This is a genomic window from Pandoraea pneumonica (assembly GCF_049918595.1).
Classification (GTDB): Bacteria; Pseudomonadota; Gammaproteobacteria; order Burkholderiales; family Burkholderiaceae; genus Pandoraea; species Pandoraea pneumonica_A.
Genome location: NZ_JBNCRZ010000007.1, coordinates 1 through 115,343 on the forward strand (window position 1 = coordinate 1; position 115,343 = coordinate 115,343).

Here is a 115,343-nt window from a genome sequence, read left to right on the forward strand (position 1 = left end):
TCGCTGTCGTTGCGAGAGACGGAATATTAGTGAAAACCCGGAACCAGCGCAAGCACTTTGTGAAAATAATTTGAAAACCCATGAAAAAGCCCCGTCGTGACGGGGCTTTTCCTTTATTCACAACCGCTCAACCGCTTACTTCTTGCCAAAGTAGCGCTGATAGATGGCGTCGTACGTACCATCGGTCTTGATCGCCTCGACACCCTTATTGATCTTGGCCAGCAGTTCCGCATCGCCCTTGCGCACGGCAATGCCGTAATACTCCTTCGGGAAGTTGCTGTCCGCGACCGTGCGCAGCTTGGCATTCGGATTGTTCGCGATGAAATTCACCACGACACCGTTATCGGCCACCACCGCGTCCACGCCACCCGCTTCCAATTCTTTCATCGCCAACGGCGTGCCTTCGAAGCGTTTGACCGACGGATTGTTCTTGCCCATGAGCTTCTGAACCACCTCATCGCCCGTCGTGGCCGTCTGCACACCAACCTTTAGCGACTTCAAATCGTCGAAGCTCTTCACACTAGAGTTCGCCGGTACCGCAATCAACTGCGACGCCTCAAAGTACGGCGTCGAGAAGTCCATTTGCTTGCGACGCTCATCGGTAATCGTGATCGCCGAGATGAGGATGTCGCGATCGCCCTGCACCAGCGAATTGAAAATACCTTCGAACGGCGTATTGATAAACCGAATCGCGATGCCAGCCTTGTCGGCCACGGCCTTCATCACATCGATATCGAAACCGGCAATCTGGCGGTTGTCCGTCTCGTATTCGAACGGCGCATAGGCCGCGTCCGAACCGACAACGTAGACAGGTTGGGAACCGTCCGGCCCGACCGAGCGGCCGGCAGCCGTTTCTTCTTTCTTCCCGCAGGCACCCAACAACAGCCCTGAAGCCACGACCAGGGCCAGCGCAAATGCACGTCGGTTCATCGACATCGTCTTGTCCTTGCTGAAAAAACCGGCAGCCTAACATACGACGGCCTCCAAAAAGGAGGCCGTCAGAGTTTCTCACGCAGTTTCAGCGATGCTTGAACACCGGCTTACGCTTTTCAACGAAAGCCGCCATGCCTTCCTTCTGATCTTCCAGCGCAAACAACGAATGGAACAGACGGCGCTCGAACTGCACGCCCTCGTCCAGCGTCGATTCGAAGGCGCGATTGACCGCCTCCTTCGCCGCCATCACCACCGGCAGCGAGTACTCGCAAATCGTGTTGGCCGCGCCCAGCGCTTCCTCGAGCAGCTTGTCGAGCGGCACCACACGCGACACCAACCCGGCACGTTCAGCTTCCGCCGCGTCCATGAAGCGCGCCGTCAGACACATATCCATGGCTTTCGCCTTCGACACGGCGCGCGTCAGACGCTGCGTACCGCCCGCGCCCGGAATCACGCCCAGCTTGATTTCCGGCTGACCGAACTTGGCGTTGTCTGCCGCAATAATGAAATCGCACATCATCGCCAATTCACACCCGCCGCCCAGCGCGAAGCCCGACACCGCCGCGATCACCGGCTTGCGAATGCGGCGTACCGTTTCCCAATTGCGCGTGATGTAGTCGCCCTTGAAGACGTCCGCGAAGGTGTACTTCGACATCATGCCGATGTCGGCGCCGGCCGCGAATGCCTTCTCGCTGCCCGTAATCACCATGCAGCCAATGGCTTCGTCGGCATCGAACGCCGTGAGCGCCGTACCCAGCTCATCCATCAGCGCGTCGTTCAGCGCATTGAGGGCCTTCGGGCGGTTCAGCGTGATCAGACCGACGCGGCCGCGCGTCTCCACCAGAATGTTCTCGTACGTCGTCATCCTCTTATTCCTCCAGTCAAAGTCTCGTCTTGTGATTCAGGGGCTGGCGGCGCGCGCGGCTGACCATGGATAGCGGCCGGCCGGGCGTCGACGGTAGTGGATAGGCATGATGCCATCGATCCCCCGCCCACGCACCTCTCGTTCCGCCATGCAAACGGCCTGCCGATCCTCGTTCCGGCGAGCTTTCGCGCCGCCAAAATATTCGGGGAAAACCCGGCATCATCACGCGCCACGCCCGAAAGATTTGATGCTATATTAACAAACCAACCGGTCGGTCAATTAATGTTGACACTGACTGAATGACAGCACGTCGTCTGCGCTGCCCGCAAGTCCTCGTCCGCGAGGGGGTGTGGGCGGACAGCTAACCCGCCAGCCGCACTCCGACACGGACAGAGCCGCCACCATGACCCATCCCCTCTTCGCCAAACACCAAGAGACGCTTGAGCGCGCCCTTCAGGCCATCGCCACGCGTGGTTATTGGAGCCCGTTTACCGAAATGCCGAGCCCGCGCGCCTATGGCGAGACGGCGGCTGCCGACGGTGAAGCCGCCTTCAAGCAGTACCTGAACGCCGCGTTCCCGCTCGAGCAAGCCGGCAGCACCGGCAGCGCCGGTCAGGAAACGTCGCCCTTCGGCTTCGCCCTGGGCACGACCTACCCCGGCTTCGAGATCGACACCCTGCTCGCCCGCGTGAGCGCTGCGCACAAGACGTACCGCGCCGCCACCCCGGACGCCTGGGTCGGCGTCTCGCTGGAAATTCTCAAGCGCCTGAACGCGCGCAGCTTCGAGATGGCCAACGCCGTGATGCACACGACCGGCCAGGCCTTCATGATGGCGTTCCAAGCGGGCGGCCCGCACGCGCAAGATCGCGGCCTCGAAGCCGTGGCCTACGCCTGGGACGAACTCCGCCGCATTCCGGCTGACGCCTACTGGGAAAAGCCGCAAGGCAAGAACCCGCCGCTCGCGATGGAAAAGCGCTACACCGTCGTGCCGCGCGGCGTCGCACTGGTGCTCGGCTGCTGCACGTTCCCGACGTGGAACGGCTACCCGGGCCTGTTCGCCAGCCTCGCGACCGGCAACGCCGTCATCGTCAAGCCGCATCCGGGCGCAATTCTCCCGCTCGCCATCACCGTCAAGATTGCCCGTGAAGTGTTGAAGGAAGCCGGTTTCGATCCGGATGTCGTCACGCTCGCTGCGACCAACCCGAACGACGGCGAGATCGTCCAGCAACTGGCCAAGCGCGGCGAAGTGCGCGTGATCGACTTCACCGGCAGCACGGCCAACGGCGACTGGCTGGAGACGAATGCGCGTCAGGCGCAGGTCTACACCGAGAAGGCCGGTGTGAACCAGATCGTGATCGACTCGACGGACGACCTGAAAGGCGTGGCGCGCAACATCGGCTTCTCGCTGGCGCTCTACTCGGGCCAGATGTGCACGGCCCCGCAGAACATCTATATCCCGCGCGACGGCATCCAGACGGCCGACGGCCACGTGTCGTTCGACGACGTGGTCGCCGCGATTGCCGGCAGCGTGCAAAAGACGTGCAGCGACCCGGCCAAGGCCGTCGAGCTGCTCGGCGCGATTCAAAACGAAGGTGTGGTCGCCCGCATCGACGAAGCCCGCAAGGTGGGCCGCGTCGTGCTCGACAGTCAGACGCTGCAACATCCGGCATTCGCCGACGCCCGTGTGCGCACGCCGCTGATCGTGGCGCTCGACGTGGCCGACGAAGCCATCTACACGCGTGAATGGTTCGGCCCGATCGCCTTTGTGATTGCCGTGGACAGCGGCAAGCAAGCCTTCGAACTGGCGGGTCGTATCGCCGCCGAACATGGCGCGCTCACGCTGTCGGCGTACACGACGTCGGCCGAAGGTGAAGCCCAAGCGCTCGACGCTGCCATCGAAGGCCGTGTGGCCCTCTCGCTGAACCTGACCGGCGGTGTGTTCGTGAACCAGTCGGCGGCTTACTCGGATTACCACGGCACGGGCGGCAACCCGGCAGCGAACGCAAGCCTGGCCGACGCGGCCTTCGTGTCGAATCGCTTCCGCGTCGTGCAGAGCCGTCACCACGTGCCGGCCAAGTCGGACACGGGCGCTGCCTGATCCTCATTCGGACGCTCATTCGAACGACACCCCCTTCTATATATAGAGAGAGCGAACGCGCACACCGGCGGCGGGAAGTCACTACCATAGTGACTCCCCGCCGCTGGGCGGCATCAGCGTCAGGCGAGGCGCAGAAGCGCCATACCCGCCCACCGCCGCACCGCGCGAACCCCGCCTTCCAAGACAGGAACGAGACATCATGACCGAAGCCTTCATCTGCGACGCGATCCGCACGCCCATCGGCCGTTACGGCGGTGCCCTGAAGGACGTTCGCGCCGACAACCTCGGCGCCATCCCCCTCAAAGCGCTCATGGCGCGCAATCCGAATGTCGACTGGACGCTGATCGACGACGTCATCTACGGCTGCGCGAACCAAGCGGGTGAAGACAACCGCAATGTGGCGCGCATGTCCGCGCTGCTCGCCGAGCTGCCCATCGACGTGCCGGGTGCCACGCTCAACCGCTTGTGCGGCTCGGGCATGGATGCCATCGGCAGCGCTTCCCGCGCGATCAAAGCAGGTGAAGCCGGTCTGATGATTGCCGGTGGCGTCGAGTCTATGACGCGCGCCCCGTTCGTGATGGGCAAGGCCGACAGCGCCTTTGCACGTCAGGCGGCGATCTTCGACACGACCATCGGTTGGCGTTTTATCAATCCGCTGATGAAGGCGCAGTACGGCGTGGACTCGATGCCGGAAACGGCAGAGAACGTCGCCGACGACTTCAAGATCAACCGCGCCGACCAGGATCTGTTCGCACTGCGCAGCCAGGAGAAAGCCGCCCGTGCGCAAGCCGATGGCACGCTGGCGCAAGAAATCACCCCCGTTTCGATTGCTCAGAAGAAGGGCGATGCGATTGTCGTCGAGCACGACGAGCATCCGCGGGCCACGAGCCTCGAAGCACTGGCCAAGCTCAAGGGCGTCGTGCGCCCGGACGGCACGGTCACGGCCGGTAACGCCTCCGGTGTGAACGACGGCGCCTGCGCCCTGCTGCTCGCGAGCGAGAGCGCCGCCAAGCTGCACGGCCTGACCCCGCGCGCTCGCGTGCTGGGCATGGCAACCGCCGGTGTCGCACCGCGCATCATGGGCATCGGCCCGGCACCGGCTACGCTCAAGCTCCTCAAGCAACTGAACATGACGCTCGATCAGTTCGACGTGATCGAACTCAACGAAGCGTTCGCCAGCCAAGGGCTCGCAGTGCTGCGCCAACTCGGCATTGCCGACGACGATGCGCGCGTGAACCCGAACGGCGGCGCGATTGCGCTGGGCCATCCGCTGGGTGCCTCGGGCGCTCGTCTGGTGACGACGGCAATGTATCAACTGCACCGCACCGGCGGCCGCTATGCCCTTTGCACGATGTGCATCGGCGTGGGTCAAGGCATCGCCATTGCTATCGAGCGCGTCTAAGCGCGCCGCTACCGCACGAGACACCCGGAGGAAGCCCCGATGACTGCCACGATTCAACTGACGCTGGAAGCCAACGTCGCCACGATCACGCTCAACCGCCCGGAGAAGCTCAATAGCTTCACCCGGCAGATGCACGCCGAACTGCGCGACGCGCTCGACACCGCACAGGCGAAGGGCGCACGCGCCATCGTGCTGACCGGTGCCGGACGCGGCTTCTGCGCCGGACAGGATCTGGCAGATCTCGACTTCACCCCGGGCGCTTCGACCGATCTGGGTGCGCTGATCGACGAGAACTTCAACCCGCTGGTGCGCAAGCTGCGCGCGATGCCGATGCCGGTGATCGCTGCGGTGAACGGCATCGCCGCCGGCGCCGGGGCCAATCTGGCACTTGCTTGCGACATCGTGCTCGCCGCCAGCTCGGTCAACTTCATTCAGGCCTTCGTGAAGATCGGCTTGCTGCCCGACACGGGCGGCACGTGGTTCTTGCCGCAACGCATCGGCATGGCGCGTGCGATGGCGCTCGCGATGCTCGGCGACAAGCTCTCGGCCGAACAGGCTGCCGAATGGGGCCTGATCTGGCGCTGCGTCGATGACGAAGCCTTGATGGAAGAAGCGCAAAAGCTCGCCGCGAATCTCGCCACGCAGCCGACCAAGGCACTCGCCACGATCAAGGAAGCCCTGTACGCGTCGGCCACCAACACGCTCGACCAGCAACTCGATCTCGAGCGCGACAGCCAACGTGCGCTGGGCGCGTCGTACGACTATGCCGAAGGCGTGAACGCGTTCCTCCAGAAACGCGCGCCGAAGTTCGAAGGCCGCTAACCGGCTGCCTCGATCAGACGACAAAAGCAGCGACGCAAACCGACCGCCAAAACCACAAGCGCCGCGCGAGAGACCAGAGCACCACGACAAGACCAACGAGACGAGAGACACCATGAGCCTGACCGCCCCCGCAGGAAAAGCCGTATCCGACATGTCGCCCGAAGAACTGGCGCGCGCCACGGGTGAGGCGATGTACAGCACCGACCGTGCGAGCCAATGGCTGGGCATGGAGTTGCAGGAAGTGCGCCCCGGCTACGCCCGCATGACGATGCGCGTACGCGACGAATTCCTCAACGGTCACGCGATCTGCCACGGCGGTTTGATGTTCACGCTGGCCGACTCGACGTTCGCCTTCGCCTGCAACAGCTACAACATCAACACGGTTGCGGCCGGTTGCAGCATCGAGTTCATCAAGCCGGTGTTCGGCGGCGACACGCTCACCGCCGAAGCGCAAGAGCAAATGCTCTCGGGCCGTCACGGCGTCTACGACATCCGCGTGACCAACGCGGCGGGTGAAGTGGTGGCGATGTTCCGCGGCAAGTCCGCACAGATCAAGGGCAACGTCATCTGACGCTGTCCGGCAACGCGCGAGTCCCGGCTCGCGAGTCACAACAAACAGTACGTGTAAGTCGTAAGCCCCAAGGAGACAGACATGACCACCGCCTTGCCGCTCGATCCGATCGAGAAAGCGAGCCTCGACGAACTGCGCACCCTTCAGCTCGAACGGCTGAAGACAACGCTGCGGCATGCCTATGAGAACTCGCCGGTGTACCGCCGCAAGTTCGACGAGGCCGGCGTCCATCCGGATGATCTGAGCACTTTGGCCGATCTGGCCAAGTTCCCGTTCACGACCAAGAAGGATCTGCGCGACAGCTATCCGTTCGGCATGTTTGCGGTGCCGATGGATCAGGTCTCGCGCATTCACGCGTCGTCGGGCACGACGGGCAAGCCGACGGTTGTGGGCTATACGGCCAACGACATCAGCAATTGGGCCGATCTGGTGGCGCGTTCCATTCGCGCTTCGGGCGCACGTCGTGGCGACAAAGTGCATATCAGCTACGGCTACGGCCTGTTCACGGGCGGCCTGGGTGCGCACTACGGCGCCGAGCGTGCTGGCCTGACGGTGATTCCGTTCGGTGGCGGCCAGACCGAAAAGCAAGTGCAACTGATTCAGGACTTCAAGCCCGACATCATCATGGTTACGCCGAGCTACATGCTCGCGATTGCCGACGAGCTTGAGCGTCAGGGCATGGCGGCGGCCGATTCGTCGCTGCGCATCGGTATCTTCGGTGCCGAGCCGTGGACCAACGACATGCGCGTGGCCATCGAAAAACGCATGGGCATCGACGCGGTCGACATTTACGGCTTGTCGGAAGTGATGGGCCCGGGTGTCGCGTGCGAATGCGCCGAGACCAAGGACGGCCCGACCATCTGGGAAGATCACTTCTTCCCGGAAATCATCGATCCGGAAACCGGCGAAGTGCTGCCCGACGGTGAGTTTGGCGAGTTGGTGTTCACCTCGCTCACCAAGGAAGCGCTGCCGATCATCCGCTACCGCACGCGCGATCTGACGCGCTTGCTGCCGGGCACGGCGCGCACGATGCGCCGCATGGAAAAGATCACCGGTCGCTCGGACGACATGATGATCATCCGCGGCGTGAACGTGTTCCCGTCGCAAATCGAAGAGTTGCTGCTGCGCCAGCCGGTGCTCTCGCCGCACTATCAGATCGTGCTGGACAAGGAAGGCCCGATGGACACGATGGAAGTGGACGTCGAAGCCGCCGTGGGTTGCAACGACGACGCTGCGTTGAAGACCGCCGGTAGCGAACTCAAGCGCGATATCAAGACGCTGATCGGCGTATCGTGCGCGGTACGCGTACGCCCGGTGGGCGGCATCGAGCGCTCGGTGGGCAAGGCGCGCCGGGTGGTGGATAAGCGTCCGCGTTAAGCCGGGCGCTCAGCACTCGCTGCGACGATAAAAAAAGCCCGCGATAGCGATATCGCGGGCTTTTTGTTTTCAGTGTGAGCCACTTGGGCGCTTAAGCAGATTAAGCGGATTGAGTATCGCGGTAAGCCCACGGCGCCACTGCACCGCCCTACCCCGAGCGCTTACTGATTCGGCAGAAACACCCACATGCGGCCACTCTGACGCATGCGCCCAGCCAGATCGCCAGCGTCGTCGCCGAGCCCCCAGAAGAAGTCCGCGCGCACGCCGCCCTTGATCGCGCTGCCCGTATCTTGCGCGAACATCAAGCGGCTGATCGGCGCATTCGCCTGCGCCCCGAACGGCGGACGCGTGGTGGAGAGAAACACCGGGCTGCCCAGCGGAATCGATGCCGGATCGACGGCGATCGAGCGTTCTGCCGTCAGCGGCACGCCGAGTGCACCGATGGGACCTTCGATGCCGCCCACCCCGTGATTCGGCATCTCGCGGAAGAATACGAAGCGCGGATTCACGTCGAGCAACGCGTCGACGCGCGACGGGTTAGCCTTCGCCCACGCACGAATGCCTTGCATCGTCGCCTGCGCCGCCGTGATCTCGCCACGGTCGATCAGCCAGCGGCCGATGGACTTATAAGGCTGATCGTTATTCCCGGCGTAACCCACGCGCATCACCGTGCCGTCGTCGAGCAGCACCTGACCGGAGCCCTGCACTTGCAGGAAAAACGCTTCGATGGGGTCGTCCACGTAGACCAGCTCGTTACCGCGCAGCATGCCGCTGCGGTTGAGTTCAGCACGTGCAGGCAGCGAGCCCACCTTGCGCCCAGCGGGCCAGCGATAGAGCGCGGTCTGATAGATGCCGCCACGCACGCGCGAGCCATGCAGCAGCGGCTCGTAGTAGCCGGTGATCAGGCCCGACTGCGTGCCGTCGGAGTTGGCCATACGAAACGGCGTAAAGTACTGCTCGAAGAACTGGCGTACCGACGCCGGGTCGAGGTCGTCGAGATGTTCGGCCGCACGGCAGGCAGGCTGCCAGTTGGATTGCCGTCCAAGCTTCACGCAGCTTTGCGCGAGCGCGAGCCGGGCACCGATGAGCGAGTCGTCCTGCCAGCCATCGACTTGCGACCACGACACGGGTTGCATGCGTCCGGCCCCAGTCGGCGGCGACGCCACATTCGAAGGCGGCGTGCCTGGACGATAGGTGTCCTTGGGCGGCACACTCGAACAACCGTAAAGCAATGCGGCAAATGCGGCGAGCGCCAGGCCCCGGCCGGCACGCCACCGCCCGAACACATTCAGGGAAAGCATCATGGGTAATTTGTTCGATGAATATCCGGCCTTGCTGATCTTGCCGGAAGTCTTGCTGGCGATCGTGATCGTCGCCGCGATTGTGGTGATGCGTCGCAAGCCGTCGCGCACCCGTCGGGTGCGCCAAATGCGAGAAAGGCCGGTGCGTCCGATGCCGAGCGACACGGTCGACGGCATCGACGATCCCGCCTCACCCCGCCCACTGGACGACCCGCTCAAACGCGAAGACTGGTCCGACGATCGCCGCTGACCCCACGGCCCCGCCGCTGAGCGCATCGCGGGTGTTCCCTCCGAACACCCCGCATCCGCCGCCCCCGCGCCCGCTTGCTCCGCCTCGCGCATGCCGCCCCTCAGTGCAGGGTGCGCGGCATAGTGAGCGCAAATTCGGCGATCGGCGCTTCGAAGCGCGTGCCGTCCTCGGCCACGCAGAAGTATTCCCCGCGCATGGTGCCCACCGGCGTGCCGACCATGGCCCAGCTCGTGTATTCGAACTGTTCGCCCGGTTGCAGGAACGGCTGATGCCCCACGACGCCAAGGCCGTTGACCTCTTGCACCTTGTTGTCGCCATCGGTAATCACCCAATGGCGCGAGATCAATTGCGCAGGCACTTCCCCGCTGTTGCGAATCGTGATCGTGTACGCGAAGGCGAATTGCCGACGGTCCGGTTCCGACTGCTCGGGCAGGTATTGCGGGCGCACCGTGACGGTAAATTCGTACTGGCTCATCGGGTGTTCCTGTTGCGCATACGTGCGGTATTTAGGTCTGTCTGGTCTCGCTGGCCGGTGCCAATGCCTTCTTCGCAGGCACCTGCCGCGCGTCCAGCGCGTGTCGTCTTGATTTGCAAGGCATTCTGCGGCAAGTCGCCGCAGGGGGCAACCGGCTTTCAGACAGGCATCTGACGAAAGCTTTAAAATAGCGCTTTTGACGCTCTAGCCCCACCACGCCATGACGCAATTCTGCATCGCCCCCAGCATCCTGTCCGCCGACTTTGCCCGGCTGGGCGAAGAAGTCCGTAACGTCGTGGCCGCCGGTGCCGACTGGATTCACTTCGACGTGATGGATAACCATTACGTTCCCAATCTGACGATCGGCCCGCTGGTCTGCGAGGCGATCCGCCCGCACGTGGACGTGCCGATCGACGTGCATCTGATGGTACGCCCGGTTGACCGCATCGTGCCGGACTTTGCCAAGGCCGGCGCCAACCTGATCACGTTCCACCCGGAAGCCTCGGAACACATCGACCGCACGCTGGGCCTGATTCGCGACAACGGCTGCAAGGCTGGCCTCGTCTTCAACCCGGGCACGCCGTTGAATTACCTCGACCACGTGATGGACCGCCTGGACATGATCCTGATCATGTCGGTCAATCCGGGCTTCGGCGGCCAGTCGTTCATTCCCGAAGCGCTCAACAAGCTGCGCGCCGTGCGCGCCCGTATCGACGCTTACACCGCCGAGACCGGCCGTCAAATCCGTCTGGAAATCGACGGCGGCGTGAAGGTCGACAACATTGCCGAGATTGCCGCCGCCGGTGCCGACACCTTCGTGGCCGGTTCCGCTATCTTCGGCAAACCCGACTACAAGGCGGTAATCGACCAAATGCGCGCGGAACTGGCCAGCGTGGCCACCGCCGCGAAGTAAGGCCGCCACCATGTCCACGCCCCTGAACACGAACGACATCTCCCGCGACCTGCATCTGGACGGTATCCGCGCGGTGCTCATCGACCTCGACGGCACGCTCGTCGACACGGCCGGCGACTTCGGCGTCGCACTCAATGCCATGCTGGCCGATCTGGGTGCCGAGCCGGTACCGACCGAACGCCTGATGACGTTCGTAGGCAAGGGCACGGCCAATCTCGTGCGCAAGACGCTCGCCGAGCGCCTCCCCGAGCCCGAGATCGACACCCACTTCGCCCGCGCCCAAGACAAGTACGAAGCCGTCTACACGTCGATCAACGGCGAGAACACGGCGCTCTACCCGGAAGTGCGCGAAGGTCTCGCGGCCTTGCGCGCCGCTGGCCTGCCGGTGGCGTGCATCACGAACAAGCAGCATCGGTTCGCGCTCGCGTTGCTCGAACACTACGGGCTGCTCGACCAATTCGACCTCGTGTACGGCGGCGATTCGTGGCCGAAGCGCAAACCCGACCCGATGCCGCTCGTCAAAGCGTGCGAAGCGTTCGGCGTCGCGCCTGCGCAGGCAGTGCTGGTCGGTGACTCGGGCAACGATGCGCAAGCGGCCCGCGCAGCGGGCTGCCGCTCGCTCACGGTGCCGTACGGCTACAACCATGGCGAATCTATACAAACGATTGACACCGATGGTATAGTCGCCTCAATTCTGGGCGCCGCCCGGGCCATCGTGCCCAAGGCAACGCCCTCACTGGCAGGCTGAAAACTTTCAGCCAATTGCCAACTTCCACACTGCATTCAAACGCATGTTCCTGAACAAGAAACGGAGTCTGAGCGTGATCGACCGGGGGGCCTGGCCCTGGCGACGCTGGTCCTGCTAAACCCTTCTCACAGGGTGGCCGGGACCGCTGGAGCTCGTCTTCAGCAACCCGTTTCTTGCATCGTTGTTGTTCCCAAGATTCATTGCACTCACGCGCCGTTTTGCTCGGCGCGCGTCTTCGTCAAGACACGATTCCGTCGTCACGCTGCCGTACGCTTTCGCGTACTGATTCGGCTAGCGCAGCGCACAGAGCCCGAGTCCCGGCGACGGCTGGCGAGCGTGCCATCGGTAGGATGGCCAGCGCAAGCAGCAAAGGTGCACCAACGACGCAGATCGACCGCAGGTCGGCCTCCCCGAAATACCTTTCAGGTTTTCTTAACGCCAACCCAAGCCCATCCACGCCGATTCTGCGGGCCCACCCGCCGGCAAACTTGCAGGCAGAGTGCACCATGACCGAACTCGAATTCAAATCGCTGGCCAACGAAGGCTATAACCGCATCCCGCTGATCGCCGAAGCCTTCGCCGATCTCGACACGCCGCTCTCGCTCTACCTCAAGCTGGCGCTGGGCGACCGGCGCGGCGCGAACACCTTCCTGCTCGAATCGGTCGTCGGCGGCGAGCGCTTCGGCCGCTACTCGTTCATCGGGCTGTCGGCGCACACGCTGCTGCGCAGCTTCGGCCCCAAGACCGAAGTGGTACGCGACGGCGTCGTCGTCGAAACGCACGAAGGCGACCCGCTCGACTTCATCACCCAGTTCCAAGCGCGCTTCAAGGTAGCCCTGCGCCCCGGCATGCCGCGCTTCGCCGGTGGCCTGGCGGGTTACTTCGGCTACGACGCCGTGCGCTACATCGAGAAGAAGCTCGCCCACACCGCGCCGCGCGACGACCTGAACCTGCCCGACATTCAGTTGCTGCTCACGGAAGAACTTGCCGTGATCGACAACCTCACCGGCAAGCTCTACCTCATCATCTACGCCGACCCGACGGCACCGGAAGCCTATTCGAAGGCGCGTCTGCGCCTGCGCGACCTGCGCGCCCGCCTGAAGGCACCGGTCGATGCACCGGTCACGTCCGGCAGCGTGCGCACCGAAACCTTCCGTGAATTCGCCAAGCCCGACTATCTGGCCGCCGTCGCCAAAGCAAAGGAAGCCATCGCCGCAGGTGAATTGATGCAGGTGCAAGTCGGTCAGCGTCTGATCAAGCCGTATCGCGACTCGCCGCTCTCGCTGTACCGCGCGCTGCGCTCGCTCAATCCGTCGCCGTACATGTACTTCTACAACTTCGGCGACTTCCAGGTAGTGGGCGCATCGCCGGAAATTCTCGTGCGCCAAGAGCGACGCCAAGCGCCCGACGGCGTGCACGAAATCGTGACCATCCGCCCCCTCGCCGGCACGCGCCCACGCGGCGCCACCCCCGAGCGCGATGCGGAACTGGCCAAAGAGCTGCTTAGCGATCCGAAAGAAATCGCCGAGCACGTCATGCTCATCGATCTGGCACGCAACGACGTGGGCCGTATCGCGCAAACCGGCACGGTCGAAGTCACCGACAAGATGGTCATCGAGAAGTACTCGCACGTGCAGCACATCGTGAGTTCGGTCGAAGGCCGCCTGCAAGACGGGTTGTCGAACATCGACGTGCTTCGTGCGACTTTCCCCGCTGGCACGCTCACGGGCGCGCCGAAGGTCCGCGCCATGGAGTTGATTGACGAGCTCGAGCCGGTCAAACGTGGCCTCTACGGCGGCGCCGTGGGCTACCTGTCGTTCGGCGGCGAAATGGACGTGGCCATCGCCATTCGCACGGGCATCGTCAAAGACGGCAATCTCTATGTGCAAGCCGCTGCCGGTATCGTTGCCGACTCGGTGCCCGAATCGGAATGGCAAGAGACGGAGAACAAGGCGCGTGCTGTGTTGCGCGCGGCCGAGCAAGTGCAGGACGGTCTCGACGCCGAGTACTGATCCCGCCAACGGTGCAACGCCACGCAGCGTTGCACCAAAGTGAAGCCGCCTGCTGTTTGAAACGCGAGTGCTTTACTTATATTGCATGTGAATAAACAGGGCTCCGAATCGATCCTCTACTCGATTCGGGGCCCTTGTTGATTTAGCACAACCGTTCGCTTTTTTTCGGCCACTTTGGTATACGCCGATTGACGTCACCACGCTATAGTTGGCATGTCCGTCGGGAGGCCGAAACTTCTATGGCGAAACCATGCAATTCACGTATGCGTTCGGGCATTGCGAATACCCTCGCGATGTCTGCAAGAGCCGCTTTGATCGTTACCGCACTCGGTACCTTGAGTGCGTGTATTTCGATGGCGCCGACTTACGAGCGCCCTGCGGCGCCGATCGCAGGCACCTGGACGCCTGACTCGGCGGCCCCTGCCACTCCCGCATCGCAACCGGCTGCCACGCTCAGTTGGGGCGAATATTTCGCCGATCCACAACTGCGCAGCCTGATCGAAACCGCGCTGGCCAACAATCGCGACTTGCGCGTGGCACTCTCTCGTGTCGAGCAGGCGCGCGCAGCGTATGGCATTCAACGCGCCGATCTATTTCCGTCACTGGGCGTGGGCGCGAGCGAAACGCGCCAGCGTCTGCCCGGCGATCTGAGTCTCACCGGCAACCCCTATATCAGCAGCCAGTATCAGGTCGGCTTGGGTCTCGCCTCGTGGGAGCTGGACTTCTGGGGTCGCATTCGCAGTTTGAAAGATGCGGCACTCGACGATTATTTGGCATCCGATGCATCTCGCCGTGCGCTCGAACTTAGCCTGATCTCGCAAGTTGCGCAGACGTGGTTGAGTCTGCGCGAGTACGACGAACGTCTCGTACTGGCGCAGCAAACCGTCGACAGCCGCGCTGAGTCGTTGCGTATCTTCACGCGTCGCGAGCAGGTCGGCTCCACCTCGAAACTCGATCTCACGGAAGTCACTACGCTTTGGCAGCAAGCCCGGGCACTTGTCACGCAGCTCGAGCAGCAGCGCGCGGTACAGGCCCATGCCTTGCAGGTACTCGTCGGCGCGCCGATCGATACGTCGCCGAACAAAGTCGACCGCACCGTCGACGACGCCGGTCTCATGCGCGATCTCGAACCGGGTTTGCCGTCATCGCTGCTCGAAGACCGCCCCGACATCATCGCTGCCGAATACCAATTGCGCGCCGCCCACGCGAATATCGGCGCGGCTCGTGCGGCCTTCTTCCCGCAGATCACCCTCACCGGCTCGGTCGGCACCGCCAGCAGCGCACTCGATGGCCTGTTCAAAGCGGGCAGCGCCGCGTGGGCGTTCACGCCGAGCATCAATCTCCCGATCTTCCAAGGCGGGCGTCTCGTGAACAATCTCGATCTCGCCGAAGCAAGACGCGTGGAGTCGGTCGCGAATTACGAGAAGACGATTCAAGGTGCTTTCCGCGATGTCGCCGACGCGCTGAGCGCGCGCCGCTGGCTTGCCGAGCAGGTCACGATTCTGCAAGCCACGCAAGACGCACAGGCCGAACGCGCACGCCTTGCCAAGTTGCGCTACGACCACGGTGCGGCGGCCTTCCTCGAAGTGCTCGACGCCCAGCGCGATCTGCTCGTCGCAGAACAACAGACGGTGCAGACACGTCGCGCGCTGCTCTCGGCGCGCGTATCGCTCTACTCGGCGCTCGGCGGCGGTAGCCGCCTGATGCCCGCGGCCGACGCCCCGGGCGGCCCCTTCGCGCGCACGTCGCGCGTGATCGTGCCGTCGACGGCGACCGTGCCCGCGCAGCCGCCCGTCCAATAAATAAGAGGTCAACGAACATGACGCTTCCGAACGCCAAGAAACTGGTTCCCGCACTGATCGTGCTCGTCGTCATCGGCCTCGGTTGGTATGGATGGAAGACCTACAGCAACACCGGCCCCGGGGCAGGCTTTGCCAGCGGCAACGGCCGCATCGAAGCGACCGAAGTCGATGTCGCCACCAAGCTCGGCGGCCGCGTGCTGGACATCTACGTCAAGGAAGGCGACTTCGTCAAAGCGGGGCAGGTGCTCGCCAAGATGCAGATCGACACGCTCAACGCCCAGCGCGACGAAGCGCGTGCGCAGTATCAGCAGGCCGTGACCAACGTCGCCGCCATCCAGGCGCAGGCGGCGGCGCGCGTGTCCGACAAGGCCACTGCCGAAGCGAATGCAGCAGCCCGCGAAGCCGAACTCGATGCCGCACAACGCCGCCTCGCCCGCTCGGAAACCCTCTCAAAAGAAGGCGCATCGTCCGTGCAGGAGTTGGACGACGACCGCGCCCGCGTGCGCAGTTCGCGCGCCGCAGTGAATGCCGCCCGCGCACAAATTGCTGCCGCGCAATCGGCCGTGGAAGCAGCCAACGCGCAGGTCACGGGGGCGAAGTCGACAGTAGAAGCTGCACAAGCGACCGTCAATCGCATCGAAGCGGATATCGCCGACAGCGACCTGAAAGCGCCGCGCGATGGCCGCGTGCAATACCGCGTGGCGCAACCCGGTGAAGTGCTGGCGGCGGGCGGCAAGGTGCTGAACCTTGTCGACCTCTCCGACGTGTACATGACGTTCTTCCTGCCCGAAGCCGTCGCAGGACGCCTCGCCATGGGCGCCGAAGCGCGCATCATTCTCGACGCCGCGCCGCAGTATGTGATTCCCGCGAACATCTCGTTCGTCTCCAGCACCGCGCAGTTCACACCGAAGACGGTGGAAACCGAGAGCGAGCGCCAGAAGCTGATGTTCCGCGTGCGCGCGCAAATTTCGCCCGAACTGTTGCAACAGCATCTGAAACTCGTGAAAACCGGGTTACCCGGTGTGGCATGGGTGAAGACCGATAGTCAGCAAGCGTGGCCGGCCCAGTTGCAGACCAAGCTGCCGCAATGAGCGCCGCGCGATGACGGCCCCCCTCCCTCCTCCAGCCAGCAGCGGTGACGGCGCAGCACCCGTCGTCCATGTGGCGGGCGTCACGCTGCGCTACGGTCGAAAGACGCTCGCGCTCGACGACGTTTCGCTCGACATCCCATCGCAGCGCATGGTCGGGCTGATTGGTCCAGACGGCGTCGGCAAGTCCACGCTACTCTCACTGATCGCCGGTGCGCGCGCCGTGCAATCGGGCACGGTGGAAGCGCTCGGCGGCGACATGGCGAGCAAAGCGCATCGCGATCTCGTGTGCCCGCGCATCGCCTACATGCCGCAGGGGCTGGGCAAGAATCTCTACCCGACGCTTTCCGTCGAGGAAAACCTGCAATTCTTCGCGCGCCTGTTCGGACACGACGCTGCCGAGCGCCGTCGCCGCATCGACGACCTGACGCGCAGCACCGGTCTGCAACCGTTTCTCGCGCGGCCTGCGGGCAAGCTCTCGGGCGGCATGAAGCAGAAGCTCGGCTTGTGCTGTGCGCTGATTCACGACCCCGACCTGCTGATTCTCGATGAGCCGACGACCGGCGTCGATCCGCTCGCCCGTGCGCAGTTCTGGGATCTGATCGCGCGCATTCGGCGCGAGCGGCCGACCATGAGCGTGATCGTCGCGACGGCCTATATGGACGAAGCGCAACGCTTCGACTGGCTCGTCGCCATGGACGCGGGCAAGGTGCTCGCCACCGGCACGCCCGCCGAATTGCTCGCGCGCACGCATCGCGACAATCTCGAAGCCGCCTTCATCGACCTGTTGCCCGACGACAAGAAGCGCGGCTACGAGCCCGTTGTCATCCCGCCGCTCCATATCGACGAGCACACGGAGATTGCGATCGAGGCGAAAGGTCTCACGATGCGCTTCGGCGATTTTGTCGCCGTCGATCATGTGAACTTCCGTATCCAGCGCGGCGAAATCTTCGGCTTTCTCGGCTCGAACGGCTGCGGCAAGTCGACCACGATGAAAATGCTCACCGGCTTGTTGGAAGCCAGCGAGGGGCAAGCGTGGCTGTTTGGCCGTGAGGTCAACGCAAAAGACATCGACACTCGCCGCCGCGTGGGTTACATGTCGCAGGCGTTTTCACTCTATACCGAGCTGACCGTGCATCAGAATCTGGTGCTGCACGCGCGGCTGTTTCACGTGCCGGAAGCCGAAGTGCCCGCACGCGTGGACGAGATGGTGCGGCGCTTCGATCTCGCCGACGTGCGCGACGCGCTGCCCGACAGCATTCCGCTCGGCATGCGCCAACGCTTGTCGCTCGCCGTCGCGATGGTGCACAACCCCGAGTTGCTGATTCTCGACGAGCCGACGTCGGGCGTCGACCCGGTCGCGCGCGACAATTTCTGGCGTCTGCTGGTGGAGCTTTCGCGCCGCGATCGCGTGACGATCTTCATCTCGACGCACTTCATGAACGAAGCCGATCGCTGCGATCGCATCTCGCTGATGCACGCGGGGCGCGTGCTAGTGTCCGATCCGCCCGCGAAGATCACGAAGGACAAAGGCGCTGCGACGCTCGAGCAAGCGTTCATCGAGTATCTGGTCGAAGCGGGCGGCGGCACGCCTGAAGCCCCGGCGTCGGCCACGCCCGCACCAGTCAACGCAACGCCAACCGAAACCGCGCACGCGCACCACAAAGCCTTCTCGCTGGGCCGCATGATCAGCTATCTGTGGCGCGAAACGCTGGAGTTGCAACGCGACCCCGTGCGCGCCACGCTTGCCCTCGTCGGCTCACTCGTGCTGATGCTCGTCATGGGCTACGGCATCAGCATGGACGTGGAAGACTTGCGCTACGCGGTGCTCGACCGCGACCAGACGACGCTCAGCCAGAATTACGCGCTCAACATTGCGGGCTCACGCTACTTCATCGAACAGCCACCGATTCTCGACTACGACGATATGGACCGCCGCCTGCGCGACGGCGAACTCGCGCTGGCCATCGAGATTCCCCCGGGCTTTGCCCGCGACGTGTCGCGCGGCAAGAACGTGCAGATCGGCGCGTGGATCGACGGGGCGATGCCGATGCGTGCAGAGACCGTGCAAGGCTACGTGCAGGGCATGCATCAGAACTGGCTGGCCGATCAGTCGCTGCGCCGTCTCGGCGTGCGCTCGACCTCGTCGCTCGATATCGAGACACGCTATCGCTACAACCCTGACGTGAAGAGTCTGCCCGCGATGGTGCCCGCCGTGATTCCGCTATTGCTGCTCATGCTGCCCGCCATGCTCACGGCGCTGTCGGTGGTGCGCGAGAAGGAACTTGGCTCGATCCTGAATCTGTACGTCACGCCGGTCACGCGCACGGAATTTCTCATCGGCAAGCAGATTCCGTACGTGGCGCTCGCCATGCTGAACTTCCTGCTCATGGCGCTGATCGCCGTGACGCTGTTCGGCGTGCCCATCAAGGGCAGCTTCCTCACGCTCATTAGCGCCGTCTTTATCTTCAACGTGGTCGCGACCGGCATTGGTCTGCTCGCGTCCACCTTCACCCGCAGCCAGATTGCGGCCCTGTTCTTCACGATGATCGGCACCATGATCCCGGCGATTCAGTTCTCGGGCATGATCACGCCGGTGCCGTCGATGGAAGGCTCGGGCCGGTTTATCGGCGAGATTTACCCGGCGACCTACATGCTCATCATCAGCCGGGGCGTCTTCAATAAGGCGTTGGGCTTTGCCGATCTGGGCAATGCCTTCTGGCCGATGCTCGTCGCCGTGCCTGTGATTCTGGGCGCCACGATCCTGCTGCTCAAGAAACAGGACAAATGATGGCGAGCTCCCCGACACCCTCATCGCCGCCGCCCGTTCAAGCCAACGTACCGGCGAAGACTGAAAAGCCACACCGCTCGCACGCGTGGCGGCGGCATCTGGCCAACATCTTCCGCCTTGGCGTGAAGGAGTTGTGGAGTCTGGTGCGCGATCCGATGATGCTCGTGCTGATCATCTACACGTTCACCGCGTCGGTGTATTCGTCGGCCACCGCGCAGCCCGACACGCTGCATCTGGCACCGATCGCCATCGTCGACGAAGACGCGTCGCCACTGTCCGCGCGCATCGTCTCGGCGTTCTATCCACCGCAGTTCACGCAGCCGCGCATGATCAGTGCAGACGCGGTGGACCGCGGCATGGACGAGGGCGCCTACACCTTCGCGCTGAACATTCCGCCGAATTTTCAGGCCGACGTGCTCGCGGGCCGCCATGCGGAAGTGCAATTGAACGTGGATGCCACCCGTATGAGTCAGGCGTTCTCGGGTAGCGGCTACGTGCAGCAGATTGTGTCGGCCGAAGTGCGTGAATTCGTTCAGCGATACCGATCGAATGTCGAGTTACCGGTGGAGCTGGCGTTGCGCGTGCGCTTTAACCCAACGCTGGAGCGCGCGTGGTTCGGCGCGCTCATGCAGATCATCAACAACATCACCATGCTGTCGATCATCCTCACAGGCGCGGCGCTGATTCGTGAGCGGGAGCACGGCACCATCGAGCATTTGCTCGTCATGCCGGTGACACCGACCGAGATCATGCTGGCGAAAGTCTGGTCGATGGGCATGGTGGTGCTGATCGCCGCAGCCATGTCGCTCTGGCTGATCGTGAGCGGTGCGTTGCACGTGCCGATCGGAGGATCGGTGGCCCTGTTCCTGTTGGGCGCGACGTTGCACCTGTTTGCGACCACGTCGATGGGTATCTTTCTGGCGACGCTGGCGCGCTCGATGCCGCAGTTCGGCATGTTGCTGATTCTGGTGCTGTTGCCGCTGCAAATGCTCTCGGGCGGGAACACGCCGCGCGAAAGCATGCCGAAGGTGGTGCAGGACATCATGCTTGCCGCGCCGACGACACACTTCGTCGAGTTGGGGCAGGCGATTCTGTTCCGTGGCGCCGGGATCGGCGTCGTGTGGGTGCAGTTCGTGGCACTGGCGGTGATCGGTGCCGTGTTCTTCGCCTTCTCGCTGCGGCGGTTTCGCCGCACGCTCAGTTCGATGGCCTGACGTGCTGAAATTCGTGCACATGGCGCGACCAAAGTGCGCTCGCGCCGCGTCGGCCTACCCTGTCATGCCGGATTTGTGAGGTCATTGCCATGCCCGCCAAGTCGTCCGCCGCACTCCAACGTCAAACGTCCCGGGCCAGCACTTCGGCGCCTGCCGAAGTGCCTTGGCTCGCCGCCACTCCATGGCTAGCGAACATGCCGTGGATGGCCGCCGCCGCCGAATACGCGGTCGACGCGTGGCAGCGCAGCGTGTTGTTTGCCGACGTGATGCGCCAGCGCGGCAATCAGTATCAGGAACACCTGGCGGAATCGGCGCCGAACGTGCTCGACTTCCCGGCGGAAGTCATTCTGGATGGTCACGATTTGCCGCGCCCGTGCAATTACTGCTTGATGCGCATCACGCAGCCGGACGATGCGCCTACGCTGCCCAACGCGCGGCCGTTCGTTGTGGTCGATCCGCGCGCAGGGCATGGGCCGGGCATTGGCGGCTTCAAGCCCGATAGCGAGATCGGTGCCGCGCTGCGCGCCGGTCATCCGTGCTATTTCGTCGGCTTTTTGCCGGACCCGGTGCCGGGCCAGACGGTGGAAGACGTGATGCACGCGGAAGCCGCGTTTCTCGAGAAAGTCATCTCGATGCATCCCGAGGGCGCAGGCAAACCGGCCGTGATCGGCAACTGTCAGGCAGGTTGGCAAGTGCTGATGACGGCGGCAATGCGCCCGGAATTGTTCGGCCCGATCATCGTGGCCGGTGCGCCGCTGTCGTACTGGGCAGGCTGGCGCGGGCGCAACCCGATGCGTTATTCCGGCGGGCTGCTGGGCGGCAGTTGGCTCACGGCGCTCACGAGCGATCTCGGCGACGGGCGCTTCGACGGCGCGTGGCTCGTGCAAAACTTCGAGAACCTCGATCCCGCCAACACGCTGTGGCGCAAGAAATACCACCTGTACGCCAATGTCGACACCGAAGCCCCGCGCTATCTCGGCTTCGAGAAATACTGGGGCGGTCATGTGTTTCTCAATGCGGTGGAGATGCAGTACATCGTCGACAACTTGTTCGTCGGCAACCGCCTCACGAGTGCGGAACTGATTACGAGCGACGGCATCCGGCTCGATCTGCGCAATATCCGCTCGCCAATCGTGGTGTTCTGCTCGTACGGCGACAACATCACCCCGCCGCCGCAAGCGCTCGGGTTCATCACCGACATGTATCGCGACGACGCCGAAGTGTTCAGCCACGATCAAACCATCGTGTACGCCACGCACGACAGCATCGGGCACTTGGGCATCTTCGTGTCGAGCAGCACGGGGCGCAAAGAGCATCGCAAGTTCGTCAACAACATCGATCTCATCGACGTGCTGCCCGCGGGCATTTATCAGGCGCAGATCGCCGATAAGACTGCCGACACGCCGCACCGCGAACTGATCGATGGCGACTACGTGATGTCGATTCAGCGCCGCAGCATCGAGGACGTGCGTGCCATCGTGCAGCCGGACCCCGAGAGCGATCGCCGCTTTGCGGCCGTCGCCCACCTCTCCGATATCAATCTCGGGTTGTATCGCAGCCTTGTGCAGCCGTGGGTGCGCGCGATGGTCACACCGAACTCGGCGTACTGGATGCGCATGTTGCATCCGCTGCGGGTGAGCTATGAGATGTGGTCGGACCGCAATCCGTTTGCGGCGCCCTTTGCGGAGAAGGCCGAGCGCATTCGCGAAACACGGCAGCCGGTGTCGGCGGACAACCCCTTCCTGGCGATTCAGACGGCTGTGTCGACCGCTATCGAACAATCGCTCAACTTCTATCGCGATATTCGCGACGACGGCTACGAGAAGGCTTTCGAACTGATCTACGGTCAACCGTGGGTGCAGGCGCTCGCCGGGCTACACGGCAGCGACGGTGCGGCGGTACGTGTGCACCCCGGCACGTCGCCGGAGCACATCGCGTTCGTGAAGGAGGCGCTCGCGAATCGTCAGCACGAGTTGCATCACGGCGGCGCGCTCGAAGCCGGGATTCGTGCGCTGTTGTGGGTGCATCGTCTGCATGGCGAAGCGGACGAGCGGCAGTTCAATCTGGCGCGCTCGCTGCCTCGGCGCGAAAGCGATATGTCCATTGAGGATTTCCGCGCGTTGATCCGCCGTCAGGCGGGCCTGCTGCGCATGGCGCCCATTGATGCCATGAACGCCATCCCGGGCATGCTGGCGCACGCGTCCCCCGATCAGATCCGGCTGGTGGCCAAAGCGGTCAAGGATTTGAGCTTCGCGGTGCCCATCGACGGCAATGAACAAAGCGATTTGGAGCATGTGTTGGCGGTCTTCGAAGCGGCTGCGGCTAAGCAGGATCCGAAAACAACGACCGACCGCCCTCGGACACCCCGTGCCGCCGCGAGCCGGAAAGCCGCATCGCCCGGTGGGCCGACCGTCGCGCCGCGCAAGCGCACCGCTGCCGCCAAGAAAAGTACGGCTGCCGCCGCGAAGCCGACGGGCACCCGGAAGGCGAAAAAGGCGGTGTGAGGCCCGGCGGGCGGGGCAGAATCGTCGAACGACGGGCACTGACGCGCGCACATTCTTGCGAGAAATGACTCGATCGCGCGAGAAAATCGCCGTTTGACCGCTTTTTGCGACACGCCGCCCACGAGCCACGGCGGTTGCTGCTACAATCGCCGTCACTATGAAGTCGTTTCTGTCTTCCTCCCTCCTCTGGTCGCCCCTGACCGCTGCCCTGCGCTGGTGGCGGTAACCCGCCACGTCTATCTCATCCCCATAGCGCCCTCCCCCGCGGAACGCGAAGTCAATGTGGGGGCACGCTCAGGGGGAATTCGCAAATCTCATGCGTTCGACATTCCTTTGTCACCAGACGAACAGGGACCATCATGCTGCTGATGATCGACAACTACGACTCGTTTACCTACAACATCGTCCAGTACTTCGGTGAATTGGGCGAAGACGTGCGCGTCTTCCGCAACGACGAAATCACGCTCGACGCGATTCACCAACTCTCCCCCGACCGCATTTGCCTCTCCCCCGGCCCGAGCTGCCCGGCAAACGCCGGTATCACGCTCGACGTGCTCAAGCGCTTCGCCGGTGAAATTCCGATTCTTGGCGTCTGCCTCGGCCATCAGGCCATTGGCGAGGCCTTCGGTGGCAAAGTGGTCCGCGCTCAGCAAATCATGCACGGCAAGGTGAGCGAGATCGAAACCACGCAACAAGGCGTGTTCGCCGGACTGCCCAAGCGCTTTACCGTCACCCGCTACCACTCGCTGGCCATCGAGCGCGACTCGCTGCCCGACTGCCTCGAAGTGACCGCGTGGACCGACGACGGTGAAATCATGGGCGTGCGCCACAAGACACTCGACGTCGAAGGTGTGCAATTCCACCCCGAGTCGATTCTCTCGGAACACGGTCACGCCGTGCTGCGCAACTTCCTGCAAGCCGCGCCGCGCGCGGTGCAAGCGGCCTAATAAAAGACTCGGCAGAAGAGGAAAGCTTTCTATGATTACCCCGCAAGAAGCCCTGCAACGCACGATTGAACACCGCGAAATCTTCCACGACGAGATGCTGCATTTGATGCGTCTCATCATGAAAGGTGAGATTTCGCCGGTCATGTCGGCGGCCATCATCACCGGCCTGCGCGTGAAGAAGGAAACCATCGGCGAGATCGCCGCGGCAGCGCAAGTGATGCGCGAGTTCGCGAATCACGTCGATGCCCCGGCCGACGAACACTTCGTCGATATCGTGGGCACCGGCGGCGACGTGTCGCACACGTTCAACATTTCCACCGCATCGATGTTCGTGGCCGCAGGCGCTGGCGCGAAGGTTGCCAAGCACGGCAATCGCGGTGTGAGCTCGAAGTCGGGCAGCGCCGATGTGCTCGAAGCGCTGGGCGTGAACATCATGCTCTCGCCCGAGCAAGTGGCCGAGTGTCTGCGCGAAGTCGGTATCGGCTTCATGTTCGCGCCGAACCATCACCCCGCGATGAAGAACGTCGCTGCGGTGCGCAAGGAAATGGGCGTACGTACGATCTTCAACATTCTGGGCCCGCTGACGAACCCGGCTGGCGCGCCGAACCAATTGATGGGCGTGTTCCACCCCGACTTGGTGGGTATTCAGGTACGCGTGATGCAGCGCCTGGGCGCGGAGCACGTGCTTGTCGTCTACGGCAAGGACGGCATGGACGAAGTGTCGCTGGGCGCCTCCACGCTCGTGGGTGAGCTCAAGGACGGCAAGGTCACGGAATATGAGATCCATCCGGAAGACTTCGGCCTGCAAATGGTGAGCAACCGCAGCCTGAAAGTCGGTAGCGCCGAGGAATCGAAGGCGATGCTGATCGAGGCCCTCGACGACACCCCGGGCACCGCGCGCGAAATCGTGGCGCTCAACGCGGGTACGGCGCTGTATGCGGCCAATCGCGCGGCGAGCATCGGCGATGGGATCCAGATGGCGCGCGAGTCCATTACCAGCGGTGCCGCACGCGCGAAGCTCGACGAGTTCGTGCAGTTCACGCAACGATTCAAAGCGTAATTTGACGATCTGGCGTCGGCGCGCCGAGGTGCGCGCCTTTCGTCAGACCGATTTTTCAAGCCTGAAATACCGATCGCTATGTCTACCGTTCTCGACAAAATTCTGGCCGTGAAGGCCGAAGAAGTTGCCGCCGCCAAGCGCGCCCGTGACCTGATCAGCCTGCGCCGCGACGCCGAAGCCACGGTAGGCGACAGCGAGTTGGGCACGCGCGACTTCGTGGGCTCGCTGCGCACGAAGATCGACGGCGGGCTGTCCGGCGTGATCGCCGAGATCAAGAAAGCGAGTCCGTCGAAGGGCGTGATCCGCGAGAATTTCGTGCCCCCGGCCATCGCCGAGTCGTATCAAAAGGGCGGCGCCGCTTGCCTGTCGGTGCTCACCGACGAACAGTTCTTCCAAGGCAAAGCCGAGTATCTGAAGGCCGCGCGCGCGGCGTGCGATCTGCCGGTACTGCGCAAAGACTTCATGATCGACGCCTACCAGGTGTATGAGGCGCGTGAGATGGGTGCCGACTGCATTTTGCTGATCGCCGCCGCGCTGGAGCTGGCGCATATGCGTGATCTGGAAGCGCAGGCGCACGAGCTGGGCATGGCGGTGCTGGTCGAAGTGCACAACGGCCGTGAGCTGGACGCGGGCCTTGAGTTGAGCACGCCGCTGTTGGGCATCAACAATCGCAACCTGCATAACTTCGAAGTTACGTTGGACACCACGCTGGGCCTGCTCAAACACATTCCGCAAGATCGTCTGGTGGTCACCGAGTCGGGTATCCTGTCGCGTGACGACGTAACGCGCATGCGCGCGGCCAACGTCAATGCCTTTCTCGTCGGCGAAGCTTTCATGCGCGCGCCCGAGCCGGGCGATGCTCTCGCCACGCTGTTCGACATGCCGCGCTGATTCACTCAACGGTTTCACGCAAGCGTTCGAAGATGCGAAGTCCGTCAGCGGACGTCGCATCCGGCTGTTGAGGGTCATCGCTCCTGCACGGTGCAATGCCGCTGCGCCCGACGACCCGACACAGGAGCGGCCCGATGGCCATCGAACGCGAACTCAAACTTGCCCTGCCGGGCGACCTTCCCGTTGCGCGCGCCGACGCGCTCATCGCCCATCTCGATCGCCTGCCGGGTGTCGAGGCTCGCGGCGAACGCCATCTCGTGAACCGGTATTTCGATACGCCTACGCTTGCGCTCTCACGCGCGAAAGCGGCGTTACGTTTGCGCTATGTCGCGCGCGATGGACATCCAGGGCAGTGGCTGCAAACGTTGAAGTCGGTCGGTGAAGCTCGCGACGGACTGCACGTGCGCCACGAGTGGGAACAGCCGGTCAAAGGCGAGGCGTTGGAACTCGACGCGCTGATCGCGGCATGCGATGTTCCCGCTACCGCAGCGATGTTGCGCGGCGAAGGGGCGAGCGTTGTCGCCCAGTTCGAAACGAATTTCGTTCGGCGGCTGTGGCGCTATATCGCTGGGGATGGCACGACGGTGGAGATCGCCTTCGACCGTGGTGAAGTCGCCGTTGTCGCTGACGGTCAGCGTCACACGGAACCGCTGCTCGAAGTGGAGCTTGAATTGCTCGACGTCCCGGACGACGATAGCGAGGGACAGGGCGAGCGCATTCTCTTTGCGCTGTCGCAGGATTTGCGGCAAGTCATCCCCGAGTTGCACAGCGACGACGTGAGCAAAGCGCAACGCGGTTACCGCCTGCGCCAAAAGGTACTCGGCGGCTGAACGTCAGGCTTGCACCGCCCTTCGAATCCACGCATTTCAAAGACGCATCGAATGACATCACGCGCACGAACGAAATCCAACGACACGCATCAGCGTTCCTTATTCGACGAACCGGCCGCGGGCACTGTCGACGCACCGGTTGAAACGACGGTTACGGCGACGGTTGCTGCGACGACTGACGACGCGACGGAACCGCGCGTCGCAGGGCCGTTGCAGGGGCGTGTCGAAGCACAGTTCGATGCGCTGCCCGCCGCATGGAAAGCGCTGACGGCACCGTTTGTGGCGAGTGATGCGTATGGCCCGTTGTGCCGTTTCGTCGATGCGGAAGTGGCCGCAGGAAAGACGGTCTATCCGGCCGATATTTTCCATGCGCTGCGCATGACGTCGCCGCACGACGTCAAGGTCGTGATCCTTGGGCAAGACCCGTATCACGGTGACGATCACGGCATCGCGCAAGCGCACGGCATGGCGTTCTCGGTGCAGCGCGGGGTGCGCGTGCCGCCGTCGCTGCGCAACATCTACAAAGAGATCGAACGCGACTTGGGCGTGTCGCCGCCCTCACATGGCAATTTGGATGCGTGGGCAAAGCAAGGCGTGTTGCTGCTCAACACCACGCTGACGGTGGAGGCTGGCAACGCGGCGAGTCATGCGAAGCCGTTCAAGAAAGGCGGCTGGCAGGCGTGTACTGACAGCTTGCTCGGTGGTCTTGCGGCACAACAAGGGCCGTTGGTGTTCTTGCTGTGGGGCAGTCATGCGCAGGCGAAAGCGCCGCTGCTTTCGGGACATGGCCACTTGCTGCTCGAAGCGCCGCACCCGTCGCCCCTCTCCGCGCACCGCGGCTTTCTCGGTTGCGGCCATTTCAGCGCCGCCAACGCCTTCCTCGAACAGCACGGTAAGATGCCGATCGACTGGCGGGTGGTGGACTGAGATCGGAAAACATCGCATCGAAGACAGATCGTAGTCAGTCGCGAGACGCAATGGTCTCGCCTCATGCATCGTCGTCCATACGCCGAATGTCGTCGTAATTTAAGCGGGCGGTATCTAGACGGACCCCGAGATCTAGCGCGCCTAGCGCTTTCATCACCGCGTGCAGGCCGACGTTTTCACCCTTTTCTAACTGCACAATCGTCATACGGTTCAACCCCGCCTTCTCGGCCACCCAGACCTGCGTGCGTTTGCGAAGTTTTCGCGCCCGCTGAAAGCTAGCTCCAAACTGGCTCGGTAAAACATCGATGGAAAAGTCAGTCATGGCTATCATTCTCGGCAAATTTGCTCGCCATGATAGCTATAACGATCACGTCGAAACTTATTCACCCAACTTGTTGTGCATTGAGGAGCATCTTGTTTTATCTAACGAAATACACGACGCCATAGATCATTTCAATCGTTTACACGACTTCTTGAACATATTAAACTTCCGGCCGTAATGAGAATTCGTCTCATTATCAAATGATAAGAATCGTGCGTTGCCCGGCCCGTCAGGCGTCCGACGGTGACGCCACAGCCGGAACACACGTATGTCTATCGCTTTCCAGACGCGCCAGCGTCTGCTCGTGACCGCCTGCGCGATGCTCGCCGCCGGTGGCACCCTCGCCTTTCCTGCCTCCGCGCAAACCGTTCAGCCCGCCAGCACCGACACCGCCGTTGCCCTGCCTGCGACGCAAGTCAACGACAGCGCCGTCCCGTCGGCCATGCAGACCACGACCTTGCCGTCGTACAAGTTCGTGGCCCCGCTGCGCGACACGCCGCGCTCGGTCACCGTGATTCCCGAAGAGCTGATCAAGCAGACCAACGCGACCACGTTCGCCGACGCACTCAAGACGGTGCCCGGCATCACATTCCTCGGCGGTGATGCTGCTGCGAACCCGTCGGCTGACCGTCCGGTCATTCGTGGCTTCGAATCGCGCAACTCGATCTTCGTCGACGGCATGCGCGACTCCGGTGTGCAAAACCGTGAGACGTTCGCCATCGAGAACATCAGCGTCATCAAAGGTCCGGACTCGGTCTACGCCGGACGCGGCGCCGTGGGCGGCAGCATCGACATCACGACGAAAACACCGCGCCTCGAAGACTTCACCAACGCGAGTCTCGGCCTCGGCACCGACAGCTACAAGCGCCTCACGCTCGACGTGAACCGCCAGATCAACGATCAAACCGCCGTACGCCTAAACGCCATGGGCTTCGACGCCGATCAGGCCGGGCGCACCAACGTCTACAGCAAGCGCTGGGGTATCGCACCGTCGGTGGCCTTCGGTCTGAACAGCCCGACCACCGTCACGTTCAGCTATTACCACCTGAACTCGTACGACATGCCGGACTTCAGTGCGCCGTTCCGCTCGGCCGGTGGCACGCCCGACGGCGGCTTCCAGCGCAACCAGTTCTACGGACTGAACAACCGCGATTACCGCCGCGGTCAAACCGACACCGGTGAAATCAAGATCGAGCACCGCATCAACGACACGTGGAAAGTGAAGAACACCACGATGGTCGGCCGCTCGACGCTCGACTACGTCGCGACGAACCCGCAGTTCCAATCCGCCAGCTCGAACATCATTTCGTTGCAGGCAAAGAGCGGTAAGTACGCCACAAACAGCATCGCCAACCAGACCGAACTCACGGGCAAAGCCACCCTGTTCGGCTTCGAGCACACGCTCACGGCGGGCATGGAATTCAGCAACGAGCAAAGCCGCTATGAAGGCTATCTCGTGCAGGACAGCGCCGGTAACAACATCCGCTCGGGCGGTCCGTGCACGGTCGCTTACAACTGCACGACCATCGGCGGCTGGAACCCGGATAACCCCTGGACGGGCAGCTTGGTGCTCAACGGCGACAAGGGCTTCCCCGGCGCCGCCACGAACACGCGCACCGATGTCGCGTCGGCTTACTTGTTCGACAGCGTGAAGCTCTCCGAACGCTGGTTGCTCAACGCCGGTGCACGCTTCGATCGCTTCGACGTGCACGCCGTGCAAGCGGGCGCGCCCGATCTGAAGAACATTTCGAACCTGTTCAGCTTCCAGCTGGGCGTGGTCTACAAGGTGCTGCCGACGCTTAGCCTGTATGCGTCGTACGGTACTTCGGCCAACCCGCCGGGCGCGAACAGCGGCCTTGGCGGCGGCACCGATCAGATCACGACGGGTAATTCGAACCTCGCTCCCGAGCGTAGCCGCAACATCGAAGTCGGCGCGAAATGGGATGTGCTGGAGCAACGTCTGTCGCTCACGGCCGCCCTGTTCCAAACCGATAAGACCAACGCTCGCGTGAGCGACGGTCTGGGCGGCACGATCAATGCAGGCAGCCAACGCGTACGCGGTGCCGAACTCGGCTGGGCCGGTAATTTGACGTCGCACTGGCGTGTGTTCGGCGGCTACTCGTATCTGGATGCGATCACGACTGACGCTGGTCCGGGTGCACCGGGTGCGTCAGGTCTGCCGATGGTGATGGTGCCCAAGCACAACGTCACGCTGTGGACCGACTACGAAGTGCTGCCGAAGCTCACGCTCGGCGCAGGCATGACGCTCTCGAGCCTCACCTACGCATCGGTCTCAGCCACTACGCGCAAGTGGACGCCGGGCTACGCGCGCTTCGATGCGATGGCAACGTATCGCGTTTCGCGCAGCGTCGATCTGCAACTCAACGTGCAGAACATCTTCGACAAGAAGTACTACGCCAGCGCCTACCCGATCTACGCCACGTGGGCCCCGGGCCGCAGCGCCATGCTGACGCTGAACTTCCATCAGTGATGGCGTGATCGCGTCATCACGCGAGCGCAAAAAAAGGGGGATTCGGTCATAACGGCCGAATCCCCCTTTCGCATTTTTTGCATTTTTCGCATTCATTGCCCATCGCATGTCGGCGATGTGGCCTCAACCAAGCCGGTTCAAAGCGTTCCCATCGAACCTTGCTGATAGCGGCGCATGAGATTGATGAGATCACCCTCGTCGCGGGCTGCAAAGTTACCGCGAAAGACGACTGGCTCGTCGAGCGGCACGCCGCCCACCAACAGCAACCGAGCGCCCTCGCGCCCCGCCATCTGCCATTCGCCCGGCGGCAATAGCAACGCTTCTACGTCGCCACCGTCGGCACGCAGCGCATGACCGGCCAGCGCCGCCTCACCTTGGGCAATCAACGCCACCCAGCGGCGGCCGTCGCACGGAATGGTGAGCGCACGCAGATCGTCGGCATGCCAGTCGAGCCGTAACAACGTCGTGGGCTTGTCTTCTGACGCAGACGCGCCCGCATCGTCACGGGCTTGCACGTCGCAACCATCGATCACGTCAGGTTCATCGTTCGCGCCAGCTATGGCGCGACGGCCATCCCATTCGCCACATACGAGCGTCAGGTCCAGCGCGCCCGATTGCCAATGCGGCATCGCGGCAGCGCGCAACACGGTTTGCTCCGGTGCGCCATGCGCATGCCGTCCGGCACGATTCACGACGAGCCGCACGCCGCGCACGATCTTGCAAAGTTCTAACGGCACGTCGTCATGGACGGTGCCGCAGTTGGCTTCTAGCCAGAGCAAATCGCCGGGGGCGAGCGTGTCGTCACCACCCTGCGCATTTCGGCTGCGCAACGACGTCGTCGATTCGGGAAACAGGTAAGTCGCCACGACACATCCGGCATGTGGATGCGGGGGAATACTCGCGCCGTGACGGCGAAAGACATCGATCGACAAAAACGGATCCGTCTCGTCGACCTGATCGAAAACACCCGCCCCCGCAGCCGCAGCACAACGGCCGGGCCGGGAGACGGGAAGCACGCGCGGACTGGCCGGCGCACCGGCATGGGCGGCCGGGCGCTTTGTCACACGAGTCCGCAGGGGGACGGCGTTCGGGTTGGCCATTCAGGGTTCCGCACGTACGGGAGAACTTGTTGCAAAAGACGCTGAGTGAGCTCAGTGACCGAAGCCCGGCGCGCTGGTGTAGCACGCCGGGTCAGGTCACTCAATTACAGCGCAGCGATCGTGTCGCGAGCGTTCTTGAAACCGGCAGCGGCCGATTCCGGACCACGCGCCAGACCTTCAGCGAAGATGAACGTCACGTCCGTCATGCCGAGGAAGCCGAGAATCGCCTTCAGGTACGGGGTCTGGCTGTCAGCCGGGGTGTCCTTGTAGTTGCCGCCACGGGCGAACGCCACGAACACCTTCTTGCCTTGAATCAGGCCTTCCACCGTACCGTCTTCGCGGTAACGGAACGTCACGCGAGCACGGGCGATCCAGTCGAAGTACGCCTTCAACTGCGACGGCACTTGGAAGTTGTACAGCGGCACGCCGAACACGACATAGTCGGCGGCTTGAATTTCAGCAATCAGTGCGTCGCTGCGCGCGATGATGGCGTTCTGCTCGGGCGAGCGTTGATCTTCCGGCGTGAAGAACGCGCCGATCACAGCTTCGTCCAGGTGCGGCACGCCATCGGCCAGCAGGTCGCGCACGACCACGTTGGCACCGGGGTTCTTCGCGACCAGTTGCGCCACCGTTTCGTTGGCGAGCGTGGTCGAGTTGGCACCCTGCGAGCGGGCGGCGGAATTGATTTGCAGAATCGTGGTCATTGCGGTGGCTCCTAAGCCTGGGGTCGGTAAATCCGTCCACGCAGGCCCCCCTTCAGCGGGGATGCCGTCAATTGCGTGTCGGCTTAGGTTGAATTCTAGTTACCCACAAAAATGAAACAAGCCGCTAAAATCGAATTGTTTGTTCCCATTTTGGAACAATGAATTTGCCCGGCCCGGGTAGCGGTTTCACACGAGGGATGCGGTGCCAGCAGGCGCGGCAAGGTGTCCCCAAGGAGCGCACTGCGATGATTGACGATCTGAACGACATGCTGATCTTCGCGGAGGTCGTGCGCTCCGGCAGCATCACCCGGGCAGGCGAGCGGCTCGATTTACCGAAGGCGACGGTCAGCCGTCGGCTCTCGCGGCTAGAGACCCGGCTGGGCACTCGGCTGCTGCACAAGACCACGCGACGGCTCGAACTCACCGAAGTGGGCGAGGCGTATTACGAGCGGTGTCTGCCGATTCTGGAAGAAGTCGAAGAGACGCGCGACTTCGCCTCGCAACTCTCGAACAAGCCGCGCGGACGCCTGCGTATCACCGCCCCCGCCGATTTCGCTGCGCAATGGCTGGCGCTTCCGCTTGCCACGTTCTGCGCGGCGTATCCCGAAATCACTGTCGACGTCGATCTCAGTTCACGGCAGGTCGATTTGATTGCCGAGCGCGTCGACGTCGCCATTCGTGCGGGTCAGCTCTCGGATTCCACTCTCGTTGCGCGTCCGTTGTTGATGCTCACCCGCAGTCTCTACGCGAGCCCGCTGTATCTGAGCGCGACCGGCCTGCCCGGTGTGCCCGAAGAACTCGCGGGGCACCGCTACGTGATCTTGCAAGGCGCGCGGCGGCTCTTCAACACCGACACGTTGCACAAGGGCCGCCAACGCGTCGACATCACGATGCACGGCGCGATTCAGGTCAACAGCATGGGGATGGTCAAGGAGATGGCCCTGGCAGGCAGCGGCATTGCGGCGCTGACCGACATTCTGGCCGAAGATGCGTTGCGCACCGGTCGTTTGGTCAAAGTGCTGCCGGAGTGGTCGCTACCGGCGAGCCCGGTGCATCTGGTCACGCCCTCGCGCCGCTTTCTGCCGAGAAAGACCCAAGTCTTCATCGAACATATGCTCGCAGTCGCGCGGACGTGCCCCGAAGAGAACCGCGACCCGGCCGTGCCGGGTCCGGCGCCCGTCGAAGCTAAGCGCTGATTACGCGCTAAGCCACTTCTCGCGGCGTTGTGCCGCAGCGCGATCACGCGTTGCTGTAATGCGGTACTGCGTCACTTCAGGCGCATCGAGCGTGAGCGTGGCGTCGCGCAACTCGTCGCGGCGGAACGCGTGCACACGCACTTTGTCGCCCGCGCGATAGCGTTCGAGCAACTTGTCGAGATTGCCCGTCGTCACGCGCAGGCCATCGATCGCGACGAGCGTATCGCCCGCCGACAACCCCGCCGCTTGCGCCGCCCCGCCGTCGAGCACCTGCGCGAGGGCAAGATCGTCGCCGCGTTTGGCGGTCTTCGCGCCCAGCGACGGGCGGCCATGTTCCGGCGTCACCGGGGCCAACGTCAGACCGACGCGTTCCAGCAGCGATGCGAGCGGCAAGTCGCGCGTGCCGTTGATGGCGGTAGCGAAAAACTCCGACAGGTCGACACCCGACACGGCTTCGAACAACGGCTGCACGGCGTCTTCGGCAATGCCGACGGGCGTGCCGCGATAGAAGTCGCGCCCGTAACGCTGCCACAGCGCCCGCATGATGTCGTCGAGCGACTTCTGGCCGCGCGTCTGCGTGCGGATCGTCAGGTCGAGTGCAAGCGCGATCAAGGAGCCCTTCGTGTAGTAGCTCACGATCGCGTTCGGTGCGTTCTCGTCCTGGCGGTAATACTTCGTCCATGCATCGAACGAACTCTCGGCCACGGTTTGCTTCAGGCGTCCGCTGCCGCGCAGCACGTTCGCCACCGTCTTCGCGACCAGTTCGTAATACGCCGGGGCATCGATCACACCGCTGCGCACGAGCATCAGATCGTCGTAATACGAGGTGAAGCCTTCGAACAACCACAGCAAGCGCGTGTAGTTTTCCTGATCGAGCGTGTAGGGCGCGAACGCGGCCGGTTTGATGCGCTTGACGTTCCATGTGTGGAAGTACTCGTGGCTCACCAATCCGAGGAACCCGCGGTATGCATCGCTCATCTTCGCCTGCCCCTGCACCGGCAAGTCGTTACGGCTGGCGAGCAGCGCAGTGGAGGCGCGATGCTCCAGACCGCCGTAACCGTCGCCGACGGTCATCAGCAGGAACACGTAACGCTGCATGGGCACACGCGAGCGCGCGCTGGCGCCCGGCTCGAACAGTCGGATCTGCGATTCGCAGATCTTCTTCATATCGCGCAGTAAACGATCCAGATCGAGATTCGGCACGGGGCCGGTAATCGCCACCTCATGCGTCACGCCGCACGCCTTGAAAGTGCCGTGCACGAACGTGCCCAACTCTACCGGCGAGTCGATCAGTTCGTCGTAATCGGCGGCCACATAACGGCCGAAGTCGAGCGCCGCCGTGCCTTGCGCGGGTTCGAGCGCCGTCGCCACACGCCACGCCTTGTAGGCCGCACCGCGCGGACGCAGGATGTCGACCTCACAAGGCGAGTGCTCCTGCCCTTGCACCCGCAAGAACACGCTGGTGCCGTTGAAGAAGCCATGCGTGTCGTCCAGATGCGCGGCGCGCACCGAGAGATCCCACGCATAGACTTCGTAAGTCACGATCAGCGTGCCCTTGCAGGGCGCCGCCTGCCAAGTGTGCTTGTCGAGCTTGTCGAGCGCCACCTTACGGCCACGGCACGTCGCACCGATGGTCACGATGTTGCGAGCGAACTCGCGCACCATGTAGCTCCCCGGAATCCACGCCGGCAGCGTGAAACGCTGGCCTTCGGGGGCGGGGTTGGAGACCGTGACACTCACTTCGAACAGGTGAGCGGCGGGCGACTTCGGGACAATGGCGTACCGAATGGAAGGCGTAGCTTTCATGGCGTGCGTGGCGTGGGTGGACGCTTCTTATGTAGGAGGGCTTACTTGACGGTGGCGAGTGCCTTTTCCAGCTCGTCGGCGGGCACAGCACCCGGCAGACGGCGGCCGTCGGACAGAATGATCGTCGGCGTGCCCGTCACGTTGTAGCTGTGGCCAAGCGCCACGTTTTGCTTGACCGGGCCGTCGTCGCACTTGGCCGTGGGCGTGGCCGGGGCCTTCTTGTCGATCATCCAGTCGTGCCATGCCTTGAGGCGGTCGGTCGAGCACCAGATGGCTTTCGACTTGGCATCCGAGTCCGGGCCGAGCACCGGGTACAGGAAGGTGTAGACGGTGATGTTGTCGATGTTCGACTTCAGCGTCTCTTCGAAGCGTTTGCAGTACGGGCAGTTCGGATCGGAGAAGACAGCGATCTTGCGGCTGCCGTTGCCCTTCACGAATTTGATCGCGCGATCGAGCGGCAGCTTGGCGAAGTCGACCTTGTTCAGTTCGGACTGACGCGCTTCCGTCAAGTTTTGGCGCGTCTTGGTGTCGACCAGATTGCCGCCCAGAATCACGTACTGTGCCTTCTCGTCGGCGTAGATGATCTCGCCGCCCACCGCCACTTCATAGAGCCCCGGCACCGGCGTGCGGGCCACCGACTTCACGGGGGCATCGGCACCGAGTGTCTTCTGCACGGCGCTTTTCACGCGCTCGAGCGTCGCGTCCGGCTTGTTCTGCGCGACGGCCAGCGTGGTGACACCGGCGGCGCAAACCGCTGCGATAGCAAGCGCCGCGGCGCGATAACGTTGCAACATCGAATTTCTCCAGAAGTAGTGTCGTGCTTGAGAGTGCGTGGGGTACGTGGCGCGGTTCTGGCCAGCCAACACTGGCTCACCGAAGCGTCAGCCCAGCGCGCGGCCGATCAGGAATTTCTTCACGAAGGGCAGCATGTTCACGCCGTCGAGTCCGGCATTGCGCGCGAACTTCGCGAGCGGGCTATTCACCGAGAACAGTTTGTGCAGCCCGTCCGTCGTGAAGGCCATGCTGCCGATATCTTCCTTGCGCGCGCGCTCGTAGCGGCGCAGCACGGTGGCGTCGCCGCAGTCGCGGAACGATTCACGTGCGGCAACGGCATCGCCGAGTGCTGCGACATCGCGCAAGCCGAGATTCATGCCCTGCCCGGCCAGCGGATGCACGACGTGGGCCGCATCGCCGATCAGCGCCACACGTTGGGCAATCAGACGCTTGGCCTGCGCGAGCACCAGCGGAAATCCCTGCGCGCGGGCTGAGACCGGCGTGAGCTGGCCAAGTTCACCTTTCGAGAATGTGCCGATGCGCTCGGCGAGAGCTTTCGGGTCGAGCGCGAGCAACTGATTGGCGTGACCTTCGGCAGCCGACCAGACGAGCGAGACGTGCTGATCCGGCAGCGGCAGCAGCGCGATGATCTCGCCATCGTGGAACCACTGAAACGCGGTATCGCGGTGCGATCGCTCGGCGCGGAAGTTGCACACGACGCCGAGTTGCTCGTAAGGACGTACCGAACCGTCGAGGCCAGCCGTGCTGCGCACCCACGAATGCGCGCCGTCGGCACCGACCACGAGCGACGCGCGCAGCATTTTGCCGTCGGACAGTCGCACCGAGGCGGCGTCGGCATCGACTTCGAGGGCGTCGGCACGGGCGTCGACCCAATGGACTTGTGGGGAGAAGCGCAGTGCGGCGTCGAGCGCGCGTTCCAAATTGGCGGATTCGGCAATCCATGCCAATTGGGGCACGGCAGCTTGATACGCGGAGAAATGCAGACTGCCGCGTTCGTCGCCGAACACTTCCATGTCGTAGACGGGATTCACACGGGCGGGGTCGACGGCTTGCCAGACGCGCATGCGCTCGAACAGCGCTTGCGAGCTGGACGACAGCGAGTAGATGCGGGCGTCCCACGGGTCGCCGCCGTTGCCCGGCGCGGCAGCGGGTTGCGCGAGCAGTGCGACCGACAGGCGGGCTTGCGACAGCAGCAAGGCGGCGGCCTTGCCGATCAGACCGCCACCGACGACGATCACGTCGTGCGTTTGGCTCGGAGTTTGGGATTGGGCCATGCGGCGAATGCAGCGCCCGCGCCATGACAGCACGAGCCGACTGGTTCTGAAAACGAGATGGCGTATTGTCGCACGCCTGTCGCCGCGGCGATGCCCGGGCGCCTAAGGGCTGCCTGCGACCGAGCGTCGCGCGCGCGGCGCCCGGCGCTATACTTCCGCGCAGATAACGTGCTTCTGCGCAGGGGAGATTACACATGCGTCTCGACGACGAACAGGAAAGCCAGAACGTAGAAGACCGCCGGGGCAGCGGCGGCGGATTCGGGGGACGCACGACCATCGGGATCGGCACGATCGTCGTGGCGCTGGCGGCCTCGTATTTCTTCGGCATCGACCCGCGGGTGATTATCGAAGGCTCGCAGATGTTGCAGGGGCAGACGCAGTCGCAGCCCTCGCCCTCTCAGCGCGCCCCGGCCAACACCGCGCCCGCCAACGATCCCAAGATCGTCTTCACGCGACGCGTGCTCGGCAACATCGAGCGGACTTGGACCACCGTCTTCCAGACGCAGTTGAATCGCCAATATGTCGCCCCCAAGCTGGTGGTGTTCTCCGGCGCGACGGCAACCGCCTGTGGCACCGGGCAAACGGCGATGGGGCCGTTTTACTGTCCGGGCGACCGCCAGGTGTACATCGATCTCGAGTTTTACGACGAATTGCAGCGCAAGTTCGGCGCGGGCGGCGATTTCGCGCAGGCGTATGTGATTGCGCACGAGGTCGGCCATCACGTGCAGAACCTGCTGGGCATCTCAGACCAGTTCGACGCGGCGCGCCGGCGCCTGTCCGAGGCGCAGGCCAATGCGTTGTCGGTGCGGCTGGAATTGCAGGCGGACTGTTTCGCGGGCGTGTGGGCCAACAATGCGGCGAAGGCGAAGCAGCAGTTGTTCGAGCCGGGCGATATCGAGCAGGGCTTGAAGGCGGCGGCGGCCATTGGCGACGACCGCTTGCAGCAACAGTCGCAGGGCCGCGTGGTGCCCGAGTCGTTCACGCACGGCACGAGCGCGCAGCGGGTGTATTGGTTGCGCGAGGGGTTGCAGTACGGGGATGTGCGCAAGTGCGACACGTTCTCGGCCAAGCAGCTTAGCTGAGCGTGGCCGGACAACGCGGCGAACGACGCGGCCGATGAGTCGGCGGAAAACGCGGGCGAAGCGGGTACAATAGCGGACTTTCCGCGACGCAACACCGGATTTAACAGGATTTAGCATGAGCCTCAAATGCGGCATCGTCGGCTTGCCCAATGTCGGCAAATCGACCCTTTTCAATGCGCTGACCAAGGCGGGCATCGCTGCCGAGAACTACCCGTTCTGTACGATCGAGCCGAACGTTGGCGTGGTCGAGGTGCCGGACCCGCGTCTGGGCAAGCTCGCCGAGATCGTCAAACCCGAGCGGATCATGCCGGCGACGGTGGAATTCGTGGACATCGCCGGTCTGGTGGCAGGCGCGTCCAAGGGTGAAGGGCTGGGCAACCAGTTCCTCGCGAACATTCGTGAGACCGATGCCATTACGCACGTCGTGCGTTGCTTCGAGGATGAGAACGTCATCCACGTGTCCGGCAAGGTCAACCCGATCTCCGACATCGAAGTGATCAACACCGAACTCGCGCTGGCCGACCTGGGCACCGTCGAGAAGGCGTTGCAGCGTTACACGAAGGCTGCCAAGTCGGGCAACGACAAGGAAGCGGCGAAGCTCGTGGCTGTGCTCGAGAAAGTGGTGCCGGTGCTCAACGAAGCGCGTCCGGTGCGCTCGATCAAGCTCTCGGAAGACGAGCTCGCGCTGATCAAGCCGTTCTGCCTGATCACGGCCAAGCCGACGATGTATGTGGCGAACGTGAAGGACGACGGTTTCGAGAACAACCCGCATCTGGACGCGGTGCGCAAGTACGCCGAAGCCGAGAATGCGCCGGTCGTGGCCGTGTGCGCTGCGATCGAAGCCGAAATCGGCGACATGGACGACGCCGACAAGGCCGAATTCCTCGCCGACATGGGCATGGACGAGCCGGGCCTGGACCGTGTGATTCGCGCCGGTTTCAAGCTGCTGGGCTTGCAGACGTACTTCACGGCAGGTGTGAAGGAAGTGCGCGCGTGGACGATTCACGTGGGCGACACGGCACCGCAAGCGGCTGGCGTGATCCACACCGACTTCGAACGTGGCTTCATTCGCGCGCAAACCATCGCGTTCGACGACTACATCCAGTTCAAGGGCGAGCAAGGCGCGAAAGAAGCCGGCAAGATGCGCGCCGAAGGCAAGGAATACGTCGTTCACGACGGCGACGTGATGAATTTCTTGTTTAACGTTTGAGTCGAATGGATAGATTTCGGGGGCCACGAGATGCCTCTGGAAGCTCCGCAAAAAACCCGCGTCATCGCGGGTTTTTTTGTGGCCTGAATCCGGGTTCGATGCAGTCAACAGTCTATGCATCGGAACATTCCTCACGGTCACATAAGTCAGTTCCGAATCTTCGATTCAAGCCTAGATTCGCGCGCCCATCCGCTTGCCGTCGGCATGCGCTCCCCATAAGCTTTCCGTCGTCACGTCCCGTGCGTCTGGCGCCGACGGCTCGCTAACGCAATCAACGCCACTTGCTGGCGCTCACCCGATCATCACAAGCGGTCGTTTCCCGCTTGTGTTTGATACTACTTTTTGATACCATTCGATGAAAACCAAATCGAGAAAAACGCTTGAGTTGATTTTCTCTCGTCCAACGCCTGCGGGCGTTCGATGGAGCGACGCGGTGTCGCTGTTTCTCGATCTTGGTGCGGAGTTGACTGAACGTGAGGGGTCCAGAGTCGCGATCTACTTGTTTGGTCACGTCAGAATTTTTCATCGCCCCCATCCAGTGCCCGACATCGACAAGGGCGCTATTGCAATGATCCGCAAATGGCTTGAAGAGAACGGAGTGACACCATGAAAAACGTCATGATCATCAATGGGCACAAAGCAGTCATCTGCTATGACCCTGAGATTGAAATGTTCAGAGGTGAGTTTGTCGGCCTAAATGGGGGCGCAGATTTCTATGCCGGCGATGTCGGCGGGCTGCATCGCGAGGGAGAGATATCTCTGAAGGTCTTTCTTGAGGAATGTGCGAAGCGTGGCTTGGAACCCCAAAAACAGTTTTCCGGGAAGTTCGTGATTCGCTTGGATCCGAGAACCCATGAAGCCGCCGCCGTTGCCGCAGCAGCACACGGACAAAGTCTGAACCAGTGGGCAGCCGTGACGCTGGAGCGCGCCGCATGCGCGTGACTTAGCGCAAGGTTTAGACATCGAGAGCGAGCACCATCTCCTCGTAATCCCCCTCCTCTGACGCCCCCACGTCAGTCACGACAAACCCATGCCGCAGATAAAACGCCTTCGCACGCGTGTTATTCACCAGGCATTTCAGTCGATACCGGCGTGACGGCCACCTTGAAAGCGCGCGCAGTAGCGCCGCCCCGACGCCTGCGCTTTGCGACGATTCGCGCACGTAAAGCATGTGGATGAAATCGTCCGCCGGCCGCACGGAGATGAAGCCGAGAATTTCACCATCGACCCGCCTCGCCACCTGAATCGTCTCGCCCGCGGCATGCACTGCGAAATCGTCGTACTGAAACCGCTCTGGCGGCACCCAAGTCATCGTCTGCCGCCGTACGTCCAGATACAGCTGCGCGAGCACGGGGTAGTCGCTCACCGCTGCGGCTTCGATGACGAACCCGGCCCCCCTCGCGCCCAAGTCGCTCACGCGTCCCACCCCTCACGAATGATTTGCGCAATCCGCTCGCCGGTCTCCCGGTTGTGCGCCTGCACCAGTGCCACCGCACCCGCATCGTCACCTGCCGCGCAAAGGCGCAACAACTCGCGATGTTCCTCATGCGAGCGCTGCGCATTTCCCTGCGTACGCCATGACAAGAACAAATACCGGCCCAGATTCAAGCGCGCTGTCGCAACCGCCCGCTGGAAATAAGGCCGCTCCGCCTTCGCGTACAACATCGCGTGGAACGCCGCATTACGCGCGACCACGTCCGCGAGATCCGTCGCCGCCTCCAGCGCATCGAGCGACGCTTCAGCCCGCGCCAAATCTGCGCGCGACAAGTTCGGCATCGCTAGCGCCATCAACCGCCCTTCCAGCAGCGCCCGGAAGTCCGCCAACTCCAGCGCGTCGCGCTCGGTCAACGCGGCCACCACCGTGCCGCGATTCACCCGGCTAAGCGCCAGGCCATCGGCCGCCAACATCGTCAGCGCCTCGCGCACCGGCACATGACTCACGCCCAGCGCTGCCGCGAGATGATCCTGCCGCAACGCCTCACCCGGCTTCAACTCACCACGGCCAATCTGCTCGCGCAACATCTCGTATGCCCGCTCCGTGGCCGTGCCAGCCCCTGATGTCGATCCCACATCCGGCACGGCATTCGATCCCATCTCTTGGCTCATCCGTCGACGTCCTCGGAAAATTATATATAATCTCGCAAAATTATATATTATTTGGAGTCACCATGTCGCAAGCCAGCCCACCGCCTGCCGCGTCCATCGCCTCAGTCGACGCCTTCGCCCCCGGCCGACGCTGGCGTCACGGTGTACTCATTGGCATCAGCGGTGCACTCGGCATCGCGCTCTACGGGGCCGGGTTGCGAGGCGATACGCTCGCCGTGGCCGTCATCGTCACGCTCTGCCTTGGCTACTGGGCCACCGGCTGGCTGCCGGACTTTCTCGTCTCGTTGCTGCTGATGTTTTTGCTGGCCGCAGGCACTTCGCTCGGCCCTGATGTCGTCTTCTCCGGCTTTACGTCGGGCGCGTTCTGGCTGGTGTTCAGCGGTGCCGTCATCGGTATGGCGCTTTCCGTGACCGGACTCGGCGAGCGCGTCGCACGCCAGTTAGCCGCGCACTGCGGACACGCATACGGACTCGCCCTCGCAGGCTTTGTCGCCATCGCCTTCGTGCTGTCGCTCGTCATGCCCTCCACGCTGGGACGCATTGCTATCCTCGTGCCGATCGTGCTGAGTTTCTGCGAACGCGTGGGGTTTGTCGCAGGCCGTCCGGGCCGCACGGGGCTTCTGCTCGCCACAGCGCTCGCCAGTTGCGAATTGTCGACGGCCATCCTGCCCGCCAATCTGCCAAATCTCGTAATGGCCGGTAGCGCCGAAACGGTGTTGGGTATTCGCCTCGGCTACGCCGAATACGCCGTCGCGCTCGTGCCTGCACTGGCCATCGTGCGCGGCGTCCTGCTGGTCATCGTCGCGATGTGGATGTTTCCCGACCGTCTGAGCGCGTCCGGTCTCGCGGCCATCCACGAACGCAGCGACACAGCCCGTGAGATCAGCGCAGCCGAACGCCGCCTGCTCGGCGCATTGACGCTGATGTTAGGACTCTGGTTCACCGAGCCGTGGCACCACATCTCAGCGGGATGGGTAGGGCTGGGCGTGGCGTTGCTGTGTCTCGGCCCCCTGCGGCTGGTAAATCCCGAGGCCTTTCTCAAGCAGGTGAAGCTCGCGCCGCTGTGGTTTGTCGCCGCCATCATCGGGCTGACGGCGGCGGTCGATCACGCAGGTCTGGCCGACGCATTGCGCCCGGTGCTCGCTCGCCTCGATCTCGCACAAATGTCCGCGATTCCCGCCTATCTCGTGCTGGTTGCGCTATCGATTGCGCTGATGTTTGCGGTGACGTCGAATGCCGCCCCGGCGCTGTTCACACCGCTAGTCCCCGCGCTCGCACAGGGGGCGCCGCTCGGCATCAAGGCCGTGCTGTTCACGCAGGCCATCGGCATCTCGACGATTGTGTTGCCGTATCAAGCGCCGCCGCTCATTCTCGCGATGGCGCTCGCAGGCGTCGGACTCCGAGACGCGACCCGTTATTGCGCCGCGACGGCCCTGCTCTCGCTCGTCACCGTGTTGCCAGCGAACGCGCTTTGGTGGCACGTCATGCGCCTGATGTGACGTTTTACGTGGCCATCCGAATCAAAACTTCAAACGCCGGTTTGCCACAGTCACGCGACAGGCGTGATCCTTTCGGAGACCGTCTCGTCTAATATGAGACTAGGGGTTTGCGATATCGCGCGTCTTCGCACGTTGTCTCGATGTTCGAACAAATCCGCAGGCGCCGGGCCATTGGCCGCGAACGCGCGCATTAACGCATAACGCCAACCTACGCGCCATCTCGGGAATGCCCTGCTTGAGCTTGGCGCGCGCGCACCGTGACAATCGGTGCAACAAGCGATAAATCGCAATACCAAAAAGAACATCAGCGCAGTCGAGCATCGCAGTCTTCATGCAGCCAGGGGGGTTTGGCATGACATCGAAGCCGTCCGCAGTGGTTGACGTCGAAACACGTTCGCGCCTGCATTGGAGCGACGACCGCGCTCGCATTCGCTTGTACGCTTTCGCCGGCCTGCTCTGCGTGCTGGGTGCTTTCGGCCTCTGGTGCAAACTCCATTTCTTTACGCAGCCCCCCAAAATCGGCCCCTTCGGCATGGACTTCTTGCCGTTCTGGGGCGCATCGCATCTCGTGTTGGAAGGGCGTCCGCTCGATGCTTACAACATCGAGCTCATGACACGCGTGCAAATGGCCGCGGAGCCTTGGACGGCAAAATTAGGCGGCTATATGCCATGGCTGTACCCGCCCGTCATGATGATGTTTCTTACGCCGGTCGCACTACTGCCCTTTCTCCCGGCTTACCTCGTCTACGCGGGCATCGGCTTCCTTCTGTATTACGCGGCATTGCGACGTACTGCTCCCTGGCAGGATGCTCGCCTGCCGACGCTCGGCTTTTCAGGCGTGCTGGTCGTGATCCTCGCCGGTCAAATCGCCCTCTACACCACAGCCGCCGCCGGTTTTTCTCTCGTATTGCTTCGCAAGCGACCGGTATGGGCTGGCATCGTTGCCGGGTTGCTCTTCGTAAAGCCGCATGTCGCATTGCTCTTCCCGTTGGCGTTTCTCTGCGCCCGGCAATGGCGCGCACTCGCCGCATGCATCGTCACCGTCACCGCCATGGTGCTGCTGCCCGCCGCCGTGTTCGGCATCGATGTGTACGCCGCCTTCTTGCACGCCAACGAATACGCGCGGCAAAGTCTCACCAACGGCACTGCGCAACTCGTCAGAGTGCCTTCATTCTTCGTTGCGGCACGTATGCTCGGTGCGCCGGTCGTCGTGGCGCTGGCCATCCACTGCGCCATCGCACTGTGCGCCGTCGCGGCATTGGTCGATTTCTGGCGACGCCCCACACCCTTCGCGCTGCGCGCCGCCATGCTGATTTGTGCGACCACGCTCATCAGCCCCTACCTCTACGATTACGACCTCGCCCTGCTCGCGCTGGTCATCGCGTGGTACGTGCGTGACGGCGTTGCGCGTGGCTGGCTGCGTGGCGAGCGCGAATGGCTCGTGGTGCTGTGGATTACCCCGCTGTTCGGACTGTTCTTCGTGCTCTTCGTCCACTTTCAGATCATGCCGTTCGTGACACTGGCAACGCTCGGCCTGCTCTGGCGGCGCCGCCGCCGTCTTGCACAGGTTCCCGATCTGCCCGATGCGTTCGATCGGCGCATCGACACGGCGGTTCATCGTGCCCCCGGCACGACCCATGCGTTCACGAGGTGACCCGATGCCACGCGCTGCCGACACCCGCCACACGCCCGACGCCTCCCGCGCGCCACTCGTCTCGCTGGTCGTGCCCTGCCACAACGAGGCCCCGGCACTCGACGCTTTCTACCGCGCCATCGTCCCTGTGCTCGAAAGCGTGCCGCATGTACGCTTCGAAATCGTGTGCGTGAACGACGGCAGTACCGACGACACGCTCGACAAACTACTCGCCCTGCGGCGCCGCGACGCACGCATTCGCGTGGTGGACTTCACCCGCAACTTCGGCAAGGAAGCCGCGCTGAGTGCTGGCATCGACGAAGCCATCGGCGACGCCGTCATCCCTATCGACGCCGATCTGCAAGACCCGCCCGCGCTCATCCCCGTGATGATCGAACGCTGGCGCGACGGTGCCGAAGTCGTGCTCGCCAAGCGCACTAACCGGGCGAGCGACAGCTTCGCCAAGCGCGTGGCCGCAGGCTTGTACTACCGCGTACACAACCGGCTCTCCGAAGTGAAGTTGCCCGAGAACGTCGGTGACTTCCGGCTCATCGACCGGCGTGTGGTTACGGCGCTCAAGCAATTGCCCGAGCGCCGCCGCTTCATGAAGGGCCTGTTCGCCTGGGTAGGTTTTCACACGGAAGTCGTGGAGTACGTGCGCGAGCCGCGCAGCGCGGGGCAGTCGAAGTTCTCGGGCTGGCGGCTGTGGAATTTCGCGTTGGAGGGCATCACCAGCTTCAGCACGGTGCCGCTGCGCTGCTGGACTTATATCGGCGTGTCGCTCGCACTCGCCTCATTGGCCTACGGCAGCTTCATTACCCTGCGCACGATCATCCACGGCGTGGACGTGCCCGGCTATGCGTCACTGCTCGTGGGGATCTTGTTCCTAGGCGGAATTCAACTCGTGGGAATTGGCGTGATCGGCGAGTACGTCGGGCGCATCTATTACGAGTCGAAAGGCCGTCCGCTCTACCTCGTGCGCCGCCGCTATCAGGCGAGCAGCAAAGTCAGCCATCTGCCCGCACGCTTAGGGGTACGGGGGCCGCGCCACGTGCATGAAAGCCTCACACTCACGCGCCGCGATACGTCCAGAACCGATGCAGCAAAAATGTTGCGGGCGGCACGATCAGCACGACAGCGATGATGCCCAGCCAGTGATTGCCGCCCAGCCGCTCGACGGCACCGGCCGTCATCGTGGTGAGCCACAAACCGAACAGCGACACCACCACGAACCGCACCAGACTCGCGCGCTGCGGCCGCGCGGAAAAACTCCAGAACGTGTTGAGTAGATAGGAACACGGGTTCGCAACGCAAAACGCCGTCGCGTTAGCAAGCGTTGGTCCCACGCCAAATCGGTCGATGAGCGTGATCGCCACGATCACATGCACTGCCGTCGCCAACACCCCCGAAACCCCGAACCGCAATAGCGGCACGAACCACGTGCGCGCATGGGACGACGCACGCCAGCGTTGCAAGCGCGATGTGGGTGAAGTCGACGAATTCGGTCGCGGGTCAGGCATCTGTGGCGTTGTCTGCGGCGATGCAGTGGATGGAGCGGATAGGGCGGTCGAGGGAATCGTGAGTCGGGCGCCGCCGGGGCACTGGAGGCTCATCGAGTATAGGGATTTCTTCCGCCTCGCGGAATATGGGTTGCAACTCCTGAATATCTGAATAGGATTGCTGGGTACTTCGCAAGAACAATACCCCCAAAGAAGACAGGAGGAAGACAATGCAACGCCCCCATGCCACATACGCCATCCACGCCATCGGCGCACTCGCCTGCGCCTTCGCCACGTGGAGCGCGTCTGTGCAGGCCGCCGAGGCCAACGCAACGCCCGCGGCCCCTTCATCCGAAACGCTGACCGTCGCTGGCCTCTCGCAGCCGGCCGACATCCTCATCGATCGCAACGGTGTGCCGCACATCTTCGCGGCCAACGAGCGCGACGGCTTCTTCGTGCAAGGCTTCAACGCCGCGCGCGACCGTCTGTTTCAAATCGACTTGTGGCGACGCCGCGGTCTCGGCCAGCTATCGGAAGTCTTTGGCCGCGCTTACGTGGCGCAAGACGATGCCGCGCGTCGCTTCGTCTATCGCGGCGACATGGCCACCGAGTGGCGACGCTACGGTCCCGATGCCAAACCGGCGGCGGAAGCCTTCGCCGCTGGTGTGAACGCCTATATCGACTGGCTCGCGGCTCACCCCGATCAGATGCCGTACGAATTCCGCACGGTCGGCTACTGGCCCGCCAAGTGGACCGCCGAGGACATCGTGCGCATTCGCAGCCACGGCCTCACCCGAAATCTCAAGAGCGAAGTGGCGCGCGCCAAGGTCGTGTGCAAAGCGTCGCTCGACGCCGACAGCGTGCGCGTGGGCTTGCAACCCGCGTGGAAAACCCAAGTGCCCGCCGGTCTCGATCCGTGCCTGCCCGACGATTTGCTCAAAGTCTTCGATCTGGCCACGCAAGGCGTGAAGATCACCAAGGAGTCGCTGCAACGCGCCGACGCCGACATCATTCAGGTAGCCGAAGCCGGTCCGTACGACGTATCGACCGAGTCGGCCGAAGGCAGCAACAACTGGGTGATTTCGCCGCAAAAATCGGCGACCGGGCGCGCCATCATGGCCAACGACCCGCACCGCGCCTACGCTGCGCCGAGCCTGCGCTACATCGTGCAAGTGAGCACGCCGACGCTCAACCTGATCGGTGCGGGCGAACCGGCGATTCCCGGCGTGGCGATCGGCCATAACGGCACCATCGCCTTCGGCCTCACGATCTTCAACATCGATCAGGAAGATCTGTACGTCTACGAACTGAACCCGGCCAACCCCGATCAATATCGCTATCGCGGCAAGTGGGTGTCGATGCGCACGGCACACGAGACGATCAACGTGCGCGACGGGGCGCCTGTCGAGACCGATCTCAAGTTCACCCGGCACGGCCCGGTGATCTACGTCGACGCCGCCAAGCACCGCGCTTACGCCGTTCGCACCGCGTGGCTCGAACCGGGCATGTCGCCGTACTTCGACGCCATGCGGTACATGCGCGCAAAGAACTACGCGCAGTTCCAGAAAGCGCTCGACACGTGGGGCGCGCCGACAGTGAATCAGGTGTATGCCGACACGGCGGGCAATATCGGCTGGGTGCCGAGCGGCATGGCACCGATTCGACCGAACTGGGATGGCCTGATGCCCGTGCCGGGCGACGGCCGCTACGAGTGGGCAGGCTTCTGGCGGCGTGATCAGTTGCCCTCGGCGTACAACCCGGCGAGCGGCTACTTCACCACGTCCAACGAAATGAACATGCCCGCCGGCTATCCGTACGATCAACGCAAGCTCGGCTTCGAGTGGACCAACGGCTCGCGGCATGCGCGCATCGATGAAGTACTCAAGGCGAAGGACAAGGTCTCCATCGAGGATTCCGAGCGTTTGCAAAACGACATCGTGTCGATTCCGGCGCGGCGTCTGATGGCGTTGCTCGCGCCGCTCTCGAGCGAAGACCCGCAAACGGCTGCCGCCCTCAAGCTGCTCAAGGGCTGGGACGCCGACATGCGCGCCGACTCCGCGCAGGCCGCGCTCGAAGAGGTGTGGTTCAGCCGTCATCTGGGCCGCGCCTATAAAAACGCCGTGCTACCGAAGGCTGCCGCCGACAGCTTCGGCGCGCCCGATCCGGCCCCGATGCTCGACGCGCTCGAACAACCCGCCACCCGTTTCGGCGAAAACGCCAACGCCAAACGCGACGCGGTGCTGCTCACGAGCATTGGCGAGGCGTGGGGCGAGATGGTCAAGCTGCAAGGCAACGACCCCGCCGCATGGCAGTGGGGCAAGCTTCAGACGAACCTGAACGCTCACCCGCTGGCCGATGCGGTCGACCCGGCCATGCGTGCGAAGCTCAACGTGGGTCCGTTGCCCAAGGGCGGCAGTGCGTTCACGCCGAACCAGTCGACGTATCGGGTGAGCGACTTCCGGCAGACCAACGGGCCGTCGTTCCGCATCGTCGTCGACGTGGGCAACTGGGACAACACGCGTGCGATGAACCTGCCGGGTGAGTCGGGTAATCCGGACAGCCCACACTATCGCGATCTCGCGCAGAAGTGGCTCGACGGCGAGTACTTCAAGCTGCCATACACGCGCGCGGCAGTCGAAGCCGAAACGGAAACGCGTCTGCATCTGGTTCCGGAAGCGTCGCGTTGATGTGATTCTGTAGGTGAATGAAGAACGGCCGGTCGGGAGTCATCCCTAACCGGCCGTTTTTCCGTGGTGCTCTAGCGTGCGATCCGTGGATCAGTGACCGCCCGCCACAAACTCAGGCTTGTCGCGCTTCACGCCACGCGTGCGGTCGACCGCATTGGTCGGCACGAGCAACAGCAGAATCACCACGCCCACCGAGATCGCGAGGATCGACAAGAACGTGAGGTGCAGCGAATGTTGCAGCACCGCGCGAATCGCTTGATCGGCTGCCGTCGCCACACCGCGATCTTCCAGCACGTGACGCAACTGGTCGGAGCTCACCGTGCCCAAACCGCTCGAATGCGTCAATCCGTAATTGAGCACCGCGCCAAAGAGCATGGCCCCGAGCGTGCTGCCCAGATTCCGCGAGAAGATATTCGACGCCGTGGCGCTACCGCGCTGCGAGGTGTCGACGAGTTCCTGAATCAGCACCAGCGCACTGACGCTGCCCGTGCCCATGGAGAAGCCCATCAGCAGCGAGCCGAAACCGGCCATCACCGGCGAGCTGTTCGGGCCGAGCAACGCAAACACAATGCCACCCAGCGGCATCAGCAAGCTGCCGAGCACCAGCACACGGCGCAGGCCGAAGCGGGTGAACGTCTTGGCGGCGACGGTTGCACCGACCGGCCAGCCCACCATGATCATCGTGAGCGCCATGCCCGCGACCACTGGCGTCTGCTTGAGCACACCCTGCGCGTACATCGGCAGGAATGTCGTCAGCCCCATGAGCACCATGCCCGAGAGCAGCGTCGCGGCATTGGCGGCAGCAATCGGGCGGCGGCTCCACAACGCGAACGAGATCATCGGGTCTTTCGCGCGGCGCTCCTGCCAGACGAAGAGTATCGATGCGATCGCGCACACCAGTACGCCCGCCCACACATGCGTATCGGTAAAGGCATTGGCGTCGGTCAACGCGATCATCAGCGCCGCCACGGCAATCGTGAAGAACACGGCACCGAGGAAGTCGATGCTCGGCTTCTGGCGCGGCGCCTCTTCATGCAGATAGACGATGAAGCCGACGGCAGCCAGCAAGCCGATGGGGATGTTGATCCAGAAAATCCACGCCCACGACAGGTCGCGGATGATGATGCCGCCGAGCATCGGCCCGAGCACGGCCGAGATGGCCCACACGCTCGCCAGATAGCCCTGCACCTTGCCGCGCTCGCTGATCGGGTAGTAGTCGGCAATGATGGTCAGGCTCACCGGCTGGATACAGGCAGCGCCCACGCCCTGCAACAGGCGGAAGACGATCATCGCGGGCATCGACCACGCGAGGCCGCCGCCAAGCGACGCCAGCAGAAAGATCACGATACCCACGAGCACCACCGGCTTGCGACCGTAGAGATCGGCGAGCTTGCCGAACACCACGGTCATGGCGGTCTGGGTGAGCAGGAAGGCCGAGAAGACCCAGCTATACAGATTCAGGCCGCCGAGCTGGGCGACGATTTGCGGCATGGCGGTGGAAATGATCGTGGCTTCGATGGCGACCATCGAAGTCGCCGCCATGACGGATGCCACGATGAACGGCCGCACGGAATTGCGGGTAGCAGACATTGTTTTTATGAAGTGGGGGCGAGACGCGTTTCGGACGGCGAAAGACGGGGATCGAACGTGGCGGGAGTACCGCACGCGTAGTCAAGACGACTCGGGCCAGTGGATGGCGACAAGCATAGCCGAACGAGGGAAAACGCGTATGACGCCCCGAGGCGCTCGCGTCGAATGGCCGCGAAGCCTTATGCCACGGGGCTTTCGGCTTGGCAAAACCCTAGCGGAAGTTGGGTTTTGGAAGGTTTGACGCGGCCAAAGCCGCGCCCTGAGCGCAGACCGCCCGTTTTTGCCTTCGTTTCACGCCGACGGTGTTGCTTTTGGCGCGAAACGCACGACTATCGATGCGGCCTATCGTCGCACCAGACGCAACAGCGCAAGCAGCACGATCGCGCCAATGGTGGCCGTGATGATGCGCCCGAGCGTGCCGTGCCCGATGGCGATGCCCAGCTTCGCCAGCAGCCATGCGCCGACAAACGCGCCGATCACCCCGACGACGATGTCGCCGATGAGGCCGAAGCTGCCGCCGACCACCAGTCCGGCAAGCCAGCCGGCGACCAGCCCGACCAACAACAGAGTGAGAATGCTCATGATCGCTCCCGGTGCGCGGGCGTCAGGCGGTACCGCGGCTGCGCTTGATGGCGCCGTAAATCACCAGTAGGACGATGGCGCCGATGATCGAGGCAATCCAACCGGCCGATTGGCCTTCGGTGTAGAGGTGGAGGAACTGTCCGACATATTTGGCGAGCAGCGCGCCGGCAATGCCGAGGATGATGGTCATGATGATGCCCATGCTGTCCCGACCGGGATGCAGGGCGCGTGCGATGAGACCGACGATCAGACCGACGACGATGGTGCCGATAATGCCCATGACGTGTCTCCAAGGACGGGAACCCGAACGCAGTATATCGTCAATTTCCGGCCTGTCGAGGACCGTATCGCAGACACAACCGCCGCATTTATTGCTCAATATTTCAGCAAAATGTGCCCCCAATGACACAACGCTATGCCCGGTATAAGTGAACGCTATTTGTCAAAAAGGCGTCACTGCGCGATGATGGCAAGCACCGTCCCGGTGCGTTGGGCGCGGGCTCGCCGGAAACGGGCATCGCGTCGACGCGCTATAATCTGGGGCTATTAGATCCCCCACACCATGCAACTGCTCGCTCTCGGCCTGAACCACCACACGGCGCCCGTCTCGCTGCGCGAACGGGTGGCGTTTCCGTTCGAGCGGATCGAGCCGGCGCTGGCGGGCCTGAAAAGCTTGTGGAACGACCGGTCGAGCGCCCCCGAGGCTGCCATCCTGTCGACGTGCAATCGCACCGAGATCTACTGCGTCACCGATGACGCCGCCGCCCGCGAACGGGCCGTGCACTGGCTCTCGCAGTTCCATAACATTCCGGCCAGCGACCTCGCCCCCCATCTCTACGCCCTGCCCCAGTCCGACGCGGTGCGCCACGCATTCCGTGTCGCGAGCGGTCTGGACTCGATGGTGCTCGGCGAAACGCAGATTCTCGGGCAGTTGAAAGATGCCGTGCGCACCGCTGCCGAAGCCGGCGCGCTGGGCACGTATCTGAACCAGTTGTTCCAGCGCACGTTCGCGGTGGCCAAGGAAGTGCGCGGCCAAACCGAGATCGGTGCGCATTCGGTGTCGATGGCCGCTGCGGCGGTACGTCTGGCCCAACGCATTTTCGAAAGCATCAGCACGCAGAAAGTGCTGTTCATCGGCGCGGGCGAGATGATCGACCTCTGCGCGACGCACTTCGCCGCGCAAAACCCGAAAGCCCTCTACATCGCGAACCGCACCGCCGAGCGCGGTGAGAAACTCGCCGAACGGCTGGGCGGCAACGCCATTCGCCTGTCCGAGCTGCCGCAACGCCTGCACGAGTTCGATATCGTCGTCTCGTGCACGGCTAGTACGCTGCCGCTGATCGGTCTGGGTGCGGTTGAGCGTGCTATCAAGGCACGCAAGCACAAGCCGATGTTCATGGTCGACCTGGCCGTGCCGCGCGACATCGAGCCCGAAGTGGGCCGCCTCACCGACGTGTTCCTGTACACCGTGGACGATCTCGGTGCCGTGGTGCGCGAAGGCAATGCGCTGCGTCAGGCAGCGGTCGCGCAGGCCGAAGCGATCATCGAGACGCGCGTGCAGCACTTCATGCAATGGCTCGACGCGCGCAGCGTCGTGCCGGTCATTCGCGACATTCACGGCACTGCCGAAGCAATGCGCATGGCTGAACTCGAGCGTGCGCAACGCATGCTCGCACGCGGCGACGACCCGGCCGCCGTGCTCGAAGCCCTGTCCCAGTCCCTCACCAAGAAATTCCTGCATGGCCCGACGCACGCGCTGAACACGGCGCGCGGCGAATCGCGCGAGCAAATCATTCACCTCATTCCCGAACTGTTCCGCACCTCGGGATCTTCCGATAAATAGATGAAAGCGAGCATGCAAGCCAAGCTCGACCAGTTGACGCAACGTCTGGTCGAGCTTGATGGCCTATTGAGCCAGGGCGACGTCACGCGCGATCTGGACAACTACCGCAAGCTCACCCGCGAACACGCCGAGCTGGCGCCCGTTGTTGCGCAGTATCAGCAGTACCGCCAGGCGCACAACGATGTGACGGCGGCGCAAGAGATGGCGTCCGACCCGGACATGCGCGAGTTTGCCGAAGCCGAAGCTGCCGACGCCCGCGCACGCATGGACGACATGGAAGGCTCGCTCCAGCGCATGCTGCTCCCGCGCGACCCCAACGACGAGCGCAACATCTATCTGGAAATTCGCGCAGGCACGGGCGGCGACGAGTCGGCCCTCTTTGCGGGCGACTTGCTGCGCATGTACACACGCTACGCCGAACGTCAGCGCTGGCAAGTGGAAATCATGTCCGCCAGCGAGTCGGATCTGGGCGGCTATAAGGAAGTGATCGTGCGCCTGATCGGTCAGGGCGCCTATTCGCGGCTGAAGTTCGAATCGGGCGGCCATCGCGTGCAACGCGTGCCGGCGACCGAGACGCAGGGACGCATTCACACGTCGGCGTGCACCGTGGCCGTGATGCCCGAAGCCGACGACGTGGCCGATGTCGAGATCAACCCGGCCGATATCCGCATCGACACGTTCCGCGCGTCGGGCGCGGGCGGTCAGCACGTGAACAAGACCGACTCGGCCGTGCGCATTACGCACTTGCCGACGGGCATCGTCGTGGAATGTCAGGACGATCGCTCTCAGCATCGCAACAAAGACAAAGCGCTTAAGGTGCTTGCCGCGCGCATCAAGGACGCACAGATGCGGGCGCAGCAGGCCAAGGAAGCGGCCACACGCAAGAGCCTGATTGGCTCGGGCGACCGCTCGGAACGCATTCGCACCTACAACTTCCCGCAAGGGCGGATGACGGATCACCGCATCAACCTCACGCTCTACAAGCTCGAATACATCATGGACGGCGACCTCGACGAGATGGTCAACGCGTTGGTGACCGAGCATCAGGCGGAGTTGCTGGCATCGCTGGGCGAGACCGCCTGATGTCGCAGGAACGGCCGGAAGGCGTATCCGCACCGGCGACGGCGCCTGCTGACGGTGCCGATACCGCTGGGACCACGGTTGCGACCGTAGAGACACTGCTGCGCGAACCCGGCTTGCCGCCGATGGAATCGCGCATTTTGCTGTCTCACGTCCTCGGCTGGTCGCGCACGCAGTTGATTACGCGCGATCGCGAACCGCTCGCCCCCGCTACGGTGGCGGCCTATCGCGAACTGCGCGCCCGGCGTGTCGCAGGCGAACCCATCGCTTATCTCACCGGCACCCGGGAATTCTTCGGACTGACGCTCGCCGTGAGCCCTTCGGTCCTTATCCCCCGGCCGGAAACCGAATTGCTCGTGGAATTGGCACTGGCACGCCTCGAAGGGTGTGCGGCACCGCGCGTGCTCGACCTCGGCACCGGCAGCGGCGCGATTGCGCTGGCCATCGCTCACAGCCGTCCCGACGCCCAACTCACGGCGCTCGACCGCTCGCCGCAGGCATTGGCCGTGGCCACCGCCAACGCGCAGTCGCTCGGACTGGCGTCACGGGTGCGTTTTCTGGAAAGCGACTGGTATGGCGCGCTGGCGGCAGATGTTGCCCCGTTCGACATGATCGTCTCGAACCCGCCCTATATCGTCGCGGGCGACGAACACCTCTCACAGGGTGACCTGCGTTTCGAACCGGCCGATGCCCTGACCGATCATGCCGATGGTCTGGCCGCCTTGCGGGTCATCGTCGCGGGCGCCTCGTCGCGCCTCAAGCCCGGTCGCTGGCTGCTCTGCGAGCACGGCTACCATCAGGCCGCCGACGTGCGCGCACTGTGCGAAGCGGCGGGTTTTCTCGACGTATTCTCCGAGCGCGATCTCGCTGGGATCGAGCGCACCACGGGCGGCCGCCGCGCCTGACCTGGGGCTCGCGAGGGCACGCGCCAACGGGCGCAACGGAAAACCGCTAAAATGGCGGACACGCCGATTTTCCGGCATCCCCACGGGCTTTCCACCATGACTACCCAGCAACGTATTCAGCAAATCGTCACCGACCATCCCGTCGTGCTCTTCATGAAGGGCAATGCGCAATTCCCGATGTGCGGCTTCTCGGGCCGCGCCGTGCAGATCCTGAAGGCCTGCGGCGTGGACAACCTGTTCACGGTCGACGTGCTGCAAGACGAAGAAATCCGTCAGGGCGTGAAGGAATTCGCCAACTGGCCGACCATTCCCCAGCTCTACATCAACGGCGAATTCGTCGGCGGCTCGGACATCATGATGGAGATGTACCAGAGCGGCGAACTCAAGCAGATTCTCGCCGAACTCGCCTGATTTCCCTACGATGACTGTCTCGACGGGCGCCCCGCGCCCTGCACGCATGATCGTCGCCATTACTGGCGCGACGGGTGCCGTCTACGGGGTGCGTCTGCTTGAGCGCCTGCGCGCGCTCGGTAACGTCGAGACCCATCTGCTCGTCTCTAGCGCCGGTTGGCTGACGTTACGTCACGAACTGGGGCTGGAGCGCGCAGACTTGCAGGCACTTGCCGACCAGTACCACAGCGTGCGCGAAGTCGGCGCCAACATTGCCAGCGGCTCGTTTGCCACCACCGGCATGGTCATCGCGCCCTGTTCGATGAAAACGTTGGCGAGCGTCGCCCACGGCCTGTCGGACAACCTGATTGCCCGCGCCGCCGATGTCACCCTCAAGGAACGCCGCCGCCTCGTCATGATGGTGCGCGAAACGCCGTTCAACCTGGCACATCTGCGCAATATGACGGCGGTCACGGAAATGGGCGGCATCGTCTACCCGCCGCTGCCCGCGTTCTACAACCGCCCCGAATCGCTCGACGCCATGGTCGACGACACCGTCGGACGGGTACTCGACCTGTTCGGCCTCGCGCCCCAGGTGTCCACCAGTTGGTCCGGACTCGGCAAGGACGCCGAAGCGTAAACCCTTAAGCCCTCACCTCACGCCGTCGAGCCAGCGTTGCAGCGTGTCGAAAGCCCCTTGCGGCTGACCTGCGGCCGATTCCGGCGTTGCGACACACAATTCCAGCATGACCTCGTTCGGATCGAGCAAATAGAGATGCTCGCCGTCGCCGTGCCGTTCGACGACAAATGGCACGTCGTGCGTGTTCAGCCGCGACTTCCAGCGCTCGAGCGCCTCGCGATCGCGTACCCGCAGCGCCACGTGATGAATCTGCGTCGCGGGGGTATCGGGGTGAGAGACAGGGGCCAGTCCGTCGCAATTGAAGAAGGCCAGCGCTTCGTCGGGGGCGATCTGGTAGCTCACCAGCAGGTACGGCTTGCCCCACAGACGGCTCATCCCGGTCTGCGCGCCCGCGAGCGTGAAGCCCATGATGTCGACGTAGAAACGGTGGGTTTGGGCCGCGTCGTAACTGGGGTACGCGACGTGATCGATGGCGACAGGTGTGACAGGTGCCGACGTACTGACGGCAGTGCTGGGATCGAGAACGGCTTGACTCATCGCGGACTCCCTGACGGACTCCATCGCAGATTTCATCGCACATTTGCCGGACATCGACGTCACAACTTCGCCAACCTCGCCGGCGTGTGCCGCTGGGGCGGCATGCGGAAACTGCGTCTGTAGTGTAGTCGCGTAACCCGCGCCACGACAACCGAGTGTCAGGCGCAGCCGCATCGACTATAGTAAAAGCGCCACACTTTGCGCGCCAAGGCGCGTCCCCTCGTGGTTTGGCACCTTCGCGACCGGAGTTCGATATGGAGACCGCCTTCTCGCCTGTTGTCCTGTATGCCGTGCTGACGCTGGTATTCGTCATGCTGGTGCTTGTCGTGCCTGTGGGCGCCCGCTGGCGTCAGGTGGCATGGCCGGCCTCGATGCCGCCGCTCTCGGCGCACCGCCCGGGCGACTTGCTCAGCGCACCGCGCACGCCCTACTGGCGCTCGCCGACCGACACACGAGATTTGCGCCGCCCGTCGTACTTTGCGACTTCGGAGCGCCGTGGGCGCCGCCCCGCGAGCTTTCTCGCGCCGCGCGATCACGACTGGCGTTAATTCGTCGACGAATATCGCAGGTTTCCTTACGCCTTGTTACATCTGTAGTCCTGTGGTTGCACCGCCGTGGGGCGGTGTTCCTTAGAATCGGACCAGATCAAACAAGGAGAACAGATGCAACGTCACCACTGGATCGCAGCGGCGGGTCTCGCTGCTGCGCTCGTCTCGGGCAGCGCGCTTGCGCGCACCGATGTCTCGGTCAATATCGGCATTCCCGGGCCTGCCATCGTGGCGCCCGCTCCGGTTTATGTCGCTCCCCCCGTGTATGCCGCCCCCGCGCCGATGATGGTCGCGCCGCCGCCGGTGGTCTACGGTCCGCGTCCGCACTACTGGCGCGGCCCGCCGCCGGGTCACTGGCGTCACGATCGCGACTGGGATCGTCGCGGTTGGGACCGCCGAGACCGAGATCGCCACGACGGCCATCGCCACTGATAGCGCCGCCGATAACATCGACGCAACAACAAAAAACCCCGCAGTTCACTTGCGGGGTTTTTTGTTGATGAATATTCATTAAATATTCGCGGGCGATTTTGATGCACCGATTTTCGTTTATTGACCCCTCAATTAAACAAAATTTTACCTTCCGACTTACACCCCAATTGACTCGTCACGCAACAAAAGTTTTGAGCCAATTTCTTACGTAGAATTACTGCGACCCACCCGGATGATTTCATCAGGTAAATCAATAGCGATAGCAGCACGGGTGTCCGTAATAACCCCCGTAATACGGCCGGGCCGGAACCACGACGCATCCGGCGAGCGTGACAGCAAGCAATGCGGCAACGAGCAACTTCATGATCTGACTCCAGATGAAAAGGAACCTGCGGGAGCGCGAGTCCGTTCGATTCCTTTATATCTTTGGCTCGATATGAAGCCCATCACGCGTCTGTAAGCCGTGTAAGCGAAGGTTGCCAAACGGGCAATGTGTCGCACTTTGTTACGTAACGTGTGGCGGTACAACGCCGTAACACGCCAGCAGCCGCTCACACCCGCTCACCCGGAAACCCAATAACGACGCGGGTTTGCGATTTGTGCGACGACTGGCACGAGGTTTGCGTAGTCTTGGATGCCGCACTCTCAATTGCCCCGAAGAGCGCGGCATTGATGTCAGCCTCCTCCCGCGACTGACGTGGGAGGAGGTCTTTTTTCCTACAGGCTACGCAGTCATTTCCTTTGCACCTTCCGCGTGCAAACGGCCCCGTTTTTCCAATTCATCTGAGCGTTTGAAATGTATTGACGCTATAACAGCGTCGACATTGCGGCCGTTTCATTTATCTTTAAATCTTTATTCGGCGCGGCTTTCCGGGTGTTTTTTGCCTTTCGCGGCAAAAACAACATGCGGGTAGCCACTAATCTCAAGTTGACTTTCCAACTGTCGTAATCGCGTCTATAGAGGAGTGCGCGTCAACTCCTGGGCGACGCAAAAAATCCTTTTCGTGACGGCCGCACGACACGCGCCGGGGCAAGCGTATCAGGGAGAAGGTCATGGAAATCGCCACGCCTGAATTCCAAATGGAACAACAGGAACTACAGGCCATCAGCGCCGCACTCAACCGCGTACAGGCGGTCATCGAGTTCGATTTGCAGGGCCGCGTCATGCACGCGAACGACAATTTCTTGCAGACGCTCGGTTATCGGCTCGACGAGATTCAAGGTCAGCACCACCGCATGTTCTGCGAGCCCGACTACGCCGCCTCACAGGCCTATCGCGATTTCTGGGCGAAACTCGGCCGCGGCGAATTCGACGCCGGCGAGTACAAGCGCGTGGCTAAGGGTGGCCGGGACGTGTGGATTCGCGCCTCGTACAACCCGGTGTTCGACGCCAACGGCGTGCCGTACAAGGTGATCAAGTTCGCCACCGACGTCACCGCCGAGCGTGCCCGTCAGGCCGAATTCGAGAGCAAAGTGCGCGCGATGGATCTGGCACAGGCGGTCATCGAGTTCAATCTCGACGGCACCGTCACCCAGGCCAACGACAACTTTCTCAAGACGCTCGGCTATTCGTTCGACGAGATCAAGGGCAAGCATCACCGGATGTTTTGCGAGCCCGATTACGCCGCCTCCGACGTCTATCGCGAATTCTGGGCCAAGCTCAATCGCGGTGAATTCGATTCTGGCCGCTACAAGCGAATCGGACGCGGCGGGCGCGAAGTCTGGATTCAGGCGACGTACAACCCGATCCTCGATATGAACGGCCGCCCCTACAAAGTGGTGAAGTTCGCGACCGACATTACGCAACAAGTCGAACTCGAAGCGAGTGTGAAGCGCCGCGCCGAAGAGGATCAACGGAAAGTGGCCGCCCTGCTGAACACGGTGAACCGCGCGGCCGCAGGCGATCTGACCGGTGAAATTCCCGTGAACGGCACCGACCCCATCGATCAGTTGGCCGAGGGCATCCGCCACATGATGGACGACCTGCGCGGCGTGATCGGCAAGGTGGTGAATTCGGCGGGTGAATTCTCGGGTGCGTCGCGCGACATCGCCGAGCGTGCCAACACCGTGGCCACCGGGGCGCAGGCGCTGGGTGCAACCGTCGAAGAGATGAATGCGTCGATCGAAGAACTGACCGCGTCGATCAACTCCATTGCCGACAACACCAAGGGCGCCGACCAGCTCGCCAAAGCAACGCAGCAGGAAGCCGAGACCGGCGCGCGCGCGATCGCCCGCTCCGTCGAAGCCATGGAGTTGATCAACAAGTCGTCGGAAGACATCAGCGAAATCGTCAAGGTGATCGGCGAAATTGCCGGGCAAACCAACTTGCTGGCATTCAACGCCGCCATCGAAGCCGCACGCGCCGGTGAGCATGGTCTGGGCTTCTCGGTCGTGGCCGACGAAGTGCGCAAGCTGGCCGAGCGCTCGTCGCAGGCCACCAAGGAAATCTCGAAGCTCATCAACGAATCGACCAAACGTGTGGCACAGGGCAGCGAAGTGTCGAAGCTGGCGGGCGATGCGTTCGAGAAGATCGTCGGCGGGGTGTCGCGCACCACGCAGGCCATCTCGGAGATTTCGTGCGCAGCAGAAGAGCAACTGGTGGCAGCGCGCGAAGTGAGCCTGGCGATTCAGCACGTGGCCGAAGAGACCGAGAAGTCGGCAGGCGCGTGCGAGACCATCGCGCAAGCCACGTCCGGGCTCACGCAGGAGGCCGAGGCGCTCGACCAAACGGTGTCGCGCTTCAAGGTCTAAAGCCGCACTGACGTTCCCTTCGATCTGTCACGACTGACGCGTCCGTACTTCCGGAGAGCCCGACATGGAAATCGAAGCCGACGCCGACCCCGGTACTCAGCTCGCACTCTTGCGCGCCGTGCACCGGCACACCGGCATCTCGATGAACGAAAAGAAGTGGACGATGCTGCAAGGCCGGTTGCGCCCGCGCCTGCGCACATTGTCGTTGCGCTGCTATCGCGACTACCTCGCGCTGTTGGAGAACACCCCCGACGAAGTGCGTAATTTCGTGAATCTGGTTACCACCAACGAGACCACGTTCTTTCGCACCCCACGCGTGTGGGATTACTTCTCGCAGCACTTCTTGCCACGCTGGCAGGAAGCGAAGCATGGCCGCCCGTTCCGCATGTGGTCGGCCGCGGCGTCTAGCGGCGAAGAGGCGTATTCGGCAGCGATGATCTGCGAGGAATTCCGCGTGCGGCATCCGGACTTCCAGTATCAGATTCACGCGACCGACATCTCGAGTCAGGTGCTGGCGGTGGCCATGGCAGGCAACTACGGCGGGCGCAGCATCGACGGCCTGAAACAGCAACGTCCGGGCCTGCTCGCCAAGTACTTCCGGCCCAGCGTGGGCGGACACACCGTGGTGCCCGAACTGCGCACCCATATCACGTTCGCGGAGCACAACCTGTATCAGCGCATGGCGCGCCGTGAGGCGTTCGATCTGATCATGTTGCGCAACGTGCTGATCTATTTCGAAGCCCCCGATCAGGAGCGGGTACTGGAAAACGTGCGCCACACGCTCACTCCCGAAGGCGTACTCATCGTGGGCGAGTCGGAATCGCTCTCGCGGCTGTCGACCGGCTACCGGTTCGAACAACCGCTCATTTACCGCAATCAGGGAGCGCCGAATGGGGTCATCGCATGACATTCAGGTGTTGATGGGCGAAGTGCGCATCGGGCGCGGCGAAGATGTGCTGCGCGCGACGCTCGGCTCGTGTGTCGGCATCGCACTGATGTGGCGCTCGCGCGGGCTGTACGGCCTCGCGCACTGCCTGTTGCCCGAAGCCCCGGCACCGACGCTCGCCATCGGCGCGAAGTACGTGACGCAAGCTGTGCCGTCGCTGCTCGCGCTGATGAAAGCGGAAGGCGCGCGCCGCAGCGAAATCGAAGCCGTCATCGCAGGCGGCGGCAACATGATGCCGCACCAGCCACCCGCCCGACATGGCTTGATCGGCGTGGCGAACGCCAAGATGGCACAAGCGCTCATCGCCGAGACCGGCATTCCGATCGTGCACGTGGAAGTGGGCGGCGAAGTGGGACGGCAGATCATCGTCGATTGCGCGCGCCACGCCTTTTTCGTGCGCGTGATCGGCTCGAACGGTGCCACAGAAGTACCGCGCCGTCCGGCGCTCCGACTCGTGGGACGTGGAACATGAACGCACGCACACCCGGTTTTCCATTTCTCCATCGCGACGCACTAGCGGGCACGACCGTGCTGCCGCCGACGATGTCGCCGCTTCAGAACTATGCTGGGCGCAACGCGTACGGCTATAGCGCGGGGACGGTCGTGTCGACGCAGGTGGCAACGACTGCACCGGTCGATCACCCGAGCGCAATGCCGCCCATCGGCGCCAGTGACTTCGATGCTTCGCGCATCGACGTTACGCCAGATGGCGAGATGGCGACGTCGGCGCACGCGGCGCCGCCCGTCACACCGCGTGCCGTCAGCCCCGACGATGTCGAAGTCTTCGGCTCGTTTCATCTGGGCGACGTGGAATTCGCCCTGCCCATCGCCGCCTTGCAAGAAGTGGTGAACTACCCGTCGCGCATCACGCCGGTGCCGCTCTCACCACCATTTCTGCTCGGTCTGTTCAACCTGCGCGGCACGCTGATTCCGATTGTCGACTTGAAGCCGTTGCTAGCGATGGCGTCCGGGCCGGACACGGGTGCCGTCGCCGGACTCGCCCACGTGAGCGAGAAGATCGCTATCGTCGACGTCGACGGCGTGCGTGTGGGGTTGTTGTTCGACACCACTGGCGAGATTCTGCGCGTGCGCGCCTCGCAGCGCACCGGCTTCGAATACGATGCCGGACACACCGCACCGCCCGTTGTCTCGGGCGCGATCAAGCTCGATGGCGGCGACCGCATTCTGCAAATTCTCGCACCGGGCGCGCTCGTGCATATCGAGAACATGCCGCAGTTGCTCGCGCGACAGTCACTGAACGCGCCCCAGCGCCGCCAGCAACGGCAGCGGCTGCAATGCGTGTCGTTCACCGTCGAACATTCGCGTCTCGCGCTGCCGATGAGCGCCATCCGCGAGATCATCCGCATTCCCGAGTTGCAGAATTCCGCGCTGGCGAGCGTGTTCTGCGTCGGCATGCTCAACCTGCGCGGCACCGTCGTGCCGGTGATCGACTTCGCGCACTTTCTCGGCTTGCACGCCTGCCGTCCCGATGCCGACGTGGCGGGCACCGCCGCCGACCCACGCCGCATCCTGATCGTCAAACAGGAAGACGTGCATTTCGGTCTGCTCGTCGACGCGGTGGACAGCATCGTGACGTACTACGCCGACGAACTGCTGGCGATGCCTTCGTTTAGCACGTCGCACGCGCAACTCTTCGCCGGTTGCATCACGCGCGACGATGCCGACGACATCGTGCTACTCAACGCCGACGAACTCTTTACGCATGCGCAGGTGCTCGAACTCACGCGCGGGCACCGCGACTTATATCGTGAAGGCGACGGCGCGGCACTCGGCAAGAGCGGCACCACGGCGCGATTTGGTGCGAACAAGTCGTCGCGCGGCACACGGCACGCCTACGTGTCGTTCCGCTTACAGCACATGCTGGCGGTGCGACTCGATCAGTTGCGCGAGATCATCCACGACTCGCCCGATGTCATCCCCGCACCGGGGGCGCCAGCGTTCGTACGCGGCATGCTCAATCTTCGCCGCGAGTTGGTGACCATCGTCGATCTGCGCGCGCTCTACGGCATGCCCGCGCAAGACGACACGCAAGCGCGCAAGATTCTGGTGATCGAACACGGCAAAGACAAGTTCGGGCTGCTGGTCGACGCCATCGAGAACATCGTGACGCTAGACGAAGCCGATAAGCTGCCCGTGCCTGCGATGCTGCTCGGCCGTGCCACGCACGAGATGCGCAACGATATGCGCGACGCCGTGGAGCTGCCGACAGCGGACGGCGTCGCGCGCACGGCCATGTTGCTGGACTTGCAGCCGCTCAAGATGCGACTGGAGACCGCGCTCGCGTTGTAGACGTGGGGAGACGGAAGGGGTTGAGTTGTGACGCAGGGCCCTGCGGCGTGTCGGGGGGCACGCCGCAGGGGTAGTTCGCGAGACGGTAGGCGCTCGGCGAACTTTCCTGCTTTGTTGCGTCAGTGCAGACCAAGCTCGCGGCGCACCTGCGCAAGAAAACCGCGCATGATCTCGGTACGTTCGCGCCCGATGCGCTGCCCCGTCGGTGTGCTCAATCCGTCGGTCAGATGCAGCAATTTGCGCTCGAAGTGATCGATGGCGTAGGTCGCGTCGTCCAATTCCCGGTGTTGTGCGAACGGATCGGCGGGGTCATACAGACGGCTGCCCAGACGGCCCGCCACATAGAACACGCGGGCAATGCCGAGCGCACCCAGCGCATCGATCCGGTCGGCGTCGCGCAGAATCCGTGCTTCCTCCGTCGTGGGTGTGATGCCCGCCGAGAAGCTGTGGGCCGCGATCGCATGCGCCACGATTTCGATGCGGCCCTCCGGCCATTCCATTCGAGTGAGCAAACCGCGCGCCACGTTCGCGGCGAGCGTCGACGCGTGCGCCCGGTCGGGCGAATTCTTCTCGACATTCACGCAGTCGTGTAGCAGCGTCGCCACGGCCAGCGCTTCGGTGTCGACGCCGGGCGCGTCTGCGGCAATCTCTTTCACGAGGCACCAAACGCGGGCCAGATGCGAGACGTCGTGCGCGCCGTCGTCGGTCGCATGACCGCCGTCGTAATGGCGCAAGACCTCGGCAATCGTCGCCGAGTAAGGAGCAAACAAGTCAGGCAGGGACAAGAGTCAAATCCGTTGAAAATGCGACGCCCGCCGCGTCAGATGACTTCGTGACGGTGGACGTCGTGAGTAATAAATCCGGAGGTGTCGTTGGGCATGGCAAGCCACTCGGGATGCGCGAGCGTGCGGCGCATATCGTCCAGACCGCTCGTCCAGTGATCGAGCATCGTGGACAAGCCGAACTGGTAGTCCTTGTAGTGCCCCTCGTACTCTTTGTTGCGATAGATGAGTTGCACGACGTTGTAGCGTTTGCTGCACGCAATTTCCTGCGCCGCATGACACCACGGGTCACGCGCGCGCACGTCGGCAGGGACGCGCTCAAGCACTTCGCGCAGCACCCGGCGGTAATGCTGCGCGCGTTGCAGGTTATCGGTGACAAAGCGCGTACGGCTCGAATACTGAATGTCTTTCTGACGGTCGGCGACGTCGTTCAGATTGTCGGGGAGCGGCCCGCGCGCGCTCCACAAGTCCACCTGAAAGGCGAGCGTGTCACGACGCGGCGACGTGCCGAGCACTTCGGATAACGGCGTGTTCGACACGAGCCCGCCATCCCAGAAATACTGCCCGTCGATTTCCACGGCGGGAAAGCCCGGCGGCAACGCGCCCGACGCCATGAAATGCTCGGGACGCAGCACTTCGCGCGTGTTGTCGAAATAAACGAAATTGCCCGTGTGCACGTTGACGGCACCGACCGAGACGCGCGTCTCGCGCGAATTGATCCGATCGAAGTCGACGAAGCGCTCGAGCGTGCCGCGCAATGCCGTGGTGTCGTAATAGCTCGCATGCGCGGGGTCACCCATCGCTGTGGGCAACGGCTGTGGCCAGCGCGGCGTGAAGAACCCCTTCTGACCTTCGACCATCGCGCGCCAGGCTTGCCACGCGCTGTAGGCCACGCGTCCGGATTCGGGGCCATTGAGAATGGCGGCCTCGAAAGGGGCTGGCAACGGCGGGAACACCGCTGGCTCGCAGATCGTGCGCCAGAACGCTTCGAGTTGCGCCACGCGCTTCTCGGGCGGATTGCCCGCAATGACCGCCGTGTTCAAGGCCCCGATGGAGATCCCTGCGATCCAGTTCGGTGCGATGCCCGCCTCGTGAAGCCCGGCGTACACCCCGGCCTGATATGCCCCGAGCGCCCCACCGCCCTGCAAGACAAGCGCAACCGTCTCGTACGGCGGTAGATCGATGGCGCGTTTGGGTACCTTGGGCGGGTTGGCCGTCATGACCGTTCTCCTGAAGCTGTCGCGTGATGCAAAACGCCGGTTATCCGCAGGTGCAGATAACCGGCTAAGCGCTTGCTGCTTACTGCATGAACCAGCCGTGGCTCACCACGAACGACTGCCCCGTGAAGGCCGCCGTCGGGAACGTGGCGAGGAAGAGCGCCGTTTGTGCGACGTCGTCTACCGTGGTGAACACGCCGTCGACGGTGCCGCCGAGCATTACCTTCTTGATGACTTCGTCTTCGGAGATGCCCAGCTCCTTCGCTTGCTCGGGAATCTGCTTGTCGACGAGCGGCGTGCGCACGAAGCCAGGGCAGATCACGTGCGAGCGCACGTTGTGCTTCGCGCCTTCCTTGGCGAGCACACGCGCCAAACCCAACAACGCGTGTTTGGCGGCCACGTAGGCCGATTTCAGCGGGGACGCCTCATGCGAGTGCACCGAGCCCATGTAGATCACGATGCCGCCGCGATCGTCCTTGTACATGTGCTTGAGCGCCGCCTTGGTCGTGAGGAACGCGCCGTCGACGTGAATCGCCTGCATCTTCTTCCAGTCGGAGAACGCGTAGTTCTCGATCGGATTGACGATCTGGATGCCCGCATTGGAGATCAGGATATCGATCGAGCCGAAGGCCTGTGCCACTTTGTCGATGCCGCTGTTGACCGCCTCTTCGTTGGTCACGTCCATGGCCACGCCCATCGCACGCCCGCCTGCCGCTTTGATTTCTTCGGCAACCGCGTCGGCACCTTGTTGGTTCAGGTCGGCAATCGCAATTGCGGCGCCCGCCTTGGCCAACGTCAACGCAATTTCCTTACCGATGCCGCTGGCGGCACCCGTGACCACGGCGACTTTTCCGTTCAACTGATTCACTGACTGGCTCATTTGCACACTCCTGATTCGTCAAAAGGGCGGGCTGTGCGACGCTGCGCACGGCACGTCGGATACTTGCGTCAATACGTCATCGGTCCGTTCAAACAGAAAAGGCGCCTTGCGGCGCCTTTTCCTGCATTACCGCGCGATCGGCTTGTAGCGGATTCGCTTCGGTTTGGCTGCCTCCTCGCCGAGGCGTGTCTTCTTGTCCGCCTCATACTCCTGATAGTTGCCCGGGAAGAACTCGACGTGCGAGTCGCCTTCGAAAGCCAGAATATGGGTGGCGATACGATCGAGGAACCAGCGATCGTGCGAGATCACCATCACGCAGCCAGCGAACTCGAGCAGCGCATCCTCGAGTGCACGCAGGGTTTCGACGTCCAGATCGTTCGACGGTTCATCGAGCAGCAACACATTGCCGCCGGAAATCAGCGTCTTGGCCATGTGCAAGCGGCCACGCTCACCACCCGAGAGCGAACCCACCTGCTTTTGCTGGTCGGAGCCCTTGAAGTTGAAGCGGCCGATATAGGCACGCGACGGCGTTTCGTACTTGCCCACGGTCAGCACGTCGGCGCCGCCCGAAATTTCTTCGAACACGGTCTTCGTGCCATCGAGCGCATCGCGGCTCTGGTCGACGTAGGCCATCTTGACCGTTGGGCCGACCTTGATTTCGCCGCTGTCCGGCTGCTCACGGCCGGTGAGCATCTTGAAGAACGTGGATTTGCCGGCACCGTTCGGGCCGATGATGCCGACGATGGCGCCCGGCGGCACGGTGAAGCTCAGATCGTCGATCAGCAGACGGTCGCCGAAGGCCTTCGACACGTTCTTGAATTCGACGACTTCGTTACCCAGACGCTCACCCACCGGGATGAAGATTTCCTGGGTTTCGTTGCGCTTTTGGTATTCCTGGCTGTTCAGTTCGTCGAAACGGGCAAGACGCGCCTTCGACTTCGCCTGACGGCCCTTCGGGTTCTGGCGCACCCACTCCAGTTCCTTCTTCAGTGCCTTCTGACGGGCCGACTCGCTCGCCTCTTCCTGCTTCAGGCGTTGCTCTTTCTGGTCGAGCCACGAGCTGTAATTGCCCTTCCAGGGAATGCCGTGACCGCGGTCGAGTTCGAGAATCCACTCGGCGGCGTTGTCGAGGAAGTAGCGATCGTGGGTCACGGCCACCACGGTGCCCGGGAAGCGCGTGAGGAACTGTTCGAGCCAGTCGACGGATTCGGCGTCCAAGTGGTTGGTCGGCTCGTCGAGCAGCAGCATGTCCGGCTTGGAGAGCAGCAGACGGGCAAGCGCGACGCGGCGCTTTTCACCGCCCGAGAGCACGCCGATCTTGGCGTCCCATGCGGGCAGGCGCAGCGCGTCGGCGGCGACTTCGAGCGTCTGCTCGATGTTGTTGCCGTCGCTTGCCGCGAGAATGGCTTCGTACTTGGCTTGCTCGGCGGCGAGCGCGTCGAAGTCGGCGTCCGGTTCGGCGTAAGCGGCGTAAATCTCTTCGAGCTTGGTGCGTGCCTCGAAAATTTCGCCCATGCCGCTCTCGATCGATTCGCGCACCGTTTGCTCGGGATCGAGCTGCGGCTCTTGCGGCAGATAACCGATGTTCAGGTTCGGCATCGGAATGGCCTCACCCTCGATCTCTTTGTCCACGCCGGCCATGATCTTGAGCACGGTCGACTTACCTGAGCCGTTCAGACCCAGCACGCCGATCTTGGCGCCGGGGAAGAACGACAGGGAGATGTCTTTGAGGATGTGACGCTTGGGCGGCACGATCTTGCCCACGCGGTTCATGCTGAATACGTACTGTGCCATTCGGCTTTCCTGATCCTGAAAACGGTTATGCCGCTCTTTGCGAGCAACAGACTCGGCAAGTTTAACAAAGCGCGGCGTCGGGCGCGTCGATGGTGACGTCGGCACGCGCGAACGCACAGCACGGCAACAGCCAACCTTCGGCCTTTTCGTCGCGCGACAACCCCGGCCACTCGATGCGGTAGGCCACCGGGGCGGGCGCAGCCTCTGCGACCGCCTTCACTCGGCACAGACAAGCGCGGCAGGTGCCATTGCGGCACAAGCTCGGCAGTTTGATACCGGCCGCCTGGGCGGCGAGCAACAAGGGCATGTCGTCCGGCGCGTCGAATTGCCAGCCGGACGGGGCGAGGGTGATTCGGTGAACGCGGCGAGGCGACGTGTTGTCGGCGTGCGGCGTCGGATGGGTAGGCGCAGAGGGCAAGCTATCCACGATGTGAGAGTTGGTGAGAATTCGTCGGCGAGGCGTGCGCGGCACGGGCGGCGCCGACGCGCTACCATACCGCGATATCGCGTCCGATGTTGCGTCTGGCCTCATGGCCTTTTTGACGCGCACACGATGACAAGCGCCATCGTCATTCCTGCGGCACCCCATTGACCTTCGTGCTGCCGCCCCAATATCGAAGTCTCGCGGCCTCCCGCGTTCGCCATCCCGTCATTTTCATTCAGCCACCCATGAGCCAAGCGTCGCCGTCCCCGGAAGCCCGTCTGATCGATACTGCGGGGCTGGAAGCTGCCCTGCATGCCTTCGCCGACGCGCGCGATTGGCATCAACATCACACGCCGAAGAACCTTGCGATGGCGTTGTCCGTCGAAGTGGCAGAACTGGTTGAAATTTTTCAGTGGCACACCGAGGCTGAAGCCGGGGCCGTCATGGCGTCGAGCGAGGCCCGCCACGTAGAGCAGGAGCTTGCCGACATCGCCATGTATCTGGTGCGCCTGTCGTCGGTGCTGGGTGTGGATCTGAACCGCGCCGTCACCGAAAAGCTCGTCATGAACGCAAAGAAGTACCCGGCACCGCCGGCGTAGTCTTCCCCTTTTTCGTTACAGACACCGATATGTCGCAAACTTCACAAGCGTCTCGCGCCCCGTCCGAGGCCACCGACGGCCCGGCGCACCGCCACGGCAAGTCGTCGCGCCGCACGCTGCCTGCGCGTCCGCGCTGGCTGATGCTCGCCATCATCGCGTTGCTGCATGCCTATATCGGCTGGCGTCTGCTCACGCCGTTGCCTGTGGCCATGGGCTGGAAAGTGGTGGGCGGGCTGTGGCTCGTGGCTTCGACCATCTTGATTCCGCTCGGCCTGATGAGCCGGGCGCTTCAGCGAGAGCCGCTAGCCACGCTGCTGAATTGGACCGGCATGATGGCGGTCGGCATCTTCTCATCGCTGTTCGTGCTGACGGTATTGCGCGACGTGGTGCTGGGTGTGGCGATGGCGTTCTCGGTGCTCGACGCGCAACTCGTCACCCGCTCGGCCGTGATCGTGCTGATCCTCACTGCCGCCTCGACGGTGCTCGGGTTCTACAACGCACGGCGGCTGGCACGCGTGGTCGACGTGAACATCCCTATCGCCAATCTGCCGCCCGAACTCAAAGGGTTCACCATCGTGCAGTTGAGCGATATTCATGTGAGCTCGACGATTCGCCGCCGCTACATCGACGCCATCGTCGACGCGACGAACGAGTTGAAGCCCGATCTCGTGGCCATCACCGGCGATCTGGTCGATGGCAGCGTGCCGGCATTGCGCGACCATATCGCGCCGCTCGGACGTCTGACGTCGCGTCACGGCACCTACGTGTGCACGGGCAATCACGAGTACTACTCGGGTGCCCCGGCGTGGGTGGAAGAACTCCGCCGACTCGGCCTGACAGTGCTCGAGAATCAGCACGTCGTGCTCGATCACGAAGGTGCGGCGCTCACGGTGGCCGGGGTGACCGATTTTGGTGCACATCATTTCGATCCGGAAAAGCGCAGCGATCCGCAAGCGGCGGCGGCCGGTTCTCCGGACGGCGTGCCGCGCGTGCTGCTGGCCCACCAACCGCGTAGTGCACCGGCAGCCGCCGAAGCCGGTTTCGATTTGCAACTCTCCGGTCACACACATGGCGGACAGTTCTGGCCATGGATGTATTTCGTGCCGCTGCAACAGCCGTTCGTTCACGGGCTACACCGGCTCGATCGTCTGGCGGTGTATGTGAGCCGGGGCACCGGTTACTGGGGTCCGCCCAAGCGCTTCGGCGCGCCGTCGGAAATCACACGCATCCGGCTCGTGCCGGGTAAGGCCTGAATGCCCGTCGCGACTCAAGCCACTCAACTACCGTATTCGTCTTTGCTGCCATGAAGTCATTGCCTCCTGCCTCCACGCTTGAAACCGTTGCCGTGCGCCTGCGCGGCAAGATCCAGGGCGTGGGATACCGCCATGCGGCCGTGCGCGAAGGACATTTGATCGGCGTGCGCGGCTGGGTGCAGGCATTGCCCGAGGGCGACATCGTCGCCATGGTGCAGGGCACGCCCGAACAGGTCGATAAGATGCTGGAATGGATGCGGCGCGGCCCACCCGCCGCGCGGGTGACCGAGTTCGAAAGCGAAGTCGAATACACGGGTCGCCGCTTCGATCGCTTCGAACAACTCTGATATGACCACCCCGACGCCGACGCTTGCCGTACCGCGTACCCGCCTTGCCGCCGACGGCGACGCGCAGCACATCGTCACGCTGTTGGCGCAATTGGGCTACGACACGCCGATCGATATCGTCCGGCGCAACATTGCGTTATCGAACGCCAACGGCGATGACGCGGCTTACGTCGCGATCGACGAGCTTGGCAATATCGTGGGATGTATGGGATTGCACGCGCTCACCATGTTTCATCTAGCGGGGCGGCTGGGGCGCATTACAGCGCTGGTGGTGGAGGAGAAAGCGAGGGGCTCGGGCATCGGGCACGCGCTGATGGCGGCCGCACATGCTTGGTTTATCGAGCGAGGGTGCGAGAAATTCGAAGTGACGAGCAGCGACCATCGGGTCGCCGCGCATCGCTTCTATGCGCGCCATGGCTATGCCCGAGACGGGCAGCGGCTGGCGCGCTGGAGCCAGACTTAAGTCGCTGACTTAATTCTTGTGACGATAGTTGATGCGGCCCTTGCTCAAATCGTAGGGCGACATTTCCAGCGTCACACGGTCACCCGCGAGAATGCGGATGCGGTTCTTCTGCATACGGCCGCTCGCATATGCCATCACTTCCACGCCGTTTTCGAGCGTGACGCGAAAGCGATTGTCCGGCAATACATCCGAGACGTGTCCGCTGAATTCGATCAGTTCTTCCTTGGCCAATATCGTGTCCTCTTGAGGGTGCCGCTCGCGATGAGCGCAGCACCGGTGTTACTGAAGGTTCGTTCGCCAATACCGTCGCCGCGCCCTGTGGGTTGCAGGGCACACATCGAACGCCAAAAGGAGCCTACCCGGTGGACCGGCCATGTTGTCATGACGGCGCACCGAAACGCGGCGGTTGTTCGAAGGAGCAAGGCACATTGCGGCAGTGCCGCAATGACGAGCAGTGCGTGTCGGGAGGGCGGAGACCAGTCGGTCTGCGTCATCGGCACAGCGAGTGATTCGGCTCGCAGGACAAGGCTGTCAGCGGCGCCGATAAAGCATTTCGCGATCGTCAGGCGATGATCGGCGAATTTTCGCCGATCCCGCAAGGATACGCCTATATACGTCGCCCGTGGGAAAAAGTTGCCCGGATTGTGCCATTTTGGGGGCTTTTGTCGCCAATTTGTGGCGCATTGCATCATTCCGGGCATCATCGGACATCGCTTGTCGGGCCCTGCCGCCGGTTTGTCGGCTTTGTGCGCTCCGGGACAACGCGAGCATGACGCGCGACGCGCTCTCAACTATTCTGTAAGTACCCGTAGCCCGCAGGAGGATGACCATGAAAACAGTCGCTCAGATCCTGAAGTCCAAGTCGGCCGACACGGTGTACAAAGTGCGCCCGACCGATTCGGTACTCGATGCGTTGACGTTGATGGCCGAGGCGCGCATCGGCGCGGTACTGGTCAGTGAGGACGACCGGACGATCATCGGCATCTTCACCGAGCGAGACTACGCGCGCAAAGTCGCGCTCATGGGCCGGACATCGGTCAACACACCCGTGCGCGACGTCATGACCTCCGCCGTGCGCTACGTGAGCCCGGACCAGACCAACGAAGAATGCATGTCGCTCATGACCGAACACCGCATTCGTCACCTGCCGGTCATGAAAGACGGCGAACTGGTCGGCCTGCTGTCGATCGGCGACTTGGTCAAAGCGATCATCTCCGAGCAGCAATTCACTATCGATCAACTCGAGAACTACATCATGGGCGGCGGCGCCGCGCTCGCGAGCCGGACACCACGCCCCAGTTAATCGTTAGATCAGCGGAACACGGCGCTTCGAGAGAAGCGCCGTTTTTGTTGCGAACGATAAAACCTACACTGCGGCACATTAGCCGCTACGCCCTTCTGTCGAAAACGCCCGCGTTCAATCAATAATCTTCGGCGTCGACGTCATAATTCGAGGGCTCCCAGCGAAGCGCCAGCAGCGCGAGCAGGCCAACGGCCGGCGCGACGGCGATCACCCAGAACACCTTGGTTGCCAGCGCCGCCGCGAGCACCGGGAACAGGAACAACGACACCGTGGAACTGGCACGCATCAACGTCTGGTTGAAGCCCACGCCCACACCGCGCAGCGACGTCGGGTAGCTCAACGACGCATACGTCATCGTGTGCGAGCCAGGACCGAAGCCCTGCCCCAGCAGGAACAAGGCGAGAAAGCCCAGCGCCCACGCCACCTGTACACCGCCAGCAGGCTTGCCGACCAGTGCCAAACCGATGAGCGCCACCAACTGAAACGCGTAACCCACCACCGTCAATTTCCACGCGCCGAACTTGGGCACGAGACGCACCCCGAGCAAGCCGCCCGTGAACGCAAATAGCAGGTTGAGTGCCAGCGACATCAGAATGGTCGTGAGCATCGACTGCGCAAGAAAGCTCGCAATAATCACCGGCAAACCGAACGCCACCGCGTTATACGCGAACGACGATGCCACTGAAATGATGGTCGCCAGCGTCGTGCGTTTCAGATAAACGCCGCGCAGCAGTGCGCCATAGTTGCTCCACGCCGCCGGGCGCTTGGGTTGCACGCGCTCGGCGTCGGCCGCCACCACGGCATCGATACCGTAAGACCGCTTGAGAATTTTCGCGGCACCTTCCAGGTCGCCCTGATTCGCGGCCCACACCGGCGACTCGCTCATGTACTTGCTGCGCACGGCGATGATCGCCAGCGCAGGAATCGCACCGAAGCCGAGAATAATGCGCCACAGCAATGCGCTATGCGACGACGGCAGCACCGAATAGCAAAGCAGCACCAACAGATACGACGCGCAGATCGCCGCGTACCACGTTGGACACCACATCGCCACACGCGCCGCTTTATTCCCGCGCCCTTTGAGCTTCGAGAATTCGGCGAGAAACGCCATGGCCACCGGCAAATCGATCCCGACGCCCAACCCCATCACGAAACGCGCGCCCGCGAGCACATACTCGTTCGGTGCGAACGCGCACGCGATGGCGGCGATCACGAAGCACAACATGTCGGCCATGAACACGCGATAGCGGCCGATGCGATCGGTGAAGTACCCACCGAGGAACGCGCCGACGATGGCACCGAACGTGATGGCCGAGGCCACCATACCGGTCCCGGCAGGCGTGAGATTGAATTCGCGAGCGACATCTTTCAGGCCAAAAGCCAGCGCGCCCAGATCGTAAGCGTCGAGGAACACGCCGCCAAGCGCGATGGCTACGATCCAGCGCGCGTTCGAGACACGCGCACCGCCCTCGTTGACGAGTTGAGCCACGTCGCCCGCGGAGCGAATGACCGCCGGCCCCGAAGTGCGCGCAGCCGCCGAGGCTGCGGATGCCGCGCGTGCAGGCGCGGCGGAAGACAAGGAAACGTCGACAGACATGATGCGGAACCGGGAAAGCGGGGGTCGAAAGGTCGCGATGTTACCGCTTGGTACCGTCCCATCCAAGTGCTTTCTGGTTATATGTTTAGATGATTCCCGCGCCGGCAAACGTATTCCACAGATTTACCAGCACCATCACGTGCAGGAACACCATTACACGAGTGGATTCCACTTACGCTGTAAGCATTTACAGGGTATGACCCCACGTCTCACGTGACGGGAATATGATCGAGGAATGCTTCGAGAACGGCAGCATTCGCCCGAAGCCCCGCCGCATTTGGGAAATCGACGGTGTCCGGCATTAACAAATGCTTACCGTTTCTTACAGCACGAATATCTGCGGAACCCTACATTCCGCGTCGTGGTCGCAATACATGTGCCACAAAGTGCGCGAAGTCATCGACCTCGATGGTGACGGCGCATTTACCTCACGCTCACGAGGAACGACTGAAAATGAAGATCAAAGCACTTACGGGAATCAGCGCGGCATTGGCCGCTGTCATGCTCGCCGGTTGCGTCGCACCGGGCCCGCAATATGGTGGTGGTTACCAACAGGGGTATCAACAACCGGGTTACCAGCAGCCGGGCTATCAGCAAGGCTACCAACAGGGTTATCAGCAACCGCCGCAAGGGGCGCCGCAGGGTGCGCTGTATGGCCGTGTTGAATCGATCGAGCAAATGAACGGCGCCAACAACAGCCCGAACATTCTCGGTACGGTGCTGGGTGGTGCGGCCGGCGGCTTGCTCGGCAACACGATCGGCGGCGGGCGCGGTCGCACGGCCACCACGATCGGTGGCGCGGTGGTCGGTGCCATTGCAGGCAACCGCATCGAAAACGGCATGGGTCAACCGAACGTGTTGTATCGCATCACCGTGCGCCTGGACGATGGCCGCGTCGCCACGGTGACGCAAGCGCCGCCGCTGCGCGTGCAGCAAGGCCAACGTGCTGCCGTCGCGAACGACACGGTGTATCCGTACTAAGTACCGAGCACGACGTCACAAGCACGACGCACTCAAAAGAAAACGCCCGCCGGTTTTGCCCGGCGGGCGTTTTCTTTTTGGCGCGTGTCAAACGCAAAAAACACCTAGTGATCGAGGGTCGAGCCGCCATACGCAAAAACTATTTGGCCTGATAAGATACGCGCGACCATCGGAGGGCCGCACGCCGTTCCGGAACTTTGTCGAATCCGTCAGTTACCGTTACCCCTTCGAATCCGTCATGTCGACCCAGACGACTTACCACCATCGCCTTTTCATGGCGATGGTCGGCGGCATCAGTGCAGTGCTTAATGCCGGCGCCCTCTTCGCAGTCCTGCTCATCAACGGACAAAACCCCTATTCTCCCTACGGTCTGACACTTGTAAGTGCGCTGGGCGTGGCCGCGTTCATCGTTTTCGCCCGCTTTCACTTACTGGCGAGTGCGCGCAATGCGCGCTGGATGCTCGGGCGCGGCGCCATGCGCTGGTGCCGTCTGCTCGTCACGATGATCGTCTTGTTGTTTTTGACCTACGATCGCTTGGCCGATGTGCGCGAATTGCTCGCCGAATGGGCGCTGCTTGCCCTGCCGTTGCAGATGCTGGGTCTCGCCGCGCTGCGCGGTGCTGCGCACAGCATCAACAACGCGCCCGGCAATCAGCGTCGCGCGGCGTTCTTTGGTTTCGGCCCCGAGGCTCGCAAACTGAATTTGCGCCTGCGCCGCTCGCCGATTCTCGGCATTCAGGTGGCCGGCTACTACAACGACGTGCCCGTCGCTGCCGAAGACGGCGAAGTCTTGCCCCGCTATCTCGGCCCCTATGCCGACGCCGCGGGCCACATTCAGGCGAATGACTACGAAGTCGTCTTCATCGCTATCGGGCAACAAAGCAACAAGGAACTCACCGGCGACGTCGTCAACCGTTTGTACGATTCGACAGCCGCCATTTATCTGCTGCCCGAATTCCGTTTCCCCGGCGACATGCCGCTGACCGGCACGGATCTCGCAGGCGTGCCCCTGCTGGCGCTGCACGACATCACCGTGCAAGGCGTGCTGCGCATGATCAAGCGAGGCATCGACATTGCGGGGGCATCGGTCCTTCTGCTGCTGCTCTGGCCGGTGATGATCGGCATCGCGATTGCGGTGCGCTGCGATTCGCCGGGGCCGATCCTGTTCCGTCAGCGACGCTACGGCGAGCGAGGTCAGCCGATCATCGTGCGCAAATTCCGTTCGATGCGTGTTGTGCAAGCGCAAGATGCTGCCGCGGCCGCAACCGGTGGCTTACGTCAGGCGCATGCAGGCGACAGCCGCATCACGCCCATCGGCAAGGTGCTGCGCCGCACGTCGCTCGATGAGCTTCCGCAACTGTTCGATGTACTGGGGGGAGCGATGAGCCTGGTTGGCCCGCGCCCGCACGCGGAAGAGCACAACGAGGTGTACCGCCGTTTGATTCCGGGCTACATGCTGCGTCACAGCGTGAAGCCCGGCATTACGGGGTGGGCGCAGATTAACGGTCTGCGTGGCGAGACCGATACACCCGACAAGATGCAACGTCGCGTCGAGTTCGACCGCTACTACATCACCAACTGGTCGCTGTGGCTCGACATCAAGATTCTGCTCAAGACAATTCCGGCGATGGTCACCGGGCATAACGCGCTCTGAGCGCGTTATGCAGGCTTCTCGGCCCTTAGTGGCCCTTAGCGGCCCTGATGGATCCTATTGACCGTTGCGCGACATGCTGCGCCATTGGCGCCAGCAGATGCCGATAAAGCGCCGGTCGTCGACGAGATAGCGCCGCCACATGCGGCCCGGGTCCTGCAAGATGCGATAGACCCACTCGAGGCCGGTGCGTTGCATCCACTTCGGTGCACGGTTCTGCATTCCCGCAGCAAACTCGATCGCCGCGCCGACGCACAGCATCAAACCGCCCGGCATGCTCGACGCATTCGCCATCGCCCAGCGCTCCTGCTTCGGCATGCCGAGGCACACGAAGATCAGATCAGGGGCAATTTCACGAACGCGCTGCGCCACGGCGTCACCTTCGGCGCCCGTGGGGTCGAAGGTCATCGACGGCACGATCAGCGTGAAGTCCAATCCAGGGAAACGCTGGTTCAACCCTTCGGTAATCTGCGCTTCCTGCCCCGGACGACCGCCAACGAAGACGGCTTTACCGCCGGAGGCACGTGCGCGATCGCACAGTGCGGGCAGCAAATCGGCACCGGTCACACGCCCTGGCAAGGGCATGCCGAACAAGCGGCTTGCCCAGATGATTGGCATGCCGTCGGCGAACAGATAGTCTGACGTCGCGTACAGACGCTTGAATTCCGGCAGCGCTTCGAGCCGCACGATGTGATCGACGTTCGGTGTCACGACGATGCGAGCGCGCCCGTCGCGCTGCGTGCTCGCCTGCGAGAGCACGTCGACCGCCGTTTCGAAAGGCACGGCCGCGATATCCAATCCGAACAGGGAAATACTCGGTTGGAAGACCTCACGCGTACGCGTGACAGTTGCTGTATTCAGATCCGTGTCACTGGTCATGACGTATCGTTTTCCTATCGTCCGGCAGGGCCGAATTATCGTGCCACGCTCGCGCGGCAGGCACGATAGTAGCAGCGGGCCGAACGTGTCAGTAACACTTTTCACCACACATGAGGGGCATATTGCGGAAAGTCGTCGTCTTGGTGTCGTGGATCGGCTACCATCGCAGCGGCTGTTCGTCATGCCCCTTCCCTAATTGCCGTTAGCACGCCGCTAGTTGCCGCAGACGATGATTCTCGACGCGCACGACATTCCTTCCGGTACCCGCTTGCAAGCCGACGTGTGCATTGCAGGCGCCGGTGCCGCCGGCATCACCCTCGCACTGGCCCTTGAGTCGAGCGGACTCAACGTCATCCTGCTCGAAAGCGGCAGCGATGCGCCGGAACCCGAGACGCAAAAACTCTACGAAGGCACGGTTGCCGACAAGCGCCTGCATCCGCCGACCGATAGCTACCGGGTGCGCCGTTTCGGCGGCTCGACCACGCTGTGGGGCGGACGCTGCATGCCGCTCGATGCGATCGATTTCGAAGCGCGCGAGTACATGCCGCATAGCGGCTGGCCGATCACGCTCGACGACCTGATGCCTTGGTACCCGCTGGCCAATACACTGTGCGAAGCCGGCGAGTTCGCGTATACAGCAGAACAGGCCTTCGTCCCACCATCGTCCCCCTCGCCGCCGATGATCGGAGGCTTCGAGAGCGATGTGTTCACCACGAACACACTGGAAAGATTCAGTTGTCCGACGGATTTCGGCGCTCGCTATCGCGCGCGACTGGCCACGGGACGTGTGCGCGTCGTGCAGCACGCCAATTTGTGCCGGTTGCCGATGGCTGACGACAACGATCGCCTCGTCGGCGCGGCCGAAGTGCGCACGCTCGATGGCAAGACGTTCACCGTCGCAGCACGCGCATACGTGCTCGCGACGGGCGGTCTGGAAGTTCCGCGACTGTTGCTGAACAGCCCCGGCGCCAGCGGCCGCGGACTGGGCAATGCGCACGATCTCGTCGGCCGGTATTACATGTGCCATATCGCCGGGACCATCGGCACGATGGATCTCTCCGGCGCGGCCTCGGTGCATCACGACTATGACGTGTCGGACGAAGGTATTTACTGCCGCCGCCGTCTCGCGCTGCGACCGGAAGCCCAGCATGCATTGCGTGCGGGTAACTTCATCGCGCGGCTGCATCACCCCCGCATTCCCGAAGCAGGACACGGCAACGGCATCCTGTCGGCGCTATATCTCGCGCGTCCGATCGTGCCGTACGAGTACGCCAAGCGTCTCTATGGCGACTCACCGGACAATTCGCTCGCGAACTGGCTCGCTCACTTGCGCAACGTCATCGTCGACGCCCCCAACACCGTGCGCTTCTTGACGCATTGGACACTCAAGCGCACGTTGGCGGCACGCAAATTCCCGTCGGTCATCGTGCGTCCGGCCAACTTGCGCTTTAGTCTCGACTTCCACGCCGAACAGGCACCGAACCCCGATAGCCGCGTGATGCTGGGCGACGAACTCGACGCCTTTGGGCAGCGCCGTATTCACATCGACTGGCGCTACCTCGACGAAGACGTGACGACGGTAAAGCGCGCGTTGGCCGCCCTCGCGACGGAAATCGAACGCACCGGCGTGGGCCGCTTCACGTACGACCCGGCCGAAGTGGAAGCCGAGATGACGCGCTACGGCGCCTACGGCGGCCACCATATCGGCACCGCCCGCATGGGTAACGATCCGCAGACGAGCGTGGTCAACACCGATGGCCGATTGCACGAAGCCGACAACGTCTTCATCGCTAGCGCAGCTGTGTTCCCGACCTCCGGGCAGGCAAACCCCACACTGAGCATCGTGGCGCTGGCCTTACGTCTTGCCGACCACCTCAAAACGGCCGCTAATGTGACCGCCATGCCGCTCCCGGCATCCACCGAATCGTCCACCCTCACCTGAGCCCGCCAGCCCCATGAAAGCCCGCATTCTCGTCACCGGTGCCACCGGCTTTATCGGTCGTCACGTCGTCCAGGCACTCGCTGCTACCGATTGGGCCGAACCGGTCGCCGCTTCGCGCCGCGCCGGTGATGGTCTGCGCGCGGTCGACGCGCTCTCTGCTGAGTCACTGGGCGCAGCGCTCGCGGATGTCGACGGTTTGGTGAACTGCGTTGCCGGTTCGCCGGAAACGATCGTGGCCAACGCCAACGCGCTGCGCGATGCGCTGAGCGCGCTCGGCAAACCGGTGCCCGTCGTCTATTTCAGTTCGATGGCCGTGTACGGCGCCGTGCAAGGCCAGATCGACGAAGGGGCTGCGCTCGCGGGCGAGAGCGCGTATGGGATAGCGAAAGTACAAGCAGAGCAGGCGCTTGCGGGCCTGCCGTCGGTGGTGGTGTTGCGACCGGGCTGTGTCTACGGCGGAGGCAGCCCGCAGTGGTCGGAACGCATCGCACAACTGCTGCGCACCGGCCGTCTCGGCGACCTTGGCGCCGCAGGCGATGCACACAGCAATCTCGTACACGTCGACGACGTCGTGAGCGCAGCACTGAGTGCCCTGCGCACCCCCGGCGCCGGTGGGCGCGCGTACAACCTCGCCATGACCGACGCGCCGCGCTGGAACGAATACTTCATTGCCTATGCGATGGCACTGCGCGCAACGCCGGTCAAACGCATTGGTGCACGCCAGTTGAAGCTGGAAACGAAGCTGCTGGGTCCGGCGCTCAAGATCGCCGAGATTGCGGGCCGCAAGATCGGCTGGAAAAACCTGCCGCCGCCGATTCCGCCGTCACTCGCCCGGCTGTGGCAGCAAGACATTTGTCTCGATGCCCGGCTGGCCGAGCAGACTTTCGGCCTTGCCTGGACACCGTGGCGCGACGCCGTGCAAGCTGAAGCCGCACGATCGTAATGAGACGCAGGGCCCGTTCACCCTAAGCCTGACGGGCCATCAACCCTCGCACCCAACGCCGCAGCGCTGCCAGTGGCGACACCCCAAGCAGTCGATGCGCGGCCCACGTGGCAGCCGCGCCGTTGACCGCAATCGCGAGCGACGCCGCGACCGATGCACCGACACTGCCCCACGACGGCGCCAGCAACGCCAGCCCGGCGAGCAGCACCCCGACCGACACCGCATTGATTCGCATCAGCGCCCGCGTATGCGCCGTCATGCCCAGCAATTCCGGCATGGCTGTGAAACACGCCGCAGCGATCTGCCCCAACGCCAGCACGCGCAGCGCACTCGCGCCGTCGTCGTAACCGTGACCGAACAAACCCAGCAGGTGCTCCGGTATCACAAGCATCGCCACAGTGACCGGTAACGCCAGACACAGCACCAGTCCGATGGCCTGCGCTGCGCTGCGCTCCAACCCCGCCGTATCGTGGCGCGCATACAAGCTCGCGAAACGCGGCGCGGCCATGCCTGTCACGCCGCTGATCAGCAAGTTGACGACCAGCGCCAACCGCCACGCCAGCGCGAAGAGGCCGGTCTCGCGCGACGATGCGACGATACCGAGCACGATGGCCGGAGCCGACGTAATCAGCAGCTTGGTGAGTTCGAGCGAGAACAGCGACAGTCCGGGTTTGAGCAGTCCGGGCACGGGGTGTTGGGTGGCTTCGTGCGTCGTTTGCAGCGGCACTTCACGCAGGAATCGCCTGAGCAGCACGGCCCCGACAATCGCGGTAAGCGTGAAGCTGGCCGCAATCAGCACTAACGCGTTGATGACGCTCAGATGCCCCGTGACGACCAGCGGAATGACTGCCACGCAGAAGATCGCGGGCCAGAGCCACGAATAGATCATTTGACTAAAGCCCACGCGCTGCAAACCAGCGAGTGCACCGGCCACTGCCGCGCCCAGGTTCTGCGGCACGAACGAGAGCGCGCCGAGCATGAGCGGCAGCGCCAAGCCCGGCTTCTTGAGCACATCGTCGGCAAACAGCGCGGCGCCACCGGCGAGCAGCACCGACACCACCAGCGACGCGAGCACCACTTGCCAGAGTGCGCGCCGGATCGTCGGGCGCACCGCACCGAACTGCCCCGACGCCACATCCATCGCGAGCTGGCGCGTCAGCGCCTGATCCATGCCAAGACGGCCGAAGCCGGCAAGCGCCACCATCGTGCTGAAGACGATGTAGAAGTTGCCGGTCTCGACAACGCCGAGCGCCGCCGCAATCAGCAGGTGAAAACCGTAGCGGCTGGGCAGATCGAGCAGACGCACGCCGAGACTGATCACGCTGCCACGAATCATCGACGCGCCGGTTTTCGCCGGTGGAGTACGCGTATCGGTATCGGTCATGTCAGTTCACTGGCTTCGCGGCAGGTTTGGCGCCTGGCTTCGTCGTCGATGGTGTCGCAGGCGGCAACGGCGGCTGCGCCGTGCCGCGCAATACGAACAGCTTGACGCTCTGTGGCGGAAGGTCGACTTGCAGCGCGTTGCCGCTATAGGCCACGTCCGGGCCGCGCGTCAGTTCGTTGTTCACCAACTGCCACACCTCGCTCGAACCGTTGCCCGTGAAGTTAGCCAGCGAGATATTGGCCTTCGCTGCGCTATCGAGTTGCTTGTTGATGACCACCACCGTCATCGCGCCATCGGTATCGCGCAACGCTGCGAACGCCGACACCGTATCTGGATCGGGCACGTTGGCTGCCACGCTGGTCGCACCGAACGCGCCCCCCTTGCCGTCATAGTTTCGGTAGAGCTTGATCGCTTTGTAGACTGGCATGGCCGGATCGAGCGTGCCCCAGCGGGTGGCCATGTCGAGTTTTTCCCGCCCGAAAATGCCCAGAACGTCGGCCTGTGCCGTCGCGCCATTCATGCGCGTGTCGGCGCCCCAGTTGTACTCGGTGATTGCGATCGGCGTGCCGGGATAGTAATAAGTGTCGACCCACTGCCGCATCATCGGAATGAGCGCGACGACGCTGTTGATCCACGTCGGATCCTTGTAATTCGGGTCCCACAGATTGCGCGTCGAACGGTTTCGCATGAGTGCAATCTTCTGCGAGTTGCCGTTGGCCGCTTCCTCGTACTCGCCGCTTTGCGGGTAGAAGTGCAGGCTGAAGATGTCGACAGGACGGCCTGCCTTCTTCCACTGCGTCAGCAACCACGGCACGTAGGCCATGCCGCCCGTTTCGCGGGCACGGTCCGGCGCCTGCGCGTAGCCGTGCTTGATGGAATGCTGCTGATCGAAGCCGCTGTACTGATAGCCGTTCCAGCCCCACTCCTCGGGTGCGAGGACCTGCGCGCCCGGGTCTGCCGCTTTCACCGCGCGCGAGTAGGCGATCACCTTCGCCGCGATCTCGCTGGCGTGCGGACCTGTCGGATGTACGTCGTTGTGAATCAACTGCCAGAGACTGGGCTCGTTATCCATGGCGTAGTAACGCACGCCACCCGAGCGTGCCGGGCCGAACTGCTGCACGAGCGCTGTGACGCGCGCCTGTTGGCTCGCTGGATCGTCTGGCACCGTGGCGTCGTTCGGATCGTTCACGACCTGCGTGCCATCGCGCAGAATGCCGTTGCCCGCGTCCGCCATCCCGTCCACGTCGTAGTTCTGCTGCAAACCGTATTTGGCAATCGAGAAGCTGGCAAGCCGCTCGCGCGCACGCGACAGCGTGGCAACGCGTCCCAGCATCGAGATCGTGATGATCGGTGTGGCGCCGGCGGCTTGCGTAAGCGCGACAAAGCGGTCGCCGAACTGATCGTTGATGTCGGCGGGGTTCACCGGCAGGCTCTCGTAATACCAGTCGCGCCCGGCGTTGCGTGCGTCAAGCCGCCAGTTGTAGGCCGATGCGCTATTGCCGCCCGAACGATTGAGCGGCACGCGCAAGTCCTGCAACATCGCCGTCGTGCCGAAGTTGATGCCGTAGATGTACGGATTGATCGCGTGGCGGTTGGCAGCGGCGTCGACGGTAATGGCAATCGGACCTAATTCGCCCGGCGTCGCCTTCGTGCATGCGGCGACTGACAGAAGCAGCGCCACCCCAGTCAGTCGAATCAAACGGGAACAAGGGCTACGGTGCCGCAGTACGCGCATGGAAACTCCGAGGATCGGCTCGGCGATCGAAGCCGCCGACGCGCCAAACGTAGGCGAAGATCGCCAGAATGACGGCAGTTTCGCCCGGCGCGAGCGTCGGCGGATAGAAGAACGAGGCCAGCAGGACAAACTTCAGATAGTCGAACAGCGCGCCGAGAAAGTCGTCTTCGACTTCGGCGCGCAAGCGTCGATAGAAGAAGAGTCCGCGCAGTTGCAGGCCGAGAATGACAAGTGCGCCGACCAGGCCGAACTCGAACACGATCCCCAGCCACGTGATGTCTGCCAAGAAGAAAAAGTGGTGGAAATAGGTCGTCAGGCTATCGCCGCTTGCCGGGCTGATCGTGCCCACGCCGAACAACCATCGCAGCGGGTCGTTACCGAGGAATCGGGTCGCCAGTTGCGCAGAAATTCTGCGCGTGTCGAAGCCGGTTTCGGCACCCGCACTGAAAATGGTCGCCAGATAGCCCATCGAAAACACCGACGCTAACACGACAGGCACGAGCAGCAGGAACCCGATGCGCGCACGCGGTCGTGCCCACACGAACGTGTTGATGACCAGCACACCCACAATACCGATGGCCAGCGCGCGCGATTTCACGATCAGGAGCGCCACGGCCAAGCCGACGAGCACGCCGATGAAATACCCGAAATGTCGCTCGAAAAAGGCCCGGCGATAGCAGAAGAACAGCAGGATGAACGGGAAATACATCGACATCCGGATGCGGTGCCCTCGGCTGTCGGCGGTGAAGAACGGTGCTTGACCGAAGACGTACGTCTCTTTGTACCAACTGGCCGGCACCACCAACCACATCAAAATCAGCGCGCCGACAACGACTGCCCCCAGAATCACGAAGCTCCGGCCCAGCTCGGAGAGCGTCGGCTTGAGCATGAGCAGCAGCGCGAGAAAGGAAAAGAAATACAAAATCGGCAGCAGTTTCACCTGCGCGGTGAGGCTGACGAAGAAACTCTCGTGGAAATAAATAACCGCCGCAAAGCTCGGAATGACTAACAGCCACGCGAAGCTCAGCAACACCTGCCGCGTCATCGGAAAGCGCGGCTGACTCCCCAGACGCAGCACCAGCGGCAGCGTGAGCACCGGGAATGCTTTGGACAATGCCCACAGCGGATAGAGCGCGGTGATGTAGTGAAACGTCTGCCCGAACATCGGCAGCACCAGAATCAGGCACCACAGCACAAACGGCCGCGAAACGTCTTGCGCGAAGACGGGCGGCAGTTCGCCCACCGGGGTATCGGCGCTGGCGGAGGTCATTTCGAGAGATTGCGACCCGGCTGTCACGAAGCGGTTGAATTCGGTAAGTAGACTTGGCATCCGGCCGCCGCAGAGGTCTGCGCCGGCCGGTCGACGGCGACGACGATCAGTACGGACGTGCGCCGTTGATGTCGTAGTTCACGTTCTTGTTGAACGGGATCGCCTTGTTGATGTACTGGTCGACCCAGAGATCCACTTCGGCGATGGACGACCGCGGCACGAAGATCGTGTCGTTGGAGACCAGCACGATGTCCTGTGCCGGGTCGCCTTGCTGCGTGAGCGCCTTCACGTCGATCGTTCGCAGCATCGGACGGCCGTCCGGGCTGCGGCGAATCAACACGATTTCGCCGGTGCGAGCCGTGTCGAGCAAACCTTGTGCGGTGATAACCGCTTGCATCACGCTCATCCCCGGCGTGAGGGCCAGTTCGCCCGGTTTGCCGACTTCACCGCCCACGAAGATGTGTCCGGCCGTCTGCGTCACGGCGACCAGCGCGTGCGCATTGGCGGTCATGCCACGTGTGGCCAGCGCGCGATCGACGGTCTCGCCGAACTGCGCCAGTGTCTGGCCCGCGGCCGGAAGGTTACCGGCGAACGGCATGGCGATGGTGCCATCGGGTGCCACGCGGCCTTTGTAGTTGAGCTCGATGTTGAACGGCAGGACGACCGAAATATCGTCACCCGGCAACAAGCGGTAGGGGGACGGCGGTGCATCGACCCAGGTCGCAAAATTGGTGGGCTGCTGGAATTTCGTGTCGACCCAGGTATGGGTGCAGGCGGTGAGCGTCATCAACGCCATCAGCGCTAAGGCGCGGGCCGGGCGGAACATGTTCATCGGAAATGATGGCAAGAAGCCGGGGTTGGTCGGTTTGGACCGTACTCTAGTGCACTTGAGCGTTCTCGCCAAGCACGAAGAAAGATTGTCGGATTTAGGGGAAAAAAGTCGCCGTTGGGAGACTTTAGGGGGACGATCTTCCGTAAGATATGCGCCTTGAAACCACACTTTGATGGCCCGGCAACGCTACCGCTACTCGCACCCTTATGGCAATTACGACCAGAACAAGGCCTGACCGGCACGCCGCTGTCGTCGATTTGACGATTCGGGACTATCTCAATACTTTTTTCTATTATCGAAAAATTGCGACGGCTGTTTTCCTGGGGATCGTCGCTCTCGGTATTTTGATAGCTCTCTTTGTGCCCATTCCGTACCGGGCACAGGCAACGCTGCTGGTGCTCAACGCGGGCTACTACGACCAAACCAACAACGCTAACGTAGGCGTGGCGCTTCAGCCACCGGTCGGCCAGTTGAACGGTGTGGAAGCACAAATTCTCTCCAGCCCGGAGCTGCACCGCGACGTGGTGCTCTCTAAACTCGGGCCGGGCGCCACCGAGCGCGACATCGACCGCGAGTTGCAAAGCTTCGAGCGCAAGCTGCACATCGAGCAGAACGACCTCGCCAACACCATCACGCTGACCTATTCGGACACCGATCCAAAGGCCGCAGCCGATGCCTTGGCGCGTTTGCTCGATAAGTACTTCCGTCAGCGTGCCTCGATCTTCACGCAAGGCCGCGTCGGCATGCTGGTGAGCCAGCGCGACGATGTGGGCAAGCAGCTCGACAAGGCCGACGCCGACCTGCTCGCGTTCCAGAAGAAGCATGGCATCGTCAAGATCGACGATCAGACGTCGCGCGCGGTGTTGCTCGAGAGCCAACTGGTGCAGCGTAAGCTCGAAACCGACGCCAAGCTGCTGGCGGACCGCAGCGAGCTCCAGTCGATGCAGGCATCGACCAAGGACGTGCGCTCGACCATCCCGATCTACACGGATGACTCGGAGTCCAGCAAAGCCCTCAACGGCATGCAGGTCACGTTGTCGGAGCTCGAAACCAAACGCGCCGACTTCGCTTCGCGCTATCTGCCCACGTCGCCGTTCGTGCAGAACCTCGACAAGCAGATTGCCGACATGCGCGCGAATATCGCGAGCCAGAAGCAGCAAATGATGACGGCCACGCGTCTGGGTCACAACAACTACTACGATGTCGTGCAAGAGCGCCTGTCTGTGCTCAACGCCAGCATTGCCGGTGGTCTCGCGCAACAGAAGGCGCTCGAAGAACAAATCAAGGACACGCGTACGAAGCTGCAAGGGTTGAGCGACGTTTCCAGCCAATTGAGCCAGTTGCAGGCACGCCGCGACATCCTCGCCGACAGCTTCAAGGAACGCTCGCGCCAAGTCGAACTGGCGCGCGTGCAGCAAGGTCAGGCCAGTCAGATCAACGGCACCAACGTGCGCGTGATTCAAGCGCCGTTCCCGCCGTCGCAGCGTAGCGTCGCGGCGAGTCTGTTGATTGCAGCGTCGATTGCGGCAGGTCTGCTGATCTCAGCGCTGACGGTCTTGATCCTCGCTAGCCTGCGCGAAACGTTCCTGAGCCCGGAACAAGTCGAGCGCGCCCTGCTGCTGCCGGTGGTCAATGCGCCGGTCATGCTCGGCGCTGAGCGCCGTGCAGGGGCGACCACAGCCGCCGCCGCAAGCGCCGCCGAACCAGCGCTCAGCCGCCCGGCCTATATGGCCTATGGCCGCATGATCGCGGCGATCAACAGCAGCACCGACGCGCACGCCAAGGTCGTCATGGTGCTGGCGACAGGCAAGAACGATGGCCAAGCGTCGGTCATTCAAGGACTGGCGGTCGAACTGGAACACCGCTCGACCAAACCGATCGTTATTCTCGACATCGCCTCGACGCCCGACGCACCGCTCTACGGCAAGCCCAATGCGCAAGGCCTGCTCGCGTGGCCCGGCAGTGCCGGCAGCAGTAGCGGCACCGCAAGCGCCGAGGCGATCGGCAACGCCGGCGAACTCGGTACGCTGGCGTTTGCCCGCGTGGAAGGCCACAACATCGTTGTGGCGCAACCGCGCAGCGGCGCGATTCCGTCGTCGTGGCAGCAGGTCACCCAGCTCTTCGACGCGCTGCGTCAGTCGCACGACTACATCGTCGTGCACGCCCCGCCGTCGAGCCAGTCGTTCACCGGCATCGAAAACGCGTCGCTCGCCGATGCCACGGTGCTTGTGGTCCGTGCCGAAGCCACCCGCAAGCCGGTGATCGCTGGCCTGAAGTCGCAAGTCGAAGACGCAGGCGGTCATTTGATCGGCGTGGCGTTGACGCACCGCCGAGGGTATATTCCGGCTTCCATCTATCGCTTCTTCTAGCCGGCGGCCCGGCCTCCGATACCGACCACCATGCAACAAATCAGCGCGATCCTGCCGATCAAGACCCGGGGACGTCACTACGCCGACAACATCGGCCGTTGTGACATCCTGTTTTCGTCGTTGCGACATTTCACGACGCCGGATCTGTTTCATAAATTCGTGATCATCGTGCCGCACGACGAGGTCGACGAAGTCAAGGGGTACGCCAAAGCGTGGTCGGATTTCCCCATCGAGGTCATCGACGAGTCGCTGTACATGGGCGCGTTCGCGGAGTTCTCGCAGCGCCACCAGATCCGCAACTGGCATCGCCAGCAGATCATCAAGATCAATGCGCCGGAGTGGATCGAGACCGAGTATTTCCTGATCTTCGATCCGGATTGCTTCGCGACGCATGCGTTCAATTTCAATTCGCTCGTCGTCGACGGCCGCGCCGTGACACACCTCAAGTCGCGCAACGTCGAGCCCTACTACTGGGAAGCGTCGGCCAAGCTACTCGACGTCGATCCACATCTGACGCGCGACGGTGTCTGGTGGACGCCCGCGACGCTCTCGCGCACGCTTTGCCTGTCGCTGCAAAAGCGGTTGGAGGCTGTGAACGGCACCGATTGGAAGCGCGTGCTGCTCGCGAACTACGCCATCGACTGGACGGAATACACGCTGTATTGGCTCAACGCCGAGAATGAGGGCTTGCTCGAGCGTTATCACACGCAGGCTGTGCCGCCGCAGCGCACCTTGCACGCCGACGAGAGCGTGTGGTTTGCCGACAAAATGCAGGAATGGGACGCCGCGCATTATTTCGCGCCGGAGAGCGACGGCCTGTTCGCGGTCGTGCAAAGCAACACGCAGATTCCGCTCGATCAGGTGGTTGCCAAGCTCTCGCCCTACTTCCCGATTACCATTCAGCCTTACGAGCGCCACATCGATCCGGTGCTCAAGGGCGCCGAGCTGTACTCCGCCGTAGTACGGCGCGGACTGAAGATGTTGAAAAAGCTGCGAGGCTAAGGTTGATGGGCAGTAGCAAGAACAAGCTGGTCGGCATCGAGATTCTGCGATTTGTCAGTGCGTTTGCGGTGTTGATCTGGCATTACCAGCACTTTTTCTTTTCCCCGGCCAGCGCCTCGATCGATGTGGTGCGCAGCACGGAGCCGCTCTACGCGCTGCTGCACCCGTTCTACGACTTCGGATGGCTCGGGGTCAACGTCTTCTGGACGATCTCCGGCTTCATCTTCTTCAATCGGTATCTCGACAGAATCGTCGAGCGCACCGTGTCCGGCGGCCTGTTCTTCCTGAACCGCTTCTCGCGACTGTATCCGCTGCACATCGTCACGCTGGTCGCCGTCGCCTTGTTGCAGGCGTACTACGTGCGCGAGAACCACGCGTTCTTCGTCTACCCGTACAACACGCCGTACGATTTCTTCGTCAACGTGATCTTCGCCTCCGGGTGGCTCACGCCATACACCGATTCGTTTAACGGGCCGGTCTGGAGCGTATCGACGGAAATCGTCATCTACGTGGCGTTCTTCCTGCTCGCCCGGTTCTGCCGTATCGGGCTGATCGCCACCTTACTGATCATGTGCCTGAGTGCCGCCGCAGGCGGTTGGCTCATCCACCACCAGATCAAAGGCAGCGAGTCGAACATTGTCTTCTGCGCGTTCTATTTCTTTATGGGCGGCGCCGTCCACCTGATCTACCAGCGCTTGCGGCACGTGATCGAGCAACGACGCGTCGCGACGGTCGTGTTGTGCTGCGCGGTGTATGTGGGTTTGATCGGGTTTTGCGCCGTCTTCGGTGGCACGAAGTATCTGGCGGCTACCGTCATTGCGCCGGTATCGATCGTGCTGTTGCAGGTCATCGACCCATGGATTCCGGACTGGCTGGCGGCGCCAGTCGTTCATCTGGGCAACACGACGTACTCAAGCTATCTGATCCACTTCCCGCTGCAACTGACCACGGTGTTGGTGTTGCAGCAGTGGGGCATTGCCAGCGCGTCAGTCGCCGTGCACGCGTGGTTTCTGGCTGCGTATCTGATCGTGGTCTTCGTGCTGGCGCATCTGGTCTATCGCGGCTTCGAAGCGCCAGCGCAGAACCTTATCCGGCGTCGGATGGCGTGGCTGGCTAAGCGCGCACCGGCCTAGCCGTTCAGTACATTCAATGATGGTGGTGATGCGACCACAACGGGTCCATCGAGTCGACGAACGACGCCACGGCCGCCTTGTCGCCGGTCGCATGGCGCATCAACTGACCGCATTTGCACCAGCCCTGATACGGCGTGATGTGCGAGCACGCGGAAGTCTTCTGCAAATACAGCGTGACGGGCTTTGCACACTTGGTGCACTTGAACTTCAGAGTGAGGGCGAGTTTGCTCATGATGAATTCACGACGCCGCGCGTCGCGTGGGCCGCAATGAAGCCGCCGAAAGCGTAAAAACCGTCATTGTACCGGCAGCGCCGCGCGCTCGCTGGTTCGCTCCCGCAACGAAAAAAGCCCCGCTTGGGTGCCGTGACCGGCATCCATACGGGGCCTAAAAAGCGCACAACCTGATTCGGTGAAGCCGATTTGACCCGGCCTCACCGCTTATCCACGTAATTTATTCGCGTAATTTATCCGCGTGAAATCACGCTTGCCGCTGCAACCGCACCACCTTGTCTTCTTGCGAGCCCGGCGCAATGCCGGCACGCAGGAGCAAGATCTTCAGGTGATCGCCGATACGCTCGATGCGATCGTTGAAGTGGTTGAGGAACACGAGCACGAACAACGCCGTCGAGATACCGAGTGCGGTGGCGTACAGCGCCGTCCCGATACCCGCCGACACGCCCTTGGCATCCGAAATCCCCGACGCGGCGAGCGACGAGAACGTATCGATAATGCCGAGAATCGTACCGAGCAGACCGATCAGCGGTGCCGCCGTCACGATCGTGTCGAGCATCCACAGACGCTGCTTGAGCTTGGACTTCATCGCGAGATACAGCGCAGCGGAGAGCTGCTCCATGTCTTCGCGCGAGTGAGCGTCGGCACGCGCCTTGGCCAGTGCACGCAGCGCGTCGGCCGGCACACTGTCATTGCTCTCGAGATGTTGCGTGAGATCGTCGAGCGTACGGCCTTCGCCGAGCAGCATCGCGTCAAGCTCACGAGCATGTTTGTTCGTGTAGCGATAGAAAATCAGACGTTCGATGCTGATGAACAACGCCACGACCAGGCACGCGTACATCAGGAAAAACGACAGATCATGTAGCACCTGAGTGTTCATACGAAGGTTCCTCTTTCAAATTCGTGAGTGCGAAGGCAGCGGCTCGCCTCACTGGAAGTCGGCGGACAGCGACACAGACAGCAGTCGCGGAGCGCCCAGGTAGTAATAAACCGTGCCGCTACCGCCGCCGACTTGCACGCTCGACGGGTTGCGGTACTGGCGATTGAACAAGTTGCTCACGTTCACGCGAACCGTCGGGTTCTTGAAGAAGAACGTGTTGCCGAAGCGGTAGCCCGCATCCAGATCGACCGTGGTGTACGACGGTGCGACTTCGTCGTTCATGAGCGTGGCGTACTGACGCGCCGTGAACTTCGTTTGCGCACGCACGTACCACTTCGGTTGCGCGTACTGAATCGACAGACCCAGCAGCCACGACGGATCGAGCGGGTAATCCTTGCCCGAGGTCTGCATCGTGGTCGTGGCCGACGTGCGCAGGTTGTCGAGCTGGCGGCTATGGTTGTTCGTCACCGAGAAGTACGCCGACCAGCCGTGGAACGGCACCGTGCCGAACTCCAACTGGAAGCCGTAGTTACGCACGCGACCGGCGTTCGTGTAGACCGAGTTGTTCAGGTTCGGGTCGTACGCGGTGGCTTGACGGTTCTTGTAGTCCACATAGAACAGCGAGCCCGAGAACACACCCAAGCCGCTTTCGTTGCGGTAGCCGAGGTCGTACACGTTCGACGTTTCAGCCTGCACGTTGCCCGTCACGGTCGCCTGACCGTTCACGAACGTCACGTTGCCGTTGGTCGGCGAGAACGCGAAGTTCGGCGGCGCGCGGAAGTTCTTTGCGTAGCTACCGTAGACCTGATTCGCGTCGTCGATCGAATAACGCAAACCGGCTTGCGGCAGGAACGCGTTGTAGTCCTTCACCACGTTGTACGTCGTGCCCGAGTTGCTGCCCTCGTTGGCGAAGTTCGTGAAGTCGCGGCGCACGTGCGGCGTGCGGAAGCCAGCCGTCAGGTTGAGCTTGTCGGCGAGCATCGAGATCGAGTCGGCGGCAAAGAACTGCCACGACGTCGACACCGTCTTCCAGTTACGCGACTGATACGGCTGACCCGTCGGGCCGGTGATCTGGTTGTCTTGCAGCCAGATATCGCTGGCGGTGCCGTCGGCATTCACGAGCACGGCCGGGCCGGTCTGACGGTGCACAGCACGCTCGAACCACACACCGGCTTGGATCTGGTGGTTGCCGAGTTGCTGCGTCACGGTCGTGGTGATACCCGGGCGGTCGGTACGCGTCACGCTGCTGTTCGCCACGATGATCTTGTCGAGCGTATCGCCGTCGCCGTTCAGGTCCTTGCCCAAGCCGGTCTTGCCGGTGGCCGGGTTCAGGAAGCCCGTTTCCGAGAGCACGTATTGCTGCGTGCCGCCCGTGCCGAAGCCATACCAGTAGTACGGCTGAATCTTCACCTGCGTGGTCGGCGTCAGACGGAACACACCGGTGACCGACGCGATGACGTTCTCGAACGGGTTCTGTGCGAGCTTGTAGTACGCCGGGCTTTGCGAGGCTTCGTTCTGTGCCGTGCCCTTGCCCGGGGGCAGGTGACCCACGAACTGCGACGCGTAATCGCCGTAGTAACCGTTCTGGTTCAGTTGCGCCAGTGACGGGTTGTAGATGTTGTTGTTGATCGCACGGTTGTAGTTCAACGTACCCGTGACGTAGTTTTCCTTGTTGATGTCGAGGCGGAAACCGAAGTCGACGTGATCGCGCTTGGCCTTGCCCTCGCCCTTCCACTTATCGATCTCGGCGTGCGAGTACGACACGAAGAGCTTGGCCATGTCGTTGGCGAAGCGACCCGAGTCCAGACGCACGAACGAGTTCGTGAGGTTCAGGCCACCGACCGTTTGCGAGATGCGCACACGCTTCTGGTCTTCCGGTTCACACGTCACGATGCTGACGTTACCGCCGGTCGAACCGACGTGGGGTGCGTCGAGATCGGTGGCGCCTTGCGTGACCGACATACCGCAGGTGTTCGAGTTATCGAGGAATTCCTGCGGATACACGGCGAAGCTGCCCGAGTCGTTGACCGGCACGCCGTTGATCGTGAAGCCGATCTGGTCGGAGTTGAAGCCGCGAATCGACAGGCCGCCACCGAACAGACCCGAGGCGTCGTAGCTGTACGTCGACACGCCCGGCAGCAGGCCAATCGACTGGAACACGTTGCCGGTGGCACGTTCCTTTTCGATTTCGGCGCGCGTGACCGTGCTGCGGGTCTTCGGTTCGTCTTCGCGAACCATCAGGCCCGTGCCGAGGTTGTCACCGTCGCCGGTGATCGTCACCGTGCCGATGTTCGACGTGGTGCTGGCGGATGCTGCCGGGGCCGCTGCCGGCGCTGCGGTCGTATCGGTGCTTGGGGTGCTTTGCGCGTGTGCGACGCCAGCCTGAAGCAGCAGCACGTGAACAGCGATCATGGACAGACGCAATGCGGGATGCTTGAACGGCTTTCGGGCCGTTGTAGGTAGATCGTTCATCTCGGTCTATTCGTTATGGTTACGGGTGCCTGGATTGCTGCGGCAGAGCGCCGCCGCGGTGTAATCCACGTGGCATGAAGCCGCGTGGTCAGCGTGTGTGCAACGGGACTGCTGTGTTGCCTGGGTCGCTCCTTAGCTATTGCCCGGGAGCTGGTAATCGAGCTTCATGCAGAACCGGTGCTGCCCTTGGCCTGCGAAATGCGTGTCCTGAAATGCCGGGTACGTGGTGCCCTCGACGAGTCGCGTGGCCGTGTTGTCGAGCAGCAGCGAGCCCGAGCTGTTGGTCACGTTGACGTCTTTCACCTTGCCGCCGCGATCGAGCATCACGCACAACTCGACAGCGCCCGTGGGCTTCTCGATCATGGCTTGACGGCTCGTCGGATATTTCTTGCGCGACTCCACCAGCGCGCGCAGCGAGCGCTCGTATTCACGGTCGGGGTCGCCCTTGCTCGGTGCGGCCGCCTTCTGCACGGGCTTCGCATCCGACGTCGGCGCGGCACTCGACGTGTTCGTGGCCGTGTTTGCTGTCGGTGCGGCGTTCGACGTCGCGGGTGCGCTATCGGCGACAGGCTGTGGCGAAGGTGTCGGCGCGGGTGTCGGTTGCGGCGTGGGCTGCGGCGTAGGACGCGGTTGCGGCTGAGGCTGCGGTTTGGGTTCGGGTTTCGGTTCTGGCTTCGGCTCGGGTTTGGGCTGCGGCTTCGGTTCAGGCTTGGGCTGCGGAAGCGGCTCCGCTTTGGGCTGCGGTTGCGGCTCGGGCGGCGGCGGTGCGAGGTCGATCTCGGTGAGCACCTCGGCCTGCTTTTCGCCCGGCGGCGGCGTCATCGCATGGAAGCGCGGGCCTACCGTGGCGGCGAGTGCGAGCAACAGCGTCAGCCCGCCCGCCACCCAATCGCGGCGGCGATAGACGGGCGTGGGCATCCAGAAGGCGTTCATTGCACTCATGACGACTTGGCTCGCGTAGCGATCGAGATCTTGCTGATCGATGCGGCCTTCAACGCGTCCATGACGTCGATCACACGTTGCATCAACGTGCCTTCATCGGTCTTGAGCGTGACTTGTGCCTTCTCGACGTCGCCAGCTTTCTCCTTCACGCGTGCGCCGAGCGCTTCGAGCGTGGTGTCGACGCCGTCGACTTGCAGTGCACCGTCGCGAGTAATCGTCACGACGACAGGTTTCTCTGGGTTGACTTGGGCTGCGCTCGACGATTGCGGCAGCGTGGTCGACAGGCCGCGCGACGGAATCACGTTGATGCTGAGCAGCACGAAGAACACGAGCAGGAACATCATCACGTCGATCATCGGAATGATCTCGATGCGCGCGTGCCGTTTGGGGGGATCTTCGAAGTGAATCATGGCGACGTCCGGAAAAAAGAACCCCGATTATTTTGGACGTCGATGAAATTTGCGTGACGAAACGGAACAATGACAATACGAAATCGGTCGAGCGTTGCGTTTACCCCGTCATCGCAAAATATATTTCTCGCGTGTAATAAAGTTTAACAATTGAGGAATATCCTGCCGTGTAAACCACAGGAAGCCAGTGCATTCCACGTTGCGAAAACCGCTTGAAACAAGGTGTTTTCGCAAGCTGTCGCACGACGGCAACGCGCTCACATATGTTTCTGCATATGTTAGGTATACGATGCCATCGCGAAACTGTCACACAAGACTTCCGTGAAACAACGTCACTCCGCACACAACATCGACACGTCATTCGAGGAAGTCATGCGTCACAAGTTTGCTGCGCTCGTGCTTGCGTTGAGCGCAATTGCACCGTTGGCACCGCTAAGTGCTGCGCCCGCCCCGTTCACCATTCCCGGCTTTGAGCTCGTTCACACCGCACCCGTCGGCGCCGGTGCCGACAGCGACGATCTGCGCGACTCCGTTACCGTCTGGGACGACATGTTCGATCACGCAAAGACGTCGATCGACTTCGGCCAGTTCTATGTCTCCGGCGAGCGCGGCAGTCGAATGGACTCGGTGCTCGATCATCTCGAAGCGGCGGGCAAGCGCGGCGTGAAGATTCGTTTTCTGATGGAAGCCAAGGGCGAGCGCATGTCGGACGAGCCGACGCTCACGCGCCTGAAGCAGATTCCGAACCTTGATTTCCGCATCCTCGACTTTTCGAAAGTCGGCGGCGGCATCATTCACGCGAAGTACTTCATCGTGGATCGTCGTGAAGGCTTTGTCGGCAGTCAGAACTTCGACTGGCGCGCGCTCGAACACATCGACGAGACCGGCGTGCGCGTGAGCGAGCCGAAGATCGTCGCGCAGATGCAAGGTATCTTCGAACAGGATTGGCAGGCGCAAGCCGCGCTGGCCAGCGGCGGTCAACCGACGGTGCGCAATCGCGACGTCGTTGCGGCCGATCTCGCACAGTCGTCGTTCCTCGTGGCGAGCCCGAACGCTTACAACCCGCCGGGTGTCGGCGATTCGCAAACGGCATTGCCTGCGCTGATCGGTCAAGCCAAACAGACCGTGCAGATTCAGTTGATGGATTACGCGCCGTTGTCCTACGCCGAGAAAGGTAAGCGCCCCTACTACGGCGTGATCGACACCGCACTGCGCACGGCGGCTGCACGCGGCGTAAAGGTGCAGTTGCTGATTTCGAACTGGAACCTCAAGCGCCCGGACGTCGCGTATCTGAAGAGCCTGGCGCTGGTGCCCAACGTTGAACTGCGCGTAGTGACGGTACCGCCCGCCTCGACCGGCTTCATCCCGTATGCCCGCGTCGTGCATAGCAAGACGATGGTCATCGACGGCGAACTCGCGTGGGTGGGCACGAGCAATTGGACGGGCGGCTATTTCGACAACTCGCGCAATCTGGAAGTGGTGATGCGCGACGCGAAGATGGCACAGCGCATTGCGCAGTTGCAACGCACGTGGTGGAATTCGCCGAACACTGCGCCGATCGATGTGTCGCGCGATTATCCGGTGCCGCATCCGGGCACGCCGTGAGTTGCCAAGCATGAAGCTGTCAGACGTCGCCGGACCTGACCACACGCGCCGCACCTTGCTCAAGGGCGCTGGTGCGCTCGTGGTCGTGCCACTGCTCAGTCCGTTCTCTCGTGCGCTTGCGGCGAATGCGAGCGACCCGTTCACGCTGGGGGTGGCCTCCGGCGACCCCGCCGCTGACGGCTTCGTGCTATGGACGCGCCTCGCGCCCTCGCCCATTTCGCCCGACGGTTTGGGCGGCATGGCCGGTATGCCCGCACAGGTGCCGGTGCAGTGGGAGATTGCCAGCGACGAGACCATGCGCAACGTGGTGCAACGGGGCGTGGCTTATGCGCCCGCGGTGTTCGCCTACAGCGTGCATGTGGAGGTGAGTGGGTTAGCGCCGCATCGTCCCTACTGGTATCGCTTCACCGCGATGGGAGCGCAGAGCCCTGTTGGGCGCGCCGTTACGGCACCGCTCGCCAATGCGCCGGTGGATCGACTGCGCTTCTCGTTCGCGTCGTGTTCGCATTGGGAGTTGGGATACTTCAGCGCCTATCGTCATATGGCGCAGGAGAACCCGGATCTCGTCATCTTCCTTGGCGACTACATCTACGAGTATTCGAACGATCAGAAGAAGAAGGATGCCAAGCCGATCGTGCGTGCGCACGATGGTCCGGATGCGAAGACACTGGTCGGCTATCGCAATCGTTACGCGTTGTACCGCACCGATCCCGATCTGCAAATGCTGCACGCAGCGGCGCCGAGTCTGATGACGTGGGACGATCACGAAGTTGAAAACGACTATGCCAACGCGTGGTCGCAGAAGGTCAACGTTTCGGCGACTGATTTTCTGAAGCGTCGCGCCGCGGCCTATCAGGCGTATTACGAGCACATGCCGTTGCGTGCGATGTCGATGCCTCGCGGCCCCGATATGCGCATCTACGATCGCATCGGGTACGGCGCATTGGTTGACTTCCATGTGCTCGACGGTCGGCAGTACCGCACGCCGCAGCCGTGCGCGTTGCCGAACAATCGTGGCGGCCACGTCGTGCTCGACAGTTGCACCGAGCGTACGGAAGCGCGCCGCACGATGCTGGGTTTTGAACAGGAAGCGTGGCTCGCCGACGGGTTCAAACAATCGCGAGCGCAGTGGAACGTGATCGCACAGGACCTGCTTTTCGTGCCGCTCACGCAGAAGGATCGCAAGACCGGCGTGGTCGGCCATTGGACGGACGGCTGGGACGGTTACCCAGCTACACGTGAGCGCATGTTGGACGCGATGGCGCAAGCACGTCCGAACAACCCGGTGCTTATCGGCGGTGATATTCACTCGTACTGGACGAACGACGTGCATGCGAACGAGCGCCCTGACTCGCCGGTGATTGCCACGGAATTCGTCGGTACGTCGATCACGGCGAATCCGCCGCCGTACGAGGCATTTGCCGAGATGCTGCCGGAGAATCCGCACGTAAAGTACTTCGAGAGTCGGCATCGCGGGTATGTGTCGGTCGATGTAACGCCGCAGCAGATGCAGACACGCTTTCAGGTGATCTCGGACCGCGCGGACAAACAAGCGACGGTGTCGACGCTCAAGCAATTCGTGGTGGAGTCGGGCGTGCCGGGGGCGAAGGTGGTTTGAACGCGTCGCGATACCGCAGGACGCGTAAACGCAAAAGGCCGGATGTCGTTGAAGACATCCGGCCTTTTTTGTGCGATTCGTCGCATTTGACGCCGACGCGATATCGATGTTGTGCTGCCACATCGATACCGTTAGATGGCGTCCCCTAGGGGATTCGAACCCCTGTACTCACCGTGAAAGGGTGATGTCCTAGGCCTCTAGACGAAGGGGACAAAAACAGTCATTCGGTTGGTGGAGGTAAGCGGGATCGAACCGCTGACCTCTTGCATGCCATGCAAGCGCTCTCCCAGCTGAGCTATACCCCCGCGCGAAGAGGCGTGACTATAGCGTGTTTGGCGACGTCGGGCAACTGGTTTTGACGGGGTCACGCAGCAAACCAAACCGCTTCAACTTCCGATACAGCGTATTTCGGCTCACGCCGAGCTTGCGCGCCGCGGCGCTCACTTGGCCCTGACAGGCATCGAGGGTCTCGCGTAGTGCTTGCCGTTCGGCGGCTTCGAGAGGGGCCTCGGGAGGCACGTCGCACTCGATGGCTTTCGCTTCACGCACTTCGACGGGCAAGTCATCCAACGTGATAACGCCGTCTTCGCTTAGCGCCACGAGCGTGCGTATCACGCTGCGCATCTGACGCACATTGCCGGGCCACGCGAAGGCGCAGAGCGCTTCGCGGGCAGCGTCGGTGACCACCACGCTGCCGCCCACCTGCGCTTGCTCAAGCAAGCGTTGTATCAAGTCGACTTTATCGTCACGCTCGCGCAGCGGCGGCACCACCACTTCCAACCCGCTCAGACGATAGAACAAGTCCTCACGGAACTGTCGCTCGGCAATGCGCTGCTCCAGATGCTGATGCGTCGCACTCAGCACGCGAATATCGAGCACCACCGGCTCGCCACCGCCCAGCGGCGATACGGCGCGGTCCTCCAGCACACGCAACAAGCGCGTCTGCATCGCGAACGGCATATCGCCGATTTCATCGAGGAACAGCGTGCCGCCGTTGGCCTGCCAAAGCTTGCCGCTCATGCCCTCTTTGCGTGCGCCCGTGAAGCTGCCGCCGACGTAGCCGAACAACTCGCTCTCGATCAACGCCTCGGGAATCGCCGCGCAATTCAGCGCGACGAACGGGCCATTCGCTCGCGCACTCGCCGCGTGCACCGCTCGTGCGAAAACCTCTTTCCCGCTGCCGGTTTCGCCACGAATCAACACCGGCACGTCATGTGAAAAGACACGGCACGCTCGGGAGAATTCACGCGCAAGATGCGCATCGACAAACGGTACGACCGGGGACGCCAAGCGCTTCACCGGTGCTGCCGGAACACGCGCTGTCGCACGAGCCGCACGCGCAGGAGCGCGCAACATCGCCAGCAACGGCTCGCCTGCGAGCGTGCGAATCGGCCAACAGGTCTGCGGCTGCGGATGTGCCCGATCAAGCAGTGCATCAAGCGTTTGGGAAAACCATCGGTCGATGCGCGTGCCGACGATGTCTTCACGCGCGACGCCCAGCCGATTCAGCGCGCTCTGATTGGCGGCTAGCACTCGGCCGCTATCGTCGAAGGCAAGCAATGCCTGCGCGAAGCCACCCAAGTGGTCGGCTTGCTCCTGCAATTGCAGCAACCATTCGTCGCAGTAGTGCTGAAAAAAGTACTCGCTCTCGACGACCTTCGCACTGAGATTTACGAGCGCCAGCGTGTGGAACTGGCTTTGCCTTGTGACGTCGGCACTCGTCGACGAGACGTCGATCACCGCAAGCAATTCGCCCTGCGGCGCAAAGACCGGGCTGGCCGTGCACGTGAGCGGCGTGTGCAACGCGCGGAAATGATCCTGCTGGCAGATGATGATCGGCGCGCGCTCGACCACGCATGTGCCGATACCATTCGTGCCCTCGCACGCCTCGCTCCAGTCGGCACCGGGGCGCAAGCCTGCGCGCAGGAAGTCGTCGCGCGTGCCGTCATGCAATTGGCAATCGACGATCACACCTTCGGGGTCGGTCAGTAACACCGCCTGACGTGGATTCATCAACTGGCGTTGCAAGCGATCGAGCACATGCGACGACACGCGCCGCAGTTGCTCCATCGCGTTGCGCCGCTCGCTCAATTGCGACGATCCGATGACATGAGGCGCCATGTGAGCGCCCGGGTCGAGGTCGTGCGTGTCGAGACAGCGCCGCCACGAACTGGCGATGTTCGGGTCCGTCGCAGCAGCGACGGCTGGCAGATGACCTTGTACGACATTCAGCACACGTTGTGCGTGCGCCGATTCTGTATTGGCTGGCATTGGTTGTCTCCCCCGTGCCGGATGACCTGAAGTCGTCCCCGAAGCATGTCGCAAGCGACAGGCGATTGCAATGAGGGATGTCAATCGCACGGCCCGCACGATCATCCCTATCGGCAGCGCAATGCCGGTAGGTGGGGTGACAAGTGAGTGTCCCGCCGTCGAGACAGGGTGTGACAACGGTGTCACGGATCCGGCACACCGCATCGCACCCCGGGCGCGGCCAATGCCCGTACGGCAACGATCTGCCCGGCTGGCCCGCGACTTGCTTACGGACGTTCGTGGCCCCGACGCCACCGACACGACAATATTCGGAGACACAACATGCGTTACGCCCCGCCCGGCACCGCTGGTGCCCTGCTGACTTTGCAGTCTCGCTACGAAAACTACATCGGCGGCAAGTTCGTCCCGCCCGTGGAAGGCCGCTACTTCACCAACACGTCGCCGGTGACTGGCGGCGTCATCGGCGAGTTTCCGCGCTCCAGCGGCGCCGATATCGAGCTCGCGCTCGACGCTGCCCACGCAGCCGCCGCCAAGTGGGGGAAAACGTCCGTGCAGGCGCGCTCGCGCATTCTGCTGCAAATTGCCGACCGGCTCGAAGCCAATCTCGAAAAGTTTGCTGTCGCCGAAACGTGGGACAACGGCAAGCCCGTGCGCGAGACGCTCGCCGCCGACATGCCGCTGGCCGTCGATCATTTCCGGTATTTCGCCGGATGCATTCGCGCGCAGGAAGGCACCAGCGCCGAGATCGACGAGCACACGGCGGCCTATCACTTTCACGAACCGTTAGGCGTGGTCGGACAAATCATTCCGTGGAATTTCCCGCTGCTGATGGCCGCGTGGAAGCTCGCGCCCGCGCTCGCTGCGGGCAACTGCGTCGTACTCAAACCGGCCGAGCAAACGCCACTGACGATCACGCTGTTCGCCGAGCTGATCGGCGACCTGCTGCCGCCGGGTGTGCTCAATATCGTGCAGGGCTTCGGGAAAGAAGCGGGCGAGGCGCTGGCCTCCAGCCGACGCATCGCCAAGATCGCCTTCACCGGATCGACGCCGGTCGGCGGGCACATTCTGTCGCGCGCTGCCGCGAATCTGATTCCGAGCACGGTCGAGCTGGGCGGTAAGTCGCCGAACATCTTCTTCGACGACATCATGCGCGGCGAGGCGGAATTCATCGAGAAGGCCGCAGAAGGACTCGTGCTGGGCTTCTTGAATCAAGGGGAGGTCTGCACCTGCCCGTCGCGTGCGCTCGTTCAGGAATCGATTTACGAGCCGTTTATGGAGGTCGTGATGGCCAAGGTCGCACGCATCAAGCGCGGCGATCCGCTCGACACCGATACGGCCGTCGGCGCGCAGGCGTCGGAGCAGCAATTCGACAAGATCCTGACGTATCTGGACCTGGCCCGTAAGGAAGGGGCGACAGTGCTGACCGGCGGCGGTATCGAGATGCTCGAAGGGCCACTCGCGTCGGGGTTCTATATTCAGCCGACGCTGCTCAAGGGCGAGAACCGCATGCGGGTGTTTCAGGAGGAAATCTTCGGGCCGGTGGTGGGCATCACTACGTTCAAGGATGAAGCCGAAGCGCTTGCCATCGCCAACGACACCGAGTTCGGTCTGGGCGCAGGCGTGTGGACACGCGACATCAATCGCGCCTATCGCATGGGCCGCGCGATTCAGGCCGGGCGTGTGTGGACGAACTGCTACCACCTCTATCCCGCACACGCAGCGTTCGGCGGCTACAAGAAGTCGGGGATCGGTCGCGAGACCCACAAGATGATGCTCGATCACTACCAGCAGACGAAGAATCTGCTGGTGAGTTACGACATCCACCCGCTGGGGTTCTTCTGAACGCGATTTGAAGCGTCACTCGACATCTTCAACGTTTGTGCCGTTGTTTGCCGCAGATCAAAGACGCGTCTGGCCCGTAGGCAGATGCTGTCTCTAATGCCTGCGAAAGATCCTGGACACCCTCTGTGACGACGCGACCGGCATTGTTAATTTGCCGGCCGCGTGGTTGTGGTGCTCCCCCCACAGAACAGATAAAAGGAGCATGACCATGAGCACGACTTTCTTCATCCCCGCCGTCAACATGATGGGCATCGGCAGCCTCGACGAAGCGATTGCCGCCCTGCCCCAATACCATTTCCGCCGCGCACTGATCGTGACCGATGCTGGACTCGCAAAAGCGGGTGTCGCCGCGAAGGTGGCGAAGCTGCTCACGCAGCAAGACATTCAGTCGGTGGTTTTCGACGGCGCCATACCCAACCCGACCGTCTCGAACGTCGAAGCCGGTCTCGCACTGCTCAAGCAGAACCAATGCGACTTCGTGATCTCGCTAGGCGGCGGCTCGCCGCACGATTGCGCGAAGGGTATTGCGCTGTGTGCGTCCAACGGCGGCAAGATCGCCGATTACGAGGGCGTGGACCGCTCAGCCAAACCGCAGTTGCCGCTCATCGCGATCAACACCACAGCAGGCACCGCGAGTGAAATGACGCGGTTTTGCATCATCACGGATGAAACACGTCACGTGAAGATGGCGATTGTCGATCGCAACGTCACGCCGCTGCTGTCGGTGAACGATCCCGCGCTGATGGCCGCGATGCCGAAGGGACTCACCGCCGCGACAGGTATGGATGCGCTAACGCACGCCACCGAAGCGTATGTCTCGACGGCCGCAACGCCAATCACCGACGCGTGCGCGCTCAAGGCCGTGACGCTGATCTCTGAGAACCTGCGTCGCGCGGTGTCGCATGGCGACGACATGACGGCGCGCGAAAACATGGCGTATGCGCAGTTCCTCGCGGGGATGGCATTCAACAACGCGTCGCTCGGCTACGTGCATGCGATGGCGCACCAGTTGGGCGGGTTCTACGATCTGCCGCACGGTGTGTGTAACGCGATTCTGTTGCCGCACGTCGAAGAGTTCAACGCAAGCGTGAGTGCTGCACGTCTGAAAGACATTGCGCACGCCATGGGCGAAAAGGTCGATGGGTTGAGCGATGCAGAAGGCGCGAAGGTAGCGATTGCCGCGATCCGAAAGTTGTCGAAGGACATCGGCATCCCTGCCGGGCTAACAGAGTTGGGCGCGAAGAAGGAAGATATTCCGACGCTGGCCGCAAACGCCATGCAAGATGCCTGCGGCTTCACCAACCCGCGACGCGCAGAGCAAGCAGAGATTGAGGAAATTTTTGCGCGGGCGTTTTAACGATTTGCGCTTGCACGGCGACGCCGTGTCTTGATGCCGTCGTGCCGTTCAGCGGTTTCGCTGGGCGGCACGATCGGCGCACCCGGAACCACTGAATCTCTCCCGCCTTCGCTGCCCTTGCCGCCCCCATTGCGGTGCGCGGCCTTCTCTCGCAAGTCACCCTACGCACGCTAAGTACTAACGCTAATATTCCAATCCATAACACGCATATAGTATGGTCGTTATGGTGGCTGGCGAACCTAGTACAACAGGCAAGCAAGCATACCCGATTCCCCTGAGCAGGATTGGCTCCGCAGTGCAGCGCCGGCGTGATTCACAGTCGACCGGCCGCATTCCCCCCGGAGCACGCAGTCGGCCGGCTCGGCGGGTGACGTTTCACGAGAAGATAAGAACCCGGCGTTACGACGGCGCAAGACCGTCGGGCTCGCCCCGGAATTCGCGCTTAAGGAGACATCATGCGGTCCTCTGGCCACTCGCCCTGAGCCTTCTCACTATCCCCCTTTTTGTTCGCTGAGGCGCGGTATGCGCTTGCTGGTTGCGCTCGTCCGTAAGGTCGTGGCGCGCCCTCGCACATCAGGCGCACGGCGTTGCCATTCGCGACAGGTTGCATCATCCAAGAGTGAGGAGAGTCATGTCAGACGCGCAACAAACCACGGGTAAGTCGTTCGGTTCGATGGATTCGATCGCAGGGGCAGGCGTACAGGGAGGCGGAAGCTCGCTGCGACGCCGCGATTTCCTGATGCGCACGCTAGCGATCGGCGGCAGTGGCCTCATGCTGGCCACCATGAAAGCATGGGGTGTCGATCTTGCTTCGGTACGGACGTCGCCGCCGCGATTGTCCGGCAGCGGACGCGGCAAGCGCGTCGTCATTCTCGGCGCGGGCCTGGCCGGTATGACTGCCGCCTACGAGCTCTCGAAGCTGGGCTATCAGTGCGAGATCATCGAAGCCCGTGGCTTTGCCGGGGGTCGCTGTCAGACCGCACGGCGAGGCTTCGAGTTGACCGAGCTGGGCGGCGAGCGTCAGGTCTGCAATTTCGACGAGGGTCAGTACATCAACCACGGCCCGTGGCGTATTCCGTTCTGCCAGCAATCCACGCTGCACTACACGCGCGAATTCGGCGTGGCGCTCGAACTGTTCAACAACGACAACGATGCGGCCTACGTCTACAAGGAAAACATCGACGGTCCGCTGGCCGGCAAGCGCCTGCGTCAGTTCGAGATCAAGGCGGACATGCGCGGCTACACCGACGAGCTCTTCGCCAAAACGCTGCGCGCAGGCAAGCTCAACGATCAGATCAGCGAAGGCGACAAGGCGCTGCTGCTCGACTACCTCGTGCATGAAGGCTATCTGAACAAGAAAGACCTCGACTACAAGGGCACGTCGGCGCGTGGCTACAAGACGTACCCCGGCGTGCAGGCCGGTGAGCTGACCGACCCGCTGCAATTCGGCGATCTGCTCAAGTCGAAGCTCGGCAACATCTACCGCTCCGCCAACGACATCGAACAGCAAAAGACGATGCTCCAAGCAGTGGGCGGCATGGATCATGTGGCGAAGGCTTTCGAAGCCCGCACGAAGAAGATGATTCGCTACAACACCGAGGTCGTGAGCCTGCGCAATTCCGATAGCGGTGTGGAGTTGCAGTGTAAAGACACGCGCACCGGTGCCGCTCGCACCGTCAAGGGCGACTTCTGTCTGTGCACGATCCCGTTGTCGGTGCTCAAACAAATCGATACCGACTTCTCCGATGGCTTCAAAGACGCCATGCAGGTCGCCTACGAGCCGGTCGGCAAGCTCGGCGTACAGATGAAGCGCCGCTTCTGGGAAGAAGATCACTTCATCTACGGCGGTCACATCCAGACCGATATCAAGGGCGCCACGCTGATCTCGCTGCCGTCGACCAATTGGCAGGGCAAGAAAGGCACGCTGCTGTCCTATTACAACTTCGGCGCGACGGCTGCGCAGATCAGTGCGATGTCCCAGAAGGAACGCACGGAGTTCGGTCTGGCAGCGGGCGAGAAGGTCTTCCCGGGGCAGTACCGCGACTCGGCCGAATCGTCGTTCTCGGTGGCCTGGCATCGCGTGAAGTACAACCTCGGCGGCTGGGCCGACTGGAGCGAAGCGGGACGCCGCACCGCTTATCCGCGTCTGCTCAAGGGCGAAGGCCGCACGTTGCTGGCCGGTGAACACATGAGCCATCTGAATGGCTGGCAGGCAGGTGCCATCGAGTCGGCCTGGTATCAGATCGAGCAGTTGCATGCGCGCTTGAGTGCTTGAGCGCAACGCAATGCAATGCAATGCAACAGCAGCAAAGCTTCAGAAGCAAAGTCAGTCGCAGTCAGAAGAAAAGTACAGGAGTGAGGCAATGAAAAAGTTGTGGTCGATCGCGTTGTTCGGTTTGGTGGCGGGTGTTTCTCACGCGCAGACACCGTCGGGCAAGACCCTCTTCGGTAACAACTGCGCAGCGTGCCACCAGGCAGGCGGCCAAGGCATCCCCGGCGCGTTTCCCGCACTCAAGGGCGACAAGTTCGTGCTGGGCGACCCCACCAAGGTCGTCGAGACCGTGATCGGTGGACGCGGTGGCATGCCGACGTTCAATTCGTCGCTCAACGATGCGCAGATCGCTTCGGTGGTTAGCTTCATTCGCGGCGAATGGGGCAATAACGCAGCGCCGGTGTCGGTCGAGCAGGTCGCAGCCGTGCGCAAGACCGTCGCGGCGAAAGAAGCGGAAGGCGGCAGCAAGGGCAACTGATGCCCGCCGACGTGCCGCGCTCTCGCGTGGCACGTCGGGCGCAGCTAGCAGGAACGACAGTCACGCGTCGGGAATTCCGGCGCGCGTGGGGACGCGCGCGCCATCAATTCAATAACTTTCAGGAACCCATATGACGATGTCAACGAAAGGATGGTGGAGCGTCGCAGCCCTGAGCGCTGCCATGCTGTTCGCGCACGCGGCCGGTGCGCAGGAAGTCGTGCGCCATCTGCCGAAAACACCCGGACCGCTCGCGCTCGCCGTCGAGGTGCCGGCGGGCGCCTCCACCGTGTATCTGAGCGGTCAGGTGCCCGAGAAACTCGAGAGCGGTGGGTATGGCAACACCGAGCAGCAGACGGTGAGTGTGCTCAAGCGGATTCAGGCGCTGCTCGCCACCATGAATCTCGGCATGAAAGACGTTGTGAAGATGCAGGTGTTCCTCGTGGGAGACCCCGCGAAGAACAACGTGATGGACTTCGGCGGCTTCATGAACGGTTACTACCAGTTCTTCGACAAGAACGGTCCGAACCTGCCTGCGCGCTCCGTGCTGCAAGCGGCGCGTCTGGTCGATCCGGGCTGGATGGTGGAAATCGAAGTGATCGCGGTGAAACCGGTCGGCGCAAAGTAAGGCGACAAGAATCAGGAAATTTGGAAGTTCGGGAAATTGCGACGCTCCGGACAGGGAGCGTCGCGCCTCCGGACCACTTTAACGGCGTGTGCAACGCTTGCCATTCGGGAGGGTACTACGACGGAAAGCATACATCAAAATAATTAGGTATACAAATTAATAGTCGTGGCAAAGGAGACCGCCGGCGGTCATTTCGCCGGGTGGATTGGGTATCGTCATTGTCCGAGTTTTGCTTCGCCAAAGCTTTGGAGGCCGGCGAGGTAGAGGTGTGTGTAAATTCTCATGGCAATTAATTAGTTATACGAAATATATTGCCGATAGATGCACGAACCGATGACAGTGACGAATGCCGCGACGGTGCTACTATGGCCAGCCGCTTGCAGGGCGGTTGGCGCATTGGGGAAGGCATTAAATGAAAAAGTGGGCATTTCCTCTGGCCGCCGGGGCGTTGATCGCCTCGCCGGCGTTCGCGCAATCGAGCGTGACGATGTTCGGCGTGGCGGATGCGAGCCTTCGCTATCTGTCGGGCGCGACCACTGACAACAAGAGCAGTTTTGCGCTCACCGACGGCGCCATCTCGCAAAGCCGTTGGGGCATCTATGGCAAGGAAGACCTCGGTCAGGGCATGAAGGCGCTCTTCATGCTCGAGGGCGGCTATCACCTGAACAACGGCACGTCGCAACGCAGCGGCAAAATCTTCAACCGCAAAGCCTATGTCGGCCTCGAAGGCGACTACGGCAAGCTCACCATCGGCACGCAGGACAACCCGACTTGGGAACTGCTGATCGACGGCTGGGACCCGCTCACGGTGGGCAACTACGACCAGAACGAGTGGATGCCCGTCGTGTTCGGCACCAACGGCCCGAACGGCGGCAACAACGCGGTCAAGTACACGAAGCGGTATCAGGACATTCAGGTCGGCCTGGAGTACATCGTCGGTGGTGTGCCCGGCAGCACGTCGCGCAATTCGGGCTACGTCATCTCGGTGGCGTACATGGGCAAGCCGTTCGGCGTTGCTGCGAACGTGTTGCAAAACCGGGATATCCAGGCCAACACCCAGATGGTCTACAACCTGGACCTCAAGTACGAATGGGGTCCGGCGACGTTCACGCTCGGTTACTACAACAGTAACGACAAGACCGGCTTCGTCGACGGCTTCCTCTCGGGACGCGGTGTGACTGGCGGCCCGAATCCGCGTAAGGACAATGCGTTCTTCGCCGGTGTGGCGTATCAGGTGTCGAAACCGCTTACGCTGACCGCCGCCGTGTACTACGACCGTGCGTCCAACGTGAACGGTGTGACCGGAGACGCAGGCGACGGATCGCGCGAGACCTACGTGCTGCTGGCGGAGTACGGCTTCTCACGCCGCACTACGCTCTACGGCACGGTGGACTACAGCGTCGGTCACGGCGCGCAACGGGCCGAGTTTCCGAACGGCCACGACCAGACCGGCGTCGGTATCGGCTTGCGGCATCGCTTCTGATTCGCAACCCCTGAAGGCTTCATGCGTCGTACCCCTTAACCACCGCGATCGTTGCGGTGGTTTTTTTATGGACGGAAGGCGACCGGTGTGATCGATGCCGATCGGCGCAGACAAAAAAATACGCGCCGTCGCATGAAAGCGAACGGCGCGTAGGTTGCCGGGATACCGGCGGATGCGTTACTCGAAATTGCGGCGACGGACTTGCGCGGCGACCAGCGCGTACATGATGCCGGCGATCGCCGTACAACCGCAGAACGTCGTGACGATGGCGTACCCCATCGCCATCGGGCCGCTAAAGAACAGATGCGAGATCGTGGCGGCGACCGTCGGTCCCAGTGCGAGACCGAGCAGGTTTTGCACGAGGAAGAAAAGCGACGAGAGCTTGCCCATCATGCGCCCCGGCGTGATCTGCGCCATCGTGGCCCCGGCGGACGACGGGATCGGGCTGGCGAAGAACGTGTGGCACACGTACAGCACCACGGCCAACAAGTGGTTATCCGTAAAGGCAAGGCAGAACGTGGCCAGACAGGAAAGGAACGTCGACACCATCGCCACTTCGAGTGGCGCCGCGCGGCGCCCACGGCGCGACAGTCTGTCCATCACTGCACCGAGCAGCACCAGACCCGCAGGGACCGACACCATCATCAGTGGCCCGAGCATGCGGCCGATGCTCGGCAGCGGCAATTGCCACGCGCGGGCGATCACCGTCGGCAACCAGGCGTTAAAACCCGAGATCGCCATGGCGTATAGCGTCGCAGCCGTCCACAGCGGTACATACAGACGCCACTCGCTGCGCATGAAGCGCAGGGCATCGCGATAACCCGCAACGTCAGCGGGTTGTTGCTTCGTCGCGCGCTTCGGCTCGCGCAGCGTCAACATCAGCAGCGCAAGTGGAATGCCCAACAACCCCGGCACGACAATCACGAACTGCCACGGCCGGAGCGAACCGAGAATCGGCCAGTGCGCCACGTCCCCGCTCTGCGACAGGCTAAGCAGCGTGCCGCCGACGAACAGCGAGAAACCCACCCCCAGCATCGGCCCCATGTGATAAATGCCGAACGCACGGCCGCGTCGGTCCGGCGGGAACGTGTCGCGAATCATCGAATAAGCGGCGGGTTGCAAGGCGCCCTCCCCGATGCCGATGCCCGTGCGTCCCAGAAAGAGCTGAACGTAGTTCGACGCAAAGCCACACAGCACCGTCATCGACGACCAGACGAACACTGCCCAGCCGATGATGCCGCGACGGCTGAACCGGTCCGCCAGATACCCGGCAGGAATGCTGAAGGTGCTGTACAGCACCACGAACGAGAGCCCGAGCAACAGGCTCATCTGGAAGTCGCTCACACCCAGCTCCTGTTTGAGCGGGCCAACGACGAGCGAGAGCGACGAACGATCGATGAACGACAGCACGAAGATGGCGGTGAGCACGATCAGCATGTACCAGTCGCGCAGGCCAACGCGGCGTGTAGCGCTGCCGGAAGTCTGTGCGTTCGATGCTGCGGATGGCGCCGACGGTATGGCGTGCGCGGAATCTTGCGGGGGCGCGTTCGCCGGGCTGGCGTCCATCGCGGATTGAGTCATGTCTGCCTCCAATATCGTTATCGTAATGAGTGTTGCGCACGACTTGCGGCGCGCGAACGGGCGCTAGCTAGCCCGCTCTACGACGCGGCATAACACGCATACTATATGCCTGTTATGACCAGTGTCAAACACGACGAAAAAATAAGTGAGGGGCGTTGACAACCCAAATGCAACCCGCCTATTCTTCGACAAAACACGCATACAGTAATACAAAACAAGGAGGCGCACGGATGGCACGGATCGTATTCGCGATGGGGTGTTCACATGGGCCGATGCTCGCGACCCCGCCCGAGATGTGGCACTTACGCGCGGGGGCGGATCGCAAAAATGCACAGCATTGGTTTCGGGGCGAGTCCATGCCTTACGACGCGCTGCTCGCCGCGCGCGCCGATGCGTCGCCGAGCTTCGCGTTGGCTATCGAGCCCGATGCCAAACAGGCGCGCTTCGATGCTTGTCAGCGCGCGCTCGACACGCTGGCGGACCGATTCGCCACTGCGCGCCCCGATGTGGTGATTCTGCTGGGGAACGATCAGCGCGAAGTCTTCAAGGAAGATCTCACGCCGTCGATTACCGTCTATGCCGGTGAACGTATCGAAAACATTCCGCTGACCGAAGCGCAAGTCGAACGTCTGCCCCCGGGGGTTGCTATCGCGGAAGCGGGCCACTGCCCGCCGCAAGGGGCGACGTACCCCGGCTCGCCGGGTGTGGCCGATGCGCTCATCCGGTCGCTATGCGATGCGCACTTCGATGTCGCGCGCTCGGTGCGTCTGCCGGGGGGCGAGGATCGCCAGCACGGCATTCCGCATGCCTTCGGATTTCTCTACCGGCGCATCATGCGTGACCAGCCCCCACCGAGCGTGCCGATCTTCTTGAATGTTGGCGTCGCACCCAACCAACCGCGCGCGGCCAGGTGTCTAGCGTTCGGTCACGCGTTGCGCGCCGCCATCTCGCGTTTGCCCAGCGACATGCGCGTAGCGGTACTCGCGTCCGGCGGTATGACCCACTTCGTTATCGACGAAGCGCTCGACTGGCGCGTGTTGAATGCTTTCGCCGCACGTGACGAAGCCGCGTTAGCCGACATTCCCGAGTCGTATTTCAACGGCAATACCGCGGAAATCAAGAGCTGGTACCCACTGGCCGCTGCGATGCACGACATCGACTGGCACATGACGCTCGTCGACTACGTGCCGTGCTATCGCACGGAAGCGGGGACGGGCAACGCGATGGCGTTCGCCTACTGGGCGCCCGCCTGATGCACGTCGCGTCGCTTTCGTCCCCACGCTCGATCCCGCTCCCGACCCAACACATCACCTAGCAAGGACATGTCATGAACGCTCCCGCCGACGCCGTCTCAAGACTGCGAAAACTCGATGCCTGCGCCGTCTCGGACGCCCTCGACAAACTCGGTCTGCCGAGCACCGTAAGCCATCTGCCGCAACGCGCCAGCTCGCGACGCATTGCCGGACGCGCGATCACCGTGAAGCTCGTCGCCGTCGCCGATGCGCCCGCCGTCACCGGCACGCCGCGCCATCTCGGCACCACCGCCGTCATGCTCGCGGGAAATGACGACGTCATCGTGGTCGAACAGCGCACAGGGCTCGATGCAGGCAGTTGGGGCGGCATCTTGTCGCTCGCGGCAGTGCAACGTGGCGTTGCGGGCGTCATTGCCGACGGCCCCGTGCGCGATATCGACGAGGCCCGCGAGTACGACTTGCCGGTGTTCTGCCGCGAACTGACAGCACGCACCGCTCGCTCGCGCGTCGTCGAAGCGGGCACCAACGTTCCCATCCATGTGGACGGTGTCGACGTCGCCCCCGGCGACTTCGTGATCGCCGATAACAGCGCCGTGGTCTTCATCGGCGCTGCGGATATCGGCCACGTGCTCGACGCCGCAGAACAGATCGCCGCGCGCGAGGCCGCCATGGCCAAGGCGCTGCTCGCCGGTCAACCCGTCACCGACGTGATGGGGGCGAACTACGAACACATGCTGCATAACAGCGCCACATAAGCGCCAAATAAGCGCCGCCCAAGCACCGAACCGAGCGGCGCGCCAGAACATTCATCAGGAGACACGTCATGAACCAACCGCAAGACACTAACGTCGCCCGCGCGGCGGCACTCGACACGGCCACGCTGAGCGACGCGCTCGACCGGCTCGGCATCGCTGGCCAATGTCATCAAGTGAAGGCGCGCGACAGCCACTTTCGAATGGCCGGTCGTGCCTACACCTTGCAATATGGTCCGGCCAGCACGCCGCCAGGCACCGTCGGCGACTACATCGACGACATTGCCCCGGGCACGGTGCTCGTACTCGATAACGGCGGACGCGAAGACTGCACCGTGTGGGGCGACATTCTCACCGAGATCGCCCATCGGCGCGGTATCGCAGGCACGGTGATCGACGGCATCTGCCGCGACGTGTCTCTCGCCCTCGAACTCGGTTATCCGATCTTCAGCCGAGGCAATTGGATGCGCACCGGCAAGGACCGCGTACAGGTCGAAGCGGTCGGCGTCCCCGTGAACATCGGCAACGCGCGCGTGAATCCGGGCGACATCATGCGCGGCGATGCCGACGGCGTGATTGTGATTCCGAGGGCCCATGAGGCTGCCGTACTCGATGCCGCAGAGGCCATCGACGCGGCGGAGCGTCATATCCGCGAAGCAGTGCGCGGCGGCAAACGTCTGGACGATGCCCGCAAGGATCTGGGCTATCACCAGTTGCAAACGCGCAAGCGCTAAGGAGAGGACACATGGACGTCACTTCGCACGCCGCGTCGCTCAAGTCGCAATATCCGTTTGCCCGTCTGCCGACGGTCAATCTCGATTTCACGCGGCCCGATCCGGCCTTGTTGGCACGTGTTGCGGCGCTGCCGGTCGCCACGCTTCATGAAGCCGCGGGCAAGGTGGGTGCGTTGCCCGCCGCCATCAAGCCAGTGGCACCGTCGTTTCGTGTGTGCGGCCCGGCATTGACCGTGGATGCACCACCGGCCGACAACCTCTGGCTGCATCGCGCGCTGGCGCTGGCCAGCCCCGGGGACGTGCTGGTCGTTCGCGTCGCCGGGCATTACGACGCCGGCTACTGGGGCGAAGTGATGTCGACCATGGGTCGCACACGCCAGCTCGGCGGACTCGTCATCGACGGGTGCGTGCGCGACGGCGCGATTCTGGAGCGTTTCGGCTTTCCGGTGTTTGCGCGCGGCCTGTGCATTCGCGGTACGGGGAAGGACTTCGATGCGCGCGGGTGGATCGGCTATCCGGTGCGCTTCGAAGACATCGTCATTGCGCCGGGCGACGTGATCGTGGGCGATGCCGATGGTGTCGTCGTGTTGCCGCAAGCCTCGCTCGACGCGGTGGTGAATGCGGCGCACGAGCGCGAGGCGAAGGAAGCGGACATCATTCGCCGCCTCGAAGCCGGTGAGGCGTCGCTGGATATCTACGGATGGAACCGCTGATGCGGTGTTGAATCGCGCGGGTAGCGGCCAATCTGCTAAGACGGCCGCGCCCGATATCAGGCAGTGCTGGCCCGCTTGGGGGTGGGCCGGTTTTGCGAACCGCGTCGGGGGACGCGGTTCTTTTTTTAGCGCTTGGCTGCGGCCTTGGCAGCCGTGTCGCGTGCGGCGAGATACTTCTCGCGCAGCACCGTGAGGTTCTGCGAGACAACCTGACGTGCGGCCTCGTCGTTGCGCGCGCGAATCGCGTTGAGCAACTCGCGATGGCGCTTGATCACGCCCTTGGCAACCGTCTCGGTGGTGTACGGCGTCAGCGAGCGATACAACACGTGCACGATCGCCTGCATCATCGCTTCGAGGAAGTGGTTGTGCGACGCATGTGCCACTGCGTTACGAAACGCCATCGACGCCTGCGTGAACTCGTGCTGCGTGCCCACGAGCGCCTGCGCATTCTCCAGGGCCAATTCCAACGTTTCGATGTCTTCTGCCGTGGCCGCCTGCGCGGCGAGTCCGGCGACGGCGACTTCTATCGTGAACTGCGCATCGAAGATTTCCTCGGCCGACATGCCGACGAGCTTGAGCTGAATCGCGAGCGCTTCCGAGAACAGCGCCGGATTGCCCTGCGCGATACGTGCGCCGCCGCCGGCGCCCGTGCGGATATCGACGACGCCCAACGCTTGCAGACGGCCCAAGGCTTCGCGAATCGGCAGACGGCTCACGCCGAACTGTGTGGCGAGGTCGTTTTCTGAGCCGAGGAAATCACCCGGGGCGAAGTGCCCGTCGAGCAATGCCTCCTTGATCTGACGTTCGACGCGCATGGCGGTCGATTCGGCGCGGCCGAGTTTCCAGACGGGTGTTTCTGCTTTTTCGCGTGGCATGGGATTCCTGGTCGTTTTGTCGGCAACAAGATACTACATTGCGCATAGCCTATGTCGGCACGCGCTGCGCTTCGCTCAGATGCGCCAGTAAGGCTTCGCGCGGTACGTTGCGCATGATGAAGACGAAGCGTGAGTGTCGTTCGGTATTGATCGTCTCGGCACGCGCTGGCCATGCCGGTAAAACCTCCGGTGGATGCAGTCGATGCTGCACACCATGCACGACGACAGGGCCAGCCTCGCCCTGCACGTCGACTAATCCCTTTAAACGCAGCAGGTCATCGCCGTGATGAAAAGCCACGGCGCCGAGCCAACCGCTGAGTACATCCCATTCGAGGGGAGCGTCCAGCGTGATGCAATGCGCCGCGACGTCGGCGCGGTGCGGCGTATCG

102 protein-coding genes and 2 tRNA genes (1 of these 104 running past the window's edge) are annotated in these 115,343 nt (G+C 62.7%); 64 read left to right on the top strand and 40 right to left on the bottom strand.

Annotation, left to right across the window (positions count from 1 at the left end; translation table 11 throughout):
- Positions 1 to 135: 135 nt before the first annotated feature.
- On the bottom strand, positions 136 to 936 hold the full coding sequence (locus ACPWR9_RS23005; RefSeq protein ID WP_426301058.1) for a basic amino acid ABC transporter substrate-binding protein: 801 nt from the start codon (positions 934 to 936) through the stop codon (positions 136 to 138).
- An 82-nt stretch (positions 937 to 1,018) separates the two neighbouring features.
- Complete coding sequence (locus ACPWR9_RS23010) at positions 1,019 to 1,798, bottom strand: enoyl-CoA hydratase (protein ID WP_426301060.1); 780 nt, start codon at positions 1,796 to 1,798, stop codon at positions 1,019 to 1,021.
- Positions 1,799 to 2,201: 403 nt separating this feature from the next.
- On the opposite strand from ACPWR9_RS23010, the gene paaN reads away from it, so the two are divergent.
- The 5 genes from paaN (at position 2,202) to paaK (ending at position 8,068) form a co-directional block, all read left to right on the top strand.
- A complete protein-coding gene (gene paaN, locus ACPWR9_RS23015; RefSeq protein WP_426301062.1) occupies positions 2,202 to 3,896 on the top strand; it encodes a phenylacetic acid degradation protein PaaN in 1,695 nt (564 codons plus the stop codon).
- Positions 3,897 to 4,095: 199 nt separating this feature from the next.
- Positions 4,096 to 5,298 carry a 3-oxoadipyl-CoA thiolase gene (gene pcaF, locus ACPWR9_RS23020; RefSeq protein WP_150682202.1) on the top strand — a complete coding sequence of 401 codons (1,203 nt, stop codon included), beginning with the start codon at positions 4,096 to 4,098 and terminating at the stop codon, positions 5,296 to 5,298.
- Between the two features lie 39 nt (positions 5,299 to 5,337).
- Entirely contained in the window at positions 5,338 to 6,120 is a 783-nt protein-coding gene (gene paaG / locus ACPWR9_RS23025) for a 2-(1,2-epoxy-1,2-dihydrophenyl)acetyl-CoA isomerase PaaG (protein WP_426301064.1), read from the top strand.
- A 112-nt stretch (positions 6,121 to 6,232) separates the two neighbouring features.
- Positions 6,233 to 6,691, top strand: a complete 459-nt coding sequence (gene paaI, locus ACPWR9_RS23030) for a hydroxyphenylacetyl-CoA thioesterase PaaI (protein ID WP_426301066.1) — start codon at positions 6,233 to 6,235, stop codon at positions 6,689 to 6,691.
- 81 nt (positions 6,692 to 6,772) lie between these two features.
- Entirely contained in the window at positions 6,773 to 8,068 is a 1,296-nt protein-coding gene (paaK, locus tag ACPWR9_RS23035; RefSeq protein WP_426301068.1) for a phenylacetate--CoA ligase PaaK, read from the top strand.
- Between the two features lie 161 nt (positions 8,069 to 8,229).
- Here the strand turns inward: paaK and mltA are convergent, their stop codons facing one another.
- A complete protein-coding gene (mltA, locus tag ACPWR9_RS23040; protein ID WP_426301070.1) occupies positions 8,230 to 9,372 on the bottom strand; it encodes a murein transglycosylase A in 1,143 nt (380 codons plus the stop codon).
- Here mltA and ACPWR9_RS23045 point away from each other — a divergent pair.
- Entirely contained in the window at positions 9,371 to 9,619 is a 249-nt protein-coding gene (locus ACPWR9_RS23045; protein WP_426301072.1) for a hypothetical protein, read from the top strand. The genes mltA and ACPWR9_RS23045 overlap by 2 nt on opposite strands.
- 100 nt (positions 9,620 to 9,719) lie before the next feature.
- Here ACPWR9_RS23045 and apaG read toward each other — a convergent pair whose 3' ends face one another.
- A complete protein-coding gene (gene apaG, locus ACPWR9_RS23050; protein WP_058376217.1) occupies positions 9,720 to 10,094 on the bottom strand; it encodes a Co2+/Mg2+ efflux protein ApaG in 375 nt (124 codons plus the stop codon).
- A gap of 220 nt (positions 10,095 to 10,314) precedes the next feature.
- Here apaG and rpe point away from each other — a divergent pair, with 220 nt between their 5' ends.
- From rpe to ACPWR9_RS23115, 13 genes are all read left to right on the top strand, one after another.
- Positions 10,315 to 11,007 (top strand): ribulose-phosphate 3-epimerase, encoded by a 693-nt coding sequence (gene rpe, locus ACPWR9_RS23055; protein WP_426301074.1) that lies wholly within the window; start codon positions 10,315 to 10,317, stop codon positions 11,005 to 11,007.
- A 10-nt stretch (positions 11,008 to 11,017) separates the two neighbouring features.
- Entirely contained in the window at positions 11,018 to 11,755 is a 738-nt protein-coding gene (locus ACPWR9_RS23060; protein ID WP_426301076.1) for a phosphoglycolate phosphatase, read from the top strand.
- A gap of 506 nt (positions 11,756 to 12,261) precedes the next feature.
- Positions 12,262 to 13,767 carry an anthranilate synthase component I gene (gene trpE / locus ACPWR9_RS23065; protein WP_426301078.1) on the top strand — a complete coding sequence of 502 codons (1,506 nt, stop codon included), beginning with the start codon at positions 12,262 to 12,264 and terminating at the stop codon, positions 13,765 to 13,767.
- Positions 13,768 to 14,060: 293 nt separating this feature from the next.
- Positions 14,061 to 15,569 carry an efflux transporter outer membrane subunit gene (locus ACPWR9_RS23070; RefSeq protein ID WP_426301080.1) on the top strand — a complete coding sequence of 503 codons (1,509 nt, stop codon included), beginning with the start codon at positions 14,061 to 14,063 and terminating at the stop codon, positions 15,567 to 15,569.
- A gap of 17 nt (positions 15,570 to 15,586) precedes the next feature.
- Positions 15,587 to 16,660, top strand: a complete 1,074-nt coding sequence (locus ACPWR9_RS23075; RefSeq protein WP_426301082.1) for an HlyD family secretion protein — start codon at positions 15,587 to 15,589, stop codon at positions 16,658 to 16,660.
- 10 nt (positions 16,661 to 16,670) lie between these two features.
- Positions 16,671 to 19,448: a ribosome-associated ATPase/putative transporter RbbA gene (gene rbbA / locus ACPWR9_RS23080; protein WP_426301084.1), complete on the top strand. Its 2,778-nt coding sequence runs from the start codon at positions 16,671 to 16,673 to the stop codon at positions 19,446 to 19,448.
- Positions 19,445 to 20,662 carry an ABC transporter permease gene (locus ACPWR9_RS23085; protein ID WP_426301086.1) on the top strand — a complete coding sequence of 406 codons (1,218 nt, stop codon included), beginning with the start codon at positions 19,445 to 19,447 and terminating at the stop codon, positions 20,660 to 20,662. Before rbbA ends, ACPWR9_RS23085 begins: the two co-directional genes overlap by 4 nt.
- 194 nt (positions 20,663 to 20,856) lie before the next feature.
- Positions 20,857 to 23,166 (top strand): DUF3141 domain-containing protein, encoded by a 2,310-nt coding sequence (locus ACPWR9_RS23090; protein WP_426301415.1) that lies wholly within the window; start codon positions 20,857 to 20,859, stop codon positions 23,164 to 23,166.
- Between the two features lie 359 nt (positions 23,167 to 23,525).
- Positions 23,526 to 24,113 carry an anthranilate synthase component II gene (locus ACPWR9_RS23095; RefSeq protein WP_150682212.1) on the top strand — a complete coding sequence of 196 codons (588 nt, stop codon included), beginning with the start codon at positions 23,526 to 23,528 and terminating at the stop codon, positions 24,111 to 24,113.
- Positions 24,114 to 24,144: 31 nt separating this feature from the next.
- Positions 24,145 to 25,173: an anthranilate phosphoribosyltransferase gene (gene trpD, locus ACPWR9_RS23100; RefSeq protein WP_150682213.1), complete on the top strand. Its 1,029-nt coding sequence runs from the start codon at positions 24,145 to 24,147 to the stop codon at positions 25,171 to 25,173.
- A gap of 78 nt (positions 25,174 to 25,251) precedes the next feature.
- A complete protein-coding gene (gene trpC / locus ACPWR9_RS23105) occupies positions 25,252 to 26,064 on the top strand; it encodes an indole-3-glycerol phosphate synthase TrpC (protein WP_426301088.1) in 813 nt (270 codons plus the stop codon).
- 134 nt (positions 26,065 to 26,198) lie between these two features.
- A complete protein-coding gene (locus ACPWR9_RS23110; protein WP_426301090.1) occupies positions 26,199 to 26,894 on the top strand; it encodes a CYTH domain-containing protein in 696 nt (231 codons plus the stop codon).
- Between the two features lie 51 nt (positions 26,895 to 26,945).
- Entirely contained in the window at positions 26,946 to 27,821 is an 876-nt protein-coding gene (locus tag ACPWR9_RS23115; protein ID WP_426301092.1) for a uracil-DNA glycosylase, read from the top strand.
- A 61-nt stretch (positions 27,822 to 27,882) separates the two neighbouring features.
- Here ACPWR9_RS23115 and ACPWR9_RS23120 read toward each other — a convergent pair whose 3' ends face one another.
- Complete coding sequence (locus tag ACPWR9_RS23120; RefSeq protein ID WP_426301094.1) at positions 27,883 to 28,143, bottom strand: helix-turn-helix domain-containing protein; 261 nt, start codon at positions 28,141 to 28,143, stop codon at positions 27,883 to 27,885.
- Between the two features lie 268 nt (positions 28,144 to 28,411).
- Here ACPWR9_RS23120 and ACPWR9_RS23125 point away from each other — a divergent pair, with 268 nt between their 5' ends.
- A complete protein-coding gene (locus ACPWR9_RS23125) occupies positions 28,412 to 30,634 on the top strand; it encodes a TonB-dependent receptor (protein WP_426301096.1) in 2,223 nt (740 codons plus the stop codon).
- A 137-nt stretch (positions 30,635 to 30,771) separates the two neighbouring features.
- Here ACPWR9_RS23125 and ACPWR9_RS23130 read toward each other — a convergent pair whose 3' ends face one another.
- Both ACPWR9_RS23130 and ACPWR9_RS23135 read right to left on the bottom strand, forming a co-directional pair.
- On the bottom strand, positions 30,772 to 31,698 hold the full coding sequence (locus ACPWR9_RS23130) for a pirin-like C-terminal cupin domain-containing protein (protein WP_426301098.1): 927 nt from the start codon (positions 31,696 to 31,698) through the stop codon (positions 30,772 to 30,774).
- A 140-nt stretch (positions 31,699 to 31,838) separates the two neighbouring features.
- Entirely contained in the window at positions 31,839 to 32,438 is a 600-nt protein-coding gene (locus tag ACPWR9_RS23135) for an FMN-dependent NADH-azoreductase (protein ID WP_426301101.1), read from the bottom strand.
- A gap of 245 nt (positions 32,439 to 32,683) precedes the next feature.
- On the opposite strand from ACPWR9_RS23135, the gene ACPWR9_RS23140 reads away from it, so the two are divergent.
- Entirely contained in the window at positions 32,684 to 33,634 is a 951-nt protein-coding gene (locus ACPWR9_RS23140; protein ID WP_426301103.1) for a LysR family transcriptional regulator, read from the top strand.
- Here ACPWR9_RS23140 and ACPWR9_RS23145 read toward each other — a convergent pair whose 3' ends face one another.
- The 3 genes from ACPWR9_RS23145 to ACPWR9_RS23155 form a co-directional block, all read right to left on the bottom strand.
- Complete coding sequence (locus ACPWR9_RS23145; protein WP_426301105.1) at positions 33,635 to 35,440, bottom strand: M61 family metallopeptidase; 1,806 nt, start codon at positions 35,438 to 35,440, stop codon at positions 33,635 to 33,637.
- 41 nt (positions 35,441 to 35,481) lie between these two features.
- Positions 35,482 to 36,234: a DsbC family protein gene (locus ACPWR9_RS23150; protein WP_426301107.1), complete on the bottom strand. Its 753-nt coding sequence runs from the start codon at positions 36,232 to 36,234 to the stop codon at positions 35,482 to 35,484.
- Positions 36,235 to 36,321: 87 nt separating this feature from the next.
- Positions 36,322 to 37,509, bottom strand: coding sequence for a UbiH/UbiF family hydroxylase (locus tag ACPWR9_RS23155; protein WP_426301109.1), 1,188 nt, complete (start codon positions 37,507 to 37,509; stop codon positions 36,322 to 36,324).
- 194 nt (positions 37,510 to 37,703) lie between these two features.
- Between ACPWR9_RS23155 and ypfJ the strand changes: the two genes are divergently transcribed.
- From ypfJ to ACPWR9_RS23175, 4 genes are all read left to right on the top strand, one after another.
- Entirely contained in the window at positions 37,704 to 38,591 is an 888-nt protein-coding gene (ypfJ, locus tag ACPWR9_RS23160) for a KPN_02809 family neutral zinc metallopeptidase (protein WP_426301112.1), read from the top strand.
- A 115-nt stretch (positions 38,592 to 38,706) separates the two neighbouring features.
- Complete coding sequence (ychF, locus tag ACPWR9_RS23165; protein WP_426301114.1) at positions 38,707 to 39,801, top strand: redox-regulated ATPase YchF; 1,095 nt, start codon at positions 38,707 to 38,709, stop codon at positions 39,799 to 39,801.
- Positions 39,802 to 40,156: 355 nt separating this feature from the next.
- Positions 40,157 to 40,411 (top strand): type II toxin-antitoxin system HicA family toxin, encoded by a 255-nt coding sequence (locus ACPWR9_RS23170; protein WP_426301116.1) that lies wholly within the window; start codon positions 40,157 to 40,159, stop codon positions 40,409 to 40,411.
- A complete protein-coding gene (locus ACPWR9_RS23175; RefSeq protein WP_426301118.1) occupies positions 40,408 to 40,743 on the top strand; it encodes a type II toxin-antitoxin system HicB family antitoxin in 336 nt (111 codons plus the stop codon). The genes ACPWR9_RS23170 and ACPWR9_RS23175 overlap by 4 nt, the downstream gene beginning before the upstream one ends.
- 13 nt (positions 40,744 to 40,756) lie before the next feature.
- Here the strand turns inward: ACPWR9_RS23175 and ACPWR9_RS23180 are convergent, their stop codons facing one another.
- Both ACPWR9_RS23180 and ACPWR9_RS23185 read right to left on the bottom strand, forming a co-directional pair.
- The gene (locus ACPWR9_RS23180; protein WP_426301120.1) at positions 40,757 to 41,218 is read right to left on the bottom strand and encodes a GNAT family N-acetyltransferase; all 462 of its coding nucleotides are present in this window, start codon (positions 41,216 to 41,218) and stop codon (positions 40,757 to 40,759) included.
- Positions 41,215 to 41,907 (bottom strand): GntR family transcriptional regulator, encoded by a 693-nt coding sequence (locus ACPWR9_RS23185; protein ID WP_426301122.1) that lies wholly within the window; start codon positions 41,905 to 41,907, stop codon positions 41,215 to 41,217. Before ACPWR9_RS23185 ends, ACPWR9_RS23180 begins: the two co-directional genes overlap by 4 nt.
- A gap of 62 nt (positions 41,908 to 41,969) precedes the next feature.
- Between ACPWR9_RS23185 and ACPWR9_RS23190 the strand changes: the two genes are divergently transcribed.
- From ACPWR9_RS23190 to ACPWR9_RS23200, 3 genes are all read left to right on the top strand, one after another.
- On the top strand, positions 41,970 to 43,406 hold the full coding sequence (locus tag ACPWR9_RS23190; RefSeq protein WP_426301124.1) for an SLC13 family permease: 1,437 nt from the start codon (positions 41,970 to 41,972) through the stop codon (positions 43,404 to 43,406).
- 352 nt (positions 43,407 to 43,758) lie between these two features.
- Entirely contained in the window at positions 43,759 to 45,060 is a 1,302-nt protein-coding gene (locus ACPWR9_RS23195; RefSeq protein WP_426301126.1) for a glycosyltransferase family 87 protein, read from the top strand.
- Positions 45,061 to 45,064: 4 nt separating this feature from the next.
- A complete protein-coding gene (locus ACPWR9_RS23200) occupies positions 45,065 to 46,183 on the top strand; it encodes a glycosyltransferase family 2 protein (RefSeq protein ID WP_426301128.1) in 1,119 nt (372 codons plus the stop codon).
- On the opposite strand, the gene ACPWR9_RS23205 is transcribed toward ACPWR9_RS23200, so the two are convergent.
- Positions 46,110 to 46,559, bottom strand: a complete 450-nt coding sequence (locus tag ACPWR9_RS23205) for a GtrA family protein (RefSeq protein WP_426301130.1) — start codon at positions 46,557 to 46,559, stop codon at positions 46,110 to 46,112. The genes ACPWR9_RS23200 and ACPWR9_RS23205 overlap by 74 nt on opposite strands.
- 209 nt (positions 46,560 to 46,768) lie before the next feature.
- On the opposite strand from ACPWR9_RS23205, the gene ACPWR9_RS23210 reads away from it, so the two are divergent.
- Entirely contained in the window at positions 46,769 to 49,225 is a 2,457-nt protein-coding gene (locus tag ACPWR9_RS23210; RefSeq protein ID WP_426301132.1) for a penicillin acylase family protein, read from the top strand.
- Between the two features lie 90 nt (positions 49,226 to 49,315).
- Here the strand turns inward: ACPWR9_RS23210 and ACPWR9_RS23215 are convergent, their stop codons facing one another.
- From ACPWR9_RS23215 to ACPWR9_RS23225, 3 genes are all read right to left on the bottom strand, one after another.
- Positions 49,316 to 50,815 carry an MDR family MFS transporter gene (locus tag ACPWR9_RS23215; RefSeq protein WP_426301134.1) on the bottom strand — a complete coding sequence of 500 codons (1,500 nt, stop codon included), beginning with the start codon at positions 50,813 to 50,815 and terminating at the stop codon, positions 49,316 to 49,318.
- A gap of 342 nt (positions 50,816 to 51,157) precedes the next feature.
- On the bottom strand, positions 51,158 to 51,397 hold the full coding sequence (locus tag ACPWR9_RS23220; protein WP_426301136.1) for a GlsB/YeaQ/YmgE family stress response membrane protein: 240 nt from the start codon (positions 51,395 to 51,397) through the stop codon (positions 51,158 to 51,160).
- Between the two features lie 22 nt (positions 51,398 to 51,419).
- Complete coding sequence (locus ACPWR9_RS23225; protein WP_150682234.1) at positions 51,420 to 51,677, bottom strand: GlsB/YeaQ/YmgE family stress response membrane protein; 258 nt, start codon at positions 51,675 to 51,677, stop codon at positions 51,420 to 51,422.
- Between the two features lie 282 nt (positions 51,678 to 51,959).
- On the opposite strand from ACPWR9_RS23225, the gene hemA reads away from it, so the two are divergent.
- From hemA to ACPWR9_RS23250, 5 genes are all read left to right on the top strand, one after another.
- Complete coding sequence (gene hemA, locus ACPWR9_RS23230) at positions 51,960 to 53,240, top strand: glutamyl-tRNA reductase (RefSeq protein ID WP_426301138.1); 1,281 nt, start codon at positions 51,960 to 51,962, stop codon at positions 53,238 to 53,240.
- A complete protein-coding gene (prfA, locus tag ACPWR9_RS23235; RefSeq protein ID WP_426301140.1) occupies positions 53,241 to 54,323 on the top strand; it encodes a peptide chain release factor 1 in 1,083 nt (360 codons plus the stop codon). It abuts the gene before it with no gap.
- Positions 54,323 to 55,225, top strand: coding sequence for a peptide chain release factor N(5)-glutamine methyltransferase (gene prmC / locus ACPWR9_RS23240; RefSeq protein ID WP_426301142.1), 903 nt, complete (start codon positions 54,323 to 54,325; stop codon positions 55,223 to 55,225). Before prfA ends, prmC begins: the two co-directional genes overlap by 1 nt.
- A 96-nt stretch (positions 55,226 to 55,321) precedes the next feature.
- The gene (gene grxD, locus ACPWR9_RS23245; protein ID WP_150682238.1) at positions 55,322 to 55,636 is read left to right on the top strand and encodes a Grx4 family monothiol glutaredoxin; all 315 of its coding nucleotides are present in this window, start codon (positions 55,322 to 55,324) and stop codon (positions 55,634 to 55,636) included.
- A gap of 10 nt (positions 55,637 to 55,646) precedes the next feature.
- Positions 55,647 to 56,255 carry a UbiX family flavin prenyltransferase gene (locus tag ACPWR9_RS23250; protein WP_426301144.1) on the top strand — a complete coding sequence of 203 codons (609 nt, stop codon included), beginning with the start codon at positions 55,647 to 55,649 and terminating at the stop codon, positions 56,253 to 56,255.
- Between the two features lie 12 nt (positions 56,256 to 56,267).
- On the opposite strand, the gene ACPWR9_RS23255 is transcribed toward ACPWR9_RS23250, so the two are convergent.
- Positions 56,268 to 56,792, bottom strand: coding sequence for a VOC family protein (locus ACPWR9_RS23255; protein ID WP_426301146.1), 525 nt, complete (start codon positions 56,790 to 56,792; stop codon positions 56,268 to 56,270).
- A 254-nt stretch (positions 56,793 to 57,046) separates the two neighbouring features.
- Between ACPWR9_RS23255 and ACPWR9_RS23260 the strand changes: the two genes are divergently transcribed.
- The 6 genes from ACPWR9_RS23260 (at position 57,047) to ACPWR9_RS23285 (ending at position 63,779) form a co-directional block, all read left to right on the top strand.
- A complete protein-coding gene (locus ACPWR9_RS23260; protein WP_426301148.1) occupies positions 57,047 to 57,340 on the top strand; it encodes a hypothetical protein in 294 nt (97 codons plus the stop codon).
- Positions 57,341 to 57,454: 114 nt separating this feature from the next.
- Positions 57,455 to 57,772 carry a hypothetical protein gene (locus ACPWR9_RS23265; RefSeq protein WP_426301150.1) on the top strand — a complete coding sequence of 106 codons (318 nt, stop codon included), beginning with the start codon at positions 57,455 to 57,457 and terminating at the stop codon, positions 57,770 to 57,772.
- Positions 57,773 to 58,825: 1,053 nt separating this feature from the next.
- A complete protein-coding gene (locus tag ACPWR9_RS23270; protein ID WP_426301152.1) occupies positions 58,826 to 60,523 on the top strand; it encodes a methyl-accepting chemotaxis protein in 1,698 nt (565 codons plus the stop codon).
- A gap of 64 nt (positions 60,524 to 60,587) precedes the next feature.
- Positions 60,588 to 61,430 (top strand): CheR family methyltransferase, encoded by an 843-nt coding sequence (locus ACPWR9_RS23275; protein WP_426301154.1) that lies wholly within the window; start codon positions 60,588 to 60,590, stop codon positions 61,428 to 61,430.
- Positions 61,414 to 61,941 (top strand): chemotaxis protein CheD, encoded by a 528-nt coding sequence (locus ACPWR9_RS23280; RefSeq protein WP_150682245.1) that lies wholly within the window; start codon positions 61,414 to 61,416, stop codon positions 61,939 to 61,941. Before ACPWR9_RS23275 ends, ACPWR9_RS23280 begins: the two co-directional genes overlap by 17 nt.
- Positions 61,938 to 63,779, top strand: a complete 1,842-nt coding sequence (locus ACPWR9_RS23285) for a chemotaxis protein CheW (RefSeq protein WP_426301156.1) — start codon at positions 61,938 to 61,940, stop codon at positions 63,777 to 63,779. Before ACPWR9_RS23280 ends, ACPWR9_RS23285 begins: the two co-directional genes overlap by 4 nt.
- Before the next feature lie 119 nt (positions 63,780 to 63,898).
- Here ACPWR9_RS23285 and ACPWR9_RS23290 read toward each other — a convergent pair whose 3' ends face one another.
- The 5 genes from ACPWR9_RS23290 to ACPWR9_RS23310 form a co-directional block, all read right to left on the bottom strand.
- Positions 63,899 to 64,564 (bottom strand): HD domain-containing protein, encoded by a 666-nt coding sequence (locus tag ACPWR9_RS23290; protein ID WP_426301158.1) that lies wholly within the window; start codon positions 64,562 to 64,564, stop codon positions 63,899 to 63,901.
- A gap of 35 nt (positions 64,565 to 64,599) precedes the next feature.
- Positions 64,600 to 65,781 (bottom strand): patatin-like phospholipase family protein, encoded by a 1,182-nt coding sequence (locus ACPWR9_RS23295; RefSeq protein WP_426301160.1) that lies wholly within the window; start codon positions 65,779 to 65,781, stop codon positions 64,600 to 64,602.
- A gap of 79 nt (positions 65,782 to 65,860) precedes the next feature.
- The gene (locus ACPWR9_RS23300) at positions 65,861 to 66,658 is read right to left on the bottom strand and encodes a 3-hydroxybutyrate dehydrogenase (RefSeq protein ID WP_150682249.1); all 798 of its coding nucleotides are present in this window, start codon (positions 66,656 to 66,658) and stop codon (positions 65,861 to 65,863) included.
- Between the two features lie 126 nt (positions 66,659 to 66,784).
- Entirely contained in the window at positions 66,785 to 68,452 is a 1,668-nt protein-coding gene (gene ettA / locus ACPWR9_RS23305) for an energy-dependent translational throttle protein EttA (protein ID WP_426301162.1), read from the bottom strand.
- Positions 68,453 to 68,513: 61 nt separating this feature from the next.
- Positions 68,514 to 68,804: a 2Fe-2S iron-sulfur cluster-binding protein gene (locus ACPWR9_RS23310; protein ID WP_426301417.1), complete on the bottom strand. Its 291-nt coding sequence runs from the start codon at positions 68,802 to 68,804 to the stop codon at positions 68,514 to 68,516.
- 317 nt (positions 68,805 to 69,121) lie between these two features.
- Here ACPWR9_RS23310 and ACPWR9_RS23315 point away from each other — a divergent pair, with 317 nt between their 5' ends.
- The 4 genes from ACPWR9_RS23315 to ACPWR9_RS23330 all read left to right on the top strand — a co-directional run bounded on the left by ACPWR9_RS23315 (position 69,122) and on the right by ACPWR9_RS23330 (position 71,538).
- Entirely contained in the window at positions 69,122 to 69,475 is a 354-nt protein-coding gene (locus ACPWR9_RS23315) for a nucleotide pyrophosphohydrolase (RefSeq protein ID WP_426301164.1), read from the top strand.
- Positions 69,476 to 69,615: 140 nt separating this feature from the next.
- Positions 69,616 to 70,728: a metallophosphoesterase gene (locus ACPWR9_RS23320; protein WP_426301419.1), complete on the top strand. Its 1,113-nt coding sequence runs from the start codon at positions 69,616 to 69,618 to the stop codon at positions 70,726 to 70,728.
- A 50-nt stretch (positions 70,729 to 70,778) separates the two neighbouring features.
- Positions 70,779 to 71,075 (top strand): acylphosphatase, encoded by a 297-nt coding sequence (locus tag ACPWR9_RS23325; protein WP_426301166.1) that lies wholly within the window; start codon positions 70,779 to 70,781, stop codon positions 71,073 to 71,075.
- Position 71,076: 1 nt separating this feature from the next.
- A complete protein-coding gene (locus ACPWR9_RS23330; RefSeq protein ID WP_426301168.1) occupies positions 71,077 to 71,538 on the top strand; it encodes a GNAT family N-acetyltransferase in 462 nt (153 codons plus the stop codon).
- Between the two features lie 9 nt (positions 71,539 to 71,547).
- Here ACPWR9_RS23330 and infA read toward each other — a convergent pair whose 3' ends face one another.
- Positions 71,548 to 71,769 (bottom strand): translation initiation factor IF-1, encoded by a 222-nt coding sequence (gene infA / locus ACPWR9_RS23335; RefSeq protein WP_010808709.1) that lies wholly within the window; start codon positions 71,767 to 71,769, stop codon positions 71,548 to 71,550.
- 598 nt (positions 71,770 to 72,367) lie between these two features.
- Here infA and ACPWR9_RS23340 point away from each other — a divergent pair.
- Positions 72,368 to 72,841: a CBS domain-containing protein gene (locus ACPWR9_RS23340; protein WP_150682255.1), complete on the top strand. Its 474-nt coding sequence runs from the start codon at positions 72,368 to 72,370 to the stop codon at positions 72,839 to 72,841.
- A 118-nt stretch (positions 72,842 to 72,959) separates the two neighbouring features.
- Here ACPWR9_RS23340 and ACPWR9_RS23345 read toward each other — a convergent pair whose 3' ends face one another.
- Positions 72,960 to 74,438 carry an MFS transporter gene (locus ACPWR9_RS23345; protein WP_426301170.1) on the bottom strand — a complete coding sequence of 493 codons (1,479 nt, stop codon included), beginning with the start codon at positions 74,436 to 74,438 and terminating at the stop codon, positions 72,960 to 72,962.
- A 453-nt stretch (positions 74,439 to 74,891) separates the two neighbouring features.
- Between ACPWR9_RS23345 and ACPWR9_RS23350 the strand changes: the two genes are divergently transcribed.
- A complete protein-coding gene (locus tag ACPWR9_RS23350; RefSeq protein WP_426301172.1) occupies positions 74,892 to 75,419 on the top strand; it encodes a glycine zipper 2TM domain-containing protein in 528 nt (175 codons plus the stop codon).
- A 238-nt stretch (positions 75,420 to 75,657) separates the two neighbouring features.
- Entirely contained in the window at positions 75,658 to 77,073 is a 1,416-nt protein-coding gene (locus tag ACPWR9_RS23355; RefSeq protein WP_426301174.1) for an undecaprenyl-phosphate glucose phosphotransferase, read from the top strand.
- 54 nt (positions 77,074 to 77,127) lie between these two features.
- On the opposite strand, the gene ACPWR9_RS23360 is transcribed toward ACPWR9_RS23355, so the two are convergent.
- Positions 77,128 to 77,949: a WecB/TagA/CpsF family glycosyltransferase gene (locus ACPWR9_RS23360; protein WP_426301176.1), complete on the bottom strand. Its 822-nt coding sequence runs from the start codon at positions 77,947 to 77,949 to the stop codon at positions 77,128 to 77,130.
- A 217-nt stretch (positions 77,950 to 78,166) separates the two neighbouring features.
- On the opposite strand from ACPWR9_RS23360, the gene ACPWR9_RS23365 reads away from it, so the two are divergent.
- Positions 78,167 to 79,891, top strand: a complete 1,725-nt coding sequence (locus tag ACPWR9_RS23365) for an FAD-dependent oxidoreductase (protein ID WP_426301178.1) — start codon at positions 78,167 to 78,169, stop codon at positions 79,889 to 79,891.
- Positions 79,892 to 79,904: 13 nt separating this feature from the next.
- Positions 79,905 to 80,834, top strand: a complete 930-nt coding sequence (locus ACPWR9_RS23370) for an NAD-dependent epimerase/dehydratase family protein (protein ID WP_426301180.1) — start codon at positions 79,905 to 79,907, stop codon at positions 80,832 to 80,834.
- Between the two features lie 22 nt (positions 80,835 to 80,856).
- On the opposite strand, the gene ACPWR9_RS23375 is transcribed toward ACPWR9_RS23370, so the two are convergent.
- From ACPWR9_RS23375 to ACPWR9_RS23390, 4 genes are all read right to left on the bottom strand, one after another.
- Positions 80,857 to 82,218, bottom strand: coding sequence for a lipopolysaccharide biosynthesis protein (locus ACPWR9_RS23375; RefSeq protein WP_426301182.1), 1,362 nt, complete (start codon positions 82,216 to 82,218; stop codon positions 80,857 to 80,859).
- A 1-nt stretch (position 82,219) separates the two neighbouring features.
- Positions 82,220 to 83,899, bottom strand: coding sequence for a glycoside hydrolase family 44 protein (locus ACPWR9_RS23380; protein WP_426301184.1), 1,680 nt, complete (start codon positions 83,897 to 83,899; stop codon positions 82,220 to 82,222).
- Positions 83,900 to 83,930: 31 nt separating this feature from the next.
- The gene (locus ACPWR9_RS23385) at positions 83,931 to 85,223 is read right to left on the bottom strand and encodes a hypothetical protein (protein WP_426301186.1); all 1,293 of its coding nucleotides are present in this window, start codon (positions 85,221 to 85,223) and stop codon (positions 83,931 to 83,933) included.
- A gap of 106 nt (positions 85,224 to 85,329) precedes the next feature.
- Positions 85,330 to 86,055, bottom strand: a complete 726-nt coding sequence (locus tag ACPWR9_RS23390) for a polysaccharide biosynthesis/export family protein (protein ID WP_426301188.1) — start codon at positions 86,053 to 86,055, stop codon at positions 85,330 to 85,332.
- A gap of 359 nt (positions 86,056 to 86,414) precedes the next feature.
- Here ACPWR9_RS23390 and ACPWR9_RS23395 point away from each other — a divergent pair, with 359 nt between their 5' ends.
- Genes ACPWR9_RS23395 through ACPWR9_RS23405 form a run of 3 tightly spaced genes read left to right on the top strand, consistent with a single transcriptional unit; the run spans position 86,415 to position 90,559 of the window.
- Positions 86,415 to 88,424, top strand: a complete 2,010-nt coding sequence (locus ACPWR9_RS23395; protein ID WP_426301190.1) for a GumC family protein — start codon at positions 86,415 to 86,417, stop codon at positions 88,422 to 88,424.
- A 30-nt stretch (positions 88,425 to 88,454) separates the two neighbouring features.
- Positions 88,455 to 89,426, top strand: coding sequence for a DUF6492 family protein (locus ACPWR9_RS23400; protein WP_426301192.1), 972 nt, complete (start codon positions 88,455 to 88,457; stop codon positions 89,424 to 89,426).
- 5 nt (positions 89,427 to 89,431) lie between these two features.
- Positions 89,432 to 90,559: an acyltransferase family protein gene (locus tag ACPWR9_RS23405; RefSeq protein ID WP_426301194.1), complete on the top strand. Its 1,128-nt coding sequence runs from the start codon at positions 89,432 to 89,434 to the stop codon at positions 90,557 to 90,559.
- Positions 90,560 to 90,572: 13 nt separating this feature from the next.
- Here ACPWR9_RS23405 and ACPWR9_RS23410 read toward each other — a convergent pair whose 3' ends face one another.
- From ACPWR9_RS23410 to ACPWR9_RS23430, 5 genes are all read right to left on the bottom strand, one after another.
- Positions 90,573 to 90,791: a hypothetical protein gene (locus tag ACPWR9_RS23410; protein ID WP_058376273.1), complete on the bottom strand. Its 219-nt coding sequence runs from the start codon at positions 90,789 to 90,791 to the stop codon at positions 90,573 to 90,575.
- A gap of 247 nt (positions 90,792 to 91,038) precedes the next feature.
- The gene (locus ACPWR9_RS23415; protein WP_426301196.1) at positions 91,039 to 91,671 is read right to left on the bottom strand and encodes a MotA/TolQ/ExbB proton channel family protein; all 633 of its coding nucleotides are present in this window, start codon (positions 91,669 to 91,671) and stop codon (positions 91,039 to 91,041) included.
- Positions 91,672 to 91,719: 48 nt separating this feature from the next.
- Positions 91,720 to 94,143, bottom strand: a complete 2,424-nt coding sequence (locus ACPWR9_RS23420) for a TonB-dependent receptor (protein WP_426301198.1) — start codon at positions 94,141 to 94,143, stop codon at positions 91,720 to 91,722.
- A gap of 132 nt (positions 94,144 to 94,275) precedes the next feature.
- Positions 94,276 to 95,085, bottom strand: coding sequence for a TonB family protein (locus tag ACPWR9_RS23425; RefSeq protein WP_426301200.1), 810 nt, complete (start codon positions 95,083 to 95,085; stop codon positions 94,276 to 94,278).
- Entirely contained in the window at positions 95,082 to 95,495 is a 414-nt protein-coding gene (locus tag ACPWR9_RS23430) for an ExbD/TolR family protein (protein ID WP_150682279.1), read from the bottom strand. The genes ACPWR9_RS23425 and ACPWR9_RS23430 overlap by 4 nt, the downstream gene beginning before the upstream one ends.
- A gap of 321 nt (positions 95,496 to 95,816) precedes the next feature.
- On the opposite strand from ACPWR9_RS23430, the gene ACPWR9_RS23435 reads away from it, so the two are divergent.
- Both ACPWR9_RS23435 and ACPWR9_RS23440 read left to right on the top strand, forming a co-directional pair.
- Positions 95,817 to 97,100, top strand: coding sequence for a phospholipase D-like domain-containing protein (locus ACPWR9_RS23435; RefSeq protein WP_426301202.1), 1,284 nt, complete (start codon positions 95,817 to 95,819; stop codon positions 97,098 to 97,100).
- Between the two features lie 10 nt (positions 97,101 to 97,110).
- The gene (locus tag ACPWR9_RS23440; protein ID WP_426301204.1) at positions 97,111 to 98,718 is read left to right on the top strand and encodes an alkaline phosphatase D family protein; all 1,608 of its coding nucleotides are present in this window, start codon (positions 97,111 to 97,113) and stop codon (positions 98,716 to 98,718) included.
- Positions 98,719 to 98,854: 136 nt separating this feature from the next.
- Here the strand turns inward: ACPWR9_RS23440 and ACPWR9_RS23445 are convergent.
- The 3 genes from ACPWR9_RS23445 to ACPWR9_RS23455 all read right to left on the bottom strand — a co-directional run bounded on the left by ACPWR9_RS23445 (position 98,855) and on the right by ACPWR9_RS23455 (position 100,989).
- Positions 98,855 to 98,930 (bottom strand) — tRNA-Glu (locus ACPWR9_RS23445).
- A gap of 17 nt (positions 98,931 to 98,947) precedes the next feature.
- Positions 98,948 to 99,023: transfer RNA gene (locus ACPWR9_RS23450), tRNA-Ala, on the bottom strand.
- 16 nt (positions 99,024 to 99,039) lie between these two features.
- Positions 99,040 to 100,989: a sigma-54-dependent Fis family transcriptional regulator gene (locus tag ACPWR9_RS23455; protein ID WP_426301206.1), complete on the bottom strand. Its 1,950-nt coding sequence runs from the start codon at positions 100,987 to 100,989 to the stop codon at positions 99,040 to 99,042.
- Between the two features lie 321 nt (positions 100,990 to 101,310).
- Between ACPWR9_RS23455 and exaC the strand changes: the two genes are divergently transcribed.
- The 6 genes from exaC (at position 101,311) to ACPWR9_RS23485 (ending at position 109,046) form a co-directional block, all read left to right on the top strand.
- Positions 101,311 to 102,831, top strand: a complete 1,521-nt coding sequence (gene exaC, locus ACPWR9_RS23460; RefSeq protein ID WP_426301208.1) for an acetaldehyde dehydrogenase ExaC — start codon at positions 101,311 to 101,313, stop codon at positions 102,829 to 102,831.
- A gap of 208 nt (positions 102,832 to 103,039) precedes the next feature.
- Positions 103,040 to 104,188 (top strand): L-threonine dehydrogenase, encoded by a 1,149-nt coding sequence (gene yiaY / locus ACPWR9_RS23465; RefSeq protein WP_426301210.1) that lies wholly within the window; start codon positions 103,040 to 103,042, stop codon positions 104,186 to 104,188.
- 631 nt (positions 104,189 to 104,819) lie between these two features.
- The gene (locus tag ACPWR9_RS23470) at positions 104,820 to 106,463 is read left to right on the top strand and encodes a flavin monoamine oxidase family protein (protein ID WP_426301212.1); all 1,644 of its coding nucleotides are present in this window, start codon (positions 104,820 to 104,822) and stop codon (positions 106,461 to 106,463) included.
- A gap of 88 nt (positions 106,464 to 106,551) precedes the next feature.
- Positions 106,552 to 106,938, top strand: coding sequence for a c-type cytochrome (locus ACPWR9_RS23475; RefSeq protein ID WP_426301214.1), 387 nt, complete (start codon positions 106,552 to 106,554; stop codon positions 106,936 to 106,938).
- Between the two features lie 136 nt (positions 106,939 to 107,074).
- Entirely contained in the window at positions 107,075 to 107,563 is a 489-nt protein-coding gene (locus tag ACPWR9_RS23480; RefSeq protein ID WP_426301216.1) for a RidA family protein, read from the top strand.
- A 412-nt stretch (positions 107,564 to 107,975) separates the two neighbouring features.
- The gene (locus tag ACPWR9_RS23485; protein WP_426301218.1) at positions 107,976 to 109,046 is read left to right on the top strand and encodes a porin; all 1,071 of its coding nucleotides are present in this window, start codon (positions 107,976 to 107,978) and stop codon (positions 109,044 to 109,046) included.
- Positions 109,047 to 109,223: 177 nt separating this feature from the next.
- Here ACPWR9_RS23485 and ACPWR9_RS23490 read toward each other — a convergent pair whose 3' ends face one another.
- Positions 109,224 to 110,627, bottom strand: a complete 1,404-nt coding sequence (locus ACPWR9_RS23490) for an MFS transporter (protein ID WP_426301220.1) — start codon at positions 110,625 to 110,627, stop codon at positions 109,224 to 109,226.
- 356 nt (positions 110,628 to 110,983) lie between these two features.
- Here ACPWR9_RS23490 and ACPWR9_RS23495 point away from each other — a divergent pair, with 356 nt between their 5' ends.
- The 4 genes from ACPWR9_RS23495 to ACPWR9_RS23510 all read left to right on the top strand — a co-directional run bounded on the left by ACPWR9_RS23495 (position 110,984) and on the right by ACPWR9_RS23510 (position 114,079).
- Positions 110,984 to 111,880: a protocatechuate 3,4-dioxygenase gene (locus ACPWR9_RS23495; protein WP_426301222.1), complete on the top strand. Its 897-nt coding sequence runs from the start codon at positions 110,984 to 110,986 to the stop codon at positions 111,878 to 111,880.
- Positions 111,881 to 111,954: 74 nt separating this feature from the next.
- The gene (locus ACPWR9_RS23500; RefSeq protein WP_426301224.1) at positions 111,955 to 112,635 is read left to right on the top strand and encodes an RraA family protein; all 681 of its coding nucleotides are present in this window, start codon (positions 111,955 to 111,957) and stop codon (positions 112,633 to 112,635) included.
- A 68-nt stretch (positions 112,636 to 112,703) separates the two neighbouring features.
- Positions 112,704 to 113,366 carry an RraA family protein gene (locus ACPWR9_RS23505; protein WP_426301226.1) on the top strand — a complete coding sequence of 221 codons (663 nt, stop codon included), beginning with the start codon at positions 112,704 to 112,706 and terminating at the stop codon, positions 113,364 to 113,366.
- 11 nt (positions 113,367 to 113,377) lie between these two features.
- Positions 113,378 to 114,079: an RraA family protein gene (locus ACPWR9_RS23510; RefSeq protein WP_426301228.1), complete on the top strand. Its 702-nt coding sequence runs from the start codon at positions 113,378 to 113,380 to the stop codon at positions 114,077 to 114,079.
- A 125-nt stretch (positions 114,080 to 114,204) separates the two neighbouring features.
- Here ACPWR9_RS23510 and ACPWR9_RS23515 read toward each other — a convergent pair whose 3' ends face one another.
- A complete protein-coding gene (locus ACPWR9_RS23515; protein ID WP_426301230.1) occupies positions 114,205 to 114,954 on the bottom strand; it encodes a FadR/GntR family transcriptional regulator in 750 nt (249 codons plus the stop codon).
- A 49-nt stretch (positions 114,955 to 115,003) separates the two neighbouring features.
- On the bottom strand, positions 115,004 to 115,343 hold the final stretch of the coding sequence (locus ACPWR9_RS23520) for a CobW family GTP-binding protein (protein ID WP_426301232.1). Its footprint extends 755 nt past the window's final position; 340 of the gene's 1,095 nt are visible here — the last part of the coding sequence; the start codon falls outside the window, past its right edge; it ends in the stop codon at positions 115,004 to 115,006.

Coding starts and splice junctions, on each gene's coding strand:
- trpE (WP_426301078.1), top strand. CDS start 12,262: ATGACCGAACTCGAATTCAAATCGCTGGCCAACGAAGGCTATAACCGC.
- ACPWR9_RS23405 (WP_426301194.1), top strand. CDS start 89,432: ATGGGCAGTAGCAAGAACAAGCTGGTCGGCATCGAGATTCTGCGATTT.
- ACPWR9_RS23480 (WP_426301216.1), top strand. CDS start 107,075: ATGTCAACGAAAGGATGGTGGAGCGTCGCAGCCCTGAGCGCTGCCATG.
- paaK (WP_426301068.1), top strand. CDS start 6,773: ATGACCACCGCCTTGCCGCTCGATCCGATCGAGAAAGCGAGCCTCGAC.
- rbbA (WP_426301084.1), top strand. CDS start 16,671: ATGACGGCCCCCCTCCCTCCTCCAGCCAGCAGCGGTGACGGCGCAGCA.
- ACPWR9_RS23045 (WP_426301072.1), top strand. CDS start 9,371: ATGGGTAATTTGTTCGATGAATATCCGGCCTTGCTGATCTTGCCGGAA.
- ACPWR9_RS23060 (WP_426301076.1), top strand. CDS start 11,018: ATGTCCACGCCCCTGAACACGAACGACATCTCCCGCGACCTGCATCTG.
- ACPWR9_RS23375 (WP_426301182.1), bottom strand. CDS start 82,218: ATGACCGATACCGATACGCGTACTCCACCGGCGAAAACCGGCGCGTCG.
- ACPWR9_RS23260 (WP_426301148.1), top strand. CDS start 57,047: ATGGAGACCGCCTTCTCGCCTGTTGTCCTGTATGCCGTGCTGACGCTG.
- ACPWR9_RS23420 (WP_426301198.1), bottom strand. CDS start 94,143: ATGAACGATCTACCTACAACGGCCCGAAAGCCGTTCAAGCATCCCGCA.
- ACPWR9_RS23475 (WP_426301214.1), top strand. CDS start 106,552: ATGAAAAAGTTGTGGTCGATCGCGTTGTTCGGTTTGGTGGCGGGTGTT.
- ACPWR9_RS23345 (WP_426301170.1), bottom strand. CDS start 74,438: ATGTCTGTCGACGTTTCCTTGTCTTCCGCCGCGCCTGCACGCGCGGCA.
- ACPWR9_RS23485 (WP_426301218.1), top strand. CDS start 107,976: ATGAAAAAGTGGGCATTTCCTCTGGCCGCCGGGGCGTTGATCGCCTCG.
- ACPWR9_RS23500 (WP_426301224.1), top strand. CDS start 111,955: ATGAACGCTCCCGCCGACGCCGTCTCAAGACTGCGAAAACTCGATGCC.
- ACPWR9_RS23115 (WP_426301092.1), top strand. CDS start 26,946: ATGACATCACGCGCACGAACGAAATCCAACGACACGCATCAGCGTTCC.
- prfA (WP_426301140.1), top strand. CDS start 53,241: ATGAAAGCGAGCATGCAAGCCAAGCTCGACCAGTTGACGCAACGTCTG.
- ACPWR9_RS23085 (WP_426301086.1), top strand. CDS start 19,445: ATGATGGCGAGCTCCCCGACACCCTCATCGCCGCCGCCCGTTCAAGCC.
- prmC (WP_426301142.1), top strand. CDS start 54,323: ATGTCGCAGGAACGGCCGGAAGGCGTATCCGCACCGGCGACGGCGCCT.
- ACPWR9_RS23265 (WP_426301150.1), top strand. CDS start 57,455: ATGCAACGTCACCACTGGATCGCAGCGGCGGGTCTCGCTGCTGCGCTC.
- ACPWR9_RS23225 (WP_150682234.1), bottom strand. CDS start 51,677: ATGGGCATTATCGGCACCATCGTCGTCGGTCTGATCGTCGGTCTCATC.
- ACPWR9_RS23095 (WP_150682212.1), top strand. CDS start 23,526: ATGCTGCTGATGATCGACAACTACGACTCGTTTACCTACAACATCGTC.
- ACPWR9_RS23315 (WP_426301164.1), top strand. CDS start 69,122: ATGAGCCAAGCGTCGCCGTCCCCGGAAGCCCGTCTGATCGATACTGCG.
- ACPWR9_RS23175 (WP_426301118.1), top strand. CDS start 40,408: ATGAAAAACGTCATGATCATCAATGGGCACAAAGCAGTCATCTGCTAT.
- ACPWR9_RS23400 (WP_426301192.1), top strand. CDS start 88,455: ATGCAACAAATCAGCGCGATCCTGCCGATCAAGACCCGGGGACGTCAC.
- ACPWR9_RS23280 (WP_150682245.1), top strand. CDS start 61,414: ATGGGGTCATCGCATGACATTCAGGTGTTGATGGGCGAAGTGCGCATC.
- ACPWR9_RS23390 (WP_426301188.1), bottom strand. CDS start 86,055: ATGAACATGTTCCGCCCGGCCCGCGCCTTAGCGCTGATGGCGTTGATG.
- ACPWR9_RS23195 (WP_426301126.1), top strand. CDS start 43,759: ATGACATCGAAGCCGTCCGCAGTGGTTGACGTCGAAACACGTTCGCGC.
- ACPWR9_RS23330 (WP_426301168.1), top strand. CDS start 71,077: ATGACCACCCCGACGCCGACGCTTGCCGTACCGCGTACCCGCCTTGCC.
- ACPWR9_RS23220 (WP_426301136.1), bottom strand. CDS start 51,397: ATGAGCATTCTCACTCTGTTGTTGGTCGGGCTGGTCGCCGGCTGGCTT.
- apaG (WP_058376217.1), bottom strand. CDS start 10,094: ATGAGCCAGTACGAATTTACCGTCACGGTGCGCCCGCAATACCTGCCC.
- ACPWR9_RS23210 (WP_426301132.1), top strand. CDS start 46,769: ATGCAACGCCCCCATGCCACATACGCCATCCACGCCATCGGCGCACTC.
- ACPWR9_RS23205 (WP_426301130.1), bottom strand. CDS start 46,559: ATGCCTGACCCGCGACCGAATTCGTCGACTTCACCCACATCGCGCTTG.
- ACPWR9_RS23415 (WP_426301196.1), bottom strand. CDS start 91,671: ATGAACACTCAGGTGCTACATGATCTGTCGTTTTTCCTGATGTACGCG.
- ACPWR9_RS23495 (WP_426301222.1), top strand. CDS start 110,984: ATGCCTTACGACGCGCTGCTCGCCGCGCGCGCCGATGCGTCGCCGAGC.
- ACPWR9_RS23215 (WP_426301134.1), bottom strand. CDS start 50,815: ATGTCTGCTACCCGCAATTCCGTGCGGCCGTTCATCGTGGCATCCGTC.
- yiaY (WP_426301210.1), top strand. CDS start 103,040: ATGAGCACGACTTTCTTCATCCCCGCCGTCAACATGATGGGCATCGGC.
- mltA (WP_426301070.1), bottom strand. CDS start 9,372: ATGATGCTTTCCCTGAATGTGTTCGGGCGGTGGCGTGCCGGCCGGGGC.
- ACPWR9_RS23370 (WP_426301180.1), top strand. CDS start 79,905: ATGAAAGCCCGCATTCTCGTCACCGGTGCCACCGGCTTTATCGGTCGT.
- ACPWR9_RS23070 (WP_426301080.1), top strand. CDS start 14,061: ATGTCTGCAAGAGCCGCTTTGATCGTTACCGCACTCGGTACCTTGAGT.
- grxD (WP_150682238.1), top strand. CDS start 55,322: ATGACTACCCAGCAACGTATTCAGCAAATCGTCACCGACCATCCCGTC.
- ACPWR9_RS23135 (WP_426301101.1), bottom strand. CDS start 32,438: ATGACCACGATTCTGCAAATCAATTCCGCCGCCCGCTCGCAGGGTGCC.
- paaN (WP_426301062.1), top strand. CDS start 2,202: ATGACCCATCCCCTCTTCGCCAAACACCAAGAGACGCTTGAGCGCGCC.
- ACPWR9_RS23285 (WP_426301156.1), top strand. CDS start 61,938: ATGAACGCACGCACACCCGGTTTTCCATTTCTCCATCGCGACGCACTA.
- ACPWR9_RS23515 (WP_426301230.1), bottom strand. CDS start 114,954: ATGCCACGCGAAAAAGCAGAAACACCCGTCTGGAAACTCGGCCGCGCC.
- ACPWR9_RS23385 (WP_426301186.1), bottom strand. CDS start 85,223: ATGACCTCCGCCAGCGCCGATACCCCGGTGGGCGAACTGCCGCCCGTC.
- ACPWR9_RS23155 (WP_426301109.1), bottom strand. CDS start 37,509: ATGGCCCAATCCCAAACTCCGAGCCAAACGCACGACGTGATCGTCGTC.
- exaC (WP_426301208.1), top strand. CDS start 101,311: ATGCGTTACGCCCCGCCCGGCACCGCTGGTGCCCTGCTGACTTTGCAG.
- ACPWR9_RS23325 (WP_426301166.1), top strand. CDS start 70,779: ATGAAGTCATTGCCTCCTGCCTCCACGCTTGAAACCGTTGCCGTGCGC.
- rpe (WP_426301074.1), top strand. CDS start 10,315: ATGACGCAATTCTGCATCGCCCCCAGCATCCTGTCCGCCGACTTTGCC.
- ACPWR9_RS23140 (WP_426301103.1), top strand. CDS start 32,684: ATGATTGACGATCTGAACGACATGCTGATCTTCGCGGAGGTCGTGCGC.
- ACPWR9_RS23125 (WP_426301096.1), top strand. CDS start 28,412: ATGTCTATCGCTTTCCAGACGCGCCAGCGTCTGCTCGTGACCGCCTGC.
- ACPWR9_RS23350 (WP_426301172.1), top strand. CDS start 74,892: ATGAAGATCAAAGCACTTACGGGAATCAGCGCGGCATTGGCCGCTGTC.
- ACPWR9_RS23470 (WP_426301212.1), top strand. CDS start 104,820: ATGTCAGACGCGCAACAAACCACGGGTAAGTCGTTCGGTTCGATGGAT.
- ACPWR9_RS23355 (WP_426301174.1), top strand. CDS start 75,658: ATGTCGACCCAGACGACTTACCACCATCGCCTTTTCATGGCGATGGTC.
- ACPWR9_RS23120 (WP_426301094.1), bottom strand. CDS start 28,143: ATGACTGACTTTTCCATCGATGTTTTACCGAGCCAGTTTGGAGCTAGC.
- ACPWR9_RS23110 (WP_426301090.1), top strand. CDS start 26,199: ATGGCCATCGAACGCGAACTCAAACTTGCCCTGCCGGGCGACCTTCCC.
- ACPWR9_RS23360 (WP_426301176.1), bottom strand. CDS start 77,949: ATGACCAGTGACACGGATCTGAATACAGCAACTGTCACGCGTACGCGT.
- ACPWR9_RS23005 (WP_426301058.1), bottom strand. CDS start 936: ATGTCGATGAACCGACGTGCATTTGCGCTGGCCCTGGTCGTGGCTTCA.
- ACPWR9_RS23250 (WP_426301144.1), top strand. CDS start 55,647: ATGACTGTCTCGACGGGCGCCCCGCGCCCTGCACGCATGATCGTCGCC.
- ACPWR9_RS23185 (WP_426301122.1), bottom strand. CDS start 41,907: ATGAGCCAAGAGATGGGATCGAATGCCGTGCCGGATGTGGGATCGACA.
- ACPWR9_RS23255 (WP_426301146.1), bottom strand. CDS start 56,792: ATGAGTCAAGCCGTTCTCGATCCCAGCACTGCCGTCAGTACGTCGGCA.
- hemA (WP_426301138.1), top strand. CDS start 51,960: ATGCAACTGCTCGCTCTCGGCCTGAACCACCACACGGCGCCCGTCTCG.
- ACPWR9_RS23430 (WP_150682279.1), bottom strand. CDS start 95,495: ATGATTCACTTCGAAGATCCCCCCAAACGGCACGCGCGCATCGAGATC.
- pcaF (WP_150682202.1), top strand. CDS start 4,096: ATGACCGAAGCCTTCATCTGCGACGCGATCCGCACGCCCATCGGCCGT.
- trpD (WP_150682213.1), top strand. CDS start 24,145: ATGATTACCCCGCAAGAAGCCCTGCAACGCACGATTGAACACCGCGAA.
- ACPWR9_RS23075 (WP_426301082.1), top strand. CDS start 15,587: ATGACGCTTCCGAACGCCAAGAAACTGGTTCCCGCACTGATCGTGCTC.
- ACPWR9_RS23090 (WP_426301415.1), top strand. CDS start 20,857: ATGCCGTGGATGGCCGCCGCCGCCGAATACGCGGTCGACGCGTGGCAG.
- ACPWR9_RS23455 (WP_426301206.1), bottom strand. CDS start 100,989: ATGCCAGCCAATACAGAATCGGCGCACGCACAACGTGTGCTGAATGTC.
- ychF (WP_426301114.1), top strand. CDS start 38,707: ATGAGCCTCAAATGCGGCATCGTCGGCTTGCCCAATGTCGGCAAATCG.
- ACPWR9_RS23505 (WP_426301226.1), top strand. CDS start 112,704: ATGAACCAACCGCAAGACACTAACGTCGCCCGCGCGGCGGCACTCGAC.
- ACPWR9_RS23275 (WP_426301154.1), top strand. CDS start 60,588: ATGGAAATCGAAGCCGACGCCGACCCCGGTACTCAGCTCGCACTCTTG.
- ettA (WP_426301162.1), bottom strand. CDS start 68,452: ATGGCACAGTACGTATTCAGCATGAACCGCGTGGGCAAGATCGTGCCG.
- trpC (WP_426301088.1), top strand. CDS start 25,252: ATGTCTACCGTTCTCGACAAAATTCTGGCCGTGAAGGCCGAAGAAGTT.
- ACPWR9_RS23340 (WP_150682255.1), top strand. CDS start 72,368: ATGAAAACAGTCGCTCAGATCCTGAAGTCCAAGTCGGCCGACACGGTG.
- ACPWR9_RS23425 (WP_426301200.1), bottom strand. CDS start 95,085: ATGAGTGCAATGAACGCCTTCTGGATGCCCACGCCCGTCTATCGCCGC.
- ACPWR9_RS23510 (WP_426301228.1), top strand. CDS start 113,378: ATGGACGTCACTTCGCACGCCGCGTCGCTCAAGTCGCAATATCCGTTT.
- paaG (WP_426301064.1), top strand. CDS start 5,338: ATGACTGCCACGATTCAACTGACGCTGGAAGCCAACGTCGCCACGATC.
- ACPWR9_RS23410 (WP_058376273.1), bottom strand. CDS start 90,791: ATGAGCAAACTCGCCCTCACTCTGAAGTTCAAGTGCACCAAGTGTGCA.
- ACPWR9_RS23170 (WP_426301116.1), top strand. CDS start 40,157: ATGAAAACCAAATCGAGAAAAACGCTTGAGTTGATTTTCTCTCGTCCA.
- ACPWR9_RS23320 (WP_426301419.1), top strand. CDS start 69,616: ATGCTCGCCATCATCGCGTTGCTGCATGCCTATATCGGCTGGCGTCTG.
- ACPWR9_RS23490 (WP_426301220.1), bottom strand. CDS start 110,627: ATGACTCAATCCGCGATGGACGCCAGCCCGGCGAACGCGCCCCCGCAA.
- ACPWR9_RS23145 (WP_426301105.1), bottom strand. CDS start 35,440: ATGAAAGCTACGCCTTCCATTCGGTACGCCATTGTCCCGAAGTCGCCC.
- ACPWR9_RS23190 (WP_426301124.1), top strand. CDS start 41,970: ATGTCGCAAGCCAGCCCACCGCCTGCCGCGTCCATCGCCTCAGTCGAC.
- ACPWR9_RS23440 (WP_426301204.1), top strand. CDS start 97,111: ATGAAGCTGTCAGACGTCGCCGGACCTGACCACACGCGCCGCACCTTG.
- ACPWR9_RS23295 (WP_426301160.1), bottom strand. CDS start 65,781: ATGACGGCCAACCCGCCCAAGGTACCCAAACGCGCCATCGATCTACCG.
- ACPWR9_RS23010 (WP_426301060.1), bottom strand. CDS start 1,798: ATGACGACGTACGAGAACATTCTGGTGGAGACGCGCGGCCGCGTCGGT.
- ACPWR9_RS23150 (WP_426301107.1), bottom strand. CDS start 36,234: ATGTTGCAACGTTATCGCGCCGCGGCGCTTGCTATCGCAGCGGTTTGC.
- ACPWR9_RS23270 (WP_426301152.1), top strand. CDS start 58,826: ATGGAAATCGCCACGCCTGAATTCCAAATGGAACAACAGGAACTACAG.
- ACPWR9_RS23200 (WP_426301128.1), top strand. CDS start 45,065: ATGCCACGCGCTGCCGACACCCGCCACACGCCCGACGCCTCCCGCGCG.
- paaI (WP_426301066.1), top strand. CDS start 6,233: ATGAGCCTGACCGCCCCCGCAGGAAAAGCCGTATCCGACATGTCGCCC.
- ypfJ (WP_426301112.1), top strand. CDS start 37,704: ATGCGTCTCGACGACGAACAGGAAAGCCAGAACGTAGAAGACCGCCGG.
- ACPWR9_RS23300 (WP_150682249.1), bottom strand. CDS start 66,658: ATGAGCCAGTCAGTGAATCAGTTGAACGGAAAAGTCGCCGTGGTCACG.